Genomic DNA, 114,998 nt, shown 5'->3' with positions numbered 1-114,998 from the left:
CATCGCCTCGACCATGACGTGAACCGTCTCGGCCGAACCGGCGCCGAGATAGGACAACGGATAGAACTCAAGCACGTTGAGGATCTCGCAGATGATGACGCCGCCGGAGCTCGGCGGCGGCGAGGAAATGATCTCGTAGCCGCGGTAATTGCAGGTCGCCGGCTTGAGCTCGCGCACCGCATAGTTTTCGAAATCAGCCCTGGCCAGAATGCCGCCCTTCTCGCCACTCGCCTTGACGATGGCGTCGGCGGTCGCGCCTTTGTAGAAGGCATCCGCCCCGCGTTCGGAAATGGCGGCAAGCGAAGCCGCGAGATCGGGCTGAACAAGGCGCTCGCCGACAGCATAAGGCTTGCCGTCCGGCTTGAGGAAAATGGCCGCCGCCGCTGGGTCCCTGGCCAACCGCTCCGCGCCGCCCTGGAGCGAGGCCGCATCGCCCTGCTCCAGCACGAAGCCTTCTTTGGCAAAGCGGATGGCCGGCGCCAGCAAGTCCTGCCGCGACAGCGTGCCGTATTTCTCCCGCGCCATTTCGAAACCAGCGACCGAGCCCGGCACGCCGACCGCCAGATAGCCGTCGAGACTGGCGCCTTTTACCGGCTTGCCGTCCTTGTCGAGATACATGGTTTTGGTCGCGGCCAGCGGCGCGCGCTCGCGAAAATCGAGGAAGGTCGAGCGGCCGTCCTTGAAGCGGATGGTCATGAAGCCGCCACCGCCGATATTGCCGGCGGTCGGATAGACCACGGCCAGCGCATAGCCGACGGCGACGGCGGCATCGACCGCGTTGCCGCCCTGCTTCAGCACCTCGACGCCGACCTCAGACGCAAGGTGCTGGGCGGTCACCACCATGCCGTGCTCGCCCTTCGCCGGCTGCGGCGAGGCGGCATAGGCGAGGAAGGGTACGAAGGTCAGGGTGAGGGAAAGGCTTACGGCGATTAGGGTTCGGCGGGTGTTGTGCATGGCCGTCCTCCGAGGCGTGGGGTAGGCCTAGGAAACGCGCTTGGAGCGGTTGAGTCTACTGCGAAGATCGAAAGAATCGGGAGGGTTCGCACGCCTGTGCCGGTTCGCCTCGCAACCGCCGTTGCAATCTTCGGCGACTGCAACGGCATGGATCCTAGGGTCTCCGCGACGTCGCTTCGCTCCTGCTCCGCCCTAGGATGACGAAGGGAGGGAGGGATCGGCTAATCCCGAAAGTTTGCGATTTGCCAGCAGCCGCCAGCCTGCAACGTTTGCCATTGCCATCAGCCGCCAATCCCCAACATCTGCGATTAGCTGTAGGCCCTCACGCCTTCGTCATCCTAGGGCGGAGCAGGAGCGAAGCGACGTCGCGGAGACCCTAGGATCCATGCCGTTACTTCTGAGCGCCGCAGCGTTGGAAACAAGGCCACGCTTCATCGCGGCTCCCAGAATTTTCACGTTACAGCAATTTTGTTCTTGCTTTGTGCCGGCAGCTATGCTACTAATTTGAGTGTGGTGCTAATTGGCTCCAACGACCCGCCCTTCGTGGCGGGTTTTTCATTTTCACCCCCAACATCAAACAATCCCGCCGCCGACGCTCGCCACCGCCGGCCGTTCGGCTGCGACCTTCGCTCGGTAGCCGGCGGCGCGGTAGGCGGCGACCGGATCGATGGCGCCGCCGGTCTTCAGCCGCGCCATGGCAAGGATCGGCTCGACGTCGGTGCGATAGGCTATCTTCAGCGTCTGCGTCGCCATCAGCGCGTCATTGGCGTCCTGGAAACCTTCGAGCGCCTTGCGGTCGACCAGCAGCGCCTGAGCATAGGCGCGCTGCACCTCAATTGCCGACAGCATCAGGCTTTCGATCGGGTCGGTGACGTTGTGGCTCTGGTCGAGCATGTGAGCCGGATCGAACCCTTCTGCACCTGAAAGCTCGGCATCGACCAGTTCATTGAAGACGAGGAACAGCCGGTAGGGATCGATCGAGCCGGCGTCGAGATCGTCGTCGCCGTATTTCGAATCGTTGAAATGGAAGCCGCCAAGTTTCTTGAACTGGATCAGTCGCGACACGATCATCTCGATGTTGACGTTGGGGGCGTGATGGCCAAGGTCGACCAGACAGAACGCCTTGTCGCCAAGCTCTTTGGCGATGATGTAGTTGGTGCCCCAATCCTGCACGACGGTCGAATAGAAGGCCGGCTCGTACATCTTGTGCTCGGTGAACAGTTTCCAGCCGTCCGGCAGTCCGGCATAGATCTCCTTCATCGCGTCGAGATAGCGCTCGAATGCCTTGGCGAAATTGACCTGGCCGGGAAAGTTCGAGCCGTCACCGATCCATACCGTCAGCGCTTTGGAGCCCAGCGTCCTGCCGATCTCGATGCATTCGAGATTGTGCTCGACCGCCTGCCGGCGTGTTGCTGCATCGGCATGCGACAGCGAGCCGAATTTATAGGAAAGTTTTTGGTCCCTGGCGTCGGAGAAGGTGTTGGAGTTGATGGCGTCGAAGCCGAGGCCGAAGCGGGATGCCGCCTGCTTCAGCCGGTTCGGATCGGCCTTGTCCCAGGGAATATGCAGCGAGACGGTCGGCGTCGCCTGCGTCAATTGCCGGATGACGGCGCAGTCCTCGATCTTGTCGAAAATGTCACGCGGCTCTCCGGCGCCGGGAAAGCGGGCAAAGCGGGTGCCGCCGGTGCCGACGCCCCAGGACGGGATGGCGACGGCGAATTTCTCGACCTTGTCGCGGATGGCGTCGATGGCGATGCCGCGGCGGTCGAGGCGCTCGCCGAGAGACTCGTAGTCGCGCTTGAGATTGGCGTTGCGCGCGGCATTGTCTTTCTCGACAACATCGGCGGAGATGATGGTTTCGGACACTAAAGTTTCCTCCCAAATGCGTTCGGTTGGCGCTGCCCCTCATCCGCCTGCCGGCACCTTCTCCCCGTATGGTGACGGGGAGAAGGGTAAAGCTCCGGCGTCGGCGCCAACCCTCAAACGACTGCTTATCGCGTAAAGCTCTGTGCGTTGCCGGCGTCGACGTTGATGATGTTGCCGGTCGATTTGGCCGACATATCGGAGGCGAAGAAATAGATCGCCTCGGCGATGTCTTCGGGGAACACCGACCGCTTCAGCATCGAACGCGAGCGGTAGTGCTCCTCGAGATCGTCGGTCGACATCTTGTAGGCGGCGGCGCGCTGTTCCTTCCATTCGCCGGTCCAGATCTTCGAGCCGCGCAGCACAGCGTCGGGGTTGACGACATTGACCCTGATCTGCGCTTCCGCGCCTTCCAGCGCCAGGCAGCGTGCCAGATGGATTTCGGCGGCCTTGGCAGTGCAATAGGCGGCGGCGTTTGGCGATGCGGCAAGCCCATTCTTGGAGGCGACGAAGACGACGTTGCCGCCGATCTTCTGCGCCCGAAACAGCCGGAACGCCTCCCGCGAAACCAGGAAATAGCCGGTCGACAGGATGTCCATGTTCTTGTTCCACAGCGTCAGCGTGGTGTCCTCGATCGGCGCCGAGGAGGCCAGGCCGGCATTGGAGACCAGAATATCGATGCCGCCGAATTCGACCGCCGTTTCGGCAAAGCCGGAGATCACCTGATCCTCGGACGTGACGTTGATGACTACGGGCCGCACGAAATCCTTGCCATAGGCCTTGGCAAGCTCGTCATTGGCGCTGGCAAGGGCTGCTTCGTCGATATCGGCCAGCACGACGCACGCGCCCTCGCGCAGCAGCCGGTTGGCGGTGGCCCGGCCGATGCCGCCGGCGCCGCCGGTGACCAGCGCAATCTGGCCGGCAAGAGCCTTTGGTTTCGGCAGGCGCTGCAGCTTTGCCTCTTCGAGCAGCCAGTATTCGATGTCGAAGGCTTCCTGGTCGGGCAGGCCGACATAGGTCGAGACCGTCGAGGCGCCGCGCATGACGTTGATGGCGTTGACGTAGAATTCGCCCGAAATGCGCGCCGTCGCCTTGTCGCCGGCGAAGGTGAACATGCCGACGCCCGGCATCAGATAGACCACCGCGTTAGGGTCGCGCACCGGAGGCGAGTCGGCGTGCTTGCAGCGGTCATAATAGGCCTGATAGCCGACGCGATACTCCGCCACATCATCGGCAAGACGGGCAATGACGGCATCGACGTCGGGATTTTGGGGGTCGAACTCGATGACCAGCGGCCGGATCTTGGTGCGCAGGAAGTGGTCCGGGCAGGACGTGCCGAGTGCCGCCAGCGGCCGCAAATCCCTGGAATTGACGAATTCGAGCACGGCAGGGGAATCGTCGAAATGGCCGAGCTTGTGGCTGTTCTCCGAGATCAGGCCACGGATCCTCGGCATCAGTTTTGCGGCCACGGCGCGACGCGCAGGCGCATCGAGGGATTTGACGACTTCGCCGCCGAAAATCGGCTTGCCATGGCTCTTGCGCTCGAACCAGTCGATCGCCTGGTTGATCACCGAGATCGTCGTCTCGTAGCATTCCTTCGGCGTGTCGCCCCAGCTGAACAGGCCATGACTGGCCAGTACGACACCCTTGGCTTCGGGGTTTTCGCGGCAGAATTTCTCCAGCCATAGGCCGAGCTCGAAGCCCGGACGTTTCCATGGCAGCCAGCCGATCGTGTCGCCGAAGATTTCCTTGGTCAGCGCCTGCGAATCCTTGGCGGCGGCAATGGCGATGATGGCATCGGGATGCATATGGTCGACATAGGGCTTCGGCACGAAGGCATGCAGCGGCGTGTCGATGGAAGCCGCGCGCGGGTTGAGGTTGAAGGTGCAATGGGGCAGATAGCCGACCATCTCGTCTTCATGTTCGAGGCCGCGATAGAGACCTTTCAGCGCGCGCAATTTGTCCATGTAGAGCGTGGCGAAGCCGTCGAGCTTGATCGAGGCGCTGTCGCCGCCCGAGCCCTTGACCCACAGCACTTCCACGCTCTCGCCGGTGAGCGGATCGTTTTGCCAGATCTTGGAGGAGGTGTTGCCGCCGCCATAATTGGTGACGCGCTTGTCGGAGCCAAGAACATTCGAGCGATAGACCAGACGTTCGGGCTCGCTCATTGCTTGCGCTTTTGCGTCATCCCAAAGATTGGCGAGGCGCGTGCCGGAGCGCTTGTCGAGCATAGGTATCCTCCCTTTGGGACACGCAAACGGCGCGGGTCCCTTTTGTACGAATTTCTACGCAAGCGGCGGTCTTGTCAATCACAAACGATCAACATCAATCATATTGCATTGCACAATGAAATTATCTGATCGGAAATGATTGACACTGCGCGCTTTGGGTGCCTAGATGCTCAGGCAGGGAGGAACCATGCACGAGAAAGAGCGCCACAGGATCATTCTGTCCGCCGTCCAGGAAAAGCCTGTGGTGACGGTGCAGGAGATGGTCGACCTGACGGAGTCGTCGGAGGCGACGATCCGGCGCGACATCGCGGCATTGCATGTGCAAAAACGGCTGCGCCGGGTGCGCGGCGGCGCCGAGGCGCTTTCGCCGCCGCAGTTCATCGGCCTTGCCGGCCGGCCCTTTTCCGTCAACGAGACCATCAACGCTTCGCAGAAGCGGGCAATCGCGCGGGAAGCCGTGGATCTGTGCAAGGACGGCGAGCCGATCATCATCAATGGCGGCACCACCACCTTCCAGATGGTGCATTTCCTGACCGGCCGCCGCATGCCGATCTTCACCAATTCCTTCCCGATCGCGGAGCACTTGCTCAGGCACTCCAAGAACACGGTGATGCTGTCGGGCGGCACCATCTACCGCGAGCAGAACATCATCCTGTCGCCGTTCGACAATGACGTGACGCGCAATTTCTACGCGCGCCGCATGTTCATGGGCGCGCAAGGGCTGGGGCCGCTCGGTCTTATGGAAGGCGACCCGCTGCTGATCCAGGCCGAGCAGAAACTGATCGACCAGGCAGACGAATTGGTGGTGCTGGTCGATTCCTCGAAGTTCCGCAAACGCTCGAGCCTGATCCTGTGCGGCCTGTCGCGCATCGCCACGGTGATCACCGACGACGCCATCGAGGATCGCGAAGCCAAGATGCTGGAGACCGCCGGCGTGACGCTGATCATCGCCCGCACAACGGCAACCAACAAGGAAGAATCTTCGCTGCAGGCCTGAGAACCACTCACGCCCGCAGCGGCGATGGAATGCAACGCTCAAGGGAGGATATTCGATGAGCTTTCTGAAGAAATTGATGGTTACGGCGGCGTTCTCCGCCGCCATGTTCGTGAATGCCGCCTACGCCGAAAACGTCAAGATCGCGCTGGTGGTGAAGTCGCTCGGCAACGGCTTCTTCGACGCCGCCAACAAGGGCGCCGAAGAGGCGGCCAAGGAGCTCGGCGATGTCGACATCATCTACACCGGCCCGACCAAGGCGACCGCCGAAGCGCAGATCGAAGTGGTCAATTCGCTGATCGCCCAGAAGGTCAATGCCATCGCCATTTCGGCGAACGACGCCGACGCGCTGGTGCCAGTGCTGAAGAAGGCGATGCAGCGCGGCATTACCGTCATCTCGTGGGATTCAGGCGTCGCGCCGGAAGGACGCCAGCTTCACCTCAACCCCTCCGATACCAACCTGATCGGTGAGACCATCATCAAGCTGGCCGCCGACTACCTGCCGGAAGGCGGCGATGTCGCCATCCTGTCGGCTTCTTCGACCGCGACCAACCAGAATGCCTGGATCGACGCGGCCAAGAAGGTGCTGCCGGAGAAGTTCCCCAAGATCAAGCTCGTCGCCACCGTCTATGGCGACGACGACTCGGCCAAGAGCACGGACGAAGCCAAGGGCCTGCTGAAGTCCTATCCGAACCTCAAGGCGATCATCGCACCGACCACGGTCGGCGTCGTTGCCGCCGCGCAGGTGGTGACCGACGAGGGCCTGATCGGCAAGGTCAACGTCACCGGCCTGGCGCTGCCGTCGGAGTTCAAAAAGTTCATCGACAATGGCGCCAGCCAGGCGGTTGCGCTGTGGAACCCGATCGATCTCGGCTACTCCGCCGTCTACCTCGCCCACGACCTGGCGGTGAAGAAGGAAGAGGCCAAGCCCGGTGCTACGCTGTCGATCGGCCGCGTCGGCAAGGTCACGCTCGACGACACCAACTCGGCTGCGATGGCTCCGCCATTCCAGTTCGACAAGTCGAACATCGAAAAGTTCTCCAAGATCTATTGATCCTGGAACCTTCGAAACGGTGCGGCGGGGCTCAGGTTCCGCCGCGCTTTCAAACGAACCTTGCTACAGGGCCTGATACGATTATGGACACGACAGCCCAGCACGAAGTGGCAAATGAAGCGCCTTTGTCATCCGGACCGCGCCTGACGCTGTCCGGCATCTCGAAAAGCTTTCCCGGCGTGCGGGCGCTGCACAATGTCGGCCTGTCGCTCTATCCCGGCCAGGTAACCGCGCTGATCGGCGAAAACGGTGCCGGCAAGTCGACGCTGGTCAAGATCATGACCGGCATCTACCAGCCGGATGCTGGCACGATCAGCATCGACGGCCAGCCGGTCACACTGCCCAGCGCCCACGCCGCGTTCGGGCACGGCATCACCGCCATCCACCAGGAAACCGTGCTGTTCGACGACCTGACGGTGGCCGAAAACATCTTCCTCGGCCATGCGCCGCGCACGCGTTTCAAAACCATCGACTGGCGCACCATGCGCAAGAATGCCCGCGAGGTGCTCGACACGATGGGCGCCGGCCATATCGACGCCGACGCCAGGCTGAAGGATCTCGGCATTGCCAACAAGCACCTGGTTGCGGTTGCCCGCGCCATGTCCATCGACGCGCGGATCGTCATCATGGACGAGCCGACGGCAGCGCTTTCGATGAAGGAGATCGAAGAGCTTTTCCTGCTGATCGAATTCCTCAAGAGCGACGGCAAGGCGATCCTGTTCATCAGCCACAAATTCGATGAGATCTACCGCATCGCCGACCGCTATACCGTGTTCCGCGACGGCGAGATGGTCGGCGAAGGCCTGATCAAGGACGCCGGCCAGAGCCAGATCGTGCGCATGATGGTCGGCCGCTCGGTCGATCACATCTTTCCGCAGCGCAAGGCCGAGATCGGCGCGCCGGTGCTGGCCGTCTCCGGCCTGTCGCACCCGACCGAGTTCGACGACATAGGCTTCGAGCTGCACAGGGGCGAAATCCTCGGCTTCTACGGCCTTGTCGGCGCCGGGCGCAGCGAGGTGATGCAGGCGATATCAGGCATCACCCGCACCAGCGGCGGCACGATCACGCTGGAGGGTAAGGCAATCGCGCCGAAATCGGCGGCGGATTCGATCTACGCCGGCATCGTCTATGTGCCGGAGGAGCGCGGCAAGCAAGGCGTGGTGATCGGCCTGCCGATCTTCCAGAATGTCTCGCTGCCCTCGCTCAAACGGACATCCAAATCCGGCATATTGCGGCTGGCCGAAGAGTTCGCGCTGGCTCGCTCCTATACCGAGCGGCTCGATCTGCGCGCCTCCTCGCTCAGCCAGGACGTCGGCACGCTGTCGGGCGGCAACCAGCAGAAGATCGTCATCGCCAAATGGCTGGCGACCGCGCCCAAGGTGATCATCCTGGACGAGCCGACCAAGGGCATCGACATCGGCTCGAAGGCGGCCGTGCACGGCTTCATGGCCGAGCTCGTCGCGCAAGGCCTGTCGGTGATCATGGTGTCGTCCGAATTGCCGGAAATCCTCGGCATGTCGGACCGCGTCGTGGTTATGCGCGAGGGCCGCATTGCCGCGGTCTACGACAATAAAGGGCTCGACGCCGAAACCTTGGTCCGGACGGCAGCGGGGATCGCGGCATGAAGGCTCTTCTCAAATACCGCGAGGTCTGGCTGCTGGCGGCAATCGTCGTGCTGATCGGGCTGATCTCCACGCGGTTTCCAGGTTTTTCCGATCCGGCCAACCTGCGCCAGGTGTTCAACGACACGTCGATCCTGATGATCCTGGCGCTCGGCCAGATGGTCGTCATCCTGACCCGCTCGATCGACCTGTCGATGGCTTCAAATCTCTGCTTCACCGGCATGGTGGTGGCAATGCTGAACGCCGCGCATCCGGCGATCCCGATCCCGCTGCTGATCGTCATCGCACTTCTGGTCGGCCTGGTGCTCGGCGCCATCAACGGCCTGCTGGTATGGCGGCTGAACATTCCCTCGATCGTGGTAACGCTCGGCACCCTCACCATCTACCGCGGTGCCACGTTCGTCATTTCAGGCGGCGCCTGGGTCAACGCCGACCAGATGAGCGCTGATTTCATCGGGTTGCAGCGCGCGGCTTTCCTCGGCATTCCGGTACTGTCGTGGATCGCCCTGCTGGTTATTGCGCTGTTCTTCCTCGTGATGACGCGCACCGCGCTCGGCCGCTCGATCTATGCCATCGGCGTCAACCCGACCGCATCGGTCTATGCCGGCATCGATGTCGGCCGGACGAAATTCATCGTCTTCTGCATCTCGGGGATGATCGGCGGCCTCTGCGGTTATCTCTGGATTTCGCGCTACGTCATCGCCTCGGTCGAGGTCGCCAACGGCTATGAGCTCAACATCATCGCCGCCTGCGTCATCGGCGGCATCTCGATCGCCGGCGGCATCGGCTCGGTCGGCGGCGCGGTGCTCGGCGCGCTGTTCCTCGGCATTATCTCCAACGCGCTGCCGGTCATCAATATCTCGCCCTTCTGGCAGATGGCGATTTCAGGCAGCGCCATCATCCTGGCCGTGGTGCTCAACGCGCGCGGCGAACGCCGGCAAGGCCGCATCATTCTCAAAAAGGCGGAAGCGGCATGACCGACACCCCTGCCCCACGCCACATTCCCGATCGGCTCGACAAGCCGCTGACGTCGGCGATCTTCTCATGGGAGGCGCTGCTGGTCGTCGTGGCGGTTGCCATCTTTGCCGTCAACAGCTTTGCCTCGCCCTACTTCCTCGACGCGTGGTCGCTGTCGGACCTGACCTTCAACTTTACGGAAAAGGCGCTGATCGCGCTGGCCATGGCGCTGCTGATCATCTCGGGCGAAATCGACCTGTCGGTGGCCGCCATCATCGCGCTGGCGTCAACAATGATGGGAATGGCGGTGCAGGCCGGCGCCGGCATGCCTGAACTGGTGGCAATCGGCCTCGTCGTCGGGCTCGGCTGCGGCGCCTTCAACGGACTGCTCGTCACCAGGCTCGGCTTGCCGTCGATCGTCGTCACCATCGGCACGATGAGCCTGTTTCGCGGCATTGCCTTCATCATCCTGGGCGACCAGGCCTACAAGGGCTATCCCGCGAGCTTCGCCTTCTTCGGCCAGGGCTATGTCTGGTGGGTGGTGTCGTTCGAACTGACGCTTTTCCTGGTCGCGGCAGTCGTCTACTGGTTCCTTCTGCACCGGACGAGCTTCGGCCGCCGGGTCTTTGCCATCGGCAACAACCCGGTCGCGGCGCAGTTTTCCGGCGTACGCGTCGGCCGTATCAAATTCATCCTGTTTTGCCTGACCGGCCTGATGGCGGGCATCGCCTCGGTGCTGATAACATCGCGGCTCGGCTCGACCCGGCCGTCCATCGCACAGGGCTACGAGCTGGAAGTCATCACCATGGTGGTGCTCGGCGGCGTCAGCATCCTGGGCGGCGCCGGCAGCATTCTGGGTGTGGTGCTGGCCGCCTTCATCATGGGACTGGTGACCTTCGGCCTCGGCCTGCTCAACGTGCCGGGGATCGTTATGTCGATCTTCATCGGCCTGCTGCTGATCATCGTTATCGCGCTGCCGATCCTGTGGCGGCGAGTGCGGCGGGAGCGCTTTGCCTGATGCCGGAGAAATACGCGTTCAAGATGAAGCTCAATCCGGGCATGAAGGCCGAATACAAGAGGCGCCACGACGACATCTGGCCGTCGCTGGTCGCGCTGCTCAAACAGGCCGGTATCTCCGATTACTCGATCCATCTCGACGAAGAGACCAACACCTTGTTCGGCGTGCTGTGGCGCCGTGACGACCACGGCATGGACGAATTGCCGAAGCATCCGGTGATGCAGCGTTGGTGGGCCGAGATGGCGGACATCATGGAGACCAAGCCGAACAACGAGCCGGTGGCGGTGCCGCTGGAAACAATGTTCCATATGGAATGACCCGCCACGTCGCCGTCATCGATATCGGCAAGACCAACGCCAAGGTGGCGCTGGTCGATCTTGCCGCAGCAAGCGAAGTCGCGCTGCGCAGGATGGTGAACGAGCCGGTTCGGCAAGGCCCGTACCCGCACCATGACGTCGAGCGGTTATGGGCGTTTATCCTTGGCAGCCTGGCCGAGATCGATCGCGAGCAGCGCATCGATGCGATATCGATCACCACCCATGGCGCTACGGGCGTGCTGGTCGACGCATCAGGCGAACTGGCGCTGCCGGTGCTCGACTACGAATTCGACGGGCCGGATGCCCTTGCCGGGGACTATGACACGATCCGTCCGGCGTTCTCCGAGACCGGCACGCCGCACCTGCCGGCCGGCCTCAATCTCGGCGCGCAGCTGTTCTGGCAGCAGAAGCGCTTTCCGGCGGATTTCGCCAGAACCGCAGCGATCCTGATGTATCCGCAATACTGGGCCTTGCGCCTGACCGGCATCGCCGCCAGCGAGGTGACTTCGCTCGGCTGCCACACCGATCTGTGGAACCCGTGGAAAGCGGATTTTTCGTCGCTGGTCGACCGGCTGGAATGGCGCCGGCTAATGGCGCCGGTGCGGCCGGCCAAGGACCGCCTGGGCCCGATCCTGCCCGCTCTCGCGCGGCAAACCGGCCTCGACCCGCAAACGCCGGTGTTTTGCGGCCTGCACGATTCCAACGCCTCGCTGATGCCGCATCTCCTGTCCGACAAGCCGCCTTTCTCCGTGGTCTCGACCGGCACCTGGGTGGTGTCGATGGCGGTTGGCGGCAACAAGATCGCGCTCGACCCGGCACGCGACACGCTGGTCAATGTCAACGCGCTCGGCGATCCCGTGCCCTCGGCGCGCTTCATGGGTGGCCGCGAGTTTTCCGTGCTGACCGAGGGCCAATCGGAGAACTGGACGGAAGACGATGTTGCCACGGTGCTGGCGCGCAAGACGTCCCTATTGCCCTCGACCCAACAGGGTTCGGGGCCGTTTCCGTATCATACCGCATCATGGCTTAACGCGGACGGTATGAGCGTCGGCCATCGCTTTGTCGCCATCTCGTTCTACCTGGCGCTGATGACCGCGACCTGCCTCGACCTGATCGGCGCGGACGGTCCCACCATCGTCGAAGGACCCTTCGCCCGCAACCGGCTGTTCACCCGCATGCTGGCTGCGGCGGCGGCGCGCGCCGTCATTGCCTCCGAGGCTGCGACAGGCACCAGCATCGGCGCCGCCTTGCTGGCGTCGGACCAGGGGACACCGCAAGGCAGAGGCGAAAGGACCGAACCGTCGGCCGATCCACTCTGGACAAGTTACGTGCGCTCCTGGCGTTCGGCGGTCGACGAACGAGCCTGACCGCCGAGCTCATGGCGCCCTGATGTCTGGAGATGCCTAGTTCCTGTAGAGCAATCCTTGCGGATCGATCTCCGGCTTGCGGCCGGCGACCACGTCAGCAAGGAATTTTCCCGAACCGCAGGCCATGGTCCAGCCGAGATGGCCGTGGCCGGTGTCGAGATAGAGATTGTCGTACCGCGCCCGTCCGATGACCGGCACGGAGTTCGGCATCATCGGGCGAAGTCCAGCCCAGAGCTCAGCCTTGCTCTCGTCGAAAGCGCCGGGGAACAGGTCCTTGCCGGTGTTCAGGATCGAGTTGAAATCGCGTGGCTTGAACGTGCGGTCGAAACCGGTGAACTCCGCCGTCGAGGACATCCGCAGCCGATTTCCCAGCCTGGAATAGCCGATCAGCCGGTCCTCGTCGGCGCCGCCCATGATCGGCCCCTTGCTTTCATCTTCCAGCGGAACAGTCACGGTATAGCCCTTCACGGGATAGACGGGCAGGTCGATGCCGTAGCGGCGGCCGAGCAGACCGCTCTCCGGCCCCATCGAGATAACCACAGCGTCGCCGATTATCGGGCCGGCCGAGGTCATCACCGCGCGCACCCGGTCGCCGTCGATGTCGAGGCCTTCGACCGTGGTGCCGTAGAGGAATTGGACGCCGAGTTTCTCGGCGGCATAGGCAGCGAGGTTCTGCGTGAATTGGCTGGAGTCGCCGGTCTGGTCGATCGGCGAATAGACGCCGCCGGCTATCTTGTTCTTGGCGCCGGCAAGGCCGGGCTCGAGCTCGACCAGCCGGTCGCGGCCGACGATCTCGATCGGCAGGCCGTGTTCGCCGAGATAGCGATAATTGTCGGTGCCGGTATCAAAGCTCTGCTGCGAGCGGAAGAAATACAGAATGCCTTTCTTGCGCTCGTCATAGTGGATGCCGGTTTCGGCCGAGACGGCGTTGATGCAGTCGCGCGAATAGAGCGCCAGACGAAGCTTGACGTCGGTGTTGGCGCGCATGCGCTTATGCGTGCACTGGCGCAGGAAGCGCAGGCTCCAGGCGAAAAAATACGGATCGAAGCGCAGGCGCACCTTGATGCCGAGATCGTGGTTGTAGAGGCCACGCAGGAACGTCTTCAGCGCGGCTGGCGAGGCCCAGGCGGTGGCGTCTCCGGGCGACACCAGGCCGGCATTCGACCGGCTGGTGCCGCGTGCTGCCGCCGGATGGCGCTCGATCACCGTCACCTCATGGCCGTCGCTGGCCAGATAATAGGCCGCCGCCGTACCGACGGCGCCGGCCCCAAGCACCAGGATTTTCATTCCGCCCCCAGCGCGCTGAACCAACCTTTGCGGAGAGCCCACTTCACCCCAGAGCCGAATTCTTGCTGGTCAGGATGCGCTCCCAGGCAAGCGCATCGGCAACTATCTGGTCGAGGTTGTCGCGCTGCGGGGTCCAGCCGAGCTCGCCGCGCGCCAGCTCCGAATTGGCGACGACCGCGGCGGCGTCGCCGGCGCGGCGATCGCCCATCCGTACCTCGAAATCATGGCCGAAGACGCGGCGGACGCTGTCGATGACCTCGAGCACCGAATAGCCGTGGCTGTAACCACAATTGGCGACCAGGCTCGATCCGCCGGCACGCAGCCGCTGAAGCGCCAGCCGATGCGCCGCCGCCAGGTCGCTGACGTGGATATAGTCGCGCATGCAGGTACCGTCCGGCGTCGGATAGTCGGTGCCGAACACCTGCATGAAGGGGCGCTTGCCGAGCGCCGTCTCGCAAGCGACCTTGATCAGATGCGTGGCACCGGGCGTCGACTGGCCGGTGCGGCCCTTCGGATCGGCGCCGGCGACGTTGAAATAGCGCAGCGCCGTATAGCGCAACCCATGGGCAATTGCCGCGTCGCGCAGCATCCATTCGCTCATCAGCTTGGACAGGCCATAGGGCGATTCCGGCGCAAGCCGGGCATCCTCGCGCACCGGCTCCAGGCCGGCGCCGCCATAGACGGCGGCGGTCGAGGAAAAGATGAAATTGGGCACGCCTTCGCGCACCGCAGTCTCGATCAAGGTGCGCGTCTTGCAGGTGTTGTTCTCGTAATAGGCAAGCGGGTCGGCGACCGATTCGGGGACCACGATCGAGCCGGCGAAATGGATGATCGCGTCGACCTTATTGTCGCGAATGATCGAGGCGACCAGTTCCCTGTGGGCGAGGCCGCCGACGACGAGCTTTGCTTCCGGGGCCACCGCCCATTCAAAGCCGGTAGAAAGCCGGTCGAGGACGACGACGTTGTCGCCCGTGTCCAGCAATTCCCAGACCATATGGCTACCGATATAGCCGGCACCGCCTGTCACCAAAACCGTCATCCGCATCCTCGCTATTCATGATTTGTCGGAACTGTCTCAATCGTCGCCTTACTGGAAAACCTGCCGCCAAGCCATTAGAACCTGCGGTAACCGGTCTCATCGGCGCGTGGCATTGTCGTGAAACAAGATTGATCCACATCAAGGGAATAGGCCACGTTCCGTGGTCGTTAGGAACAGGCTCGGGGCGTGGCATTTTGACCAAAAAGGCCAGATGGACGACGAATGGGCCAATGACTATGATCCCGCGCAAAACTGGGAAGGCGACATGAACTATCAGCGGTTTTTCGAGGAAGCGATCGACCAGCTCCATGCGGAGCGTCGCTACCGCGTCTTCGCCGACCTTGAGCGTATTGTCGGGAAATTCCCGCGCGCCATCTGGCGCGCCAATGGCCGCGCCGAGGAAATCACCGTCTGGTGCTCTAACGACTATCTCGGCATGGGCCAGCATCCCGACGTCATTGCCGCCTTCCAGAAGGCGGCAGGCAAGATGGGGTCGGGGGCCGGCGGCACCCGCAACATCTCCGGCACCAGCAACCCGCTGGTCGAGCTCGAACTGGAGCTGGCCGACCTGCACGACAAGGAAGCCGCACTGGTTTTCACCTCCGGCTTCGTTTCCAACGAGGCGTCGATCTCGACCATTGCAAAGCTGCTTCCCAATTGCCTGATCATCTCGGACGAGCTCAACCACGCTTCGATGATCGAGGGCGTGCGGCGCTCAGGCGCCGAGAAGAAGATCTTCCGCCATAACGACGTCGCGCATCTCGAAAGCCTGCTGCAGACAGCCGGCCGCGAGCGCGCCAAGCTGATTGTCTTCGAGAGCGTCTATTCAATGGACGGCGACATCGCGCCGATCAAGCAGATCGTCGATCTCGCCGAGCGCTACAACGCCATGACCTACATCGACGAGGTCCACGCCGTCGGCATGTACGGGCCGCGCGGCGGCGGCATCACCGAGCGCGAAGGGCTGGCCGACCGCATCGACATCATCGAGGGCACACTGGCCAAGGCGTTCGGCACGCTTGGCGGCTACATCGCCGGCAACACTGCGGTGATCGACGCGGTGCGCTCCTATGCGCCGGGCTTCATCTTCACCACGGCGTTGCCGCCGGCGATCGCTGCCGCGGCAACCACCTCGATCCGCCATCTCAAGCGCTCGCAGGCCGAGCGCGATGCGCAGCTGCGTCAGGCGACACGGACCAAGCAAGTGCTGGCCGCGGCCGGCCTGCCGGTGATGGAGTCGCCTACCCACATCGTGCCGCTTCTGGTCGGCGATCCCGAGCTCTGCAAGATGGCCACCGACCGCCTGCTCGGTGTGCACGGCATCTACATCCAGCCGATCAACTACCCGACAGTGCCGCGCGGCACCGAGCGGCTGCGCATCACGCCGACACCGTTCCATTCGGACGCGCTGATCGCGTCGCTGCAGGACGCACTGGTCGAGACATGGGACGCGTTGGGGATTCCGTACGGGTCCGCCGGCCGACCGTCGGTCGCCAAAAGCGATCGCGTCATTCCGCTGCTGGTGCCGAAGTCGGGCGGCTGAAGGTCGTTTAAAACTCTACGCCGAGAACCATTTGGTCGTCAGAGCGAAGTCGCTCAGACAGTCTTCATCCATTTCGCCAGCCTATTTGCCGCTTCCTCGAGCTGGTCGAGGCGGCGGTGGAAGCACAGCCTGAGGAAGGCTTCGCCGCCGGGGCCGAAGGCGGTGCCGGGCGCCAGGCCGACATTGGCGCGGTCGACCATGTCGAAGGCGGCAGCGCGGGAATCGGTGATGCCGTCGACCGCAAAGAACAAATAGAATGCGCCCTGCGGCACTGTGAACCGCGCCCTGCCGGTGGTAGCGAGAATGCCGCAGACCAGGTCGCGCGCCGCCCTCGCCCGCTCCACCTGCTCGACGATGAAGGCGTCGCCTTCGTCGAGGGCGACGACGGCGCCGCGCTGCATGAACTGCGCAACGCCGGAAGTCGAATACTGGACCAGGTTCTCGAACACCTGCTGCAAGGCGGGATGGATCTTGATCCAGCCGATGCGCCAGCCGGTCATCGCCCAGTTCTTGGAAAAGGAATTGACGAACAGGATGCGATCCTCATCGGCCATGATGTCGATGAAGGACGGCGCGCGGCCATGGCCGTAATGAAACAGCGAGTAGATCTCGTCGGCGATGATCCACAGGCCCCTTTCGCGGGCGAGATCGAGGATCGCCTGCAGCGTCTCCTTGTCGGCGGTCCAGCCGGTCGGGTTGGACGGCGTGTTGACGAACAGCGCCTTGGTCCGTGGCGTGATCGCCGCTGCGATCTTGTCGACATCGCAAGACCAGCCATTGCCCGACTGATCGAGCGTGACCGCGACTGGAACGGCGCCCGCGATGCCGGCGGCGGCGGCGAAGTTCGGCCATGCCGGCGACAGGTAGACGAGTTCGTCGCCCTTGCCGGCCACCGCATCGATGGCCATCTGGATGGCATGCATGCCGGAGCCGGTGACGATGAATTCCTCGTTGGCGAAAGTCTTGCCGAAATGCCTGGTGTAGTAGCGGGCGAGCGCCTGCCTGAGTTCAGGAATGCCCCTCTGCCAGGTGTAGAAGGTTTCGCCGCCAGCCATCGCCTTGGCGGCTGCATCGGTGATGAAGGCAGGCGTCGGCAGGTCGCCCTCGCCGGCCCAGAGCGGGATCATGCCGTCGCGGCCGCGGCCGCGATTCATGACGGCGACAATGCCGCTTTCAGGCGCCGCCCGCGCTTCGGCGCGCAGAGTATCGATCAGGGTCATGGATGGGTCCGTTTTCGTTTGCTCGACTGCTAGCGTGTTTCAGGGCGGACGAAAACAGAAAACCCCGGCCGCAAGCGACCGGGGTTTTGGTCCAGAAAGTTACCGCAGGCGCTACTTTCTGGCGAGGAGATCGCGAATTTCGGTGAGCAGCGCGACATCGGCCGGCGGCGGGGCAACCGGGGCGGCCGGTTTCTCGCGCTCCAGCCGCTGGCGCAGATTGTTCACCGCTTTGACCATCAGGAAGATGATGAAGGCGAGGATAAGGAAGTTCAGCGCCACGGTGATGAAGCTGCCATAGGCGAAGACCGCGCCCTGTTTCTTTGCCTCAGCCAGCGATGTGGCGTTAACGGCCGAGGACAAGGGCAGAAAGTAGTTGTTGAAGTCCAATCCGCCCAAAATCGCCCCGATGACCGGCATGATGATGTCGTCGACCAGCGAGGTGACGATCTTGCCGAAGGCAGCGCCAATGATGACGGCGACGGCCAGGTCCATCACATTGCCCCTGGAAATGAATTCCTGAAATTCTTTCAGCATTCGACCCTCCTTGTCCTGACCGGCCGTGCTGCCGTCCACGCCTCGGCATCGACCGGCGGGCAGAATAGCAAAAACCTGCGGTTGCGACAGGCGCAAAGACGTGTTTCCCCGGCCTGGATTGCGCGAAGCCGCGGCCATAATGCGCCGAAAGCCGCGATGGACTCGGTGGCCAAGCTGTGATTGCGTCTGCAAGGCCGGATGAAAAAATCGGCGCAGGGAGGAAGTTCGAGCCGTGCAGGGCTGGTTCATCGTCATCATCGCGATCGCCTATGTGACGTTGCTGTTTGCCATCGCCAGCCTGGGCGACCGCCGCTCGACTTCAACCGGGCCCGGCCGCGCCCGGCCGTTCATCTATGCGCTCAGCCTCGCGATCTACTGCACCTCCTGGACTTTCTTCGGCTCGGTCGGCCTGTCCTCCGAGCGCGGCCTGGAGTTCCTCGGCATCTATATCGGACCGGTCCTGGTGTTCGTGTTCGGCTTTCCGCTGCTGCAGCGCATCGTCAGGCTGGCCAAGACCGAGAAGATCACCTCGATCGCCGACTTTCTCGGTGCCCGCTACGGCAAGAGCTTCGCTGTCGCGGCGATCGCCACGCTGATCGCGACCATCGGCGCCGTGCCGTATATCGCGCTGCAATTGAAGGCAATCTCCGGCTCGGTCAGCCTGATGGTCGAGCACTATACCGGCTCGCCGCCGTCGTTCGATCCGTTCGTCAGTGACATCTCGCTGGTCGTGGCCATGCTGCTGGCGCTGTTTGCGGTGCTGTTCGGCACGCGCCATGCCGATGCCACCGAGCACCAGGACGGGCTGGTGCTGGCTGTGGCGGTCGAGACCGTGGTCAAGCTCGCCGCCTTCCTGGCGATCGGCCTGATGGTCACGTTCCTGATCTTCGGCGGGCCAGGCGATATGTTCGACCAGCTCGCCGAAAACACGCAGGTGCGCAAGGCGATGGGCTACAACACCTCGCTCGCTACCTGGCTGGTGCTGACATGCCTGAGCGGCTTTGCCATCCTCATGCTGCCGCGCCAGTTCTACGTCACCATCGTCGAAAACCGCAGCGAGGCCGAGCTGCGCACCGCGACATGGGTGTTTCCGCTCTATCTGGTGGCAATCAACCTGTTCGTGCTGCCGATCGCATTGGCCGGCCTGGAACTGGTCGGCCCCAGGACCAGCAGCGACCTTTACGTGCTGTCGCTGCCGCTGTTCAGCGGCCACGACGTGCTGGCCATGGCCGCCTTCATCGGCGGGCTGTCGGCGGCGACCGCAATGGTGATCGTCGAAAGCGTCGCGCTGTCGATCATGATCTCCAACGACCTGGTCATTCCGCTGTTCGTGCGCCGGCTGCTGCGGACCACGACATCCGAGAACGAGGACTGGTCGACGCTCATCCTCAATGTACGGCGGGCGGCGATCTTCATCATGCTGTTCATCGCCTTTCTCTACTACCGCGAGAGCACCAACAGCGCGCGGCTGTCCTCGATCGGCCTGATGTCGTTCGCCGCGATCGCGCAGTTCGCGCCGGCAATGATCGGCGGCCTGGTCTGGCGCGGCGCCAACGGAAGGGGTGCCGCACTTGGCATGGTCGCCGGCATCGTCGTCTGGAGCTATACGCTGCTGCTTCCCTCGCTAGTCGCGCCCGATACCGGCATCCTCGTCCACGGCCTGTTCGGCTTCGATGCATTGCGGCCGCAGGCTCTTTTCGGCACCGTCGCCGAGCCGCTGAACCATGGCGTGCTGTGGAGCCTGTCGATCAACACGCTGTTTTTTGTGTTCGGCTCGCTGTCGCGGGCGTCGGTGCCGCTGGAACGCATCCAGGCGTCGATCTTCGTGCCGCGCGAAGCGGGTCCGCTGCCCAGCCTGCGCCGCTTCCGCACCACCATTACCGTCAACGACCTCAAGGACACGATCGCGCGCTATCTCGGTGTCGAACGGACCGAGCGGTCCTTTCAGTCGTTCGAAAAGAGCAGCGGCACTTCACTGCTCGGCAACGAACAGGCCAGCATGGATGTCATCCGCTTCTCCGAGCAGCTTCTGGCCAGTGCCGTCGGCTCATCCTCGGCGCGGCTGATCCTGTCGCTGCTGCTGCGCCGCAACGACCGCGAATCCAAGGACGCCTTCCGCCTGCTCGACGATGCCACCGAGGCGCTGCAGCACAATCGCGATCTGCTGCAGATCGCACTCGACCAGATGGAACAGGGCATCACTGTCTTCGACCGCGATTTCCGGTTGATTTGCTGGAACCGCCAGTACCGGGCGCTGTTCGACCTGCCCGACGAGATGGGCCAGGTCGGCGTCTCACTCGATCGTATCCTGCGCCACCTTGCCGAGCGCGGTGACATACCGGCAGACCAGCGCGTCACCATGCTCAACCGCCTGACCAGCTTCGTCAGCCCATGGCAGATGGAGCTGAAGACAAGCGGGCGCATCCTGGAATTGCGCTCCAATCCGATGCCGGACGGCGGCATCGTCGCCACCTACGCCGACATTTCTGGACGCGTCGAGCAGGATCTGGCGCTGAAGCGCGCCAACGAATCCCTGGAACAGCGAGTGAAGAGCCGCACCGCCGAGCTCACCCGCGTCAATGAGGAGCTGGCGCAAGCGCAGATGCTGGCCGAGGAGGCCAATCTCGGCAAGACCCGCTTCCTCGCTGCCGCCGGCCACGACATCCTGCAGCCGCTGAACGCCGCCCGCCTCTATTGCTCGTCGCTGATCGAGAAGACCGGCAAGGGACCTGCCGGCAAGGCGGCGATGAACATCGAATCGTCGCTGGAATCGGTCGAGACCATCCTCGGCGCGGTGCTCGACATTTCGCGCCTCGATGCCGGCGCGATGAAGCCGGACGATACGAGCTTCGGCCTCGACGGGCTGCTGCGCCAGATCGGCAACGACTTCCGGCCGCTTGCCGCCGAAAAGAAGCTCGAACTCTCGATCATGCCGTCGTCGCTCAGCGTCATGACGGACCGCAATCTGCTGCGCCGGCTGATCCAGAACCTGGTTTCCAACGCCATCAAGTATACGCGCCGTGGCCGCATCCTGGTCGGCGCGCGGCGGCGCGGCGAACTGGCCGAGATCCAGGTTATCGACACCGGCATCGGCATTGCCGGCGACGAGCTCAACACCGTGTTCCGCGAATTCACCCGGCTCGACGAGGGCGCACGCGAGGCGGAAGGCCTCGGCCTTGGGCTCTCCATTGTCGACCGCATCGCCCGCGTCCTGCGCCTCGAAATCCGGATCTTCTCCAACCCAGGCAAGGGCACACGCTTTTCCGTGTTGCTGCCGGTGGTGGCCGTGCAGGCACCGCGGCGCGAGGCCGAGGCGAAGCCGCCTGCCCGTGCCGCGGCCTCGCTTGCCGGGCTCCATGTGCTCTGCATCGACAACGACGTCCGCATCCTCGACGGCATGCGGCTGCTGCTCGAGGGTTGGGGCTGCAGCGTCGACACGCTTTCCGGCGCGGAGGATCTCGAGAGGTCCGGCGTGCATCGGCCGGACATCGTGCTTGCCGACTATCATCTCGACAACAGGACCGGCCTCGAATTGATCGCCCAGTTGCGTGCGATCCATGGCGAGGACCTGCCGGCCGTGCTGGTCACCGCCGACCGTTCCAGCGAGGTTCGCGCCGCTGCCGGCAGGCTCGACGTGCCGGTGATCAGCAAACCACTGAAACCGGCGATGCTGCGCTCGATGATGGCCAGGGTCAGGCCGCTGGCGCCGGCGGCCGAATAGGAATCAGCCGGCCGTCTGCAGCGGGTCGCTGCCGATTTTGGACAAAAGGATCACCGCCTGAGTGCGGCTGTCGACGCCGAGCTTCTGCAGGATGGCCGAGACATGCGCTTTGATCGTCGCTTCGGAGACCCCGAGCTCATAGGCGATCTGCTTGTTGAGCAGCCCCTCAGCCAGCATGCCGAGCACGCGCGTCTGCTGTGGGGTCAGCGCCTGCAGCCGCTTGATCAGGTCGGAAATCTCGGGATCGCGCTCCACCCCGAGATCGATGCCGACGGGAGCCGCGATATCGCCGGCAAGCACCGACTGCACCGCATTGCGGATCTCCTCCATGCTGGCCGATTTGGAGATGAAGCCGGAGGCGCCGAGATCGAGCGCGCGCCGGATCGTCACCGGATCGTCATGCGCCGAGACCACCATCATCGGCACCGCCGGATGGATGCCGCGCAGCGAAATCAGGCCGGAAAGACCGCTTGCCCCCGGCATCGAGAGATCGAGCAGCACCAGATCGACATCCTCATTGGCCAGGACCAGCGCCTTGGCGCTTTCGAAATCGCCAGCCTCGTGAATGGCGGCAACATCTCCGATGCCCGCGAGAGCCTCCCTCAATGCACCGCGAAAAAGCGGGTGATCATCGGCAATGAGGAATGTGTAGCCCAACGGTGATATCCCTCCCCGAATCCCGTTGGCGATTTTCCGCCTTACGGGACCTGAACTTATGCGGCGGCGCCAGCTGTTTCGAGCGGCATGCCGTAGGCGATTCCAGGTCCTCAGGTCTTTTGCGAATTGAGCTTGGCGCCGTCGTCGTCCTTGTCCATGTCCTTGACGATATCCATGAAGCTGCGCAGGAAGCGCTCCATGTAGCCCATCGTCTTGTTGAAATCCTCCTCGCTGGGCAAAGTCGATTCGAAACGCGCGGCAAGCGAATTTTCGAGCTTGGCGACGCGTTCGTCGAGCGCCTTCACCGAATTTTGCAGCCGGTCGACCTCATCTTGTAGGGCGGCACGTTCGTCGGCCGCCGTCTTGCAGACGAGCTGGCCGGAGCGTTCCTCGCAGAGCGACATGGCGCCGGTTTGCGTATCCATGCGGACATAGCCATTGGCCGATTTCTCCAACCGGTAGCGATCGGCTTCCTCGGAAAAGGCCGACGCCGCGACAAGCGACACCAGTGCTGCGGGGATCAAGACGTGTTTCAGACGCATGTTTTCCTCCATGAGCCAGTCGGCGCAATCTATCACAGTTTGCGCCTGAAATGGGGACGAACCTGAAATGGGGAAGAACACGGGCCTGCCCTTCCCCGCGTGGTCGGTTCGGACTATAGCGCAACGATGTCCGAGATCATCTACAAGATAGTTCCCGAGGTGCTGTGGCGCGAGGCTGAAAGAGAAGGCGGCTTCACCGGCGCGCCGATCGACGTCGCCGACGGCTTCATCCATTTTTCTACCGCCGGGCAGGTTCGGGAAACGGCGGCCAAACATTTCGCCGGCCAAAGCCGGTTGCTGCTGGTCGCCGTCGATAGCGCGCGCCTCGGCGATGCGCTGAAATATGAGGTCTCGCGCGGCGGCGCCCTGTTCCCGCATCTCTATGGCGGGCTCGGCCTCGATGCGGTCGTTTCGGTGCAGGCATTGCCGCTCGGCGCTGACGGCCGGCATGAATTCCCGGCGCTGGAGGCCGAATGAGCGCGTTCGACCGGATCGGCCAGAAACTGCTGTTCACGCTCGATCCGGAAACCGCGCATGGACTGTCGATCGCCGCGCTGAGATGCGGGCTGCCGGTCGCCGGTCGTCCGCCGCAGGACAACAGGCTAAAGGTCAGCCGTTGCGGACTCGATTTCCCGAACCCGCTCGGCATGGCCGCGGGTTACGACAAGAATGCCGAAGTGCCGGACGCGCTGCTCGGCCTCGGCTTCGGCTTCGCCGAGGTCGGCACGATCACACCGCTGCCGCAGACGGGCAATCCGAAGCCGCGCATTTTCCGGCTGCCTTCGGACGGGGCGGTGATCAACCGGCTGGGCTTCAACAATGAGGGCCACGACGCCGCGGAAAAGCGCCTTGCCGCCCGCATGGGCCGTGCCGGCATCGTCGGCGTCAACATCGGCGCCAACAAGGACAGCACCGACCGCGTCAGTGACTATGAACGCGGCGTGGTCCGGTTCGCGCGATATGCCAGTTATCTGGCAATCAACATCTCCTCGCCGAACACGCCGGGCCTGCGCAACATGCAGGCACGCGAACAGCTTGGCGACCTCCTGTCGCGGGTCATGGCCGCGCGTGCGGCGGCACCGGCAAAACCGCCCGTGTTCCTCAAGATCGCGCCGGATCTGGTCGAGGCCGAGCTTGAGGACATCGCCGCCGAGATCAGCGATAAGCAAATGGACGGCGTCATCGTCTCCAACACAACGATCGCGCGAGCCGGCCTGAGCAGCGCCGGCTTTGCCGGCGAGACCGGCGGGCTTTCGGGGAAACCCTTGTTCGAACGCTCGACGATCATGCTGGCTAAGATGCGAAAACTGCTTGGCCCGGATCCCACCATCATCGGCGTCGGCGGCGTCGATTCCACCGAGACGGCGCTGGAAAAGATCCGTGCCGGCGCCGACCTCGTGCAGCTCTACACCGGCATGATCTATGCCGGGCCTGCGCTGCCGGGGCGTATTCTTTCCGGCATGGTCCGTTTCATGGACAGTCAACGGCTGAAGTCGCTGCGCGAGCTTCGCGACAGCCGCCTCGATCAATGGGCGGCGAAACCGTTTTAGCGATCAGCCAAAGACCGCGCGCACCCGCAGCCGCAATATGGCGAGCAGGCTGAAGCCGCGTACAAGCAGGAAGACATGCAACGCCGCCCACAAGCCGTGATTGCCGAAGGCCGGCGCCAGGATCAGCAGCGCGGCACTGAACGCCAGGAACGACAACAGCATCATGTTGCGCATGTCGCGCGACCACGTCGCGCCGATGAAAACCCCGTCCATCTGGAAAGCCAGCGCGCCGCTGAGCGCGGTGAACGCCGCCCAGGGCAAGTAGATGTCGGCAATGGCGCGGACGTCCGTCGCGGTCGTGATCAGGGCGACGAGATCGGTGCCCTCCAGCAGGAAGAAGAGCGTCGCCGCGCCCGCCAGCCCGAGCCCCCAAAGCAGCGTCAGCCGCACCGCCTGGTCAAACGCCGTGGCGGCACGGGCGCCTATGGCGCGCCCGGCGAGCTGCTCGGCGGCGGTGGCGAAACCATCGAGGAAATAGCCGGCAACCAGGAAGAGGTTCATCAGCACGGCGTTGGCGGCCAGCGTCAGAGTGCCGAATTGCGCGCCTTGGCGCGTGAACAGCGCGAAGGCGGCGAGCAGCGAAAAGGAGCGGATCATGATATCGCGATTGAGCGACATCATTCGCAGGAATGCCGGCAGATCGAGGACGCGGCGGCGCGGCAGCTTGGGCGCCGCCCAAAAGCGCCGGCCGACAATGGCGAGACCAAGCAGCATGGCGACGAATTCGCCGGTGACCGTTGCCCAGGCAACGCCGGCAACGCCCCAGCCGAGCTCCAGGCCAAGCAGGAAGCAGAGGGCGATGTTGATGCCGTTCAGTATCAACTGCAGCATCAGCCCGAGCCCGCCCTCGCCGCGCCCAAGCACGTAACCGAGGATGGCGTAATTGATCAGCGAGAACGGTGCTGCGAGCATCCTGATGCGGATATAGACGTCCATCGCCGCGCTGACGCGTGGTTCGGCGCCTATGAACCATTGCCCGGCGGTGGAGACCAGCGGCGCAAGCGCGGCAAGCACGACGCCGGCGACGACCGCGATCAGCACGGCGCGCCAGAACACCGCCTGCTCCTCCAGCGCATCGCCGCGCCCGAAGGCCTGGGCGACGAGGCCGGTGGTGCCGGAGCGCAGGAAGTTGAAGGTCGTGAAAACGACGTCGAAGATCAGGGCGCCGGCCGCCAGGCCGCCGAGAAGGGCGGCGTCGCCGAACTGCCCAACCACCGCCGTGTCGACAATTCCGAGCAACGGCGTCGTCAGATAGGCAAGCGTCATCGGCACGGCGATGGCGAGCACCGAGCGGTTGGTGACGACGAAGGCCCTGGCTTCGGTGGCGTGGACTTCGGTGGGTAAAGCCTGCTCCAAACGCGTGTTGCTTCCTGTTGCGGCTTGATCGGCTAGCCGATGTGCCCCAGTTTGCGGACCTCGCGCAACCATCCACCCCGCTATGGTCAACCGAAACCCGCCTCTGGCGCACCGCCCGTCCCATGCCCTTGCAGATCGTTCATCATCCCGACTACGACGCCGGCTTCGCCGTCAACCACCGCTTCCCGATGAGCAAATATCCGCTGCTGATGGATGCCTTGCGGGCACGCGGCCTGGCGCAGCCCGAAGCGCTCAACATGCCGGAGGCGGCGCGGCCATCATGGCTGAAGCTTGCCCACGCGGTCGACTATGTCGACCAGGTGCTTGCCTGCGAAGTGCCGGTGGCGATCGAGCGCGAGATCGGCTTTCCCGTGGGACCGCGGGTTTCGCTGAGGGCGCAGCTCGCAACGGCCGGCACGGTGCTGGCAGCGCGGCTGGCGTTGCTGAACGGCATCGCCTGCAACACCGCCGGCGGCAGCCATCATGCACGGCGCGCGCAAGGCGCCGGCTTCTGCACCTTCAACGACGTAGCCGTTGCCGCGCTGGTGCTGCTCGCCGAAGCTGCTGTCCAAAACATCCTGGTCGTCGACCTCGACGTGCATCAGGGCGACGGCACGGCGGATATCCTGAACGACGAGCCGCGCGTGTTTACCTTCTCCATGCATGGCGACCGCAACTACCCCGCGCGCAAGATCGCCTCCGATCTCGATGTCGCCCTGCCCGACGGCGCCGGCGATGCAGCCTATCTGGAGCTGCTGGACGCCATCCTGCCGGAGCTGTCGGCGCGAAGGCGCTGGGACCTCGTCTTCTACAATGCCGGCGTCGATGTCCATGTCGAGGACCGGCTCGGCAGGTTGTCGCTCACGGATGACGGGCTGCGCGCCCGCGACGATATGGTGATCCGCCATTTCCGCACGCTTGGCATACCGGTATGCGGCGTTATCGGCGGAGGCTATTCGACGGATGTCGCAGCACTTGCTGCACGGCACGCCATCCTGTTCGAGGTGGCGGCGGGCTACGCCTGAAAATTCACTTCCGGTAGTTAGCGATCCTGAGCAGGATGAAGGCCGGCACGACGATCGCGGCACCGAGCAGGATGTAGCCGAGAAAGCGGTCGATGGCGTGGAAGCCCAAATTCCACAGGTCGATGAAGAATTTGCGAATGCCATAAAGCACATCCATCGGCGACCAGCCGAAGGCATTCATGACCAGCCCGACGAGGAACGACACCACAAGCAGCTTCAGGATCACCCGGAGCGGCGTATCGCCGAGAAAGCGGTTCAGTGCGGACAAGCCTGTCTCCACAGTCGGGTGCCGCGATTCGGGCACATGCCTAGAAATACGCAGTTGATAGCCCTGCATCAAGCCGAGCCCTCAAACCGGATTGCGCATCGGCGCCGGGCCATGATATCGGAGGAACCAGCGCGGGTATGATGTAATGGTAGCTTGTCAGCTTCCCAAGCTGAACGCGCGGGTTCGATTCCCGCTACCCGCTCCAGCTTTTGCCCCCGGTGCATTGCACTTGTTCTGGCCAAGCTGAAAACCAGCGGATTTATAGGCAGTTTTACAGCCCGGCTGGCCGTCTTTCATCTGTTTGGCCGATGTGCCAGTTTGTGGAATATCTCACATTGAGGGTCGGCGGGGCCTCGAATGACCCCAACCGGAAAGTCTACCCTTTGCCCGCTGGCTTCTGCTGGCGGGCTTTTTTGAGCATCAGGCAGTAGTGGCCGACGTGCATCGGCGCCGCTGCTGGCGGGCCTGTCCGGTCGTCTGGCCGGCCACGGGATGCGCCCGCTACCCGCTCCAACCCTCAGCCCACCTCTCGCAAAATAAAATCGTGCAGCATCTTGGCTGCCGGTGACAGCGCGCGGTTCTTCACCGTGATCAGGCTGTAGGGCCTGACCTCGATGTCGAATTCAGTCTGGACGACATCGATAGCGCCGGCCAGGCCTTCGGGGTTCTGGATGAACTTCGCGACCTGGATCGACACCGGCGCGATGGCGTCGGATTGCGCGACCATGACCAGAGTCAATAGCAGCGAGCTGGTGTTGAGGATGCGGTCCGGCAGCGCGATGTTTCGGTTCAGGAAGTTACTCTCCATCGCCTGGCGCAGCGGCGAGCCGCCCGACTGGAAAACCCAGTCATAGGCGGCGGTGTCTTCCAGCCGCACCGCCTTGCCCTTGGTCAGCGGGTGGCCGCGGCGCACGATCAGGCAGGCTTTCTCGACGCCGATGACGCGCGCTTCGAACAGCCGCGGATTGAGGTCGTCGGGGATGCGGGCGATGATGAAATCGTGGCGCGAGGCGATCAGCTCGCGCGCCAGGACGTTCGAGGTCTCGACCTGCATGGTGATTTCGATGCGCGGATAAAGGCGCCGGATTTCGCGGATCGCCGGCACCGCCAGCTCGATCGCCGGTGCTGTCACCGCGCCCAGGAACACCGAGCCGCCTTTGCCCGCCTTGAGCTCGAAAATCTCGCGGTCGACCTCGCGCATCTCGAGCAGGATCGATCGCGCGCGCCGTGCCAACGCCTTGCCATAGGGTGTCAGCGTGATGCCGCGCGGCAGCCTTTCGCAGAGCTTGACGTCGAGCACGGCCTCCATCTCGGCGATCATGCGCGAGGCCGCCGGCTGCGAGATGTTCATGACCTGGGCCGCGGCGCTCACCCGGCCGTGCTCGTCGAGGGCTGCGATCATGCGCATGTGACGCAGGCTCAAGCCGCTGCGCAGCAAGGTTCCGCCATCACCCGGAATTTCATCGTAACTGGCTGATATTCCGTCAGGATTTCGCAGCGCCGCCATGATTCTTCCCTACTCTTACGCCCGGCGCCCCGGCAAAATCCGGCAGCGTCGTCACTAGCCTAAGCCATATCAGTCTCGATATAGCAACCATCAAAGATCGCATTTGACAGTTATGGCAAAGCGACACACCCTTCGCGCGTCCTGAGGCTTGACGGTCGGTGACGAGGGAAAACTCGTATCGATGAAACCAGAGTCTCGGGGCCGATTGGGAGGATACCGGAGATCGATTGACGGCAGCGGCGCGTTTGGCGCTCCTGCACGATTGCGCGGCCCACGAAACCCAAGGGTACGCGTCCATCAACCAGGGAGAGTTAATGTGAAGATTGTCAAGACACTGGCCGCCGTCGCGGCCCTAGGCATCGCGGCCATGACGCTGCCGGCGCAGGCGGGCGAAGGCCTGATCGGCGTGCTGATGCCCACCAAGACCTCGCAGCGCTGGATCAACGACGGCGACGCCGTCAAGTCCCAGCTCGAGGCTCTGGGCTACACTGTCGACCTGCAGTACGCGCAGGACGACATTCCGAACCAGCTCAGCCAGCTGGAAAACGAAATCACCAAGGGCCCGAAGGCGCTGATCATCGCTTCGATCGACGGCACCACGATGGGCGATGCGCTGCAGAAGGCAAATGACGCCGGCGTCGTCGTCGTCGCTTACGACCGCCTGATCAAGAAGACGCCAAATGTCGACTACTACACCACCTTCGACAATTTCGGCGTCGGCGTCATCCAGGCCAAATCGCTGCTCAAGGGCCTCGGTTATCCCGAGAAGAAGGGCCCGTTCAACATCGAGCTGTTCGGCGGTTCGCCGGACGACAACAATGCGTTCTTCTTCTATAACGGCGCCATGTCGGTTCTTCAGCCGCTGATCGACGACAAGACCCTCGTCGTGAAGTCCGGCCAGATGGGCATGGACAAGGTCGGCACGCTGCGCTGGCTGGCGGCAACCGCCCAGGCCCGCATGGACAATCTGCTCTCCGCCAACTACTCGGACGGCAGCCGCGTCGATGGCGTGCTCTCGCCCTATGACGGCCTGTCGCGCGGCATCATCGCTTCGCTGCGCGCCGTAGGCTACGGCACCGCCGATCAGCCATGGCCGATCGTCACCGGACAGGACGCCGAGACCGCTTCGGTCAAGGCGATCATCGCCGGCGAACAGTATTCGACCGTGTTCAAGGACACCCGCGAACTCGCCAAGGCGACGGTCGAACTCGTCGACAAGGTGCTCTCGGGCGGCAAGCCGGAAGGCCTCGACACCACGACCTACAACAACGACGTCAAGGTCGTTCCCTCGATCCTGTTGACACCGCACGACGTCGACAAGTCGAACTATCAGGCCCTGGTGGTCGATTCCGGCTACATCAAGGCCGAAGAGCTGAAGTAATCGCGGTTACAAAGCCTGGGGTCCTGCGCAGGCAGGGCCCCTTTTCGTTGGCGAGCCAGCCCGGTATTGTTTGCGGACCTCGCAGGAGTGGTATTCTCAATGGCATCGACGATTTTGGAGATGCGCGACATCACCAAGACGTTTCCCGGCGTCAAGGCGCTGTCGAACGTCAAGCTCATGGTCGAGGAAGGCGAGATCCATGCCGTGGTCGGCGAGAACGGCGCCGGCAAGTCGACGCTGATGAAGGTGCTGTCGGGTGTGTATCCGTCCGGCACCTATGACGGCCAGATCATCTATCGCGGGGATGAGTGCCATTTCAAAGGCATCCATGACAGCGAGCGCAAGGGCATCGTCATCATCCACCAGGAGCTTGCGCTGGTGCCGATGCTGTCGATCGCCGAAAACATCTTTCTCGGCAACGAGCACGCCAGATACGGCGTCATCGACTGGAATGCCAACGAGGCGCGCACCAGCGCCCTGCTCAAGAAGGTCGGCCTCAAGGAAGACCCCAACACGCTGATCACCAATATCGGCGTCGGCAAGCAGCAGCTGGTCGAGATCGCCAAGGCGCTCAGCAAGGAAGTGAAGTTGCTCATTCTCGACGAGCCGACCGCGAGCCTGTCCGAAAAGGACAGCCAGGCGCTGCTCGATCTGCTGCTCGAATTCAAGCGGCAAGGCATCACTTCGATCCTGATCTCGCACAAGCTCAACGAGGTGAACCGGGTCGCCGACAAGGTCACCATCATCCGTGACGGGCGGACCATCGAGACGCTGGCCAAGAAGGATATCTCGGAGGACCGCATCATTACCTCGATGGTCGGCCGTTCGCTCGACGACCGCTATCCGCCGCGCGAGCCGAAGATCGGCGAGACCGTTCTCGAAGTGAAAAACTGGTCGGTCTACCACCCCATCCATGCCGAGCGGCAGGTCATCAAGGGTATCAACCTCAACGCCCGCAAGGGCGAAGTGGTCGGCATTGCCGGGCTCATGGGCGCTGGCCGGACCGAGTTTGCCATGAGCCTGTTCGGCCGCTCCTATGGCCGTCGCATCACCGGCGAGGTGTTCCTCAACGGCAAGCCGATCGACGTCTCTTCGGTGAGCAAGGCGGTGGAACACGGCATCGCCTACGTTACCGAGGACCGCAAGACCTACGGTCTCAACTTGATCGACCACATCAAGCACAACATCACGCTGGCCAACCTGCCCGGCGTGTCGCGCCACGGCGTGATCGACGATTTGCGCGAGCTTTCGGTCGCCAACGATTATCGCGGCAGGACCAATATCCGCGCCTCGAGCGTCTACCAGATGACCGGCAACCTTTCTGGCGGCAATCAGCAGAAGGTGGTGCTGTCGAAATGGCTGTTCGCCAATCCGGAAGTGCTGATCCTCGACGAGCCGACACGCGGTATCGACGTCGGCGCCAAGTATGAAATCTATACGATCATCGCGCGTCTCGCCTCCGAGGGTAAGGCAATCATCGTCATCTCGTCGGAAATGCCCGAACTGCTCGGCATCACCGACCGCATCTACGTCATGAACGAAGGACGCATCGTCGGCGAAATGGCGGCAAGCGACGCCAGCCAGGAAAAGATAATGCGCGCCATCGTCCGCGGAGAAGGAAAAGCATCATGAGCACCGAAAGCGCTCCCGGGCCGCAGACCGGCGTTGCCCAGGATCTACAACAGGGACCTCGCATTGCCGTCTCGGCGCTGGTCACCAACCTGCGCGAATACGGGTTGGTGCTGGCGTTGATCGCAATCATGGTGTTCTTCCAGTTCACCACGTCCGGAACGCTGTTCAAGCCGGTGAACCTCAGCAATCTCGTGCAGCAGAACAGCTTCATCATCGTGATGGCGCTGGGCATGCTTCTGGTGATCGTTTCGGGTCACATCGATCTCAGCGTCGGCTCCGTCGCCGGCTTCATCGGCGCACTGGCGGCGATGATGATGGTCATCTGGCCGCTTGGCCCATTGAGCAATCCGCTGGTGGTGTCGATCATCTGCCTGATCGTCGGTGGTGCGATCGGCGCGGCACAAGGCTACTGGATTGCCTATCACCGAATACCGAGCTTTATCGTCACGCTGGCGGGCATGCTGATCTTCCGCGGCATCTGCCAGGCGCTGCTGGGTGGCGGGTCTTCCGTAGGGCCGCTTCCCGTCGGCTTCAAGGCGCTCAGTTCCGGCTTCATTCCGGACCTGATCGGCCCATTGACGCTGATACCGCCAACCGTGAACGCCGCCGGCAAAACCATTGTCGGCAGCGGCCTGACGCTGCACCTGACGACGATCGTGATCGGCCTCGTCGCCGTGCTCGCCTATGCCTATTTCGGGCTCAGGGCACGGCGCACCCGCGAGAAGCATGGCTACGAAGCCGAGCCCTTCTCGCTGTTCGTCGTCAAGACCCTGGTGATCAGCGCGCTGGCGCTGTTTCTCGTCTACCAATTCGCCACCTATAGGGGCCTCCCCATCGTTCTCATGGTGATGGGCGTGCTGATCGCGTTGTTCGTCTTCGTTACCAAACGCATGACGATCGGCCGTCGCATCTATGCGATGGGCGGCAATGCCAAGGCAGCCCAGCTATCGGGCATCAAGACCGAACGGCTGACGTTGATGGTGTTCATCAATATGGGCGTGCTGTCGGCACTCGGCGGCCTGATTATCGCAGCGCGCCTGGGGCAGGCTGTGCCGGCGGCCGGCCTCGGCAGCGAGCTCGACGTCATCGCCGCGGTGTTCATCGGTGGCGCTTCGGCGATGGGCGGCGTCGGCCAGGTGATCGGCGCGGTGGTCGGCGGCTTCATCATGGGCGTCATGAACAACGGCATGTCGATCATGGGCGTCAATGTCGATTGGCAGCAGGTGGTCAAAGGCCTGGTGCTGCTCGGCGCCGTCGTCTTCGACGTCTACAACAAGAACAAGGCTTGAGAGGCAACCAGGAGGCATACGGGTCACATCGCGGCGCTGCCGGGCGGCGCAAAGAAGTCCCCCGAGGGACCTGATCCGCGAGCGCAATCCGGACGAAGAATTTCAACCGAGGCGCGGACAAGGGTCCGAACCGCGCTGGGCAGGGTTTGCCGAGAAAGGCACGCCAAGCCCGCAATTCAGAGAGGGTTACCATGCTGATCTCACAGATCCTCGACGACGCCGAGACGATCCGCGTCGTTGCGCGCAACGGCGGCAAGACCCGCGTCATCAACGGCGCCCGCAGCGTCTATTCGCTGGCGATGGAAGCCGCGCGTACCGGCAGCGGGCTTGTCGCCCTGATCGAGCGCAAGGGCTTCGGCGAAACCATCGATCTGGACGCAGCCTACAAGAAGGGACGGCTGCTGTCGCCGATCAACCATCCCGATCCGGCGCATCTCCATCTCACCGGCACCGGGCTGACGCATCTCGGCTCCGCCGCGACCCGCGATTCCATGCACAAGAAGCTCAGCACGGACGGCGAGGAACAGCTGACCGATTCCATGAAGATGTTCCGCATGGGGCTTGAGGGCGGCAAGCCGGCGAAGGGCCAGATCGGCGTGCAGCCGGAATGGTTCTACAAGGGCAACGGCACCATGGCGGTGGCGCCCGGTGCGGCGCTTATGTCGCCGGCCTTCGCTCAGGATGCCGGCGAGGAGCCGGAAATTGCCGGCATCTATGTGATCGGTGACGACGGCGCCCCGTTCCGTGTCGGCTTCACCCTGTCGAACGAGTTTTCCGACCACGTCACCGAGCGCGTGAACTACCTCTTCCTCGCCCATTCCAAGCTGCGCAACGCCTCGTTCGGGCCGGAGATCCTGATCGGCGACCTGCCGCCCGACATCCGCGGCGCTTCACGCATCCTGCGCGACGGCAAGCTGCTTTGGGAAAAGCCGTTCCTGTCGGGCGAGGCGAACATGTCGCACACCATTGGCAATCTCGAGCATCACCACTTCAAATACTCGGCCTTCCGCCAGCCGGGCGACGTGCATGTGCACATGTTCGGCACGGCGACGCTGTCCTTCGCCGACGGCATCAGGACCGAGGCCGGCGACGTATTCGAAATCGAGGCGCAGGATTTCGGCCTGCCGCTGCGCAACCCGCTTGAAATCGAGCAGCCGGTGAAGGTGGCGGTGAAGGCGTTGTAAACTGGTGACATAATTCAGGGGCGAGAAATGAACGGCCTGCGGATTGGCACTGTGTTCGTAAGTTTAGTGCTGTTCCTCGCCTATTTCTCGCCAGCGGCTTACAGCGCCGGACAATGCAGCGCAAAATCCTATCGCGAGGCCCGGATGTCGACGACTAACCGGCTTCTGGCCACCGGTTATTCGAAATCGCAAGTGAGCTTTCTGATGCGCAACGCGGATCGCATGACGTCCGCACTCCGCGCTGACAGACTGAACGACAATGGCAGAGCCTGCGGTATCGACTCCGCCAGAGCCCATGTGCTGGGATGTATCGACAAGCAGTTGTTCCCCTTGCAGTCCAGCTCAAGCGCCTCACTTGACGACGAGAAGCAAACCAGAGGATTTTGGGGGAAGAAGCGATTGGCAGCGCGAGAACTGCTCTTTATCGGTCAGTTTCATGGCTGCCTTGGCGCCGCGAAAGAATATCTGTTTCGCGGCTGACGGAATTGCGAACAAGCTCAGCGCGCGGCGCGGAAATGCTTGGACAATTTCAGACCCTGCGCCTGATAGTTCGAGCCTAGATCTGTGCCGTAGAGCGCCCGCGGCCGTTTCAGCATGTGCTCGTAGACCAACCGTCCAACGATCTGGCCGTGATCGAGGATGAACGGCACTTCGTGGCTACGCACCTCGAGCACCGCCCGGCTGCCGGTGCCGCCCGACGCCGAATGGCCGAAACCCGGATCGAAGAAGCCGGCATAGTGGACGCGGAATTCGCCGACCAGCGGGTCGAAAGGCGTCATTTCGGCGGCGTAGAGTGGCGGCACATGCACCGCCTCGCGCGACACCAGAATATAGAATTCGTCCGGATCGAGCACCAGCTCGCCGGCACCGCTCTTGTAGAGCGGCTCCCAGAAATCGACCACATCCTGCGCGGCGCGCTTGTCGACGTCGACCAGGCCGGTGTGGTGCTTGCCGCGATAGCCGACCAGCCCGTCCTTGTCGCCGTCGAGATCGATCGACAGCGCGATGCCGCCGCCTGAGATGTTGGGCGGTTCGGTGGCGACCAGCATCTCGGCGCGGTGCAACTCGTGCAGCTCGCTTTCCGACAAGAGCGCATTGCCGGTGCGGAACCTGATCTGCGACAGCCGCGAGCCGGTCCGCACGACGATCGGGAAAGTGCGCGGGCTGACCTCCAGATAGAGCGGGCCTTCATAGCCGGCGGCGATCTTGTCGAACTCGTGGCCACGGTCGGTCATTACCCGGGTGAAGATATCGAGCCGTCCGGTCGAGCTTTTCGGGTTGGCGGAGGCGGAAATATGGGCGGGCAGCGCCAGGTTTTCGAGCAGCGGCACGATGTAGACGCAGCCGGTTTCCAGCACGGCACCTTCGGCGAGGTTGATCTCGTGCAGCTTCAGCCGGTCGAGCTTGTCGACAACCCTGTGGTCCGGGCCGGGCAAGAAGGAAGCGCGCACCCGCCAGGCCTTGTCGCCGAGCCTGAGGTCAAGGCTGGCCGGCTGGATCTGATCGGCATCGAGCGTGCGCGGCGATTTCAGCGCGCCCGTCTGGAACAGCGCGGAAATATCCTGATCGGGAAGAATGCCTGTCTGCCGCAAGGGTCTGGCTCCGTTCGAACGCCGGGCGAGGTCTTGTTCTGTCGCAGGACGCCTTTGGCACCTGCTTGGTACAACCCTCTTAATCATGCCGGCAATTGACGCAAGCGTGGCGCGGGTCTAAAGCTCGTTATCCCGTGGTGATTTGGCCGGTCGGCTTGCAGCCACGTTAAACAAGTCGCTAAAGGACCGTCGGGCCGCAAGGCCATATGGACCGGTTGCGACTTTCGCGACCGGTTTTTTGTTGTTTGGACCAATTTTGGTGTTTGGATGGAATGATGACCAAGAAGCGCGACTGGAAGCCTCAGACCGCACTCGTGCATGCCGGGACGCTGCGTTCCGGCTTCGGCGAGACCTCCGAGGCGATGTATCTCACCCAAGGCTATGTCTACGAGACGGCGCAAGCGGCGGAGGCCCGCTTCAAGGGCGAGGAGCCGGGCTTCATCTATTCGCGCTATGCCAATCCGACGGTCGACATGTTTGAGAAACGCATGTGCGCGCTGGAAGGAGCCGAGGACGCGCGCGCCACGGCATCCGGCATGGCGGCGGTGACGGCAGCACTGCTGTGCAGCGCCAAGGCGGGCGACCATATCGTGGCGGCGCGCGCGCTGTTCGGCTCCTGCCGCTGGGTGGTCGAGACGCTGGCGCCGAAATACGGCATTGAGGCAACGCTGGTCGACGGCACCGACATCGCCAATTGGGAAAAGGCGGTCAAGCCCAACACCAAACTGTTTTTCCTGGAAAGCCCTACCAATCCAACGCTGGAGGTAGTCGACATTGCCGCCGTCGCGGCACTTGCCAATTCGATCGGCGCCAGGCTGATCGTCGACAATGTCTTCGCTACGCCCTTGCAGCAGAAACCCCTGCAGCTTGGCGCCCACATCGTCGTCTATTCGGCCACGAAGCATATTGACGGCCAGGGGCGCTGTCTTGGCGGCATCGTTCTGTCGGACAAGAAATGGATCGACGAGAACCTGCATGACTATTTCCGCCACACCGGCCCAAGCCTCTCGCCCTTCAATGCCTGGACGCTGCTGAAAGGCCTGGAGACGCTGCCGCTACGCGTACGCCAGCAGACGGAAAGTGCCGGCCGCATCGCGGATTTCCTGGCCGAGCGCCCGCAAATCGCCCGCGTCATCTATCCCGGCCGCGCCGACCACCCGCAAGCGGCCGTGGTCCAGAAGCAGATGTCGGGCGGCTCGACGCTGATTTGCCTCGATGTGAAGGGCGGCAAGCAGGCGGCCTTTGCCTTCCAGAACGCACTCGAGGTCGTGCTGATTTCCAACAATCTCGGCGACGCCAAGAGCCTGATCACCCATCCGGCGACGACGACGCACAAGAACTTGACCGATGAGGCCCGCGCCGAGCTCGGCATCGGACCGGGAACGCTCAGGCTGTCAGTTGGCCTTGAGGACGCCGACGACCTGCTCGAAGACATCGAGCAGGCACTGAGAGTTGCCGGATAAGGGCTGGCCGAATAGAGGCGAGCGGGGACGCGCCGATCAGGCGCCGGACGGGGTCTCTTCCAGCTCTGCGACGGCCTTGGTCTGGATAGTCATCACATTGCCGCGCCAGTCGACGGCGCCGCTCAGCCATCCGCGCGCCCAAATGGCGGGAAGCATCAGGTCTCGCGCCATCATCGCCAGGATGGTGCGCAGCGACAGGTGCCATCCCTTGGCCGAGGCCAAGGCGCATTCCGGCAGGTAGGCCGCGACCAGCACGGCGATGGCGGTTGCCGGCAGGCTGACGCCGGCGTCAGCCGCCGCGATCAGCGCAAGCACCAGCGGCGGCGCTGCGCCGATCAGGATCTCGGGGGCGAAGAACAGCGCGAAGGTGACGCGGCGCAGCCGCGCCCAGCGCGCCTGCCGCGACCAGATCTCGCCAAACGTGCGCCGGCCGAGCGGCTGTTCGAAGGGCGAGGCGACAAGATTGACCCGCAGTCCGAACCCGTTGACCAGCTTGGTCGCGGCGGCGTCTTCGGCGATCTCGGCAGCAAGCGCGCAGATGCCGCCATTGGCGTCGAGCATCGGCTTATTCCACAACATGCTCTTGCCCTGCGCGAAGCCGAGGCCGAGCGCCTCTCCGGCGTACTGCCAGCGTGCCTGCAGCGTGTTGAGAAAGGCGCATTCGACCTCCCCCCAGAAGCCGTCCGGCCGCGAGCCGATCGGCGTCGAGCAGACGAGGCCGGTGTCGTGCCGCCACGCCGCCATCAGGTGCTGGACGTAGTCGCTCGGCATAAGCACGTTGGAATCGGCAAGGATGACCCAGCTATAATGCGCCGCTTCCCAACCCTTCACGCAATTGTTGAGTTTTGGATTGCCGCTGATGCGGTCGTCACCGACTAGAAGGCGGGCGCGAATAGCTGGAAAGCGCGCCATTGCGGCGGTGATCGGCTTGACCACCGGGTCGTCGGCATGGGCAACGCAGAAGATGAGTTCGTAGCGCGCCCAGTCGAGTGAGAAGGCGCGCTCCAGCGTCTCTTCGGCAAACGGCTCGACGCCGCGCGCCGGGATGACGATCGATACCGGCGGCGCGTTGGCCGCGGGCGGTGCGATCCTGCCTGGTCGCTTCAGCTTCAGCGAAGCTAACAGGATGCTGGCGAGATTTGAAAGAAGGAGGGCTATGGAAAGGAGGGCGGCTGCGAATGTCGGTTCCATCGAGATCTGGTCACTCCAGAAGTGCCGGCCGCATGACGGCCGTTTTCAACAATTCGACAGAACGCTGAGTCGCCCGGCACAAGCCTGCACACCATCATTGTCATGTGTCACTTAAATGACATTGTTTTTCGGCACCTGCCCTCGAGTCGGGCAAGAAGATGACGCGCATCGTTGATCAAACTGCGCTGAGCGTCGAAGTTCCATCTACATTGCTTTGGAGCAGTTTATGTACAGCGCCGTCACCCGCAACATCGAAGTGCAGGTCAGGCCGTTCTATCTGGAGGATCACTCCGACCCGCCGCAAAACCGCTATGTCTGGGGATATCAGGTGACCATCGACAATCAGTCGGATGAGTTCGTGCAGCTTCTGTCGCGCTACTGGCACATTACCGACGGCACCGGCAAGGTCGAGGAAGTGCGCGGCCCCGGGGTCGTCGGCGAGCAACCCGGACTCAACCCCGGCGACAGCTATCAGTATACGTCTGGATGCCCGCTCTCGACGCCGTCCGGCATCATGGTCGGGCACTACACCATGCGCAACAAGCGGGGCGAGACGTTCGACGTCGCCATCCCCGCCTTCTCGCTCGACTTGCCGGGAATGCGGCGCACCGTCAATTGACGGCCGTCATCCGGCCGCTGCAAACTCCGCCGGGTCGAAGTCATATTGCTTCGAGCAGAATTCGCAGGCGACGTGAATGCTGCCATCCTCGGTGCTGTCCCTGATCTCCTCGGCGGAAAAGCCTTCGAGGATGCCGTGGATCTTCTCCCTCGAGCATGAGCATTGGTCGGCGACCGGCACCCCGCCGAACACGCGGACGCCATGCTCGTGGAAAAGCCGGTAAAGCAGCCGTTCGGCGCCGATCGTCGGATCGATCAGCTCGGTCGGTTCAATAGTACCAAGCAGCGCCAGCAGCTCCTGCCAGGAATTGTCGGTCGGGTCGTGGATTTCCTCACGCGGATCGCCGTCGCCACCGGGAAGGTCGGGTACGCGCATGCGCTCCGCCGACTGCGGCAGGAATTGTGCCAGCAGGCCACCGGCCCGCCATTGCTCGCGGGCACCGCCGACGCCGGGCGTCAGAAGCTTGGCAACCGAAAGCCGGAGGTCGGTCGGAATCTGCTCCGACTGGCGGAAATAGGTGCGTGCGGCATGTTCCAGTGTGACGCCGTCGAGCTGGACGATGCCCTGGTAGCGTTGTGTGTGCGCGCCCTGGTCGATGGTCAGCGCCAGGACGCCGCTGCCGAGCAGCGTCTGCGGTGACGTCTCGCCGGCAGAAGTCAAAGCCTGCAGCCGGTCGGCATCGAAGCGGGCATAAGCGCGCAGCGCTTGCGGCGTGGAGAAATCCGCGACCAGCATGTCGACCGGCCCGTCGGTGCGGGTCTGCAGAATGAACTTGCCCTCGAACTTCAGCGAAGTTCCGAGCAATACCGTCAACACACAGGCTTCAGCCAGGAGCCGGGCGACCGGCTCGGGATAGTCGTGGCGGCTCAGAATAGCATCGAGCATCGGCCCGAGCTGGACGGTGCGACCGCGCACGTCGAGCGGGCCGACCTCGAACGGCACGACATGGTCGTCGCCGGCGTAGCCGAATTCGCCGAGCTTGGGTTTATGTTCAGCCAATTGATGAGTTTCCAACATGACAAAGCTCCGGGGCGCGGCGATGCCGCCCTCCGGGGCGCATGCGACGAGACGCGCTCGATTTGCGTGGTGCGCCTGAGATAGGCACCACCAACTCCCGGATCAAGGCGGCCCAGATCAAGGCGGCGCAGATCAGGCCGGCCCGGATCACCGCGGCTCGTATCAAGCGCCCAGGCACCAGGCCAGGACCGCCTTCTGGGCATGGAGCCGGTTCTCGGCCTCATCGAACACCACCGAATGCGGTCCGTCGATGACCTCGTCGGTAACCTCCTCACCGCGATGCGCCGGTAGACAGTGCATGAACAGCGCGTCCGGCTTGGCTTTCGCCATCAGTGCCGCATTGACCTGATAGGGCAGGAAGACATTGTGGCCGCGGGCACGGTGCTCCTGGCCCATCGACACCCAGCAGTCGGTGACGATGCAGTCGGCCTCGTGAACGGCCTCCTCGGGCGAACGGGTGAATTTCAGCTTGCCGCCATTGGCTTTCGACCAGTCGACATGCTTCTGGGCCGGTTCGCTGCCCTCGGGCACGGCGACGTTCAGCTTGAAATGGAACCGCGCGGATGCCTCCAGCAGCGAATGCAGCACGTTGTTGCCGTCGCCGGTCCAGGCGATCGTTTTACCGGCCACCGGACCGCGGTGCTCTTCGAAGGTCATGATGTCGGCCATCAGCTGGCAGGGATGGGTCTCGTCGGTCAGCCCGTTGATGACGGGGACCGTAGCGTTTTCCGTCAGTTCCAGCAGCCGGTCATGCGAGGTGGTGCGGATCATGATGGCATCGACATAGCGCGACAGCACCTTGGCCGTGTCGGCAATGGTCTCCGAGCGGCCAAGCTGCATCTCGGTGCCGGTCAGCATGATCGTCTCGCCACCCAACTGCCGCATACCGACGTCGAACGACACGCGCGTGCGCGTCGACGGCTTGTCGAAGATCATCGCCAGCACCTTGCCTTCGAGCGGCTTGCTGCGTTCGCCGGCCTTGAGCCTTGCCTTTCGCACCGCTGCGTCGTCGAGCATGAAGCGCAGATCGCCTTCGGAAACGGCGGAAAGATCGGTGAAATGGCGAAGGGACATCAGGAATTCCAGGATTACTTCGCAGCGGCAGCGACGATGGCATCTGCCAGGCTCTTGGCGCCGGCACGAATGCGCTCGAGCGCTTCGTGGATCTCGGCGTCGGTGACGGTGAGAGGCGGTAGCAGGCGGATAACGTTGTCGCCGGCCGGAACCGTCAAGAGATGCTGGTCACGCAGTGCCACCGTAACCTTGGTGTTGGGCATCGCGCATTTAAGCCCGAGCATCAGGCCGGTGCCCCTGATGCTTTCGATAACATCCGGAAATTCGTCGGCGACGCCAGCGAGCCCCTGCTTCAACAGCAGTGCCTTGCGCCGGACGTCTTCGAGAAAGCCGTCTTCCAGCACCACGTCGAGCACGGCGTTGCCGACCGCCATTGCCAGCGGATTGCCGCCGAAGGTGGTGCCGTGCACGCCGGCGGTCATGCCGACCGCTGCCTCGTCGGTGGCGAGGCAGGCACCCATCGGGAAGCCGCCGCCGATGCCTTTGGCCACCGCCATGAGGTCGGGTGTGACACCCGCCCATTCATGCGCGAACAGCTTTCCGGTGCGGCCGACGCCGCATTGGACCTCGTCGAAAATCAGGAGCAGTCCGTGCTGATCGCAGAGCTGCCTGAGCCGCTTCAGCGATTGCGTCGGCACTTGCCTGATGCCGCCCTCCCCTTGCACCGGCTCGATCAGGATCGCCGCGGTTTCAGGCGTGATCGCCTTCTCGGCGGCATCCACATCGTCGAAACCGACCTGGTCGAAGCCGTCGACCTTGGGGCCGAAACCTTCCAGATACTTGTACTGGCCGCCGGCGGCGATGGTCGCCAGGGTGCGGCCGTGGAAGGCGCCTTCGAAGGTGATTGTGCGGTAGCGCTCGGGATGGCCCTTGACGAAGTGGTACCGCCGCGCCGTCTTGATGGCGCATTCGAGCGCCTCTGCGCCGGAATTGGTGAAGAACACCTTGTCGGCAAAGCTTGCGTCGGCCAGCCGCTCGCCGAGCCGGCTCTGTCCCGGAATCTCGTACAGATTGGAGACGTGCCAGAGCTTGGCGGCCTGCTCGGTGAGGGCCGCGACCAGATGCGGATGGCTGTAGCCCAACGAATTCACGGCGATGCCGCCGGCGAAATCGAGATATCGCTCGCCCTTGTCGGTGACCAGCCAGGTGCCTTCACCGTGGTCGAAAGCCAGGGGTGCGCGAACAAAGGTCTCGAAAAGCGCCGAACCGCTCATTATATGCGTCTCCGGAACCGGAAAAATCAAAAAGCCGCCAAAGCGGCGGCCCTTGTGGCTTATCGTGTTTTTCGGCCGTGAAGTCAACGAAAAGGTCGCGCAAGGTCGCGCGGCAAGCCCCCCAGCATAACGCCGGCTCATAAGCGACCGGGCAAGTTGGGGAAAACCGAAAAAACCGATTCGTGTTGGCCTTGGGACTCTTGTCACCGAGTCAGCGCATAAGGTAATTGTAGTAGAGAAATAACTAGATTTCGTGCGGCGGACCTAATCACCCGATATATGTGGTGTCTGCCCGGCAGAAGCCGGGTCGGGAATGGATTCCGATTGCCGCACGTTTCAGCAGGAGCGCGGTCTCATGAACTGGACTGACGAGCGAGTCGAACTTCTCAGAAAATTGTGGTCGGAGGGCCTCAGCGCCAGCCAGATCGCCGCACAGCTTGGCGGGGTCAGCCGCAATGCGGTCATCGGCAAAGTGCACCGGCTGAAACTGTCCGGTCGCGGACGCACGACCGCCTCACCGGCACGCCAGAAGAAGACGGTGCAGGGATCGACGATCCAGAAATCGGTGTCCCGGGCAGCAAGCGCCACGCGCCATGCCACCACCTCGATGTCGATCGGTGCGACCGCGCTCAAGGCGCAGTTCGATGCCGAACCGGTGGCGCGCCACTATATTCGCCCGGTCGAGAACGTCGTCGTGCCGATCTCGCGGCATCTGCAACTTGTCGAACTAAACGAGCGCACTTGCAAATGGCCGAACGGCGATCCGCTTTCGGAAGACTTCCATTTCTGCGGCAACGACGCCGCCGAAACCGGCCCCTACTGCAAGTACCACGCCCGCGTGGCGTTCCAGCCGGCATCGGAGCGGCGGCGGAGCAGATAGTTAGGGGAATAGGGGAGCAAGGCAGTACGGCAGTAGGTGAATTGTAGAGAAGCGCGCTCCCGAAGCGATAGCCTACTGCCCTACTGCCGCCCTACTGCCGCCCTACTGCCCTACTGCCCTACTGCCCTGCTGCCCTCGCTTCAAAGCCACCCGTTCTTGCGAAACCGCCAGTAAAGAAACGTGCAGATCAGGGCAATTGCCGCCAGGACGGCCGGGTAGCCATATTCCATCCTCAGTTCCGGCATGTCGCTGAAATTCATGCCGTAAATGCCGGCGAATGCCGTCGGCACGGCCAAGATTGCGGCCCATGAGGCAAGCTTCTTGGAGATCGCCGTCTCCTGGCTTTGACCGACCAGAAGGCTCGCCTCGAAGGCGAAGGCGAGAACCTCACGCAGGCTGTCGATCTTTTCCTGGACAGTGCGGATGTGGTCGGTGACGTCGCGAAACAGCGGGTGCATGGCTGTGTGGATTTGCGGCAGATCGGCGCTGGTGAGCCGCCGGCAGACCTCCACCAGCGGCAGGGCCGCATTACGCAGGCGCAAGAGATCGCGGCGCAGCATGTAAAGCCGTTCGATATCGGAACCGGTCATCGGTTTCAGCAGAACCTTGTCCTCGATCGCCTCGACCTCGTTTTCGATCTGCTCAAGCACCGGCATATAGTTGTCGACGATGAAATCGAGAATGGCGTAGAGGACGAAATCCTCGCCCTTGGCAAGGGAATGCGGGCAGCTTTCCCAATGCTGCCGAACGGCGGCGTAGGAGGTCGACGGGCCATGCCTGACGCTGACAATGTAGCCCGCGCCGACGAACAGATGCGTCTCGCCGAAGGTGACGCGGCTCTCGATCAGCTGCGCCGTGCGGGCAACTATGAACAGGGCATCACCATATTGCTCGATCTTCGGTCGCTGGTGCGGATGCTCGGCGTCCTCGATCGCCAGCTCATGCAGATGGAATTGCGCCTGGACGCGCAGCAGCAAATTGCGGTCGGGCTCCAGCAGTCCGATCCAGACCACGTGACCCGGCTTCCCGGCCCATTCGCCGGCTTCCTCGATCGGAATGTCGGCGATGCGCCGCCCAGCCGTATAGACGCCGCAAGCGATTATACCCGACATCGGCGGCGCAGGAGCAAACTCGCGGACGTATGCCATCGCAGCCTCCTGAAGGCGGGGCCTTCATCGCGGAACTGAGAAGTCGGCGCGTCGAAAGCTTAGCGCAATTTTCTGTCAGGTGGCGAATCCGAAATTCGCATCAGTGCTGAGAGAACTCACTTCGCTGGTTGGGTTGCGGGAAGAATAATCTTGTCCGTCTTGTCGCCCTTCGGACGATCGGCCGGCATCTGATCGCCGGTGACGATATAGTAGATCGTCTCGGCGATGTTGGTAGCGTGGTCGCCGATGCGCTCGATGTTCTTGGCGCAAAACAGGAGATGTGTGCAGGGCGTGATGTTGCGTGGGTCTTCCATCATGTAGGTCAGCAATTCGCGAAACAGAGAGGTGTACATGGCGTCGATCTGGTCGTCGCGGTCGCGCACGAAACCGATTTTCTCCACCGACCGCGACGCATAGACGTCGAGTACTTCCTTGAGCTGGGTCAGTGCCAGATTGGCCAAAGCCTCGAGGCCGCGGAACAGGCTGTTCGGCTGGCGCCCGTCTGCGACGGCAACCACCCGCTTGGCGACGTTCTTGCCGAGGTCGCCTATCCGTTCGAGGTCAGCCGAGATGCGGATCGCGCCGACGATCTCGCGCAGATCCGTCGCCATCGGCTGGCGTTTAGCGATGATGATGATCGCCTTGTCGTCGATCTCGCGCTGTCCCTCATCCAGAACCAGGTCGTCCCGAATGACTTTCTGGGCAAGCCCCGGATCCGCATTGACCAGCGCCGCGACCGCCTGCTCGACCATGCGCTCGGCATGCCCGCCCATCGCCGCGATGCGCTTCGACAGATATTTCAGCTCCTCGTCATAGGCGCTGACGATATGCACGGACTGCATGGACGAAATGCCTTCCCGGGATCTCGTGGTTGAGTCGTTCCCTCGAATCCCCGCTGATACGCTAGCCGGATGACAGAAAAAAGAAACGGCCCATTATGTGCTAGAGATAGTACTACGTTAGCGAGCCGGCAAATGGACCGTGAACGCCGCACCCTTGCCGACCTCCGACCTGATGGAGAGTCTGGCGTTGTGGCGGGTCAGGATATGCTTGACGATGGACAGGCCAAGGCCGGTGCCCTTCTGGGTTCGGCTGTTCTCGACGTCGACGCGGTAGAAGCGCTCGGTGATGCGCGGGATGTGCTCTTCGGGGATGCCGGGGCCGAAGTCCCTGATGGTGACGTCGATGCCCGGTTCGGGATCGCTGTCGCTGCGTATGATCGACACCACGACGCGTCCGCCCGACTGACCATATTTGCAGGCGTTTTCCAGCAGGTTTTCGAAGACCTGGAAAAGCTCGTCCCGATCGCCGGGCACGTCGAGCGGCCCTTCCGCGAAATCACGCTCGATGACGACGCCGTTTTCCTTTGCGAGCGGCCCAAGCGAATCGATGACGCTGTCGATGGCCTGGCGCAGGTCGACCTCGGTTCCCGGCTTGAGATAGGGCTTCATCTCCAGGCGCGACAGCGACAGAAGGTCGTCGATGAGGCGCGCCATGCGGCTGGTCTGGTTCTGCATGATCTGCAGGAACTGCTCGCGCGCCGCGGGGTCGTTGCGGGCCGGCCCGCGCAGCGTCTCGATGAAGCCGGCGATCGAGGCGAGAGGCGTGCGCAGCTCGTGGCTGGCATTGGCAATGAAGTCGGCACGCATTCTGTCGATCCGGCGCGCCTCACTCTGGTCCTTGAACACCAGTACGTAGAGATCCGTGGCATGGCCGACTGAAGACGCGCTCACCCGATAGGCTCGTTCGACCGGCAGCTTTTCTATGTAGTCGACGCTGTCCGAAGCGACGTTGCCCGCCAAGATACTATCCAGCAAGCCCTGCATTTCCGGCGCGCGGAATTTCAGCGACAGCGACATGCCGGGGGCAATCCCGCCGAAGGCGGCAAAGGCAGCGGCGTTGGCGTGGACGATGGCGGCGGAGCGATCGAAAATGATCAGCGGATCGGCAACCGCCGCCGCGAGATATTCGCCGGAAAGTTGTTGCACGCTCGACTCGATGGCCGCGGCATTTTCGGTCGATTGGCGGGCGATGCCGGCCGGCAGCATCGCAGCGGCAACCAGCACGGCGCCAGCCAGCAGCACCACATAGCCAGACATGCCGGCAAAACCATAGACCATCAGAACCGCAACGAGGCCGGCCGCCAGCAGCCAGCGGCTGTTCCACAGCCGCATGGCGACGGCTTGCGCCCTGCCTCTCCGCTCTGTGCCGATGTCGGCCATTTGCGCTCCGTCTGCGGCCACTTCAAGAACTTCTTGCTGGACCGGCGCTAGAGCGCAGTGCGTCCAATTGGACGCACAAAGGACGCTCTACCACTTTATCTGCTGCATCGTTCTTTCCGAAAATCGATTCCGATTTTCGGGCCGATGCAGTAAGGCTCCCAATAGCACGAGTCCGGAAGCTGGAAAGGTTCGCCTCGATGAAAAACGCTAAGGAAAGCCCCGCCGCACCCTCATCGGGGCCGCTGAAGATCATGATCGACGGCAAGGAGAGGGCGTTCGACATCGAGGCCCCCGCGCTTCCCGACTGGGTCGAGGACCGCAAGCTCACCGCCGGCGGTTACCCTTACGACAAGAAGATGAAGAGCGAGGAGTATGACGAGAGGCTAGAGAAGCTGCAGATCGAGCTGGTCAAGGCGCAGGCGTGGCTGCAGTCGACGGGCAAGCGGGTAATGTCGCTGTTCGAGGGGCGCGACGCTGCCGGCAAGGGCGGCACGATCTTCGTTTTGCGCCAGTATCTGAACCCTCGCACGGCGCGCAACGTGGCGCTGACCAAGCCAACGCCCACCGAGCTTGGACAATGGTACTTCCAGCGCTACGTCGACCACTTCCCGACGTCGGGCGAATTCGTCACCTTCGACCGCTCCTGGTATAACCGCGCCGGCGTTGAACCGGTGATGGGATTCTGCACGCCCGAGCAGCACGAGCAATTTCTGGACGAGGTTCCGCATTTCGAGCGGATGATCCGCAACGAGGGCATACATTTCTTCAAATTCTGGCTGAACATCGGCCGGGAAACGCAGCTCGAGCGATTCCACGACCGCCGCTGGAGCCCGCTGAAGAGCTGGAAGTTTTCGCCAATCGACATCGCCGGCATCACCAAATGGGACGAATACACCAAAGCGCGCGACCTGATGGTCGAGCGCACGCACAAGGAGTTCGCGCCCTGGATCATTGTGCGGGCGAACGACAAACGGCGCGCTCGGCTGGCCGTCATGCAGCGCATTCTCCTTTCGCTTCCCTATGACGGCCGCTACCTCGACGTCATCGGCAAGGAGGACAAGAAGATCATCGGCGAAGGGCCGACTTTCCTCGAAAAATAAGCTCACCTCATCGATACGCGGCTCTCATGCCGCCAGCCGGGCAATCCGCTGCAGTCGCTTCAGCGTGGTGTCGTCCTGCAGCGCCTGCTGGAAAAGCGAGATCTCCTGGTCGATGCGGTCGCAGAGCGCGCCGGTGTCGCCCCTAAGCAGGTCGCGCGTCTGTAGCAGCGCCGCGACAGGCTTCTTGGCGAGTTGCCTGGCTCTTGCCAACGTGGCTTCCTCGACGCTGCCGTCCGTCACGATCTCGCCGACAAGGCCCAGTGCCCTGGCATCTTCGGCGGCGAGCGTGTCGCCCAGGCAGAAGAAGCGGAACGCCCCGGCATAGCCGAGCTTCTGCGGCGCCAGAATGCTGGTCGCCGCGTCCGGCACCAGGCCGAAATCGACGAACGGCACCCGAAACGTGCTCTTGCTCGAGGCGATCACCATGTCGCAGTGGAACAGGATGGTGCAACCGACGCCGACGGCGTCGCCGTCGACACAGGCAAGGACCGGTTTCGGGAACGTCGCCAGCGTGCGGAACATATCGGTGACGGCGGCGATCAGTCGCCGATGTTTGGTGGCGTCGAGAAATTCGGAGAAATCGGCACCGAGGCAGAAGCACCCGGCCAAGCCGCGCAGGACCACGACGCGGACGTCGTCGTCGACAGCGGCTTCGTGGAATGTCCTGGCCAGGCTTTCATAGGCCCGCCTGTCCAGCACCGGGCGGCCGTCACCCGACGATACCGTGACGATCAGCGTGTGATTGCGGAATTCTGCTTTTGAGTGAACGTTCATGGCCTCTCTCCAATCTCACGAGGCGCGTCTCTGTCCGAGCATGTCCGGGTACCCTCTGGCCAGCACCGGCGCAAAATGGTTGCGGCGCGAACGCACCACGTCGAGCGTGTGCTCGTTGAAGGTGAGCAGTGTGGCAACCACCTGCTGGTTGCCATAGGTACGCTGGTAACCGAGCGGCGTTGCCAGGAAATGCAGCTGCAGCGCGCGAAGCACCCACATCGGCTCGAATTCGATGATCACCTGGTTGACGTTGCGCTTCAGACCCCACTCGACGAAGCCGGCGATCAGCTCGGTGCCGACCGTCGACACGCCGCGCCGACCGTCGCGGAATCCCGGCGCAACCGCATAGCGGGTCAGTTCATAGACATTCGGGCCCGACGGTGGGGTTCCCTCATAAAGGTCCGCCAGCACATCGGTTAGAAGATGTGCCCGGGTCGTCGGCAACATCCGCTGATAACCGGCGAGCTCGCCATTGCGGATGACGATCTGGTGCACTGCCTCGTCGTGGTCGAATTGATCGATCTCGAGGCCATCAGGGCGCTGCAGATCGGTCCATCCCATCTCTTCGACGAAAACTCTGTAACGCAAACGATGAACTGCCTCCCAGAGGTCGGGCCGTTCCATCAATTCCTGGGTCGTGAGGGAAAAAAGCATTTGCCGTCTCCTAGTTTCAACAGGAAGATACGGCCGTGCTTTCCCAAAAAAATTACGCGATCACGCAAGCAAGAATTTCTAGGCCGGCGCGGCCGACCTAGTTAATATAGCCGCGCCTTATCGCTTCCGCGACGGCCTGGACCCGGTTGACGGCACCGAGTTTGCTTTTGGCGTTAAGAAGGTGTTTCTCTGACGTGTGTTCCGAAATGCCGAGAATTTGTGAAATCTCCCATTCGGACTTGCCAACAGCAGCCCATTGCAGGCATTCGCGCTCACGCGGCGTTAATTCGACATGATCGATGGTTTTGCCCGCCATGGTGTGGAGCTGCATTGCGCGGCCAATCGCATAAGTCGAGACCAGCGACACCAACCCGAACTCGGCGCTCGACAATTCGACAGCCTCGCCGCCTAGCGACACCATGACGATCTGGCCATCGAGCGTGATTAGCGGGAAGGCCAACCCGTCGCGCAGCTTGAATTCGCCGGCATCGCCCATCACCTCGCCGCCGCTCTTGCCGATGCGGATGCCCTGAGATGCTTCCCGCCACTGGAATGGCGCTTGAAGCTGCTTCATGTGGCTGACGACGGGGTCGTGATCGACGTAGTTGCGCGCGACGTAGCGCTCAAGCCATTCAGCCGGCCAGTCGCAGAGCAGCACATGGTCCTTTTGCTGGTTTCTCGGCGTGCCAGGTTGCGGAACCGTCCCGGCCATCAGCGCCGTCAGCCCGAACCCGCTTGTTACCCCCAGCAGCTTTTCGCAGACGGCGGCGGCTGTGCCGGCGTGCTGCAACTGATCTATCAACTCCAGCGTACGATCGAAATGACCCATCGCAACATCTACCCCATGTTGCCTTCCGCTCTTGAGGCCAATGGCAGTGATCAACCCGCACCACGCCATCAACCCCGGACTGCAAAGCTGCCTCCCCTGTGCGTCCTACTGCTCCTCTTCAGCCGGCATCACGCAGTCACTTGCAAACTCACTAAACAATATCCCTAAATTGCAATGATGAAACCAAAAACCGTCGTACCTGTGTTTTTTTCGTACAAAAACCTGTGTTATTTCGTACGAAAGGCGGGGCAAGACCGGACGGAGTCGTCGCGTGGCGTTTCGGCGCATATCCATTTCATTGATCTTGATATTGATCGGAGCGCAATCGCTTGCGGCTGCTGCGCTCGCCGCGGAGCCGCAGGTGCCGGTGTTCTGGGACGCCAAGGAGCGGCTGCCAAAGCCGGACCTTTCGATGCTGCCGCGGCTGCGATTCCTGACCACCACGGATTTCCCGCCGTTCAATTTCCTCGATGGGGCAGGCCGGCTGTCGGGCTTCCATGTCGACCTGGCGCGCGCCATCTGCGCCGAGCTCGGCATTGCCGAAAAATGCCAGATCCAGGCGCTGCCCTGGGCCGAGCTCGAAGGTGCGCTCGGGAAAGGCGAGGGCGAAGCGATCATTGCCGGCATCGCCGCGACGCCGGAGTCGCGGTCGAAATACGCATTTTCACGCTCCTACCTGCAATTTCCGGCACGCTTCATCATGCTGAAGACACAGGCGCTGACCGAACCAATGTTCGACAAGCTGCGCAGCAAGCGTGTCGGCGTGATCGCCGGCTCCGCGCACGAGCGGATGCTGCGCGATTATTTCGGCGACGTCCAAATCGTCCCGTTCGCAAAGCCGGAGGAGCTTTATGGCGAGCTGAAAGCCGGCAAGATCGACGCCGCCTTCGGCGACGGCATGCGTTTCGCCTTCTGGCTCGGCGGTTCGGATGCAGCGGGCTGCTGCCGCTTTGCCGGCGGCCCCTATCTGGCGCCCGAATATCTCGGCTCAGGCATGGCAATCGCCACTAGGGCCGACGATCCGGCACTGGCCGCCGCTTTCGACTACGCGCTGCAGGAAATCTCGGTGAAAGGCACGTTCGCTGAGTTCTATCTGCGCTATTTTCCCGTCAGTCTTTTCTGAGCTTGGCCGCCGGCTCAGGTCAGCGTGCGAAGGCGGGCCTTGGCGGCTCGCGCAATGGCGGCGACCGTCAGCGCATCGAGGTCGAGTTCCCGGCGGACGAGCTGCAGGACGCGCACCTCCTCCAGGCGCATTTCGAGATCGACAGCTGCGACCTCGAAGGCGGCGGCATAGGCGGTGTCACGCAGGCGTTCGGGCAGCGCCTCGGCGACGCGCGCCAGGACGCCCTCCAGCCCATCCTTTTCATGCAGCATTTTCTGGCAGGCCTGGGCGACCTCGACCAGCCGCTCCTGGTTGAAATCCTCAAACACCGGCCAGGATCGAACGACGTCGCCGATCCGCGCCAGTTCGACGTCGGTCATGTCGCGGTCTGACGCCGAGGTGATGACCATCAGGTAGATCATGGCTTCGTGTGGCGACAATGGCATTTACAACTCCTTGAGACGGTCCCGAAGTTAGGAACGAGGGACCGGCGCCGCAAGGAAAAACAGCCGCGATCGTTGGCGCTCCGATCACGCCTTGGAACTTGATCCATCCTGACTATCGGGACGGGGGCTCTTAATCTTCTTGCCTGATCACGGTGCTGCCCGAAAACCGGGTTCCACTTTTCGGGATCATGGTCTAGAGCATGCGGCTGCCGGCATGGATGCTGGCAAAGTTGCAGGAATAGCATCATGGCCGAACAACAGCCGATCGATCTCAGCCCGGAAGTCCTCGCCGCCGCCGCCGAAAGCAAGGCGTGGCCATTCGAGGAAGCGAACAAGATCGTCGCCCGCTACGCGAGCAGCGGCTACCCGGAAACGGTGCTGTTCGAGACCGGCTACGGCCCGTCCGGCCTGCCGCACATCGGCACGTTCGGCGAGGTGGCGCGCACATCTATGGTGCGCCACGCCTTCCGCGTGCTGACTGAAGACAAGGTCAAGACGCGGCTGCTGTGCTTCTCCGACGACATGGACGGATTGCGCAAGGTGCCGGACAATGTGCCTAACAAGGACATGCTGCGCGCCTATCTCGGCAAGCCGCTGACCAGGATACCGGACCCGTTCTCCAATGAGTATCCGTCCTTCGGCGCCGCCAATAACGCACGGCTGCGCGCTTTCCTCGACCGTTTCGGCTTCGATTACGAATTCGCTTCCTCGACCGACTATTATACTTCCGGCCGCTTCGACGCGACGCTGCTCAAGATGCTCGAGCGCTTCGATAAGGTGATGGCAATTATGCTGCCGTCGCTGCGCGAGGAGCGGGCGCTGAGCTATTCGCCCTTCCTGCCGATCCATCCCAAGACCGGCATCGTCATGCAAGTCGCGATCGACGAGCGCAAGCTCGACGCCGGCACCATCGTGTGGCGCGACCCGGACACCGGCGAGCGCTTCGAGACGCCGGTGACCGGCGGTCATGCCAAGCTGCAATGGAAGCCAGATTGGGCGATGCGCTGGGCAGCACTCGGCGTCGATTACGAGATGTCCGGCAAGGATCTGATCGATTCCGTCAAGCTCGCCGGGCAGATTTGCCGCGCGCTCGATGCTCCGGCACCGGAGGGCTTCAATTATGAGCTGTTCCTCGATGAGAACGGCCAGAAGATCTCGAAGTCGAAGGGCAATGGGCTGACCATCGACGAGTGGCTGACTTACGCGCCGACCGAGAGCCTTAGCCTTTATATGTTCCAGCGCCCGCGAACCGCGAAGAAGCTTTATTTCGACGTCATCCCGAAGGCGGTAGACGAATATTACACGTTCCTCTCTGCCTATCAGAGGCAGGACTGGAAGGAGCGGCTGGGCAATCCGGTCTGGCACATGCATGACGGCAATCCCCCGGCAGTCGACCTGCCGGTTCCGTTCTCGCTGCTGCTCAACCTGGTCAGCGCCTCGAATGCGCAGAACAGGGACGTGCTGTGGGGTTTCATTTCGCGCCACGCGCCGGGTGTGACGCCGACAACCCATCCCGAGCTCGACCGGCTGGCCGAATATGCCATCCGCTATTTCGACGATTTCGTGAAGCCGGCGAAAGTGTACCGTGCTGCCGACGCGGTCGAGCGCGAGGCGCTGACCAAGCTTTCGGAAGCGCTCGCCGCGCTGCCGGCTGATGCCGACAGCGAGGCAATCCAGAACGCTGCCCTCAATGTTGCGCGCAAGATCGAGCGCTACCAGGATCATTCCAAGCAGAGCCCGGAGGGCGGACCCGGTGTCTCCGTCGCCTTCTTCCAGATGATCTATCAGGTGCTGATAGGTCAGGAACGCGGGCCGCGCTTCGGCTCCTTCGCCGCGCTCTACGGCATCGCCGAAACGCGCGAGCTCATTCAGCGGGCGCTGGCTGGTCAGCTGGCGGCATGAGGACGCCGTCTTGCTCCTCCAGGATCGAGCTAGGCGCTACAGGCGCGGATCGCGACGCAGCAGCCGGGAGCGGCGGCAGGCCTGAAACGCTCGGCGGCGGCCCGAAGACGCCTTTTTTTGCTGCACGCGCCTTCTCGCCGGCTTCTACGTAAGGGCCGCCCTTGGCGGCGCGCGCCCAGCCATTTTCGACCAGCCATTGGCCGATATCCTGATTGCCGATCCGGCACTCGGCGGCGATCAGATCAGGACCGCCTTCGGGCGGCACGGCACAGACCACCGCACGACTGCGGAGAAAGGCGCGGAAGGCCGTTCGCGCCCGAATGCCGCAATTCCAGGACTCGCCGCCGTCGGTGCAAGTCTCCTCCTGCTTGACGATGTCGATACCGGAAACCGCAATCGAATAGCCCTTTGCTTCGATGACCCCGGCGGCCGACGCGACGGGCTGGAATAGTTTCGTGCCTTTCCAGTCGTCGGGCATTTTCGTTTTTGGCGGCTTGGGCGGTCCGGCCAATGCCAGATCGCTCAACGGGGCGCGCGGCTCTATCCGTTCAAGCTCGTTGGAACCGAGCTGCGGCGGCACCACGATTTCTGGATCGATTGCCCTCGAATGCGCCGCCTGCTTGGCCGGCACTGGTTTCGGGATGGCCGACGTAGCCGGCGCGGCGGGCTGCGGTTCAGCGCCGACCTGGATTTGCTCCCAGGGGCCGCCGCTTTCGCTCTGGACGGCGCGGCCGCCGGCGACAATTGCCGTGGCCATCGCCGGGATCGCCAGAACAGCCAAGGCAAGGTGAGGCAGACGCACCGGCCCCGCGCCTACTGGCTTGCCCAGACAATCCGCGCCACCCATTCGACATCGCGCATGGGGATGTCGCGGTCCGGGTGATCGGGATTGAGGGAGACCAGCGCGATCGACCTCGGTGTCTGGCGGTCGAGCACCTTGGCCATCACCTCGCCGGCATTGGTCTTGACGACGACGCGATCACCCTTTCGTATGGTAGCCCCTGGCTCGACGATCAGGACATCGCCATTGCGATAGAGCGGCAGCATGGAATCGCCCTGGACCTTCAAGGCATAGGAGGTTTCGGTTGCCCGTGCCGGAAGCTCGATCAGGTCCCATCCCTGCCCCGCTGGAAACCCGGCGTCGTCGAAGAAGCCACCGGCGCCCGCCTGGGCGAAGCCGAGCAGCGGCACCGACGATCTCTGCACGGGTAGTGCGCCGGAATTACCCCGACCCTCGACCAGCCCCGCAAATTCATCCAGCGAGGCGCCGGTCGCCTCGATGATCTTGGCCAGCGATTCGGTCGACGGCCAGCGCGGCCGTCCATCTGAGGACAGCCGCTTCGATTTGTTGAAGGCGGTCGAGTCGAGGCCAGCGCGCCTGGCCAGCCCAGAGGCCGAAAGCGAATAACGCTCGGCAAGAGCGTCGATGGCGGCCCAAACGCGGTCGTGCGAGAGCACCTTGCTCTTCCTTCGAAACAGGAAAAAATACCTTCCCTGTTTTACCCCTTGGCCGCCATCTTGTCCACCGCCGAAGACGGCGTCAGGCTGCCTCCTTGGCCTCGTCCCTGGTATAGGGATCGAAGCGCTCGTAGAAGGTCTCGCCCTTCTCGGCCATATCAAGCAGCAGCTTCGGCGCCTTGAACTCGGTGCCGTATTTCTTCTGCAGGCGCTTGGCGAGTTTGACGAATTTCTTCGCGCCGATGCCGTCGATGTAGGACAGTGCACCGCCTGTATAGGGCGCGAAGCCGAAGGCCAGGATCGAGCCGACATCGGCCTCGCGTGGGTCGGTAACGATGCCCTCTTCCATCACCCGTACCGCCTCAAGCGCGATGGTGACCAGCAGCCGCTGCTTCAGTTCCTCATAATCGACCTGCTCCGGCGCCAGCTGCGGGTAGAGATCCCTGAGGCCTGGCCACAGCTTCTTCTTGGCCGGTTTTGCCGGATAGTCATAGAAGCCCTTGCCGTTCTTGCGGCCCAAGCGACCATGCGTGTCGACCATCGTGTTGATCAGCGCCATCTGCTTCGGATCGACCGCCTTGTCGCCGAGGTCGCGCATGGTCTGCTTCATGATCTTCTGGGCAAGGTCGATCGCCGTCTCGTCGGTCAACGCCAAAGGACCGACCGGCATGCCGGCGGCCTTGGCCGCGTTCTCGATCATTGGCGCCGGAACACCTTCGATCAGCATCTTGTAGGCCTCCGACATGTAGCGCAGCACGCAGCGATTAACATAGAAGCCGCGCGTATCGTTGACGACAATCGGCGTTTTCTTGATGGCACGGACAAAGTCGATCGCGGTTGCCAGCGCCTTGTCGCCGGTCTTCTTGCCGAGGATGATCTCGACCAGCATCATCTTGTCGACCGGCGAGAAGAAATGGATGCCGATGAAATTCTTCGGCCGCGCCGAATTCCTGGCCAGCGATGTAATCGGTATGGTCGACGTATTCGAGGCGAAGATCGCCGACGGCTTGAGCACAGCCTCGGCCTGTTCGGTGGCACCCTTCTTTACGGCCGAATCCTCAAATACCGCCTCGACCACAAGATCGCAGCCGGCGAGATCCGCATAGTCGGCCGTCGGCGTGATTAGCGACAGCAACTGATATTTGTCCTGCGGCTTGGCACGGCCCTTCTTTACCTGATCCGAGATCAGGTTGTCGGAATGCGCCTTGCCCTTGGCGGCGGACTCCATGTCGCGGTCGAGCAGCACCACCGGAATGCCGGCCTTGGCCGTCACATAAGCAATGCCAGCGCCCATGAAGCCGGCGCCGAGTACGCCGATCTTCTTGAACTTCGTTTCCGGCACACCGGCCGGGCGGCGCGCGCCCTTGTTCAGTTCCTGCAGCGACACGAACAGCGAACGGATCATCGCTGCCGCTTCCCTGGTCTGCATGATCTCGGTGAAATAGCGTTGCTCGATCCGCAAGGCGGTGTCGAACGGCACCAACAGGCCCTCATAGACGCATTTCAGGATGGCGGCAGCGGCGGGATAATTGCCATAGGTCTCTCGGCGCAGAATGGCGATGGCCGGGGGCCACAGATTGGCACCGGCCACCGAATAGATCGGGGCGCCGGGCAGCTTGAAGCCCTTTTCATCCCATGGCGCCACCGGTTTCAAGCCGTTCCTGATCATCGCCTTGGCGGTTTCGACCAGCTTGTCCGGCTCGGCAATCTCATGGATCAGGCCCATCGACTTGGCCTTCTGAGGCGACAGCGTCTGGCCGGACGTCAGCATTTGCAGCGCCTGCTGCTGGTCGGTCAGCCGTGGCACGCGCTGGGTGCCGCCGGCGCCCGGAAAAATGCCGATCTTCACTTCGGGAAGCGCCATCCTCACTTTGTCTGAATCGGCCGCGACACGGCCATGGCAGGCGAGCGACAATTCGAACGCGCCACCCATGCATGTGCCGTTGATCGCCGAAACCCATGGCTTTCCCGAAGTTTCCAGCTTACGGAACAGGCCGTTCATGGTGCCCGCATTGTCGAACAGCGCCTTGGTCGCCTTCTCCGGGTCCTTCGCCTTGTCGGCGGCGAAGGTCGCCAGCATCTTCTGCAGCATGGTGATGTCGGCGCCGCCCGAGAACGTATCCTTGCCGGAGGTGATCACCGCGCCCTTTATCGCTGCATCGCTCGCCACTTTGTCGACGATGGTATTCAGTTCGAGCATCACCTCCTCGGTGAAGACGTTCATCGAACGGTCCGGCATGTCCCAGGTGACCAGCGCAATGCCGTCGGCGTCGATGTCGAGGGTGAAATTGGTGTAGCTCATCATCTCTCTCCGTCAGACGCGTTCGATGATCGTTGCAGTGCCCATGCCGGCGCCGATGCAAAGCGTCACCAGCGCGGTGTTGAGGTCGCGGCGTTCCAATTCGTCCAGCACCGTACCGAAGATCATCGCACCGGTGGCGCCGAGCGGATGGCCCATGGCGATGGCCCCACCATTGACGTTGATCCGGTCATGCGGAATGTCGAAAGCCTGCATGTAGCGCAGCACCACCGAAGCGAAGGCCTCGTTGAGCTCGAACAGGTCGATGTCCGACAGCTTCATCTTCGCCCGCTTCAACAGCTTCTCGGTGACGTCGACGGGGCCGGTCAGCATCAGCACCGGTTCGGAGCCGATGTTGGCGAACGCGCGGATGCGTGCGCGCGGCTTGAGGCCGAGCGTCTTTCCCGCCTTTTTCGAGCCGAGCAGCACGGCCGCCGCGCCATCGACGATGCCGGAGGAATTGCCGGCATGGTGGACGTGGTTGACCTGTTCCACCTCGGGATGCTTCTGCACGGCGACGGCGTCGAAGCCGCCCATTTCGCCGGGCATGACGAAGGACGGGTTGAGCGCGGCCAGCGACTGCATGTCGGTCGAGGGCCGCATATGTTCGTCATGGTCGAGGATGGTCAGGCCGTTCTGGTCCTTGACCGAGATCACCGAATTCTTGAAGCGGCCCTCGCCCCACGCCTTAGCGGCACGCTTCTGGCTTTCGACCGCGTAGGCATCGACGTCGTCGCGCGAAAAGCCGTATTTGGTGGCGATCAGGTCGGCCGAGATTCCTTGCGGCACGAACCAGCCGGGCAGGCCGACCGATGGGTCCATGAACCAGGCGCCGCCGGAGGCGCCCATGCCGACGCGCGACATCGATTCGACGCCACCGGCAATGACGATCTCGTCGGCGCCCTGCGCGATCTTGGCGGCGCCGAAATTGATGGCGTCGAGGCCCGAGGCGCAGAAGCGCGATATCTGCATGCCAGGCGCCTTGGTGTCGTAGCCGGCCTCGAAAGCGGCGGCACGTGGAATGACCGCACCCGCCTCGCCAACCGGATCGACACAACCGAAGATGATGTCGTCGACGGTGCCGGTGTCCAGCCCGTTGCGGTCGCGGATGGCCTCGAGCACCTTGGCGCCGAGCCGCACCGCCGGCACTTCGTGCAGCGAGCCATCCTTCTTGCCCCTGCCGCGCGGCGTGCGCACGGCATCATAGACATAAGCTTCGGCCATTTTCCTGCTCCTTGGGTTTGCTGAAACTCGCTCAGAGCGAGCGCCCGATCAGCAATTTCATGATCTCGTTGGTGCCGCCGTAGATGCGCTGGACGCGGGCGTCGCGGAACATGCGCGCAATCGGATATTCATTCATGTAGCCATAGCCGCCATGCAATTGAAGGCATTCGTCGACGACTTTTCCTTGCAGGTCCGACAGCCAGTATTTGGCCATAGACGCGGTCACCGGGTCGAGGCCGCCGTTAATGTGACGGGCAACGCAGTCATTGTAGAAGACGCGGCCGATGGTCGCCTCGGTCTTCAATTCGGCAAGCTTGAACTGGGTGTTCTGGAATTCGATGATGGGCTTGCCGAAGGCCTTGCGCTCCTTGACGTAGTCGATGGTAAGCGCCAAGGCCCGCTCGACCATGGCGATAGCAGTGGTGCCGATCTGCAGCCGCTCCTGCGGCAATTGTTGCATCAACTGGACGAAGCCCTGGCCTTCGTCGTTGCCGAGCAGGTTCGAGGTCGGCACACGTACGTCGTTGAAGAACAGTTCCGACGTGTCGTTGGCCTTGAGGCCGATCTTGTCGAGGTTGCGGCCGCGCTCGAAACCTTCCACCTCGTCAGTCTCGACGACGATCAGCGAGATGCCCTTGGCGCCCTTCTCAGGATCGGTCTTGGCAACGACGATGATGAAATTGGCGAGCTGGCCGTTGGTGATAAAGGTCTTCGAGCCGTTGAGCTTGTACTGGTTGCCGTCCTTTTCGGCGCGCGTCTTGACGCTCTGAAGGTCGGAGCCCGCACCGGGCTCGGTCATGGCGATGGCGCCGATCAGCTCGCCGGTCGCCAGCCTCGGCAGCCATTTCTTCTTCTGCTCGTCCGAGCCGTAATGGAGGATGTAGGGGGCAACGATCGAATTGTGCAGGCCAATGCCGAACCCGTCGACGCCGACATGGCCGATCGCCTCGATGATGGCGCTCTCATGCGCGAAGGTGCCGCCCGATCCGCCATATTCCTCCGGCATAGAGGCGCAGAGCAGGCCGGCAGCACCCGCCTTCAGCCAGCTCTCGCGGTCGACCATTTCGTTCTTCTCGAACTCGTCGTAACGCGGCGCGATCTCTTCCGACATGAAGCGGTGCGCCATGTCGTAAAGCATGCCGACCTCGTCCGCCGCCCAGGCGGGCTTGGGAAGGCCAAGGATTTCGGCGGGGTGGGTCATGGTTTCTCCCTCGCGCCGACGTTCCCCTCCCCCTCGAGGGGAGGGTGGCCGCGAAGCGGCCGGGTGGGGTCGCCGATGACTTGCTCGACCTTACCTTTTACAACCTGCGCCATGTGCCACGGCATTGCGATCATTTTCCTCCAAGGCATGCACCAGAATGGAGGTCGGCGCACTGCACGCAGGACCCCTCCCGGCCCTTCGGGCCACCATCCCCTCGAGCGGGAGGGAGACGCCGAACCTAGAACGCTTCCGCCGGCAGTGCCATCAATGTGTCGGCGCCGCTGGAGATGCGGGCAAGATGCGCCGACGTCTCCGGCATGATCCGCTCCATGAAGAAGTGCGCCGTCACCAGCTTGTTGTCGTAGAAGGACGAAGCGCCGTCGGCGCCGTTCGCCAATTTCGCTGCGGCCACCTTGGCCATCTGCGCCCACATATAGCCCAGCGCCACCAGGCCGAAGAGATGCATGTAATCGGTCGAGGCGGCACCGGCGTTATCGGGCTTGGCCATGCCGTTCTGCACCAGCCACATCGTCGCCGTCTGCAGATCGTTGAGGCCCTTCTTCAGCGCCTTGGTGAAGGGCGCCATCGTCTCGTCGGTGCGGTTTTCCTCGCAGAACTCTCCGACTTCCTTAAAGAAAGCCTGGACCGCGCGGCCGCCATTCAAGGCCAGCTTGCGGCCGACGAGGTCGAGCGCCTGGATGCCGTTGGCACCCTCATAGATCATGGCGATGCGCGCATCGCGGACGAACTGGCTCATGCCGTGCTCTTCTATATAGCCGTGGCCGCCGAAGACCTGCTGCGCCATTACCGCATGATCGAACCCCTTGTCGGTGAGCACGCCTTTGACCACCGGCGTCATCAGGCCGGTGTAGTCGTCTGCGACCTGGCGATCTTTGTCGTCACCGGAGCGGTGAGCGATGTCGGACTTGATCGCCGTCCACAGCGCCAGCGCGCGGCCGGCCTCGTTGAAAGCCTTCATGGTCATCAGGCTGCGGCGGATGTCCGGATGGACGATGATCGGATCGGCCTTCCTGTCCGGCGCCTTCGGCCCTGACAGCGAGCGGCCCTGCAGACGATCCTTGGCGTAGGAAACCGCATTCTGGTAGGCAACCTCAGATAGCGAAAGTCCCTGCAGGGCGACGCCAAGCCGCGCCTCATTCATCATGGTGAACATTGCTTTCAGCCCGCCATTGGCCTCGCCGAGCAGCGTGCCTTCAGCGTCGTCGTAATTCATGACGCAGGTCGAGTTGCCATGGATACCCATCTTCTCCTCGATCGAGCCACAGGAGACGGTGTTCTTCTCGCCCGGATTGCCTGAGGCATCGAGCTTGAGCTTCGGCACGATGAACAGCGAGATGCCCTTCACGCCATCCGGCGCGCCCTCGATACGGGCCAGCACCAGGTGGACGATATTGTCCGACATGTCATGCTCGCCGGCCGAGATGAAGATCTTCTGACCGGAGATCCTGTAGGTGCCGTCGCCATTTGGGACGGCCTTGGTGCGCAGCAAGCCAAGATCGGTTCCGCAGTGTGGCTCGGTCAGGTTCATGGTGCCGGTCCAGGCGCCCTCGACCAGCTTCGGCAACCATGTTGCCTTCTGCTCTTTGGTGCCATGGGTGATGATCGCAGCGATCGCGCCTTGCGTCAGGCCGGCATACATCATCAGCGACATATTGGCCGACACCATGTATTCGGCAACCGCAGTGTGCACCGCGTAGGGCAAGCCTTGCCCGCCAAACTCGACAGGTGCCGCGAGCCCCATCCAGCCGCCTTCGCGATACTGGTCGAAAGCTTCCTTGAAGCCTTTCGGCGTCGTTACCGAACCGTCGTCATGGCGCATGCAGCCTTCCACGTCGCCAACGCGGTTCAGCGGCTGCATCACGTTTTCGGCGAGCTTCGCGCCCTCGGCAAGGATGGCCTCGAGCACATCCGGCGTCGCGTCGGAAAATCCGGGAAGATTGGAATAACGCCGATATCCCAGCACTTCGTTCAGCACGAACAGCGTGTCCCGGACCGGCGCTCTGTAGATCGGCATGCGTTTCCTCCACCATGCGGTCTTGGCCCCGAAATCAGCCCCAGCATATGAGGATGGCAGACGGACCAACGTTGTGGTCGAGATAACAAATATTGACGTTTGCGTAAACGTCAATTCGGCGGTGCGTCAAATTTTCCCCCGCGCGCCAGGACGACAAACGACAAAGCACGGCAAACGACGAAGAACCGCGCAGCGAAAGCCACGCGGCTCTTATTCGTCACAAATCGAAAGCTTAGTTTAGCTCGCTACGCTGGCCTGCGGCGTCGAGCGCTCGATCAGCATTTGCCGGACGGTCGACATCGAAGCACTCAGTTCGCTGATGGCGTCGTCGATCAGCGCCCGCTGCTTCTGCAGACGGGCAAGCTGCTTCTCCGACTTGTCGAGCGCCAGCCGCAATTGCTTGGTGTTGGAGCCGTTCGGATCATAGAGGTCCATCATCTGCTTGACGTCGCGCAGCGAGAACCCGACCTTGCGGCCAAGCAGGATCAGCTTCAGCCGGGCCCTGTCGCGGCGTGTATAGAGACGGGTCGAGCCGTCGCGCTGCGGGTTGAGCAGACCCTTGTCCTCATAGAAACGCAGCGTACGCAGCGTCACTCCGTATTTCTTGGCCATTTCGCCGATGCGGACAAGCTCTTCACCGGCTTCGCTCGACATATCGTTGGTGTTGGCCGCGGCTTGGCCGGGCGAAATAAGTTTCATGGTCACTGGCTTTCCCCGTCTGGTGGCGTCGCGGTCGCGGACCTTGCGTCGCCTGAGTGAAAGCGGGGGCGTGCTTCCACTCGTGGTTTCAACAAACAAATCGCAAACGGCGTAATCCGCTCATTTACGTTTACGTCAATTCTATATCGATAGCCGCCTCACCACGCAAGAGCGTTCTGGTCTTGCAACTTTATGCCGCAGCACCAGCGGACAACCTAAAAGGTCGTTGCCGATTTCGGGAGCGATCATGCGGCTGATCAAAATTCTACAACGTCTTTTGCGCGTCCAAAAAAGACACCCGGCGCCGTCGGCGGCCAGCCGACAAAGTTGCAACTTCTTAAGCTTGGTTAACGCGTTGTTTACCACGTTGGGGCGAAATGTGCGCATGTCGGTTACCCGTGTCTATCCTGTACTGAATTTTTCACGGTTTTTCGGAGCGCGGATGAGACCCGGGAAGCTCGTCTTCCACTGCAACAAGCCAAGCAGTCGCCTTCGTCCCGGCAGGACTTTGGGAACCTGGTGAAAGCCAGCAATTCTGAAACGGGCGCATTGATGAACAGCAAGCGGTCCTACCTCGATACACTCAACGCCGGCAGGCAACGCCGGCCGCACACGACGCTTGAAGAGCTCAACCGCTCCCTGGAAACTCTGGAGCAGCGGCTGGAGCGGACGCGCGAGGAGACGGCAAGCCACCCCGATCCGCGCCGACCAGCGGCAGAACCACGCTATCCCAGCGCCCAACCCTATGGCCAGCAGCGCCGGTATGAGGATCCACGCGCGCAGCGGCCGAAAGGTCCAGCAGCGGCTTTCGACCAGAATTACCAGGCGATCGCCCGCGATATCGACCGGGTACGCGGCCAGGAGGACAGCGTCGCCCTAGCCGGCAAGATCGCCGGGGAATTGCGCGGCCTGCGCGAAGACTTGCGCCAGCAGATGACCTCCGGCCTGCAACGCGAGTTCGAGGTACTGCGCAAGAATATTGGGCGAGCCTTCCAGTCAAATGGCGGCGGCAAAGGCAGCGCCGAACTCAGCGTCGAATTCGAGCGGCTTTCCGGCGCCATCCAGACACTGGCCGAAAAAAGCGACGACAGAAGCGTCAATATGCTGCGGCTCGAGCTTGAGCAGATCAAAGCCGCGCTCGATACGCTGGCGCGCGAGGAGAGCGTGCAGGCGGTCGGACGCCGCTGGGACGATTTCGACCGCCGCTGGAACGCTTTCGAGGATCGCGTCGAGGCCGATCAGCGCAAGCGTTCCGATGCACCCGGCCTGTCGGCGCTGACGGAGCGGCTCGAACAGATCAGCAATGCCGTCAGCAATCTGCCGGAATCGCTGTCGCTGCGCTCGCTCGAGGAAAAGGTCCGCACGCTTGCCGGAGCGGTCGACCATTTCGCCCGCCAGCAGGACAATCGCGGCGGCGACACATTCAGTCAGATCGACGAGCGGCTCGACGAGATTTCCCGCGCGATCGTCGCCTCGACGGTTGCCGCGCAAGCCAATTCGTTCGACCCCGAGCCCTTCGAACGCATCGAGAAGCGGATCGATTCACTGGCCCAGCAAATCGAAGAAGTGTCGCAGGATCGTCCGGGTCGGGAGGTCATCGACCGTCTCAACACATTGTCGAGCCGCGTGGATGAACTGGCCGGCCGAGCCAATCTGCCGGAACAGGCGATGGAGCGCCTTGCCAGGCAAGTCGCGCTTATTGCCGACAAGATCGACCACGCGCCTGCCATGCCCGACGCCGACTACATCTTCCAGGGGCTCGAGCAGCGCTTCGACGTGCTGTCCAGCATGATGGAACGTCGCCAGGGCGACGCAATCGAACAAGGCAACATGCTGTTTCGCGACCTTGAGCGCCGGTTGGACGAGGTCGCCGACAGGCTGGACCAGCGCATGCCGCAGGTCGATAGCGCCGGCATTATGGATGCTATCGACGCCCGCTTCACCGCGCTGGCCAAGCGGATTGAGACGCGCGTTCCAGATCCCGCCAACGAGGCGGCGATCCGTGGCTTGGAGAGCCGGCTCGAAGACATCTCAAGCCGGCTGGATTCGTCCGCGGCGCAGGTCGCCAGCATCGACCCGGCGTTGATCCGCAGCCTTGAAGCGCAGGTCGCCGGCCTGACGGCGCATCTTTCCAAGCCCGGCACGCCGCTGCCGGAATTCGACGACATCAGCCCGCGTCTCAACGAAATCGAGAAGTCGCTGGCCGGAACCCGCGATTCCATCCTCGGCGCGGCGCGCGAGGCGGCTGAGAGCGCCGTCCGCTCACTGGCCGGATCAAGCGCCAACACGGCGGCCGTTACCGGCCTCGCCCAGGACCTGAAGACGCTCGAGGCACTGACGCGCCGTTCGGACGAGCGCAATTCGAGAACGTTCGAGGCTATCCACGATACGCTGCTCAAGATCGTTGACAGGCTTGGTTCATTGGAGACGGGCGAACCGGCAAGCGCGGAGTTGAGCAAGCGTTTCGGCCGGCCATCCAAGATCTCGGTGCAGGACGCACCGTCGATGGACCTCGACCAGCCGCTGCCGTTGACGGGCAGCATGGCCGATCTCGACGGCCGCGCCGCGGCGCTCGTGCGCGACGAGCCAGGTCCGCGTACGCCAGCCGAGGCCGCCGCCGCAGCAGCCCTGGCGGCTCTCGGTTCAGACACGACGCGTGAAAAAACCGAGCAAGGCGGCGGCAGGAAATCGATGTTAGGCGGGCTGGCGCGCGCCTTGAAGGGCAAGAAGGACGCCGAGATGCCGCCGCTTGCAGGCTCGGCGCAGAGCGCCGAGATACCGAGCGTCGATCTCGACGAGCCCCTCGACCCCAAGCTCGCCAACCGGCCACTGGAACCCGGCTCCGGCGCACCCGACCTCAGCGCCATCATGAAGCGCGTGCGCGACGAGCGCGGGCAGCCGACCCGGGAAGGCGGCGCTGAGGCGGCGAAATCGGACTTCATCGCGGCAGCCAGACGGGCTGCGCAAGCGGCGGCCGCCGAGGCGGACGCCCTCAAGCGCCAGTCGACGATGAAAGGCCCGGTCAAGGCACTCAGGATCGGCGACCTGCTCAAGGCGCGGCGCAAGCCGATCCTGATGGGGGCAATCGCCATCATGCTGGCGCTTGCCGGCCTGCAACTGGGCAAAGCCTTCTTCTCCGACCCGGTCGAAGTCACCAACAATGAGGCGGCACCGGCCGTGGCCGTACAGCCGGTGGAAACCGCTTTGGCCAGCGTTGCCAGCGAGCCGAAGGCGGACGCGCAGACGACAACACAGGAGAGCGCGCCGTCGCCCACCGTCAGGCAGGCAGAGCCATCCGCATCGATGACCAAGGACGACACGGCGGCGCAAACCGGCCCCGCTACACCGGCAGCCGAGACATCGACGGCGCCCTCGGCTTCCGCGGCGCCTGCTGACCTGGCGGCGCAAGACACCGCGGCCGCAGTGCCCGCGCCGGCAGCGGCGACGGCCAGCGACGCCGAGCCAATGGCTGCCGCGCCTGCTATAGCCACCACTGCGACGCAGGACACGACCGGCACGGTGCCGCCGGCGGATGCTGCCGCGGCAGGCGTTGCCAAGATCGACGTTCCGGCCGATGCGGGTCCGGCCGCCCTGCGCGATGCAGCGGCCGGCGGCGACGCCAAGGCGCTGTTCGAGATCGGCTCGCGCTACGCCGAGTCTCGCGGCGTCAAAGAAGACATGGCGGCGGCGGCCAAATGGTATGAGAAAGCTGCCGAACTCGGTTTCGTACCGGCAGAATACCGCATCGGCAATTTCTACGAGAAGGGCGTCGGCGTCGCACGCGACATCAAGAAAGCGAAAACCTGGTACCAGCTTGCCGCAGCGCAGGGCAATGCCAGCGCGATGCACAATCTTGCCGTGCTGTTTGCGATGGCGACGGATGGCGTGACCGACAATGAATCGGCAGCGCGCTGGTTCCAGGCGGCGGCGGATCTCGGTGTCAAGGATAGCCAGTTCAATCTCGGCATCCTCGCGGCGAAGGGCGTCGGCATGAAGCAGAACCTCGAGGAGAGCTACAAATGGTTCGCACTCGTCGCCAAGACCGGCGACAAGGATGCGGCGGCCAAGCGCGACGAGATCGCCAAGGCGCTGAGGCCCGACCAGCTGGAGCGTGCGCGGGCCGCGGCTGAACTGTGGAAGGCCAAGCCGCTCGATCCAGCCGCCAATTCGGCCGACGTTCCTGAATCGTGGCAGGACGGCACACCGCAGACGACCGCCGGCATCGACATGAAGAAAGCGGTCCAGAACATCCAGCGCATTCTCAACAAGAACGGCTACGAGGCCGGCAATCCCGACGGCATGATGGGCCAGAAAACCAAGAACGCGATCATGGCCTTCCAGGCCGACAACGATATGAAGGCAACCGGCGCGATCGACGAAAAGCTGGTCAAGGCGCTGCTTGCGCGTAAATAACGGCGGATGCGTCGTTTCCGCGACGCCTTTGCCACAGATTTGCCTGTTAACTGATTGAGTTGTTTTTTGTTTCGGCGGTGCTGCGAAGTTTGACTTCACGGCCCGGCCGGCGCAAGAACGAGATAGCCTTCTGACGCAAAAATGCCCGCAACGGTTGCATTCGCCAGGAGGCAAACTGATCGAGACTGACGGGTGGGCATCTATCTCCCGATCGCGGAAATTTCCGTCAACATCTTCGTGCTGCTGGCCATGGGTGCGGCGGTGGGTTTCCTGTCGGGCATGTTCGGCGTGGGCGGCGGCTTTCTCATTACGCCGCTGCTGATCTTCTACAACATACCGCCGGCAATCGCGGTCGCCACCGGCGCCAACCAGGTCATCGCTTCCTCCTTCTCCGGCGCCCTGTCGCACATGAAGCGCGGCACGCTCGATTTCAAGCTCGGCGGCGTGCTTTTAGCCGGCGGCATCGTCGGCTCGACCGGTGGTATCTATGTCTTTGCGCTCCTGCGCCGGCTCGGCCAGCTCGACCTGTTCATCTCGCTGCTCTACGTCGTGCTGCTCGGCACCGTCGGCGGACTGATGCTGGTCGAGAGCGTCAATGCGCTGCGCGCCACTCGCAGCGGCGCCGCACCGGTGTTGAAGAAATCCGGCCAGCATAATTGGATCCACCGCCTGCCGCTGAAGATGCGGTTCAGGGCCTCGAAGCTCTTCGTCAGCGTCATTCCGGTGCTTGGGCTGGGCGCGGCGATTGGCTTCCTGTCCTCGATCATGGGCGTCGGCGGCGGCTTCATCATGGTGCCGGCCCTGATCTACCTTTTGAAGGTGCCGACCAACGTCGTCATCGGCACCTCGCTGTTCCAGATCATCTTCACCTCGGCTTACACCACGCTGGTCCACGCCACCACCAACCAGACGGTCGACGTCATGCTCGCCTTCCTGTTGATGGCAGGCGGCGTCGCCGGCGCGCAATATGGCGCCAAGGCTGGTCAGAGGCTGCGGGGCGAGCAACTCAGGGCGCTGCTGGCGCTGCTCGTGCTGGCGGTAGCCATCCGGCTTGCCATCGATCTTTTCGTCACGCCGCCCAATCTCTATTCTCTGTCCGGCGTGGGCCTGAGCTGATGGCCGGCCTAAGGACGCTCGCGGCCGCCGCCTTGCTGTCGCTGCTGGCTGCTGCGCCATCGGCGAAGGCGCAGGCGCCACTAACCGAAAACATCCAGATCGGCCTTTCCACCGACAATGTCTCGATTACCGCCGGCTTTTCCGGCGCCGACCTGACCATTTTCGGCTCGCTGGAAAATGCCGATCCGCTTGTCGCGCGGCAAGGGCGCTACGACGTGATCGTCGTGCTGGAAGGCCCGGCTCGGCCGGTCGTCGTGCGCCGCAAGGACCGGGTGCTCGGCGTCTGGGTCAATCTGGAGTCGGAGACCTTCAAAAACGTACCTGTCTCCTATTCGGTGGCGACGACGCGGCCGCTGCAGGACGTCACCGATCCGAACAGCTACAAGCAGCTGTCGCTTGGCGCCTCCAACCTCTATTTGCAGCCCGCCGACGCGGAGGACAGCCCGGCGACAATCGAGGAGTTCACCGCCGCGCTGCGCGAACGCAAGGCGGCGACCGGCCTCTACAGCGAGAATGTGGGCGGTGTGCAGTTTCTGTCGCAGAACCTGTTCCGCGCCACCGTCAGGCTCGCCCCAAACGTTCCGGTCGGCACCCATAAGGCCCGCGCCTTCCTGTTCAAGAGCGGCTTGTTCATCAAGGAAAGCTCCGCCCAGCTCGAAATCCGCAAGTCCGGTTTCGAACAGTCGATCTTCCGCGTCGCGCACGACTATTCCTTCCTCTATGGTGTCTTTGCCGTATCGCTGGCCATGCTGACCGGCTGGCTCGGAAGACTGGTGTTCAGGAAAGACTGAACTCTCGTAAAAGTGGTTTCCCTTTCCGAGGGTATGGGTTAGACCGCGACCCCCGGCCCGACCGGATACGAGCTGCTGCTCCCCAAATCAGAACTACAGGAACGCACGATGCGACCAGCATTTGCCGGTATCGACTTCGGCACTTCGAATTCCACCGTGAGCGTGGTCAGGAACGGGCAGCCGCGGCTGGTGGCGTTGGAAGACGGCCAGGTCACGCTGCCCAGTGCGGTATTCTTCAATTTCGAGGACAACCTCACCTATTTCGGGCGACGCGCCATTGCCAACTATACGGACAGTATCGAAGGCCGCCTGATGCGCTCGCTGAAGAGCGTGCTCGGCAGCTCGCTCGCTCACGAAAAGACGCGCATCAAGGTGCGCTCGATCGGCTTCATGGAAATTGTCGGCCTATTTGTCGGCCACCTGAAAAAGAAGCTGGAAGAAGAAGCCCATGACGCGGTCGACAGCGTCGTGCTGGGACGGCCCGTGCAGTTCGTCGACGACGATGCCGAGGCCGATGCGAAGGCGGAGCACCAACTCGAAAACGCCGCTCGCGCCCAAGGCTTCAAACATATCGCCTTCCAATTCGAGCCGATCGCGGCGGCACTCGATTACGAACAGAAGGTGACGCGCGAGGAACTGGCGCTGATCGTCGACATGGGCGGCGGCACGTCCGACTTCTCGATCGTGCGGGTCTCGCCCGAGCGCGCCCGCTCGCTCGACCGCAAGGACGACATACTGGCCAGCCGCGGCATCCACATCGGCGGCACCGATTTCGACCGGCTGCTGAGCATCGCCCATGTAATGCCGCAGCTCGGTTATTTGACGCCAACCAAGGACGGCAAGCGCAATCTGCCGGCGAGCTACTTCATCGAGCTGGCGACATGGCAGCGCATCAACCTGGTCTACACAGCGAGGGCGATGACGCATCTGCGCCAGATCCGCTACGAGGCGGAGCGCCCGGACCTGGTCGAGCGCTTCATCCACATCGTCGAGCATCGTTACGGCCATGCGCTGGCGGCGCTGGTCGAAAAGGCCAAGATCGAGCTGACGGACCGATCGTCGGCCGATGTCGAGGTCGCGCTGCCCGAGGTGAGGTTCACGGCAGAAATCACGCGCAAGGGTCTCGAAGCCACCATAGTCAGGGACATTGAGCGTGTTGCGGCTACGGTCGAGCAGACCATCCGCGACGCACAGGTGAAGGCCTCGGACATCACCGCGGTGTTCCTGACCGGCGGATCGACCGCGATCCCGCTGGCCAGGCAGCAGATCCTGGCGCTGGTGCCGCAGGCGTCGGTAATCGAAGGCGATGTGTTCGGCTCGGTCGGGCTTGGACTGGCGCTCGACGCGCAGCGGAAGTTCGGCTGATCGGCTTAAAGCGGCGCGGATCTCTCAGCTTTGCCGCCAAGATGCGCCTTGAGCGCCATCTGGGCCAGGCTTGGCTGCCGGTCGCGATGCGTGATCATGGCAAATTCGCGCTTCGGCAGATCGACCGGCACAGAACGCAGGCTGCCTTCGGCGACCGCGCGGGCGACGACGAGTTCCGAGATGATGCTGGCGCCGGCGCCGGCCTCGACCGCCTGGCGAATAGCCTCATTGCTCGGCAATACCAGGAATATCTGCAGGTCCGCGAACGAAACCCCGTCGCGTCGGGCAAGGTCCTCCAGCGCCTCGCGTGTGCCCGACCCGCCTTCGCGAATGATCCAGCGAAGCCCGCCAAGGTCGGGATGTCCAGGCGAAACTTCCGCGATCTCAGGGTGCGAGCGCGCCACGACCAGCATCATGCGATCGATATCGACCTTGGCACGCCGCAAAATGTCGGATTCGGTGCGCCCCTCGACCAGGCCAAAATCGGCTGCGCCATCAAGTACATTGGTCTCGACCTGCCTGGTGTTGCCAATGCTCACACTCAGCCTGACGGCAGGATAGGCTTCGTGGAAAGAGGCGAGCCGGCGCGGCAGCCAATAGCTGGCGATGGTCTGGCTGGCAGCTATCGAGAGACTGCCTGATATCGTCTGCGAGACATGCTCCAGCACATTGTGGGCCGCCGCAGCCCGCTCGAGGACCGCCTTGGCTTCGGGCAAGAATCGGCGTCCGGTCTCGGCGAGCTCGATGTTGCGGCCGACGCGGTTGAACAACTGGACGCCATGCTGCTGTTCGAGCGAGCGGATCGCGGCGGATGCGGCCGACTGTGAGATGCCCAGCAACTCGGCCGCTTTGGTCATGTGCGCCCGTTCGGCGACGGCGACGAAGATCCGCAACTGGTCCAGGGTCATTCCGATACTAAGAAGCAAATCCGATTGGAATTACAAGAGCAAGTTGTTAGACGGATCGGTCGCTTTGTTCTAAATTTTGGCCCGAAATTGGAAAAAAGTCGCGCCAGAGCAGTCGAGGGTAGAATTGGTGGGGCGGTTCAAATCCGTGTTTGCGCACTGGACCCGCAGCCTGCGGCGGCGGCTCTTGGGTGAACGCTATCGGCCGGAAGAGCATTACATGCGCGGCCCAGGCCCGAAGACGAGAGCCAAGTTCGCGGAGCGCAAGAGCATCACCGGATCATGACCAACAACCTGCTGCGCGGAGCCAATTCGGCACCATCACAACGGCCGCTTGCCGATACGCGCGCGCCCGCTGAACGCGACGGCGTCGATACTTCGCCTGATGTCTCCGACAGCATCGCCAAGACCACCTGCTATATGTGCGCCTGCCGCTGCGGCATCGACGTCCATATCAAGGACGGCAAGGTTCGGTACATCAACGGCAACAAGGATCATCCGGTCAATCGCGGCGTGCTGTGCGGCAAAGGCAGCGCCGGCATCATGCAGCATTACAGCCCGGCCCGGCTGACGAAACCATTGCTGCGCACCGGACTGCGCGGCTCGGGCGAGTTCCGCGAGATCGAGTGGGAGGAAGCTTTGTCGATCGCGACAGAACGGCTTTCGAACATCCGCCAGACCGATCCGAAGAAACTCGCCTTCTTCACCGGGCGCGACCAGTCGCAATCGCTGACCGGCTGGTGGGCGAGCCAGTTCGGCACGCCGAACTTCGCCGCCCATGGCGGTTTCTGCTCGGTGAACATGGCAGCCGGCGGCCTCTACACGATTGGCGGCTCGTTCTGGGAGTTCGGCGAGCCCGACTGGGACAACACCAAATATTTCATGCTGTTCGGGGTTGCCGAAGACCATGATTCCAATCCGATCAAGATCGGACTCGGCAAGCTCAAGGCGCGCGGCGCCAAGGTGGTTTCAATCAATCCCTGCCGCACCGGCTATAATGCAATTGCCGACGACTGGATCGGCATCCGGCCCGGCACCGACGGCCTGTTCGTATTCGCCCTCATCCATGAATTGCTGAAGGCTGGCCGCATCGATCTCGAGTACCTCTTGCGGTACACCAATGCCCACATCCTGGTCGTTCAGGAGCCTGGAGCTGTCGATGACGGGCTGTTCATGCGCAATGGCGACGGCAATCCGCTGGCTTGGGACAGGGTGGCGAAGACGCCTGTCAATGCCAGCGATGCCGACGCGAAGCCCGCATTGACCGGCAGCGTTCTCGTCGACGGCCGCCGCTGCGTGCCGGTCTTCCAACTCGTCGCCGACCGTTATCTGGACGAGAGCTATTCACCGGACGCCGTCACTGACCGGTGCGGCATCTCCGCCGACACCATCCGACGCATTGCCGCAGAACTCGCTCATGTCGCCTTCGAACAGCAAATCGAACTGCCGGTGGCCTGGACGGACTGGGCCGGCCGCCGGCACGAGACCATCAAGGGTCGGCCGGTGTCGATGCATGCGATGCGCGGCATCTCGGCCCATTCGAACGGATTTCACACTTGCCGCGCCATTCATCTGCTTCAGGTGCTTCTCGGCACGGTGGACGTGCCGGGCGGCTTCCGCTTCAAACCGCCTTATCCGCGGTCCGCGCCGCCGGGTCCAAAGCCCGCCGGCAAGAATGTCAAGCCGATGACACCACTCGAAGGCATGCCGCTCGGCTTCGTCTGCGGGCCGGAAGACCTGCTGATCGACGGAGGCGGCAAACCGATCCGTATCGACAAGGCATACTCCTGGGACGCGCCGCTGGCCGCCCATGGGCTCATGCACACGGTTATCCGCAACGCCTGGGCCGGGGATCCCTACACGATTGACACTCTGTTCATGTACATGTCCAACATGGCTTGGAACTCGTCGATGAACACCGTCGAGACGATGGCAATGCTGACCGATATCGATGCGTCAGGTGAGCACAAGATCCCGTTCATCATCTATTCCGACGCTTATTATTCCGAGACCGTACCTTTTGCCGATCTGGTGCTGCCGGACACGACCTATCTCGAGCGTCATGACTGTATCAGTCTGCTCGACCGGCCGATCAGCCATGCCGACGGTCCGGGCGACGCTATCCGCCATCCCGTTGTCGAGCCGGATCGCGACGTCAGGCCGTTCCAGACGGTTCTGATCGAACTCGGCGCGCGGCTCGGTCTGCCGGGCTTCGTTCATGACGACGGCTCCGCCAAATACCGCGACTATGCCGACTACATCGTCAATCACGAGCGCACGCCAGGTGTCGGTCCGCTCGCCGGCTGGCGCGGCAAGGACGGGGCCTCGGTCGGCAAGGGCGAGGTCAATCCCGACCAGTTGCAGCGCTACATCGATAATGGCGGCTTCTGGCACCAGGATTTCGCCGCCGATCAGCGCTACTACAAGATGGCCAACCGCTCGTATCTCGAATTCGCTGAGAGCATGGGCTTCATGCCGAAGGCCGAGCCGATCGTCTTCCAACTCTATTCGGAGCCGATGCAGCGCTTTCGCCTTGCGGCGCGCGGCCATGGCGGGGTGCTGCCGCCGGAGGCGGAGCGCAGCCGTATCGAGACCTATATGGATCCGCTGCCGTTCTGGTACGCGCCCTTCGAAGAGGCTGCCGTCGATAGCCAAGCCTATCCGCTCCACGCGCTGACGCAGCGGCCGATGCACATGTACCATTCCTGGGGCGGGCAGAATGCGTGGCTAAGGCAGATCACCAGCCAGAACCGGCTGTTCGTGCACAATCGGACCGCCGCCAGCCTCGGGCTTGTCGATGATGACTGGGTGTGGATCGAGAGCATCAACGGCAAGGTCAAAGGACAGATCAAGCTGGTCGACGGCGTCAACGCCAATACGGTGTGGACCTGGAATGCGATCGGCAAGCGTCGCGGCAGCTGGGGGCTGAAGGATGAGGCGGCCGAATCCAATCGCGGCTTTCTACTCAACCACATCATCGGCGACCAGACCTCTGCCGATGCGAATGGCAAACACTATTCGAATTCCGATCCTGTCACCGGCCAGGCGGCATGGTTCGACCTGCGCGTGCGCATCGTCAAATGCGCAGACGAGGAAGCAGGCTTCACCGAACCGCAGTTCGAGCGGTTCCGACAGCCGCCGCATTTTGAACCCCCGCCCGATAAGCTTAGTTTCGGCGCCGAATTCCGTCGGGAAAGAGAAGCTGCCAAATGACTTGCCTTCCCACCCACACCGACAAGAAGCTCGGCCTTGTCATCGATCTCGACACCTGCGTCGGCTGCCAGGCCTGCGTTACCGCCTGCAAGGAATGGAACACCGGCGGCCACATGGCGCCGCTGACCGACATCGACCCCTATGGCGGCAATGTCGACGGCGTCTGGTTCAACCGCGTGCACAGTTATGAGCACATGACCGAGATGGGTGGGCGCACGGTCAATTTCCCACGCTCCTGCCTGCACTGCGAGACGCCGGCGTGCGTCACGGTCTGCCCGACCGGCGCCTCCTACAAGCGGGCGTCGGATGGCATCGTGCTGGTCGACGAGGACAAATGCATCGGCTGCAAACTGTGCAGCTGGGCCTGTCCCTACGGAGCGCGCGAATTCGACACCAATGTCGGCGTGATGAAGAAATGCACGTTGTGCGTCGACCGCATCTACAACGACAATCTGGCGGAAGAAGATCGCGTGCCCGCCTGCGTCGCTGCTTGCCCGACCAGCGCGCGGCATTTTGGCGATCTGGGCGATCCGGCATCCGCTATCTCGCAACTGGTGGCCGAGCGCGGCGGTGTCGATCTGATGCCGGAAATGGGCTATAAGCCGACCAACAAATATCTGCCGCCACGTGCCCACACCACCCGCGCCGCATCGGTGCCGGCGCCAGCGCTTGAAGCGGTGCAGGCTGAAGGCGGCTTCCTCGGCTGGGTCGACCGCATGCTTTCGAACTGACCCGTGCCTTCATGCATCCAGCCTTCTCCGTCGTCTTTTTCACCACGGCCACGGGCGCCGGTTACGGCCTGCTCGCGCTGCTTGGCGTGCTCGCCGGACAGGGCTTTATCCCGCCCGATTTCTGGCTTGGCCTCACCGGCATGGGGCTGGCGCTTGGCCTGATCTCGACAGGCCTGCTGTCGTCGGCCGGCCATCTCGGCCGGCCCGAACGCGCCTGGCGTGCCTTCTCGCAATGGCGTAGCTCATGGCTGTCGCGCGAAGGTGTTGCCTCGGTCGCCACCTTCGTGCCGGCGGGGTTGTTCGGTATTGGCTGGGTGGTCCTCGGCCGTACGAGCGGCTGGGCGGCTGTCGCCGGGCTGCTCGCTGCCATCGGCGCGGTCGCAACCGTCTGCACCACCGGCATGATCTACGCGTCGTTGAAGCCGATTGCCCAGTGGCACAGCCGCTTCACCCTGCCCGCCTACCTGGTCTTTTCGGCGATGACCGGCAGCGTACTGCTCAACGCCCTGCTGCAGGGATTTGCCGCAGGCTCGAATATGCTTCTGGCGGCTGCCCTGTTGCTGACCGCGCTCGGCTGGGGTTTGAAGCTGGCGACCTGGCGATACAATGACAGGCTGGAGATCCCGACCAATGCCAACACCGCAACCGGGCTTTCCGGCGGCACGGTGCGGTCGCTGGAATGGCCGCATACCGAGGAAAACTATCTGCTCAAGGAGATGGGCTTTCGCATTGCGCGCAAGCACAGCGCTAAACTCCGCCAGATCACGCAGGTGCTGGCCTTTGCTTTGCCCGCGTTGCTGCTGGTCGCGGCGTTCGCCTTGCCGTGGCCCTATGCGGCAGCACTGTCGATACTCGCCGCAATCGCCCAACTCGCCGGAATGCTGGTCGAGCGCTGGCTGTTCTTCGCCGAGGCCAAGCACACGGTCACTTTGTACTACGGCAGGTAGGTTCAGCCCGGCCTGAGCATCGCGTGGGAAATCGCGAAAATGCGCTCTGTGCCAAGCATATAGGCCATCAGCGTTTCGCGGCGGAACAGCCCGGCATAGGCGCGATCGAGCACGTTGAGCGAGCCGGTATAGGCGCCGAAAGCCGGCATGATCATGCGGCCGCCATCGCCGGCAAAGCAACGACGCCGCACCGAACGGCCTTGCTGCACGATGCGGGCGCAAGGATGCAGGTGGCCTGATATCTCGCCTTCCACTCTCACCGCCGAAGGCTCGTGCCGGAAGAGTAGCGAGCCTATGGCCAGCTCGCGCACGGTCTCGCCTGGCAAGTCGGCCGGCGCTTCTGGATCATGATTGCCGGCGACCCAGAACCAGTCGCGCCCGACCATCAGCCCTTCCAGCCTTTGGCGAAAGCTCGCGTGCATACGTGCGGCGCCGCCGCCATCGTGAAAACTGTCGCCCAGGCTGATAACGATCGCAGGCTGATAATCGGCGATCACCGCCTGTAGCCGGAGCAACGTCGCACCGGTGTCGTAAGGTGGGACCAGCGTGCCGCGCCTGGCCAGTGATGAGCCTTTTTCCAGATGCAGGTCGGATACGGTCAGAAGCCGGAATTCGGGAAAATAGAGCACGCCGCGACGGTCGCAGATCGCGCGTTCGCCGGCGATACGGACAGCGCCCGCATCCGCCAGAGGCGCAGCCATGGCCAGCGCGACAGTCATTTCGTCCCCATGGCCTCCTCGACCAGCGTGGCTGCATCCATCAGCAGCGTGTCATCGGCCTCGCCGTGCACCGGCATTTTGCCGATCTCGAGCATGATCGGCACGGCGAGCGGCGATATCTGCTCGAGGTTCTTATGCATGATTCGACCTTGGACGCGCGAGAGCATCTCGGCAAGTCTGCTGACATCCAAGAGACCGGTCGCGGCATCGGCACGCGTCGCCTGCAAAAGGATATGGTCGGGCTCGTGGCTGCGCAGCACGTCGTAGATGAGATCCGTCGACACGGTTACCTGGCGGCCGCTCTTCTCCTGCCCCGGGTGGCGTTTCTCGATCAATCCCGAGATCAGCGCGCAATTGCGAAAGGTGCGCTTCAACAACCAACTGCCGGCGAGCCAGGCTTCGAGGTCGTCGCCCAGCATGTCCTGATCGAATAGCGCAGCCAGCGACGGTTTCTTCGCCCTGAACATATGGCCCATATCGGCCAGCGACCATATGGCAAGCGCATAGTCGGTGGCGACGAAGCCGAGCGGCTTGGCTCCCCCCCTGTCGAGGCGGCGGGTGAGCAGCATGCCGAGCGTCTGGTGCGCCAGCCTGCCCTCGAACGGATAGGCCACCAGATAGTGGCGGTTGCCGCGCGGAAAGGTCTCGATCAGCAGATCGTCGCGTTTCGGCAGCACCGACTTGTCGGCCTGGAAGCGTAGCCAGTCGGCGACCTGCTCCGGCAGCTTCTTCCAGCGCTGCGGATCGTCCAGCATGGCGCGGACCTGTTCGGCCAGGTACGTCGAAAGCGGGAATTTGCCACCACCGTAATACGGCACCTTGGCGTCGCTGCCGGGTGCATTCGAGACAAAGCACTCATTCTCGCGGATACCTTCGAAGCGCAGCACCTTGCCGGCGAACATGAAGGTGTCGCCATGCGTCAGCGTTTCGAGGAACGCCTCCTCGATCTTGCCCAGAACCCGGCCGCCACGCGAAGCCGCGCCTCTGCTGCCGGCCTGGACGTAGCGGACGTTGAGCGCCGGCACTTCGATGATGGTGCCGACGTTGAGCCGGTATTGCTGGGCGACGCGAGGATTTGAGACCCGCCACAGTCCGTCCTTGTTCAACCGGATGCGGGCATAGCGCTCGTAGTTCTTTAGCGCATAGCCGCCAGTGGCGACGAAATCGATGACGCGATCGAATGTCGGGCGATCGAGATCGGCATAGGGTGCTGCCGTCCGCACCTCCTCGAACAGCGCATCGGCATGGAACGGCGCACCGCAGGCACAGCCCAGCACGTGCTGCGCCAGGACGTCGAGCCCGCCATCGACCAGCGGCGGCGTATCCTGGGCACCGAGATAATTGGCGTCGAGCGCCGCCCTGCATTCCAGCACCTCGAAGCGGTTGGCCGGTATCAGGATCGCCTTGGACGGCTCGTCCATACGGTGGTTGGCACGGCCGATGCGCTGCGCCAGCCGGCTGGCACCTTTCGGCGCGCCGACATGGACGACCAGGTCGACATCGCCCCAGTCGATGCCGAGGTCGAGCGTCGACGTGGCGACGATGGCGCGCAGGGCGTTCTCGCCCATTGCCTTTTCGACACGCCGGCGCTGCGCGACGTCGAGGGAGCCGTGATGCAGCGCGATCGGCAAGGTCTCCTCGTTGACCCGCCACAACTCCTGGAACAGCAACTCCGCCTGGCTGCGCGTGTTGACGAACAGCAGGGTTGTCTTGTGGCGCTTGATCTCGTTGTAGATTTCCGGCGTTGCGTAGCGGGCCGAATGTCCCGCCCACGGCACGCGCTCCTCCGAATCGAGAATGGAGATGTCGGGCTTGGCGCCGCCAGTGACGACGATCAGTTCGGCCATCGGCCCCGGTGGATTCTGGCTGACCAGCCAGCGCCGCAATTCGTCAGGCTCGGCGACCGTCGCCGACAGGCCTATCGTCTGCAGGGCGGGCATAAACGAGCGCAGCCGGGCCAGCCCGAGCGACAGGAGATGCCCGCGCTTCGAGGTCACCAGCGAATGCAATTCGTCGAGCACGACATAGCGCAGGTCCTCGAAGAAGCGCCTGGCATCGGGCGCGGCAATCAGCAGCGCCAATTGCTCGGGCGTGGTCAGGAGAATGTCGGGCGGCGCCAGCTTCTGCCGCTGGCGCTTGTGTGCGGGCGTGTCGCCGGTGCGCGTCTCGACGGTGACCGGCAGCCCGATTTCTGCGACGGGTTTGCCGAGATTGCGCTCGATGTCGACGGCCAGCGCCTTCAGCGGCGAGATGTAGAGTGTGTGGATGCCTCGATGCGCCTGCCCCGGCCTTCTCCTCGGCCGGCCGGCCAGTTCGGTCAGCGATGGCAAGAACCCGGCCAGCGTCTTGCCGGCGCCGGTCGGGGCGATTAGTAATACCGACCGGCCGCCCTGGGCTTTGGCCAGCAAATCGATCTGGTGGGCGCGCGGCGACCAGCCCTTTTCTTCAAACCATTTGACAAATGGCTCGGGCAGGACGACGGCGGCATTCTGTTCGGCAAGGCGCGGCTGCTCTGTCACGCGCCAGACGTAGCGCGGCGGCGCGCAATCGCCAAGCAGAATCAGAACAAAAGGTGATCGATTCGCGTTACGGCCGGCGAAACCCGGTCGGTCCGCCATAGAGATAGCCGATACGGGCGACCGCCTCCCTCAGTCCTTCACGCGACACCAGCATGGTGTGGCCGTTGGCGTGGATCATGGTCTCCGGATCCGTCATGATCGCGACGTGGCCTTTCCAGAAGACCAGGTCGCCGCGCCGCAACCCGGCAAAATCCGGCCCGAGGTCGAGCGGTTCACCGACGGTCGCCGCCTGCATGTCGGTGTCGCGCAGCACTTGCCTGCCAGCCATGTGCATTGCAAGTTGCACGAGACCGGAACAATCGATGCCGAAGCCGGAAACGCCGCCCCATAGATAGGGCGTGCCGAGAAACGCCTCGGCGACCGCGACGTAGTCGGGGGCAACCTCGGCGACAGGCCTGAGATGGTCAGATATGACCGCCTCGCCGGATGGCAGCAGAGCATAGTACGTGCGGCGTGTTTCAGCCGCGCCTTTCACTGTTACCGCTGACCCCATCGAGAGCTCCCCGCTCACCGGGAACCGCAAATCCGGTCCCGGATAGAGGAAAGTGCGCGGCACCGAGACAACATGCGTGGGTGCATGGTCCCGACCGCCCAGCACAGTGTCGGCGACATAGCCGACATAGCCGTCGCGCTCGGCCTGTATCCAGGCCCAGCCCTCAACGTCCTCGAAGACGAGGACGTCTTCGCCGAACAGAAGCTGGGTATCGACGCCGGCATCCGGGCGCGGAGCCTTGCGGACATCGGCCGCGGAGGCTGATATGCGAGCCGGCCGGCCGGCGACGAAACGGTCGGCGGCGACCTCGCCTGTCAGCCTGGCGTCGGCGAGATCGGAGCGGAAGGCATGGAGGCGGGCATCCCTGGCGGTCAAATCGGCAACTCGTTCAAATGGGCAACTCTTGGGCTCTGGCAATGATAACATCGCCAAAGCGCTCGACAAAGAGCGCGCCTTCGACTGTGCGCCTGACCAGCACGTTGCGCTTGTCGAGCTCGTCGCGGTGGCGCGACACCAGTTTCAGCGCCCCCATCGTATCGAGCGCACGGGTGATCACCGGCTTGGTGACGTTGAGTCGGGCGGCTAACCCCCGCACCGTGTGCGGCGGCGGATCGAGATAGATGGTGAACAGGATCGCCGTCTGGCGCATAGTGAGATCGGGCGCGTCGTCACGCACCTCGGATAACACCACCTGTTGCCATAGTCGCAAGGCCTGGCTTGGACGCATGATAATCGACATCCGTCCAGCATGACGGAAAATTGTTTCGGTTCCGTTTCAGTCAATACCTTCGTCGGCTATGCCCGAGAATCAGCCGTAGCGGTTCGAAATGACCTGCTCCAGCGCCCGGATGCCTTGCGCTTCGCCACCGGCAAGGCCGTGCGGGCGGTCGAACGGGTTCCAGGCGAAGATGTCGACATGCGCCCAGCCGGCGGTCTTTTCCACGAAGCGCTTCAGGAAAAGCGCCGCGGTGATCGAGCCGGCGAAACCGTCCGACGTGACGTTGTTGATGTTGGCCACCTTCGACGCCAGCTTGGCGTCATAGGGCTTCCACAACGGCATGCGCCATAGCGGATCCTCGACCGCAACGGAGGCGTCCGCCAGCTCGGATGCAAGCGCCTCGTCACCGGTGTAGAACGGCGGCAGGTCGGGACCGAGCGCAACACGGGCAGCGCCTGTCAGCGTCGCCATATCGACCAGCATCTGCGGCTCTTCGTCGTCGGCCAAGGCCAAGGCATCGGCGAGCACCAGCCGTCCTTCGGCGTCGGTGTTGCCGATTTCGACGGTGATGCCCTTGCGGCTCACCAGCACGTCGCCTGGCCGGAAGGCGTTGCCGGCTATCGAATTCTCGACAGCCGGGATGAGCACGCGAAGCCGGACCTTCAGCCCGGTGGCCATGATCATGGAAGCGAGGCCCAGCACGTTGGCAGCGCCGCCCATGTCCTTCTTCATCAAAAGCATGCCCGAGGACGGCTTGATGTCGAGACCGCCTGTATCGAAGCAGACGCCCTTGCCGACCAGCGTTATCCTGGGGGCATTGTTCGGCCCCCAAATCATGTCGATCAGGCGCGGCGCGTCGGCAGAAGCCCGACCGACGGCGTGGATCATCGGAAAGTTGGCGGTAAGAAGATCGTCGCCTTTGGTCACCGATAATTCGGCCTTGTGCGTCGCGGCCAAGGTTCGGGCGGCTTTTTCCAGCTGATCGGGGCCCATATCGCTGGTCGGCGTGTTGACCAGATCGCGCGCCAGGAAAACTCCATTGGCGATGCGGCGGATGCGGGCAATGTCGGTGCCTGCCGGCAGCGCGAGGCGAAGCGTCTTGCCTGGCTTCTTGCCGTAGCGGGTGAAGACATAGCCGCCGAGCGCTACGGCGAGTGCCGTAAGCTCCGGCTTGGCCGGTGCGGACGCAAAATGCCACTCGCCTTCGGGCAAGGCTCTCGCTAGTGCGCCGATGGCCAGTGCGCCCTCGCCATCACCGGTGCCGAACAGGGCTCCGGCAATCGCGCCGTTGTCGCCAGGCACGATCAGCGTCCTGCCGGCCTCGCCGGAAAAGCCGTTGGCCTTGGCCCAGGCGACCGACGATGGCGCAAGGCCCGCCGCCGCCAGAGCATCCTTCGCCACCAGATGGACCGGCAGCGCATTGCTCAATTCTTTCTCGACGAGTTCGACAGGCATTCGCTGGCCTCCGGCTTCCGAGTCGGCGTTTCTTAACTCTCCGTTAGGGTTAACAGAATATTTCTGCGGGAGGAAAGATGACCTCGCAAATGGTCACGCGCATGAACGGAGCCCTGGTGCCGATGCCGACCAACCGCAGGATGAACGCCAGCGCAAATAGGCTGATCAGCACGGCGTTGATGATGGCGCTTGCCGCAGGCGTCGCCGGCTGCGGAACCAGCAAATTGACGACTGGCTCGATTTCTCGTCCAAGCGGCAAGCCGCTGGAAACAATGTCGGCGGGCGAACTGCACAACGCTACGATGGCGCTCGGCCAGTCCTATTCGAAAAACCCCAGCGACAAGCGGATCGCGACAAATTATGCCGCGGCGCTGCAGATGGACGGCGACGCAGACCAATCGCTTGCGGTGATGCGCAAGCTGGCGATCGCCCTGCCGAAGGACCGCGACGTGCTCGCCGCCTATGGCAAGGCGCTTGCCGCCAACGGACAGTTCGAACCGGCTCTCGATGCCGTGCGCCGCGCCCAGACGCCCGAATATCCTGACTGGAAACTGGTATCGGCGGAAGCTGCTATTCTCGACCAGCTCGGCCAGAAGGACGAGGCGCGCCAAGGCTATCGCAAGGCGCTTGACCTCAGGCCGAACGAACCGTCGATCCTTTCCAATCTCGGCATGTCGTACGTGCTGGAAGGTGATTTGCGCACGGCCGAAACCTATATGCGCTCAGCCGCCCAGCAGCCGAATGCAGATAGCCGCGTCCGCCAGAACCTTGCGCTGGTCGTCGGTCTGCAAGGCCGTTTCGACGAGGCTGAGAAGATCGCCTCGCAAGAGCTGTCGCAGGATCAGGCGCAGGCTAACGTCGCTTACCTTCGCCAGATGCTGGCGCAGCAGAATGCCTGGAGCCAGCTCAAGGACCAGGACAAGGCAAAGCCCGCCACCAACTGACCGCTTCGAGCGCCGAACCGGCGCGCGAATTCCGCAACATGTCTAACGCAAAGAGCCGCGCTGCACCGGCAGCGTGGCTCTGAATCGTATCAGCGTTTCTGGCAACGCCGCTGGCGCTACTCGCTGCTGGATTTCGGCTGGTCGCCAAAGATGCCGCGCTGGCTCACCTGGATGCCGGCGGGACCCAGAATGATGGCGAACAGCACCGGCAGGAAGAACAGGATCATCGGCACGGTGAGCTTCGGCGGCAGCGCGGCCGCCTTCTTCTCGGCGGCATTCATGCGCATGTCGCGGCTCTCACTGGCAAGCACCCGCAACGCATGCGCCACGGGCGTGCCGTAGCGCTCGGCCTGAACCAACGCCTGGGACACCGACCTGACGGATTCCAGGCCAGTTCGGCTTGCAAGGTTCTCATAGGCCTGCTTGCGCTCCTGCAGATAGGAAAGCTCGGCGTTTGTCAGGATGAATTCTTCCGCCAATGCCACCGATTGCGCGCCGATCTCATCGGCGACCTTGCGAAGCGCCGCTTCCACCGACATGCCGGACTCGACGCATATCAGCAACAGGTCGAGCGCGTCCGGCCACGCCATCTGAATCGATTGCTTGCGCTTGGTAGCGCGGTTGTTGACGTAGAGCACCGGCGCGTAGAATCCCGCATAGGCTACCACGATGCACACGAACAGCTTCACGAAAAGCGGCTGCTCGGGCAATCCGCCGAGCACGAACAGATACATCGCCGCCAATGCAAAGCCGATGAAGGGCAGGACGAGACGGAAGAAAAGGAAGCGCGTCAGCGGATTTTGCCCGCGAAAACCTGCCACTTTCAATTTCTGCAAGGTACCTTCATCCGCCAGCGCACGCCTGAGATCCAGGCGATCGACAATATTGCGCATGCCGACCGACTGTTCTTCGCGCAGGCCCTTGCGGCGGCGGTCGGCTTCGACTGCCAGCCGCGCGCGCTGCTTGGCGCGCAGCTCATCGCGCTCCAGCGCTACGGATTTCATGCGCGCCTTGAGCTGGTTCCCGCCAAAAGCGGGCAGCAGCGTGAAGACGGTCGCAAACACCGCGATGCCGACCAGCAGTGCGATCAGCAGGGACGGGTCGGTGAGAGTTCTGATGACGTGATCGGTCATACGCGAGTCCTAGACTTCGAAATTCATCATCTTGCGCATTACCAGGACGCCCATCGACATCCAGATGCCGGAACAACCGAGGATCAGATGGCCGGTGCTGGTGATGAAGAGGGGCATGATGTAGTTCGGGCTCGTCAAATAGACGAGAAAGGCGACGACGAAAGGCAACGCGCCGATGATCACGGCGGATGCCTTGGCTTCCATGGACAATGCCTGGACCTTGGCTTTCATTTTCTTGCGGTCGCGAAGCACGCGCGAAAGATTGCCCAGCGCTTCGGAAAGATTGCCGCCGGCCTGAGACTGGATCTGGATGACGATGCCGAAGAAGCTCGCCTCGGTGCACGGCATCGTTTCTGGCATGCGCATGGCCGCGTCGGGGATCGACAAACCCATTTGCTGCGAATCGACTATGCGGCGGAACTCGGTCTTGACCGGCTCGGGGGATTCGTTGGCGATCAGGCGCACGGCGTCGTTCAGCGGCAGGCCGGATTTTACCGCACGCACGATGATATCGAGCGCGTTCGGAAATTCGTTGAGGAACGCCTTGACGCGGTGCGCGCGGCGAAACGAGACGAACCAGCGGGGCAGACCCAAGACGCCGACCAGCAGCGCAGCCGGCAAGACCAGCAGCGGTGCGCCGATGAAATAAACAAGAGCCGTCAAGACGACGCCGCAGACCGCCGAGTAGACATAGAAGCGCTCGAGCGAGATCTTCATGCCGGCCTGACGGATTTGGATCTTCAGCGGTGGTTTCTTGACCAGGCTCTGATTGGACTTTTGCTTTTGATCGAGATCCTTCAGCGAATCCTGGACGGACTTGCGACGCTTGGCCGCTTCCGCCACGCGATCGCGCGACGCCTTGACGACGGATCGATCCGTCTCGGCGGTCTTGATCGATTCAAGCCGCTTGCCGACCTGCTTCTCGGTGCTGATCCGGTTGAACAGGAAAGCATAGGCCACAGCGCCGGCGCTGAAGCCGGCGAGCACAACGAATGCCAATACGGTGCCGTCAATTCCGAACATCGACCCTGGCCCCCACGCTTCCAGACGGATCAATCAGCGCGTTTCTCCATCGCCTCGAGCGCAACCGCGAGGCGCTGCTCCTCACCGTAGTAGCGGGCGCGCTCCCAGAAATGCGGACGGCCGATCCCAGTCGACACGTGCTCGCCCAGCAGCCTGCCGTTCGCGTCCTCGCCCTTGATGTTATAGAGAACGATGTCCTGGGTGATGATGACGTCACCTTCCATGCCGATCACCTCGGTGATGTGGGTGATACGCCGCGATCCGTCGCGCAGGCGTGCAGCCTGTATGATCACGTCGACGGAGCCGACGACGATTTCGCGCACGGTTTTTTGCGGCAGCGTATAGCCGCCCATGGCGATCATCGACTCTATACGGTTGAGGCATTCGCGCGGGCTGTTCGAGTGGATCGTTCCCATCGAGCCGTCATGGCCGGTGTTCATCGCCTGCAGCAGGTCGAACACTTCGGGTCCGCGCACTTCGCCGACGATAATACGTTCGGGGCGCATGCGCAGACAGTTCTTGACCAGGTCGCGCATGGTCACTTCGCCCTCGCCTTCGAGGTTGGGCGGACGGGTTTCGAGACGCACCACATGCGGCTGCTGCAATTGCAGCTCAGCTGAGTCCTCGCAGGTGATGACGCGTTCTTCGCGGTCGATATAGTTGGTCAGGCAATTGAGCAGCGTCGTCTTGCCTGAGCCGGTACCGCCCGAGATGACAATGTTGCAGCGGACACGCCCGATGATCTTGAGAATCTCGGCCCCTTGCGGAGAAATCGAGCCGAACTTGACCAGCTGGTCGAGCGTCAGCTTGTCCTTCTTGAACTTGCGGATGGTAAGTGCGGTGCCGTCGATAGCCAGGGGCGGTGCGATGACGTTGACACGGGAGCCATCAGGAAGACGCGCATCGCAGATCGGGCTTGATTCATCGACGCGGCGGCCAACCTGGCTGACGATACGCTGGCAGATGTTGAGGAGCTGCTGGTTGTCGCGGAAACGGATGCCGGTCTGCTCGACCTTGCCGTTGACTTCGATGTAGACGTTCTTGGAGCCATTGACCATGATGTCGGCAATATCGTCGCGGGCAAGCAGTGGCTCCAGCGGCCCGTAGCCCAAAACGTCGTTGCAGATATCCTCGAGAAGCTCTTCCTGCTCGGCGATGGACATCGCGAAATTCTTGATCGCGATGATGTCGTTGACAATGTCGCGGATTTCCTCGCGCGCGCTTTCGGGATCGAGTTTGGCGAGCTGCGACAGATCTATCGTATCGATGAGTGCGGCGAAGACCTGGCTTTTGGTGTCGTAGTAGGTTTCGCTCTTTTGGCGCTGGATACTTTTCGGCTCCGGGGCCAATGGCGGCGGCTCGACCGCACGGCGAACCGCCGGCGCGGCAGGCGCGCCGGATGGCGGCAGCGCCGCCGACCTGGCAGTTACAGCCGCTTCCACAGGGTTCGCGGCCGCCGGCGCAGCAGGTGCGGGTGCTGGCTGACGGAATTCCGGAATGGTCCGGTTGCCGTCGTCGCTGCCTCTTTTACCAAACATGATCGCTTACCAATTCCACCGCTGAGGCATCACTTCTTGTTGCGCGAAAGCTTGCCGATCAGATTGCCGAGGCCAGCCTTTTTCTTCACTTTGATTTCGCTGCGCCCTGTCAGCACATGGGCGATCTCGTTGATCGTGGCGACAACCGGACTCTTGGCATCCATCTCACCGAGCATACGTCCGTTGTTGGCAGCATTTCCGAACAAAAGCGGCTCGAACGGGATGACCGACATCGGCGAAAGGCCGAGCGATTCGGAGAAGTCGGACGGCGTAATCTCAGGACGTTTCGGCACACCGGCCTGGTTGATCACAAGCTTTGGCGCGGGATCGTTCGGACGAAGCCGCTTCAGCATGTCGACCAGGTTCTTCGTGTTGCGCAGATTGGCCAGTTCGGGCGTCGCCGTGATGACGATCTCGTCGGCCTTGACCAGCGTGTTCTTGGTCCAGCCGGCCCACACGTGGGGAACATCGAGCACGAGGAGCGGCGCGCTACGCTGGGCTATGTCGATAAGCTGGGTGAAGGCGTCGGGATCGAAATCGTAGACCCGCTCCAGCGTCGAAGGGGCCGCAAGCAGCGACAGGTGCTCGGCGCATTGGGCGAGCAGCCGGTCGAGATAGAGCTCGTCGACGCGTTCCGGCGAGAAGACTGCCTCGGCAATGCCTTGCGCCGGATCCTGGTCGAAATTGATATTGGCCGTTCCGAAGGCGAGGTCGAGATCGGCGACAACCACTTCGGATTTGAAAAGGGACGACATGGCCCAGGCCACATTATGGGCTATGGTCGAGGAGCCGACGCCGCCTTTGGCGCCGATGAAGGCAATCGAGCGGCCGATCGGCTCAGCTTCCGGATCAACGAAGATCGAAGACACCACGCTGACGATGTCGGCCATCGATACGGGCGCGATGACATACTCGGAAATGCCCGAACGGATGAGTTCGCGGTACAAGCCGACATCGTTGTAGTGGCCGACAACCACCACCTTGGAGGTCGGGTCACAATGCTCGGAGAGCTGGGCGAGTTGTTCCAGCAACAGCTTCGGCTCGCTGCGCGATTCAAGCAGGATCAGGTTCGGTGTCGGCGCCGACTGATAGAATTCGATAGCGGTAGGGATGCCCCCCATATGCACTTTCAGATGGGCCTTGGCCATGCGGCGATCCTCGCCGGCGCGCTCGACCGGATTGGCTACGCCTTCGGTCTCGCAAAATGCCTGGATCGAAATGCGCGGGATCGGCCGCAACGCCTGCATCGCGGCAATATCCTGCTCCGAGGTTTCGCCGCCCGGTACCTCTGTGTCGTAGGCAAGATTGCTCATTGTCATCACTTTCCGTGACTTGCGCGGCTTAGGGTTTGTTGAGCCTCAACACTCGTTAATATTCGACTTCCGAATTGCCGAGGAATTCGTCCGAAATACCTCTGTCACGATAGACGTCGATCACCGCGCTCCGATTTGCCGCGTCGATGGGTGTCTGTTTGCGCGGTCCGATCAGATCGACCGGATTGGCCATCTGGGCGGCAAGGTTGTTTTGGTACGAACAGCCGAAATCGGCATAGTGCTTGTTTTCCGAAGTCTCCAGCAGGTCTTCGGGCCAGCGCCCGCATTTATCCGTCTGAGCCTTCACCGAGACGTAGGCGACACGGACCGGGGCGGACGCTTCGACCGAACCGGATTGATAGGACCGCATGGCGATCCGCTTCCGGCTGATGCCGCTGGCCATGGCAAGCCTGGCGAAATCGCGGCCGGCGGCGGCCGCCGCGATTTCGTTGGCCGAACCGCTCGGAATCTCGATCGTCAGCACCGGAGCCGCGCTCCTGTCGTATCCGTCCAGGAAGCCCAGGAGCGTGTCGCGCTGGGATCTGGTCATGCCACGGTCGCCGGCGCCGACCGGAAGGTCGATCTTCTGTATCTTCTCGGCTATGACGATCGGATGGGTGGTGCGATAATCGTCCGGTATGGCACCCACCGTGACGCTGTCGCGATTGGCGCAGCCGGCCAGCAATGCCGCCACCGCGATCGCCATAATGGGAACGGCCGGCCGCCAGATTCGCGAATGGACCGACCGCGTCGCGGTGATCGCCCGTGCCTTCGATGCTGCCTTAGACATGACCGCTTCCCCGCTTACTTGTAGATGAAGCCGACAACGCCGTGGTAACGGCCGTTGGGCTTGTCGGTCTGCATGGTGCCGTAGACACGGTTGACGCGGCCAAGGAAAATGCCGGCACCATCGCTGGCGGCGTTGAAATTGTCATCCGGCTTGGCAAGATCGTTGCGCGCCACCGGCTTCACCAGATACGGCGTAATGATGATGACGAGCTCGGTCTCGTTGCGAACGAAATCCCTGCTGCGGAACAGCGCGCCAAGCACTGGAATCTTTGTCAGACCAGGCAAGCCGTTGACGGCTTGCCTGAGATCATCGCGGACAAGGCCGGCAATCATCATCGAGCCGCCCGAAGGCAGTTCCACTGTTGTGTCGGCCAAGCGCTTGCGGAGCGACAGGGCGTTCATGCCGGGGCTTGTTACGCCTTCGGACAAAGATACTGATCCCTCCGTTGTCGGCTCGGAGACCGAGGTCCTGACCTTCAGGCTGATGCGGCCGGGAGACAGCACCACCGGCTGGAATTCCAGGCCAATGCCATATTCGATCTTCTCGATTGAATAGGTCTTCAGACCTGTCTGGTTATCGTTGGATACGGCTTGGGAAACGCTGGTCACCATATTGTATTCACCGCCGACCTTGAAGGTCGCCTTCTCGCCGGATACCGCTGTCAGTGTTGGCTCGGCCAGGGTTTTCATGACGCCTGACTGTTCCATGGCGTTGATGTAGGCCTGCAGCGTCGAGCTGCCGATGGCGAGGCCCGAGTTCGACAGCGACTTGCCCAAACCGGTGAAATTGTCGCTTACCGCACCCCAGCTGATGCCGTTGCTGCTGCCGCTGCCCATCATATTGACGCCGAGCTGCTTCATCACCGAGCGGCTGACTTCCGCAACCGTCACCTTCAGCGTGACCTGGTCGTCGCCGATGATCTGCAGCAGGTTGACGATCTGGCTGACGCGACGCTCGGCATCCGGGTTGTCAATGGCGACGCCAGCCTCGGCCGAACCGCCGGCGGCAGTCTGCGAATATTGTCCCGTGGTCGCTTCACCGCCCGACACGAAGATGGTGGCCAGCTGTTCCGCCCGCTTGGCATCCAGGGGCGTGTCCACGGTTCCGGTCAGAACGACATTGTCGTTCAGGAGTTCGACTTTGACGGTCGATGACGGGATGAAGCGCCTGATATAGTCCTCCAGCCCGGCAACATCGCGTTCGACCGCCAGATCAAGGCTGACGATCTGCTCGCCATTCGGGCCAAAGACGAAGATGTTGGTCTCGCCGACCGCCTTTCCGAACAGATAGATGCGCCTGGCAGTGCGGGTCACCGCGTCGGCTACAGCTGGGTTGGCGACGAGAATATCGTAGGCATCGCTCGGCAGGTCGATGACCACCGATTTGTTCAGTCCGAGCTTGACCCGCTGGGTGGCGGTCGAAGCCGTGACCCTGGCGTTGTCGCCTGCTGCGCTGGCACAGAGAACGCCATATGCATTCGTTCCAAGGAAAAGCAGGCCGATCGCCGCAGCCAGCGTGACCGGCAATTTGGTTTTTAGCCTCATTTCCTCGCCCCCACTTCGGAAACTTCGCCCGACTTGATCAACCGCACGGTTCCGCGCCGGCCATTGCCGGAAACCAGGTAATCGGCTTCGCCCACATTCTTGTCCTGACTGTCCTTGATCGAGCGCAGCGCCAATGTCAGGCGATCCGCCATCTGCTGTGCGACGGTGATGATCTCGGACTGCTGCGGCGTCAGTTCCAGGGTGGCGGTCTGGCCAACCCTGGTCTTCTTACCTTCCTCGTCCTCCTGAATGGTCTGGTCGATCGCCAGGACGCGAATGTTCTTCAGGATAGTTTCGGTCGTGAAGCCCGGACCACCGCCATTGGCGGGATCGGCTCTGCGGGTCATGATGACGTCGACGAAATCGTTGGGAAGAATAAAGCCACCGGCCGAGGTGTCGGCCGAGATGCTTGTGGCAACGGCCCGCATGCCGGAGGGCAGGATCGACGACATGAAGCTTTGCCCTTCACCGATCAGCTTCGAGCGCCGCAGCGGCTCGCCGGCGTAGAGCGCCACGCGAGCGACGGCGCCCTTCAGCTTGTCCAGCGCTTCAGGCTCGGCGGCGCGGGTGATGAAATTTGCGTTGATGCCTGCGGACGGCCATGACTCCCAGGAAATGTTGTTTTCAAGCGGACTGCCCATCGGAACGTCGCCGGAAAGAACAAGCACATCCTGCAGCGCGATCGCCGGCGCCTGAGGACCGGAATCGACAACCGGAGGCGGCGGAGCCACGACCATGTTCTTCGCGACATAGCCTGCACCACCGGCCGCGGCTATCGCCACGCTCAGAATAATCAATCGGGATGCTGGCATCTGTCCGAACCTCGCCTTGGCAAACCACGTAGCCAAGCGGGACTTTGCAGCGGCAATCGTCAAAACAAGGTTAATGTTATACTTACGATCGTGATTAATTTAACGTTTACATAAATTGGACCGACAAGCCCGGCCCGAAGGAAAACGTGGCCAACTCGCCTGCTCGGCGCCAATGGCGTAAAGCGAAATTCAGCCCGCCAGCCTGGTAAGTGCCCAGGCCATCAACGGCGAGTCGGAATAGGTGAGCAGACCGCCAATGCCAAGCGCAATGCCGTACGGAACGCCGGTCGCCTCATCGGCGAAATGGCGCAGGAACGGATTGTGGCTTGTGACGGCGGCAAGCGGCGATTTTCGATAGGCGAGGATGGCTAGCGTCAGCAGGCCGCCGATGAATGTCGAGGCGACGAGGTATTCGATGAGATGGATGTTCAGTCCCATCCACATGGCAGTGGCAGCCAGAAGCTTGGCGTCGCCGCCGCCCATGCCGCCCAGCGCGAACAGGCCGAACGTCACCGCGAGAACCAGGCCGGCGGCGGCGAAATGCCAGCCATAGGTGGCCCAGTCCATGCCGGTCAAAGGCGCAACCAAGGCGAAGACAACCACAAGCAACACCGGCACGCGATTGGCGATCGTCATCGAAAGCATGTCGGAGATCGCGGCAAAAAGCATGCAGAACGGAAACACGACGAAGATCACGGCTTCAAGCATCGGCGCGCCTATGACCCAATTGCATCTGGCCCCAGCCTAATCCTATTCGATTAACGACTGATGAGGCCTAAATTTCAAATCATACCAGGACTAAATAAGGGCCGCCAGTGCGGCGGCCCTTATTTCAGAACAACCGAACCCGTTACGGTCAGCTACCGTTCACCTTAGTGGAGATGGCGGTGAACTTGGCGTTCAGCGAGTTGCCGAGCTGGCCGGCGCCGACCATGATGGCGAGTGCGATAAGAGCGGCGATCAGACCGTATTCGATAGCGGTCGCGCCGGATTCGTCCTTCACAAAACGTGCGATGAGGTTAGACATTCGAGCTCCTACTCCAATTGTTACAGCACTTCCGTCAACTTCTCTTGGTGGCTGATCGGATACTGCGAATCTAAGGAGAAGCTGTTTCAATCGGCTTAATAAACAGGCTTACCGATTCCTTTCCCGCTTCGACGAGATTGCGTGGTTAACCCAGAACTAAAATACCCGCCGCTAGGCGCCCGGGCTGACAAAAGGCGCAAAAGGCGCAATTCGGCAAAGACGTTCCAGCCGTGCCGGCTAGGCCCAATGCCGGTTCCGGCTTGATCCTGAACTCCAGCCGCTTAACGGTTGGTTCACCAATCTCGTTCATGTTCCGTTGAACAGTTTGCCAGGGGGCGCCTCAATGGCCGGGCCGAGATCATCATTTCCAGTTGCCGTGCTTTTTGCCGCAGCGGCTTTCGCCTTTCCAGCCAAGGCCGGCGCCGGCATCGAGGTGACGATGAACCAGGCAAAGATCATCAAATTGTCGCGCGCCGCCGATACGATTGTCGTCGGCAATCCGGCGATCGCCGACGCCTCCGTGCAGGACGCATCGACGATCGTACTGACCGGCAAGGGATTTGGCGTCACCAATCTCGTCGTCCTCGACCAGGAGGGTAACCCGATCGTCGATGAGCAAATAACCGTCGTGCGCCAGGCAGCGTCGTCGGTGCGCATCTATCGGCGTTCCGAAGTACAGACCATGTCCTGCGCGCCATATTGCGAAAGCTCGTATAAGAGCGATGCCGAGAAGGCCTCTGAAGCCGAAATGAGCGCCGGGCATTAGCTAGCCGACGTGTCCGCCTTTGGCGGGAACGTGCTTCGGTTATCGCCGGGTTAAGGCCTTCCCGTTGAATTTAACGGTCATTCCAACCGGACTTCAATCGGTTCCGACTAAGGGTGGGACCGATACAGAAGCGGCATCGGCGGGCAGAGGACATGAACAAGGCAGGACGAGCAGGTTCTCCAAGACGGTTTTTGGGCGACCGCCGCGGAAGCACGGCGATCGAATTCGCCATGCTTGCAATTCCTTTCGCGCTTCTTGTCTTCGCCATCCTGGAGAGCTGCATTTCTTTTGCCGCACAGGAAGTGATGGCAAACGCCACCGACGACATCGCGCGCCAGCTGCGTACCGGCCAACTAAGACCGGCCGATGTGTCCGGGACCAAGCTGCGGGATATGATCTGCACCAAATTGGAGATCATGGTCGCCAAGACCTGTCCCGGATTGCTGGTGGACTTGCGGGAATATCCGACCTTCGCCGATGCGGCGCTGGCCGGTTTCAAGATTCAGGATGGCGATGTCGTGCTGACCAAGGGCACGAGCACACAGACCTTCACCGTCGCACCTGGCCTGGCGGAGTCGAGAAACATGCTGCGTGTTTTTTACAAATGGCCGGTGATGACCGACTTCATGGCCAAATCGATGGCCAACCTGAAGGACGGCAAAACGCTGCATTTTGCTTCGATCACTTGGCAGAACGAGCCGTTCGACAACTGAACCACGTAGTCGCTTGAAAAGGGCAAAGCCATGATTCGTGCGGGGGCACAGCTGGGCATCGCAGGGATTTGTACAAGAGCAGTCCGGCTTTGCTCGGACCGCCGCGGTATTGCGGCTGTCGAGTTTGCCCTCATCGTGCCTGTCCTGTTGATCATGTACTTTATGACAATGGAGGCCTCGCAAGCCATCGAGACCAGCAAGAAGGTCAGCCGCATCGGCAGCATGGTAGCGGACCTCGTCACGCAGCAGCAGACCGTCAAGGCGGCCGATGTCGATGCCATCATGGCGATCGGCAGTTCCACGCTCCAGCCCTACAACCGCTCGAAACCGAAGATCATTATCACGGCGATACAGGTGACGAACGAGACGACGCCGAAAGTCCTGGTCGTGTGGTCGCGCAAACTGGTCGATGGCGTCTCTAGCGTCGACGCTGTCAAGGATTCCACCACAACGGTCCCGAGCGCGCTCAAGATCAAAGGCACGTTCCTCATTCGGGTCGAAAGCGATCTCGCCTACAAGCCAATCATCACCTGGTCGGCGGACGGCCAAAGCCGGTTCGGGTTGAGCTCGGTCTTCAATTCGATATCGATGGCGGAAACTTATTATCTGCGGCCGCGCAGGAGCCCGACCATTCCGTGCAGCGATTGCTGACGCCTGAAGCCCGCTAACCGGTCTGTTGCTATTGCTTGCGACCGCGGGCCGAGACTAGACGCACGATGGCTGCAGCCAGCACATAGTCCCTCGGACCGGCAACGGTTCGGCGACGATACCGATACGGAACGTTCCGATAACATCGCGCCAATCGGCTCGCGCCAGGTTTGTGCAAGACGCATCCAGCAGCAAAGCCAGTACGGCGGCGAATGCCGTCAGGGCAAGCCTCATGCGAGCTCCGCGCCGCGCATTTCCATCCGCAGATCGACCATGCCGCGATTCGTCTCTCCGGGACCAGCACGCCAAGCCGTGCCGTTGGGTTTCCGAATTGCCAATGGCGGCGCGGAACCCTATGTCTGAGCCAACACACAGGCAATGATGAACCTTTCGATGGCACGCGCCTTCCTTTTTGTCCTCGACTCCTTCGGCATCGGCGGCGCGGCCGATGCCGAACGTTATGGCGACACCGGCTCTAATACGTTCGCACACATCGCGCGGGCCTGCGCAGAAGGCCGCGCCGATCGCGAAAGCCTGCGTGCCGGACCCCTTCTTGTACCAAACATGCTCGCGCTCGGCCTCGGCCAGGCCGCGGCAACGGCGACGGGTTTCAGGTTCGAGAATGCCGGCAGTGCGCCGCTTGCCGCCGCCTTTCACGGCGCGGCCCAAGAGGTTTCGAGCGGCAAGGACACGCCATCGGGCCATTGGGAAATAGCCGGCCTGCCGGTCCGTTTCGACTGGGGTTACTTCCCAGACAAGATTCCCGCCTTTCCGGCCGAGTTGACCGACGCAATGGTGCGTGAAGGGAAGGTGCCTGGCATCCTCGGCAATTGCCATGCTCCGGGCACCGAGATTATCGAACGGTTCGGCGAAGGCCATATCCGCACCGGCAAGCCGATCTGCTACACCTCGATCGACTCCGTCCTGCAGATCGCCGCGCATGAGGTTCATTTCGGCCTGGAACGGCTTTACGAGTTCTGCAAAGTGGTGCGCAGGCTCGTCGATCCGCTGAATATCGGCCGCGTCATCGCGAGGCCGTTTATCGGTGAAACCGCCGCCACGTTCGAGCGAACGCATAATCGTCGCGACTATGCCGTACCGCCGCCGGAACCGACGCTGCTCGATCGGCTGACGGCGCGCGGCAGCCGGGTTATCGCGATCGGCAAGATCGGCGACATTTTCGCCCATCGGGGGATCTCGGAAGTCCGCAAGGCTGCCGGCAACATGGCGATGTTCGACAAAACGCTTGGTGCCATGGAAGACGCCCGCGACGGCGACCTCGTCTTCGCGAACTTTGTCGACTTCGACACCGAGTTCGGGCATCGGCGCGACGTTGCGGGATATGCCGCCGCACTCGAAGCTTTCGACCGGCGCCTGCCCGAGGCATTCGCCCGGCTGAGGCCAGGCGATCTGCTCATTTTGACCGCCGATCACGGCAACGATCCGACGTGGCGCGGCACCGACCACACGCGCGAGCGTATTCCGATTATCGGGACACGGCCGGGTTTCAAAGGCGCAGAGATCGGACTGAGGACAACATTTGCCGACATCGGCGAAACCGTGGCCGAACATCTCGGGCTGGCGCGCGGCCGTCACGGCACCTCCTTCCATGCCACGATAGGTGGCCATGCCTGAGCTGCCGGAGGTAGAGACAGTCAGGCGCGGTCTGCAGCCGGCCCTTGAAGGTGCCCGCATTGTCGGTGTCGAGGCACGCCGGCCGGATTTGCGGTTTCCGTTCCCCGAGAGATTTTCGGAGCGGCTGACCGGCAAGACGATTGCGGCGCTCGGCCGCCGTGCCAAATATCTGACAATGCACATGGACAACGGCCCGGTTCTGATCTGCCATCTCGGCATGTCGGGTTCGTTTCGCATCGAAACGGCCGACGAGAGCGCAACGCCCGGCGCGTTCCACCACGAACGTTCGAAAAACACTGCTCACGATCACGTCGTCTTCGACATCGCATCCCCTGCCGGCGTCCGCTCTCGCGTGATCTTCAACGACCCGCGCCGCTTCGGGTTCATGCTGTTTTCGGAAGGCGAGCCCGACATGCATCCGATGCTGGCGGGATTAGGCGTCGAGCCTACAGGCAACGCACTGGACGGCGCGCTGCTCGCTTCGTTGCTGAAAGGTCGCAAGTCACCGCTGAAAGCGGCACTTCTGGACCAGAGGCTGATTGCCGGGCTAGGCAATATCTACGTCTCGGAAGCGCTTTGGCGGGCCGGCCTGTCGCCGCTGCGCGAAGCGGGCACCCTCGCGAGAGCCGGCAAGAAAGCCAAAGAGCAGAGCGAACGCCTGGCCGAAGCAATCCGCTCGGTCGTCGCCGATGCGATCGCCGCCGGCGGCTCGTCGTTGCGCGATTATATGCAGACCGATGGATCGCTGGGCTACTTCCAGCATTCCTTCGCGGTTTACGATCGCGAGGGGGAAGCCTGCTCCAAGCCTGGTTGTGGCGGCCACATCGAGCGTATCGTGCAAAGCGGTCGTTCGACTTTCCACTGCCGGGCCTGTCAGGCTTGAACCAGAAGCGAGGAGGAGCAAAGCATGGGCTATGAAACCATCATCGTCGAAACCCGCGGCAAGGTCGGGCTGATTACGCTGAACCGGCCGCAGGCGCTCAACGCGCTGAATTCACAAGTGCTGGCGGAACTGGTCGCGTCGGTGAATAGCATGGGCGCCAATGCCGACATCGGCGCCATGGTCATCACTGGTTCGGAAAAGGCTTTCGCGGCAGGTGCCGATATCAAGGAAATGCAGTCCATCTCCTATGTGGATGCCTATCTGCAGGATTTCTTCGTCGGCTGGGAAGAATTTACGCGGGCACGAAAGCCGATCATCGCGGCGGTGGCGGGCTATGCGCTGGGGGGCGGCTGCGAACTGGCGATGATGTGCGACTTCATCATCGCCGCCGACACCGCCAAGTTTGGCCAACCCGAGATCACGCTGGGCGTCATGCCCGGCATGGGCGGATCGCAGCGCCTGACCCGCTTTGTCGGCAAGTCAAAGGCGATGGATATGTGCCTGACGGGTCGAATGATGGACGCAGCCGAGGCCGAGCGTTCCGGCCTTGTCTCGCGCGTGGTGCCAGCCGGCGAGTTGATCGAGGAAGCGCTTAAGGCAGCGTCCAAGATCGCTGGTTTTTCCTTGCCGTCGGTGATGATGGCAAAGGAGGCCGTCAACCGCGCCTATGAGACGACGCTCACCGAGGGTCTGCGGTTCGAGCGCCGGCTGTTTCATTCGCTGTTTGCGCTGGATGACCAGAAGGAAGGCATGGCGGCCTTCACCGGCAAGCGGAAGCCGAATTTCACGAACCGATGAGATGACGAAGGCGCCGGTCAAAAAGAAAGCGCTGCAGCGTTGACGCGCCGGAAAAGCTGAACTATAAGCCGCACCAATCGAGGCGGCCCTGTGGCTGCCCGTTTGTTTTTTGCGCCCTGCGGTATCCCGCAAGCGCCCACCAGATCAGAAGAGAGGCACCATGGCCAATACATCCTCGGCCAAAAAGGCAACGCGCAAGATCGCCCGTCGCGCAGCGATCAACAAGAACCGCCGCTCCCGCGTCCGGACCTACATCCGCCAGGTCGAAGAGGCGCTCGCGGCTGGCGACAAGGCGGCCGCACAGGCTGCCTTCAAGGTGGCCGAGCCGGAATTGATGCGCGCCGCGACCAAGGGCGTGGTGCACAAGAACACGGCATCGCGCAAGGTGTCGCGGTTGGCCCAACGGGTCAAGGTGCTGTCAGCCTGATATATCCATTCCTGAACTGCGCTTCTTCAAACCCGGCCAATCGCGCCGGGTTTTTTCGTTTGCCGGCAAGTACTTAAAAGAAAGCCCGCAAAATGGCGCTCCGCGAGCATTTCAAAGTTCGAAATGCTTTGCCGGCATATACATGCCCGCTCATATTCGGAGCCTCCGAAACCGCCAATACGAAAATTTCCGAGCGTCACAGATTACCTTTTCTTTTCAGAAGCTTACCGATGGTGATCCACAGCTTGTTCACATCAGCTGCGGCCGATAGGCGACAATTGGCTGTCAAGTGAATTATTTCAGAAAATTTCGCGTTGTGTGGCCTTTTTCATATTCGCCGGAAAAGGGTTTGAATCACAATGGCTTTGTCAAAATCAACTGTTGCAGCATGGCGTTCGAAACGTCCCTTGCTAGTCAGATTCCTTAAAAATCCGTTAGGGGTGGCCTTGCCCTATCCACAGCGATTTCGGTAATGTCTGTCCATCGAAGGGACGGGCCCTTGGCCCTTGACCAGCCTGAAACCGGCCAGCTCAAATTGGCAGAGTTTACACCGCGGATTCAACTCCGCGGACGGGGTTGGTTTGTCTTTTCGATACGGTAGGGGACTGGCGTAATTGTACATGGCAGGTCGACGGTGCGCCGGCGGTTTTTCGCCGGACGGCATTTTGTTGCCCTGACATGACCAAAGCGGATCGGCTCTTCGGCGCCGGACCGACAACGAGGCGATTCATCAGCCGGCGGCGGCGATGGTGTCGCAGCGAAGACACGGTCGCCGGAAACATGGATGCAGGAGGCGCATCCCCGGCGGAAAACAGGTACAAGAGACAAGGAACTCGATCATGCAGAGCGGCGGCATCGAAAGGGAGCTTACAGGCGACCTCCCATTTCCTGGAACGTTAATCGGAAGGAACGACATGGCGGCTTCCAATGAAGCTGAACAGAAGTTCGATCGGGTCAAGGCCCAGTTGAAGGCGCGTCTGGGAACCGAGGTCTATTCGAGCTGGTTCGGGCGCATGAAGGTCGCTGAATCCTCTAAGGGCATTGTCCGCATCTCAGTGCCAACCGCATTCCTGCGTTCATGGATCAACGGCCACTATCTCGATCTCATCACCGAGTTGTGGAAGCACGAGGATCCGGAGATCCTCAAGATCGAGATCGTGGTTCGCACCGCCACACGGCAGGGCCGCAACAGCGTCGAGCCAGAAGTGGCCCCGGCGCGCAAGATGACCAGGCAGACGCAAACCGCGCTCTCTGCGGGCACGGCGAGCCCCAGTAGGGTCGAACGGGTCCCGGTACCCCGCCCGGGGATGCCGGCAGAAACCGAGTTCCGGCACAATGTTCTCGGTTCGCCACTCGATCCACGCTATACTTTCACCTCCTTCATCGAAGGACCATCGAACCGAGTGGCTTTTGCCGCCGCCAAGGCGGTCGCGGAATCGCAGTCGAGCGCGGTGCGTTTCAATCCGCTCTTTCTTCACGCGACGGTCGGGCTGGGCAAAACGCACCTGTTGCAGGCGATCGCCGCAGAATCGCTGAAGCAGAATCCGAAATCGCGGGTCGTCTATCTGACGGCTGAGTATTTCATGTGGCGGTTCGCCACCGCGATCCGCGACAACAACGCACTGACGCTGAAAGAACAGCTGCGCGACATCGACCTCCTCATCATCGACGACATGCAGTTCCTGCAGGGCAAGTCGATCCAGCACGAATTCTGCCATTTGATCAACATGCTGCTCGACAGCGCCAAGCAAGTGGTGGTCGCTGCCGACCGGCCGCCGTCGGAATTGGAGTCGCTGGAGCCACGCGTCCGCTCGCGCCTCAACGGCGGCGTCGCGCTGGAAATGTCAGCCCCGGATTTCGCCATGCGTATCGGTATGCTCAAGCTCAGGCTTGCCACCGCCAAGCTCGACGATGCGTCGCTCGATATTTCCGAAGAGATCCTCAACCACGTCGCCCGCACGGTGACCGGCAGCGGACGCGAGCTCGAAGGTGCCTTCAACCAGCTTTTGTTTCGCCAATCCTTCGAACCGCAGATCACCATCGACCGCATCGACGAGATCCTTGGCCACATCTATCGTTCGGGCGAACCCAAGCGGGTGCGTATCGAGGACATCCAGCGCATCGTCGCGCGCCACTACAACGTGTCGAAGACCGAACTTCTGTCCAACCGGCGCACACGCACCATCGTCAAGCCACGGCAGGTCGCCATGTATCTGTCGAAGGTGATGACGCCGCGCTCGCTGCCGGAGATCGGGCGGCGGTTCGGCGGTCGTGACCATACGACCGTGCTGCATGCGGTGCGCAAGATCGAGGATCTTTCCGGTGCCGACAACACACTGGCGCAGGAACTCGAATTGCTGAGAAGGCTGATCAACGACCAGGCCTGACGGCCCGAAAAACGCCGGCTCGCGGACTCCGGCCTTTTTATCCCCAGAAAGCCCGTGCAGCCGGTCCGAACCGGTGGCGCGGGCTTGCGTTTGCCGGGTTTTTCCTGTCAGTTTACGCAGATTCTGAGCCTGTTCAGACCTTTCGCGGGGCGCCGCTTGCCGGAGACCCGTTCATTCATTCAAGCGAGCCTGTTTCGTCATGCGTGTTATCCTGGAACGGTCAAATCTCCTGAAGTCGCTCAACCATGTTCACCGCGTGGTCGAGCGGCGCAATACCATTCCGATCCTGTCGAACGTGCTGCTCAGCGCCGAGGGGGCCAGCCTTGAAATGAAGGCGACCGACCTCGACCTGGAGGTGACCGAAGCAACGCCGGCAAAGGTCGAACGTGGCGGGGCGACGACGGTCCCGGCACATCTGCTCTACGACATCGTGCGCAAGCTTGCCGACGGCGCGGAGGTGGCGCTGAAGACCGACGAAGACGGCAACGCCATGACGGTGACGTCGGGGCGCTCGAGCTTCCGCCTGCAATGCCTGCCGCAGTCCGACTTTCCCGAGCTTTCAGCCGGGTCGTTCTCGCATATTTTCCGGCTCGATTCCGTCGGACTAAAGGGCCTCATTGAAAAGACCCAGTTCGCCATCTCGACCGAGGAGACGCGCTATTATCTGAATGGCATTTATCTGCACACGCACGAGGCCGGCGGCAAGCTGAAGCTGCGCTCTGTCGCGACCGACGGCCACCGGCTGGCGCGCGCCGAGATCGATGCGCCGGCAGGCTCTGAGGGCATGCCTGGCGTCATAATCCCGCGAAAGACGGTCAGCGAGCTGCAAAAGCTGGTCGACGATCCCGATGTTGCAGTCACCACCGAGTTGTCCGACACCAAGATCCGTTTCACCATCGGCAGCGTTATCTTGACCTCCAAGCTGATCGACGGCACTTTCCCGGACTACCAGCGCGTCATTCCGACCGGCAACGACAAGAAGCTGATTATCGATCGCCAGAGTTTCGCCGCTGCCGTCGATCGCGTTTCGACCATTTCGTCCGAACGCGGCCGGGCGGTGAAGCTTTCGATCGCCGAAGGGCAGGTCACGCTTGCGGTCAACAACCCGGATTCGGGCAGTGCCACCGAGGAACTGGCGGCCGACTATTCGTCCGATCCGATCGAAATCGGCTTCAACGCCAAATACCTGCTCGACGTTGCCGCGCAACTGACCGGCACGGAGGCGAAGTTCATGCTGGCGGATGCCGGTTCCCCGACGCTGATCCACGACATGGCCGACGAGACCGCGCTCTACGTGCTGATGCCGATGCGGGTGTAGGGCCCGAACGGGGCCATCTTGCTGTCGTGACCAGATCTGCAAAACCGCAGCAGACGTACATAAGTAAGCTCACACTTACGAATTTCCGCAACTATGCGGCGTTGGCAATCGACCTTGATCCCGGTGCTGTGGTTTTCTCCGGCGACAATGGCGCCGGCAAGACCAATCTGCTTGAAGCGATCTCGCTGCTCACGCCGGGCCGCGGCCTGCGCCGCGCACCCTATTCCGAGGTGGCGCGCGAAGGCGGCGACGGTGGCTTTGCGCTGCATGCCCGGCTTGACGGGCCGGAAGGCCAGGTCGAGATCGGTACCGGAATATCGGGCAGCGACGGCGAAGCCGGCCGGCGGGTGCGGATCAACGGCGCGACGGCACGCTCAGCCGAAGACATGCTGGAATGGCTGCGCGTGGTCTGGCTGACACCGGCCATGGACGGCCTGTTCCCCGGGCCGGCTGCCGACCGCCGGCGCTTCCTAGACCGGCTGGTGCTGGCGATCGATCCTGGCCACGGCCAGCGCGCGCTTGACTACGAAAAGGCAATGCGCGGCCGCAACAGACTGCTCGCCGACGGTTCACGCGACGGTGCCTGGTTCGATGCGATCGAGATGCAAATGGCCGAGACCGGCGTGGCAATTGCCGCGGCGCGTGCCGAACTGGTGCGCCTGCTCGCCGCCATGATCGACCGGCTGCCCGGCGACGGACCGTTTCCGCAAGCCGACATCGGCATCTCTGGCGAACTGGAAGGCGAACTCGGTATTTTGCCGGCCGTCGACGTAGAGGAACGGTTCCGTCGTGCGCTTGCCCAGGGGCGCGACCGCGACCGCACCGCCGGACGCACGCTCGACGGCCCGCACCGTTCCGACCTCGTGGTGCGCCACCGGCCCAAGGCGATGCCGGCCGAGCTCTGTTCGACCGGCGAGCAGAAGGCGCTGCTGGTCGGCATTGTCTTGTCGCATGCGCGGCTAACCGGCGAGATGTCGGGCATGACACCGATCCTGCTGCTCGACGAGATCGCCGCCCATCTCGACGGCGGTCGACGGGCGGCCTTGTTCTCGATCCTGGAGGAACTAAACTGCCAGGCCTTCATGACCGGGACCGATGCCGCGTTGTTTGACAGCCTCAAGGGACGCGCGCAATTCCTGACCGTCGATCACGGCACGGTCAGGCCGACCATTTGAATTTCGTCCATGGCGCATTTCTGAGCTGCATGCATTGACGCCTGACAAGTTTTTTCCTCCGTTATATGGTCCGGCGATGATCACAGCCGCCCTCACCGATGAAGAGCTCGAACGCTACGCCCGCCACATCGTGCTGCCCGAGATCGGCGGCGCGGGCCAGCAGCGGCTGAAGCGGGCGCGGGTGCTCGTCATTGGCGCCGGCGGATTGGGAGCGCCGGTGCTCGAATATCTCGCCGCCGCAGGGATTGGCACTCTCGGTATCGTCGACGACGACATCGTTTCGCTTTCCAACCTGCAACGACAAGTGATCCACGCCACGGGCGATGTCGGGGTGGCGAAAACCGACAGCGCCAGAGCGGCGATCATCCGCATCAATCCAAACGTCGTCGTGGAAGAGCACAATTTCAGGCTGACCGTGGACAACGCCCCTACCCTCATTGCCCGTTATGACATCGTCGTTGACGGCTCCGACAATTTCGAGACACGCTACGCGGTGGCCGACGCCTGCGCCGCGGAAAGCCGGCCGCTCGTGCATGCCGCCGTTGGCCGCTTCGACGGCTCGGTCACCGTACTGAAGCCATTCGAAACCGGCCCGGACGGCAAGTTGAACCCAAGCTACCGCGATCTCTTTCCCGAGGCGCCGCCGCCGGGACTGGTGCCATCCTGCGCGGTGGCCGGCATTGTCGGCGCGCTGACCGGGGTCATCGGCACGCTGCAAGCCATGGAAGCGATCAAGCTGATCACCGGGATTGGCGAGCCGCTGGTCGGACGACTGCTGCTCTACGATGCGCTGGCGGCACGCTTCGACACGATCCGCTACAAGCGAACCAGCCCGTGAGCCTGCCTGCCGACGTTTCCATCGTGCAGCTTGCGGCCGATTTCGACTGTTGGGACGAGGTGCTGGCGCTGGTCATGCGGGCCTTCGCCTTTATGGACGGGGTTATTGACCCGCCGTCCTCGGCGCATCGGCTCACCGTTGAAAATCTCAGGGCTAGAGCGCTGGAGGAGACAGCATTCCTGGCGCTGAAGGAAAACGAGATCGTCGGTTGCGTCTTCATCCTGAAGCGCGCAGACGAGCTCTATGTTGGAAAGCTCGCGGTCGAGCCGGTTCTTCAGGGACAAGGCATTGGAAAACAGCTGATGCAGGCCGTCGAAGATCTTGCCCGCAGCCACAACAGGACCGCCATCGAGCTCCAGACCCGGATCGAGCTGACCGGAAATCACGCAGCCTTTGCCCGCCTCGGTTTTCGTGAAACCGAACGGACAGCGCACAAGGGCTACGACCGGCCGACCTCAATCACCATGCGCAAGGCGTTTTCGTAAGCCAAAGCTATCCAACGACGAACGCGCGGTTGCCGCGGCAAGACCGTGCCGGCGTGACGGCAGGTCACGCCCTCAACGGCAGCACGCGGTCGGGCGGGCGATGACCATCGAAGAAGGCGCGGATATTGATGATCACCTTCTCGCCCATGTCGATACGGCCTTCGAGCGTCGCCGAACCCATATGCGGCAACAGCACGACCTTGCCTTTGTGGGCAAGCTTCAGCAGCTTGCTGTTCAGCGCCGGCTCGTGCTCGTAGACGTCGAGGCCGGCGCCGGCGATCTTGCCGTCATGGATGAGCTTGATCAGCGATTCCTCATCGATGATATCTCCGCGCGCGGTGTTGACTATGTAAGCGGACGGCTGCAGAAGCGCCAGCCGCCGTGCCGAAAGCAGATGGAAAGTTGCCGGTGTCGATGGGCAATTGACCGAGATAATGTCCATACGGGCAAGCATCTGGTCGAGGCTTTCCCAATACGTGGCTTCCAGCTCGTCCTCGATTGCCGGCAGCACGCGGTGGCGGTTGTGGTAGTGGATCGAGAGGCCAAAGGCCTTGGCGCGCCTGGCGACGGCAGTGCCGATGCGACCCATGCCGACAATGCCGAGCCGTTTGCCCCAGATGCGACGGCCGAGCATCCAGGTCGGCGACCATCCCGCCCATTTCTTGTCGCCGGTCAGCACGTTGGCGCCTTCGGCCAGCCGTCGCGGTACGGCCAGCAGCAGCGCCATGGTCATGTCGGCCGTATCTTCGGTCAGCACGTTCGGCGTGTTGGTGACGGTGATGCCTTTCTTGGCCGCTGCCGCAACGTCGATCTTGTCGACGCCATTGCCGAAGTTGGCGATCAGCTTGAGGTTGTCGCCGGCCTGGGCAATCAGCGCCGCGTCGATATTGTCGGTCACAGTCGGCACCAGCACGTCGGCCTCCTTGACCGCCGCCACCAGTTCCGGCTGCGTCATCGGCCTGTCCTCCACATTCAAGCGGGCGTCGAACAACTCGCGCATGCGGGTCTCGACTAGGTCGGGCAACTTGCGCGTGATGACGACGAGGGGCTTCTTTTTGCCTGCCATTGTTTCCTCGAACCCGATCTCGTTGAGACCTCTTTAACCAAGAACGGCGAAACTGAGAGCCGATCGCGGTACCGGTCATCCATGTAACAAGCGGTTCCGCCGAAGACAAAGAAAAATGGGCGCGAAGGCCGATTGGCGGGCGCCGAAAGGAACGAAAGTGTCTGGTTTCGCGTCGCTCCGCCTGACCCTCAGTGCAGCATTCCTCGGCGCTCTCATCCATAGCCCACTGGTGATGGCGCAAAGTGCCGCCGCACCCGCCCAGAGCGTCACGCTCGGACCAAGCGGCTTGCCGCTGCCGCGCTTCGTCAGCCTGAAATCCGGCCGCGTCAACTCGCGCGTTGGGCCGGGCGTCAATTATTCCGTCGACTGGATGTATATGAAGCCAGGCCTGCCGATGGAGATCATCCAGGAGTTCGATACGTGGCGCCGTGTGCGTGATGCCGACGGCTCGGAAGGCTGGATCAATCAGTCGCTGCTTTCGGGCCGTCGCACGGCGATCGTCGCCCCCTGGCAGCGCGGCAAGGACGCTCGCGTCAACCTCCTTGACGACCCGGCAAAAGATGCAGGCGTCATCGCGATCCTCGAACCGGGGGTAATGGGCACGATCAAGTCCTGCGATGGCCAGTGGTGCGAAATGACCTTCGACGGCCATACCGGCTGGCTCGCGCAGTCGCTGGTCTGGGGTGCCTATCCCGGCGAAAAGGTCAAGAACTGACTTTTCCGAACCGGAGGTCGGGCCAGCGCTGCAAGCACCGGATCCGGCATTTGTTTCGCTGATCTTCGGTTCGGGGATGGTTTAGCGGCCGATGCGGCCGAGATGGGTATCCTAGAAACTGCTTGACAGCTTCAAACCATAGCCCAGAGCGCGGTCGATGGCGATGTGGGCGATCCAGATCAGCGCGACAGCTATCGCCATTGCATTGTCAAAGACGCTGCCGACAAGCGCCAGCAGAACGGGCAAGATCAGTATGTGCAAGGCGTTGTAGGCGACGGCCCCGACGCGCGGCCCGGCCATGTAACCCAGCATCGACAGGTCGGGCGCCAGAATGAGCACGGCAAACAGCCACCAGGAAACACCGGCGATTGCATAGAAGACAAGAGCCGCCACCGCGACGGCGACCCATTCGAGCCGGAGCGTCAAATCCAGGAATTTCATAAGGCGCCGGTCAGTCGCAGCGTTTCGGACGCAGTCTCACCACGATATCGACATTGGCGATCTCCATGCCCTCCGGCGGTTCCGGCAGGTTGGAAACCGTCACCGGGCCGCTGTCGATATCGAAGATCCTGTTTTCGCCCTCGATATAGAAATGATGGTGATCGGAGGTGTTGGTGTCGAAATAAGTCTTCGATCCCTCGACGGCAAGGATGCGGAGAAGACCGGCCTGGGTAAACTGGTGCAGAGCATTGTAGACGGTGGCCAGAGACACCGGCACGCCGGCGGCAAGCGCCTCCTCGTGCAGTTCCTCGGCCGAAAGATGGCGGTCGCCCTTGGCGAAAAGCAGATCTGCCAGCGCGATGCGCTGGCGTGTCGGCCTCAGACCGGCCTCGCGAACCCGCTTGTCCACAGCGACATTATCCTTCCGGCAACCCAGATCCATCTATCCGTCGCGCTCACAGTTCCGCCTCAGACAGGTCCAAAATGGCAGAAATTGAGCATCTGCCGAAACTGGACGTGTCCTGACATATATTCTGTCGACCGAATGCGATCAATAGCGCGCATTGACCCGGGCAGACGGGCAGGTTAAGCGCAAGCGCCGGTTTCCGGCCTGAAACAGATTGTGTTAGGAAACCACCGACAAGGGCGCCTATCGCCCGGGACGATCACGGGGACGAGATTGATGGCGGGTTCGAAATCCAGCTACGGTTACGAGGAATTGCTTGCCTGCGCCCGCGGCGAGCTGTTCGGACCGGGAAATGCGCAGCTGCCCTATCCGCCGATGCTGATGTTCGACCGCATCACCGAGATCAGCGAGACCGGCGGTGCGTTCGACAAGGGTTTCATCCGCGCGGAATTCGATATCAAGCCGGATTTGTGGTTTTTCGCCTGCCATTTCATCGGTAATCCGATCATGCCAGGATGCCTAGGCCTGGACGCCATGTGGCAGTTGACGGGGTTCTATCTCGGATGGCTCGGTGAACCCGGCAAGGGGATGGCGCTGTCGACCGGTGAGGTGAGGTTCAAAGGCATGGTCACGCCTTCGGTCAAGAAGGTGGAGTATGGCGTCGACTTCAAGCGAGTGATGCGCGGTCGGCTTGTGCTTGGCATCGCCGATGGCTGGCTGAAGGCAGATGGCGAGCCCATATACGCGGCAACGGATCTGAAGGTCGGTCTGTCCAAGCAATCGGCCGCCGTCTGAACGAAGACCCTACAGTACGACGTCTTGGACGTCTGATGAACGCTGTAGCACTTTTAATTTTGCGCATGGTTCCATTCCGGAAATTGATTTCAGGTTCGGGGTCCGCGCTGGAAGGAGTTGCGAATGAGACGGGTCGTAGTCACAGGTCTCGGCATCGTGTCGTCGATAGGCAACAATGCCAACGAGGTGCAGACCTCGCTGCACGATGCCAGGTCCGGCATCAGCTTCTCCGACTCTTTCGCCGGGCATGGCTTCCGTTGCCGGGTGTGGGGTGCGCCGACGCTGGACCCATCGGGCATGATCGACCGTCGCGCCATGCGCTTCCTGTCGCAGGGTGCTGCCTGGAACCATGTCGCAATGGACCAGGCGATCGCAGACGCCGGCCTCGACGAGGCCGACATCACCAACGAGCGCACCGGCATCGTGATGGGCTCCGGCGGACCGTCGACCCGTGCAATCGTCGAGGCGGCCGAGACCACGATCAAAAACGGCAGCCCCAAGCGGATCGGACCGTTCGCGGTGCCAAAAGCGATGTCGTCGACCGCGTCGGCGACGCTTGCCACCTGGTTCAAGATCCACGGCGTCAACTATTCGATCTCATCAGCCTGCTCGACGTCTGCGCATTGCATCGGCAATGGCTACGAGCTGATCCAGTGGGGCAAGCAGGACATCGTCTTCGCCGGCGGCCATGAGGATCTCGACTGGACGATGTCGGATCTCTTCGATGCCATGGGCGCCATGTCGTCCAAGTTCAACGACAGAGCATCGGTCGCCTCACGCGCCTACGACGTCGATCGCGACGGTTTCGTCATTGCCGGCGGCGCCGGCGTGCTGATTCTTGAAGAGCTCGAGCATGCCAAGGCACGCGGCGCCAAGATCTATGCCGAGATCGTCGGCTATGGCGCGACATCGGACGGCTACGACATGGTGGCGCCGTCGGGCGAAGGCGCGGCGCGCTGCATGAAGCAGGCGCTCGCAACGGTGTCCTCGCCGGTCGACTACATCAATACGCACGGCACCTCGACGCCGGTCGGCGACTCCAAGGAAATGGGCGCCATCCGCGAGGTGTTCGGCGAGAAGATGCCTTTCATCGCGTCGACCAAATCGCTAACCGGCCATTCTCTGGGCGCCGCCGGCGTGCAGGAATCGATCTACTCGATCCTGATGATGCAAGGCGGCTTCATCGGCGAGAGCGCCCACATTGAGAACCTCGATCCGGACTTCGAGGGCATGCCGATCGTGCGCAAGCGCATCGACGATGCAAGGATCGACACCGTTTTGTCCAATTCGTTCGGTTTCGGTGGCACCAACGCAACGCTGATTTTCCAGCGCTATTCCGCATAAGGATTTGCCGACCATGGACGGATTGATGAAGGGCAAGCGCGGGCTTGTCATGGGTGTTGCCAACGATCATTCGATCGCCTGGGGTATCGCCCGCAAACTGTCCGAACATGGCGCGGACCTCGCCTTCACCTATCAGGGCGAGGCCTTCGGGCGCCGGGTCAAGCCGCTCGCCGAGAAATTGGGCGCATCCCTGGTGGTGCCTTGCGACGTCGAGGACAGCGTGTCGGTCGCCGCGACTTTCGAGACTTTGGGGAAGGCGTGGGGCGGGCTGGATTTCGTCGTCCATGCCATCGGCTTTTCCGACAAGAACGAGCTGAAAGGCCTCTACGCCGACACGAGCCGCGACAACTTCATCCGCACAATGGTGATCTCCTGCTACTCCTTCACCGAGATCGCCCGTCACGCCGCCACATTGATGAAGGATAGCGGTTCGATGATCACGCTGACCTATGCCGGTTCGGTCCGTGTCATGCCGAACTACAACGTTATGGGTGTCGCCAAGGCGGGGCTGGAGGCCAGCGTCCGCTATCTCGCCAACGACTACGGCCCGCGCGGCATCAGGGTGAACGGCATATCGGCGGGACCGGTACGGACGCTTGCGGGCGCCGGGATTTCCGACGCACGCCACATGTTCTCCTACCAGCAGCGCAACTCGCCGCTACGCCGTACAGTGACGATCGACGAAGTCGGCGGCTCCGCGCTCTATTTGCTGTCCGACCTGTCCTCCGGCGTCACCGGCGAAATCCACTATGTCGATTCCGGCTATCACATCGTTTCCATGCCGACGCTTGACGAATTGAAGCAGACCGACGGCGGGCGGGAATAGCGCGAGCGACGTATCGCCGGCTTGCCCCGCAGGATTTCAGCGTCGCGCCGATAAGACCTTGAACATGCCGTCGCGGGCGAGCTCCGCATGGCTGGAGAAGGCGGCCGCCAGCACCGGTTCGTAGGGAAGCTGACGGTTTGCCACCATGAACAGCCGGCCGCCGGGCTTCAGCGCCTTGCCTGCCGCGCGGATCATGCCGGCACCGATTTCCGGCTCAGTCGCCCGGCTGCGGTGAAAGGGCGGGTTCATGACGACCACGTCGTAGCGGCGCTCGACCGGTTCGCTCAAAAGATCTATCCAGAAGAAACGTGGCTCCACGCCTGTGTTGCCGACATTGGCCTTGGCCGCCTCCAGCGCCTCGAAATCCGCTTCGTAAAGGTCAAGCGCCGATATGCCGGGTGAGCGGGCGGCGACTTCGGCGGCGACATAGCCCCAACCGGCACAGAAATCCGCAACGCTGCCACGCAGATCGTTGGGCAGATTTTCGACCAGCAGCTTCGATCCGGCATCGATCTTGTCGAAGGAAAACATGCCTGGGGCCGTGCGGAAGCGGTCCTCGACCACCAAGTCCGGATTGGCGGTGCGAAGCGTTGCCGCGGCAACGGTATCGGCCAGCCGGCGAAACCAGAAGGCAATGCCGTGATGCTTCGGCAGGTGGCCTTCGAGCGGCACAAGGGCGCCGACATGCTTGCGCAGGCTGGCGATTCCATCGTCCTTGCTGCCGGCGACGACGATCAACCCGTCTGGTGCTGCGCGCTCGACCGCTTCGGCAACGCGCAACTCGTTTTGGCCGCGATGGCGGCCAGCGAGCACAAATGCCGCGTCGAAAGCCTCGCCTTCGACCTGCGGCGTGACCGCGAAGCCGGACGCCTGCAAGGCGCGAAAGTGCGGCCTGAAGCCTTGGACAAGATGAAGCTTGGCATCAAACCCTTCCGGCAAGCGAAAGCCGGGCTCGGCACCGAGAAAGAGTATGCGTTCATCCTTTCGTGGCAGGGAAACAGCACCGGCCTCGAACGGATGGAAAAGCGTTTTCAGCGGCTCGGCGGACATTCACCACTCTTGAACTGCAAGGCTGTTGTTGAAACGCAAACGGGCGCGACCTTCCGGCGCGCCCGCTTCGATTGCATAGTTAGATCAGCTTAGGCGGCGTTTTCTTCGCCTTCGCTCTTCTTGTCGCGCACGATTTCCTTGCCGGTGGCCTGGTCGACGACCTTCATCGACAGGCGGACCTTGCCGCGCTCGTCGAAGCCCATCAGCTTGACCCAGACCTTGTCGCCTTCCTTGACCACATCGGAGGTCTTGGCGACGCGGTCATTGGCGAGTTGCGAGATGTGGACGAGGCCGTCACGCGGACCGAAGAAATTGACGAAAGCGCCGAAGTCGGCGGTCTTGACGACCGTGCCCTCGTAGATTTCACCGACTTCCGGCTCGGCGACGATGGTGTGTATCCACTTCTTCGCCGCCTCGATCTCCTTGGCATTGGCCGAGGCGATCTTGACGGTGCCGTCGTCCTCGATGTTGATCTTGGCGCCGGTCTTTTCGACGATCTCGCGGATGACCTTGCCGCCCGAGCCGATCACGTCGCGGATCTTGTCCGTCGGGATGTGCATGACCTCGATGCGCGGCGCGAACTCGCCGAGCTCGGCACGTGCGCCGGACAGCGCGTGGGCCATTTCGCCGAGAATGTGCTGACGGCCATCCTTGGCCTGGTCGAGGGCGATCTTCATGATCTCCTCGGTGATGCCCTCGATCTTGATGTCCATCTGCAGCGAGGTGATGCCGTAGGCGGTGCCGGCAACCTTGAAGTCCATGTCGCCGAGGTGGTCCTCGTCGCCAAGGATGTCGGAGAGCACGGCGAAGCGCTCGCCTTCCTTGATCAGGCCCATCGCAATGCCGGCGACCGGCTTGGCAAGCGGCACGCCGGCATCCATCAGAGCCAGCGAGGTGCCGCAGACGGTAGCCATTGACGACGAGCCGTTGGACTCGGTGATCTCCGAAACGACGCGCAACGTATAGGGGAACTGGTCGGCGGTCGGAAGCATCGGCCGGATGGCGCGCCAGGCGAGCTTGCCATGGCCGATTTCGCGGCGGCCCGGCGAACCCATGCGGCCGGTTTCACCGACCGAATAGGGAGGGAAGTTGTAGTGCAGGAGGAACTTCTCCTTGTACATGCCGGTCAACGAATCGACATACTGCTCGTCCTCGCCGGTGCCGAGCGTGGCGACAACCAGTGCCTGGGTCTCGCCGCGAGTGAACAGCGCCGAGCCGTGCGTGCGCGGCAGGACGCCGACTTCCGAGACGATCTTGCGGACCGTCTTCAGGTCGCGGCCGTCGATGCGCGAGCCGGTGTCGAGAATGTTCCAGCGCACGACCTTGGCCTGGAGCTCCTTGAACACGGTGCCGATCTGTTCGGACGTGTATTTGGCCTCTTCGCCTTCTGCCGGCGCGAACGCGGCCTTGACCTTCGCCTTGACGGCGTCGACGGCGGCATAGCGCTTCTGCTTGTCGGTGATCTTGTAGGCGTCGCGAAGCTCGCCTTCGACGATCTTGAGCATCTCGGCTTCAAGTGCGGAATAGTCCGGCGCGGTGAAGTCGCGCGGGTCCTTGGCCGCGACTTCAGCCAGCTTGATGATCGCGTCGATCACCGGCTGGAAGCCCCTGTGGCCGAACATGACGGCGCCAAGCATAAGGTCCTCGCCGAGTTCCTTGGCTTCGGACTCGACCATCAGCACGGCGTCGGCGGTGCCGGCGACGACCAGGTCGAGCTTCGATTCCTGCATCTCGTCGACATGCGGGTTGAGCACATATTCGCCGTTGATGTAGCCGACGCGGGCGCCGCCAACCGGGCCCATGAACGGCACGCCGGACAAGGTCAGGGCGGCGGAGGTGGCGACGATCGACAGGATGTCCGGGTCATTTTCGAGATCGTGCTGGACGACGGTGACGACGATCTGGGTGTCGTTCTTGTAGCCTTCGGCGAAGAGCGGGCGGATCGGGCGGTCGATCAGGCGGGAAACCAGCGTTTCCTTCTCGCTCGGACGGCCTTCACGCTTGAAATAACCACCCGGGATCTTGCCGGCGGCGTAAGTCTTTTCCTGGTAGTTGACCGTCAGCGGGAAGAAATCGAGGCCGGGTTTCGGCTCTTTCATCGAGACGACGGTGGCGAGAACCTTGGTTTCGCCGTAGGTGGCCAGCACCGCGCCATCAGCCTGACGCGCGATCTTGCCGGTTTCGAGAATGAGCGGGCGGCCGCCCCATTCGATTTCCACTTTGTGGTAATTGAACATGTCTTGTCCTTCGTATGCGGAAAGGGCCGCGCCGTTTCAGCGTGCGCGGATGCCCCTTTCCCTTGGCTTCCTTTCTCGGGCAGCCACGGGCAAGACAACGGGAGGCTCGGCTTATTCGGCGCGGTGCCGCACGAGCGTCCTGCAATCCTGCCCCATGACCGTCCATGGGCGGTTTCGAGCGGCCCTCTGCTGTTTCGAAACCGGGTTGGCCAATCGATCCGAGTGGCCTTGCGCGTGAACCCGAAAACCAGGTTTTCGGAAAATATCCTGCGCAAATCTAAACTTCAGAGCGTCCTTTGCGCATCCAAACCGATGCGCGGCGCTCTACTTCCTTCCTACTTCCTTCATGGAGCCTTGGATGACCCGATGCTCCAATGCGCGACCGGCGGGCTCTCGAAAGAACCCGCCGGTCAATTCGTCAACGGCGCAGACCGAGCTTCTCGATCAGCGTCTGATAGCGCGCGTCGTCCTTGCGCTTGAGATAATCAAGCAGGCTGCGGCGCTGGGAAACGAGAGCGAGCAGACCACGGCGGGAATGGTTATCCTTCTTGTGGTCCTTGAAATGGTCGGTCAGGTTCTTGATGCGCTCCGAAAGGATGGCCACCTGGACTTCCGGAGACCCGGTATCGCCCTTGGCGGTTGCGAATTCGCCCATCAATTCCTTCTTGCGTTCGGCAGTAATCGACATCGTGTTTTTCCTTGTCTGTTTGAGGAAACGGGACGCCCTCAGCCGGGATGTCGTCCAGCAGGGGCCGGTGCAAGCAACGCGTCAAAGCGCGAGGCTGCGGCGCATATAGTGCAATTCCGACAAAAAGGCCAGCCTAATTCACAAGCCGGCTTTTTGCTGCATAAACGGGCACTTCCGCCTAGTCAGAGCCATTTCTTCCATTTGAAGTACGCAAAGAGCCCGACCGCAACAAGCGCCATGAAGACGAGCGACAGGGGATAGCCGTAATAGGCTTTCAGCTCCGGCATGTTCCAGGGCGAGGTGTCGGGGTCGAAATTCATGCCCCATACGCCGACGAGAAAGGTAAGCGGCATGAAGATCACCGAGACGATCGTCAGATAGCTGATGACGTCGTTGGTGCGCGCCTGGCTGAGCGACAAGTGCATCTCGATCAGGCCGGTCAGCATGTCGCGCTGGGTTTCGACCAGTTCGATCAATCGCAGCGAATGATCGAGCGTGTCGTTCAGAAATATCTTGGTTTCGGCCTTCACATAAGAGACGTCGTTGCGGATCATGGTCGCCAGCGCGTCGCGCATCGGCCAAAGCACGCCCTTCAGCACATTGGCATCGCGCCGCAATTCGTGAAGCTGCCGCATCTGATGCTTGTGCGCCTGGTTCAGCATCTGGTCCTCAATGCTGTCGACCAATTCGCCGGCAGCCTCGATCGGCGGGAAATAGCTGTCGACGATGGCGTCGATCAAAGCATAGGCGAGATAGTCGGCGCCGCGCGAGCGCAAGCGGTTGGGCACCGAGCTTGCGATCCGCTTGCGCACGGGATCGAACGGGTCGCCTTCGCGCTCCTGGAAGGTGACGACGAAGTTCTTGCCGAAGAAGACGGCGATCTGTTCGTAACGGTGCGCGGTGACGTCGTCGATCATCCTGACGACGACAAAGGCGTGGTCCTCGAAGAAATCCACCTTCGGCCGCTGACCGGTGTTGACGACATCTTCCAGCGCCAGCGGATGCAGGTTGAAGATCCGGCCGATCTCCTCGATCAGCTGGATGTTGGCGAGGCCTGTGCAATCGAGCCAGATAACCGGCCAATTGTGGCAATGGGTGTTGACGTCGTCGATGCTGGCATTGTCGATGGTCTTGAACTTTTCGGGCGAGATCAACGTCAGCCTGAGCTCGGAGCGGCGCGCCGCCGGGTCGGCGATCAGCGTGCCCGGCGAAGCCCCGACCGGCGGCCTCCGTGTTTTGAGCGCCGCTCGTTTGTTGACCGTGTCAGCCTTTGCCATGTGCCCCCTCGAGTGCAGCGTCGAACGGCACTACAGCGCAGCGCATCCTTTCGGACGGCAAACGACGCCGTAGGCATGTTGATTTAGCGCATGATCCTTTCGCAAAATAGAATCCGGTTTGGAGATCATGCGCCGGGCGACAGCTGTTACCCGACAAAGACCCGCTTTGGCTTGAACATGCCTTGCTCGATGGCGCCGATGGCGACCAGCTTGCCGCGCGCGGTGGCGCAGGCCTCCTCAGCTTCTACCGGCGCGT

Annotated in this window: 101 protein-coding genes, 1 tRNA gene, 1 pseudogene and 1 riboswitch (2 of these 104 running past the window's edge); of the genes and pseudogenes, 48 read left to right on the top strand and 55 right to left on the bottom strand. The window is 62.5% G+C overall.

Going from position 1 to position 114,998, the window contains the following annotated elements; all coding sequences use genetic code 11:
• The 3 genes from ggt to NKI47_RS08565 all read right to left on the bottom strand — a co-directional run.
• On the bottom strand, window positions 1-954 hold the 5' portion of the coding sequence (ggt, locus tag NKI47_RS08575; RefSeq protein ID WP_023677383.1) for a gamma-glutamyltransferase. Its footprint begins 783 nt before the window's first position; 954 of the gene's 1,737 nt are visible here — the first part of the coding sequence; it begins with the start codon at window positions 952-954; the stop codon falls past the left edge of the window.
• 573 nt (window positions 955-1,527) lie between these two features.
• Window positions 1,528-2,820: an L-rhamnose catabolism isomerase gene (gene rhaI / locus NKI47_RS08570; protein ID WP_023677382.1), complete on the bottom strand. Its 1,293-nt coding sequence runs from the start codon at window positions 2,818-2,820 to the stop codon at window positions 1,528-1,530.
• Window positions 2,821-2,945: 125 nt separating this feature from the next.
• Window positions 2,946-5,048, bottom strand: coding sequence for a bifunctional rhamnulose-1-phosphate aldolase/short-chain dehydrogenase (locus NKI47_RS08565; RefSeq protein WP_023677381.1), 2,103 nt, complete (start codon window positions 5,046-5,048; stop codon window positions 2,946-2,948).
• Between the two features lie 187 nt (window positions 5,049-5,235).
• On the opposite strand from NKI47_RS08565, the gene NKI47_RS08560 reads away from it, so the two are divergent.
• The 7 genes from NKI47_RS08560 (at window position 5,236) to NKI47_RS08530 (ending at window position 12,377) form a co-directional block, all read left to right on the top strand.
• The gene (locus NKI47_RS08560; protein WP_023677380.1) at window positions 5,236-6,045 is read left to right on the top strand and encodes a DeoR/GlpR family DNA-binding transcription regulator; all 810 of its coding nucleotides are present in this window, start codon (window positions 5,236-5,238) and stop codon (window positions 6,043-6,045) included.
• Window positions 6,046-6,100: 55 nt separating this feature from the next.
• Window positions 6,101-7,096, top strand: coding sequence for a rhamnose ABC transporter substrate-binding protein (gene rhaS, locus NKI47_RS08555; RefSeq protein ID WP_352448664.1), 996 nt, complete (start codon window positions 6,101-6,103; stop codon window positions 7,094-7,096).
• Between the two features lie 83 nt (window positions 7,097-7,179).
• Window positions 7,180-8,721 carry a sugar ABC transporter ATP-binding protein gene (locus NKI47_RS08550; RefSeq protein ID WP_352589185.1) on the top strand — a complete coding sequence of 514 codons (1,542 nt, stop codon included), beginning with the start codon at window positions 7,180-7,182 and terminating at the stop codon, window positions 8,719-8,721.
• Complete coding sequence (locus NKI47_RS08545) at window positions 8,718-9,695, top strand: ABC transporter permease (RefSeq protein WP_352589182.1); 978 nt, start codon at window positions 8,718-8,720, stop codon at window positions 9,693-9,695. Before NKI47_RS08550 ends, NKI47_RS08545 begins: the two co-directional genes overlap by 4 nt.
• Window positions 9,692-10,693 carry an ABC transporter permease gene (locus NKI47_RS08540; RefSeq protein ID WP_352589179.1) on the top strand — a complete coding sequence of 334 codons (1,002 nt, stop codon included), beginning with the start codon at window positions 9,692-9,694 and terminating at the stop codon, window positions 10,691-10,693. The genes NKI47_RS08545 and NKI47_RS08540 overlap by 4 nt, the downstream gene beginning before the upstream one ends.
• Window positions 10,693-11,010 (top strand): L-rhamnose mutarotase, encoded by a 318-nt coding sequence (rhaM, locus tag NKI47_RS08535; RefSeq protein WP_352448660.1) that lies wholly within the window; start codon window positions 10,693-10,695, stop codon window positions 11,008-11,010. The genes NKI47_RS08540 and rhaM overlap by 1 nt, the downstream gene beginning before the upstream one ends.
• Window positions 11,007-12,377 carry an FGGY-family carbohydrate kinase gene (locus NKI47_RS08530; RefSeq protein WP_352589176.1) on the top strand — a complete coding sequence of 457 codons (1,371 nt, stop codon included), beginning with the start codon at window positions 11,007-11,009 and terminating at the stop codon, window positions 12,375-12,377. Before rhaM ends, NKI47_RS08530 begins: the two co-directional genes overlap by 4 nt.
• A gap of 36 nt (window positions 12,378-12,413) precedes the next feature.
• Here NKI47_RS08530 and NKI47_RS08525 read toward each other — a convergent pair whose 3' ends face one another.
• The gene (locus tag NKI47_RS08525; protein WP_352589173.1) at window positions 12,414-13,664 is read right to left on the bottom strand and encodes a D-amino acid dehydrogenase; all 1,251 of its coding nucleotides are present in this window, start codon (window positions 13,662-13,664) and stop codon (window positions 12,414-12,416) included.
• A gap of 43 nt (window positions 13,665-13,707) precedes the next feature.
• Window positions 13,708-14,703, bottom strand: a complete 996-nt coding sequence (galE, locus tag NKI47_RS08520; RefSeq protein ID WP_352589170.1) for a UDP-glucose 4-epimerase GalE — start codon at window positions 14,701-14,703, stop codon at window positions 13,708-13,710.
• 265 nt (window positions 14,704-14,968) lie between these two features.
• On the opposite strand from galE, the gene hemA reads away from it, so the two are divergent.
• Complete coding sequence (hemA, locus tag NKI47_RS08515) at window positions 14,969-16,246, top strand: 5-aminolevulinate synthase (protein WP_023677371.1); 1,278 nt, start codon at window positions 14,969-14,971, stop codon at window positions 16,244-16,246.
• Window positions 16,247-16,299: 53 nt separating this feature from the next.
• Here hemA and NKI47_RS08510 read toward each other — a convergent pair whose 3' ends face one another.
• Together NKI47_RS08510 and mscL are read right to left on the bottom strand one after the other, a co-directional pair.
• Window positions 16,300-17,466 carry a pyridoxal phosphate-dependent aminotransferase gene (locus tag NKI47_RS08510; protein ID WP_023677370.1) on the bottom strand — a complete coding sequence of 389 codons (1,167 nt, stop codon included), beginning with the start codon at window positions 17,464-17,466 and terminating at the stop codon, window positions 16,300-16,302.
• Between the two features lie 111 nt (window positions 17,467-17,577).
• Window positions 17,578-18,000: a large conductance mechanosensitive channel protein MscL gene (gene mscL / locus NKI47_RS08505; RefSeq protein ID WP_352488570.1), complete on the bottom strand. Its 423-nt coding sequence runs from the start codon at window positions 17,998-18,000 to the stop codon at window positions 17,578-17,580.
• A gap of 232 nt (window positions 18,001-18,232) precedes the next feature.
• Between mscL and NKI47_RS08500 the strand changes: the two genes are divergently transcribed.
• A complete protein-coding gene (locus NKI47_RS08500; protein ID WP_352589167.1) occupies window positions 18,233-21,721 on the top strand; it encodes a PAS domain-containing hybrid sensor histidine kinase/response regulator in 3,489 nt (1,162 codons plus the stop codon).
• A 3-nt stretch (window positions 21,722-21,724) separates the two neighbouring features.
• Here NKI47_RS08500 and NKI47_RS08495 read toward each other — a convergent pair whose 3' ends face one another.
• A complete protein-coding gene (locus NKI47_RS08495; protein WP_502898030.1) occupies window positions 21,725-22,387 on the bottom strand; it encodes a response regulator in 663 nt (220 codons plus the stop codon).
• A 101-nt stretch (window positions 22,388-22,488) separates the two neighbouring features.
• The gene (locus NKI47_RS08490; RefSeq protein ID WP_352589161.1) at window positions 22,489-22,920 is read right to left on the bottom strand and encodes a hypothetical protein; all 432 of its coding nucleotides are present in this window, start codon (window positions 22,918-22,920) and stop codon (window positions 22,489-22,491) included.
• A 126-nt stretch (window positions 22,921-23,046) separates the two neighbouring features.
• Here NKI47_RS08490 and NKI47_RS08485 point away from each other — a divergent pair, with 126 nt between their 5' ends.
• Together NKI47_RS08485 and NKI47_RS08480 are read left to right on the top strand one after the other, a co-directional pair.
• Entirely contained in the window at window positions 23,047-23,397 is a 351-nt protein-coding gene (locus NKI47_RS08485) for a DUF952 domain-containing protein (protein WP_352576998.1), read from the top strand.
• The gene (locus NKI47_RS08480) at window positions 23,394-24,470 is read left to right on the top strand and encodes a quinone-dependent dihydroorotate dehydrogenase (protein ID WP_352589158.1); all 1,077 of its coding nucleotides are present in this window, start codon (window positions 23,394-23,396) and stop codon (window positions 24,468-24,470) included. Before NKI47_RS08485 ends, NKI47_RS08480 begins: the two co-directional genes overlap by 4 nt.
• Window positions 24,471-24,473: 3 nt before the next feature.
• On the opposite strand, the gene NKI47_RS08475 is transcribed toward NKI47_RS08480, so the two are convergent.
• Window positions 24,474-25,898 carry an MATE family efflux transporter gene (locus NKI47_RS08475; RefSeq protein ID WP_352589320.1) on the bottom strand — a complete coding sequence of 475 codons (1,425 nt, stop codon included), beginning with the start codon at window positions 25,896-25,898 and terminating at the stop codon, window positions 24,474-24,476.
• Window positions 25,899-25,948: 50 nt separating this feature from the next.
• Between NKI47_RS08475 and NKI47_RS08470 the strand changes: the two genes are divergently transcribed.
• Window positions 25,949-26,851 (top strand): histone deacetylase family protein, encoded by a 903-nt coding sequence (locus tag NKI47_RS08470; RefSeq protein ID WP_352589155.1) that lies wholly within the window; start codon window positions 25,949-25,951, stop codon window positions 26,849-26,851.
• Window positions 26,852-26,855: 4 nt separating this feature from the next.
• Here the strand turns inward: NKI47_RS08470 and NKI47_RS08465 are convergent, their stop codons facing one another.
• Window positions 26,856-27,119, bottom strand: a complete 264-nt coding sequence (locus NKI47_RS08465) for a DUF6460 domain-containing protein (protein ID WP_023677362.1) — start codon at window positions 27,117-27,119, stop codon at window positions 26,856-26,858.
• A 131-nt stretch (window positions 27,120-27,250) separates the two neighbouring features.
• Here NKI47_RS08465 and NKI47_RS08460 point away from each other — a divergent pair.
• Window positions 27,251-27,324 (top strand) — tRNA-Gly (locus NKI47_RS08460).
• Between the two features lie 312 nt (window positions 27,325-27,636).
• On the opposite strand, the gene NKI47_RS08455 is transcribed toward NKI47_RS08460, so the two are convergent.
• Window positions 27,637-28,626, bottom strand: a complete 990-nt coding sequence (locus tag NKI47_RS08455; RefSeq protein ID WP_352448650.1) for a LysR family transcriptional regulator — start codon at window positions 28,624-28,626, stop codon at window positions 27,637-27,639.
• Window positions 28,627-28,942: 316 nt separating this feature from the next.
• Here NKI47_RS08455 and chvE point away from each other — a divergent pair, with 316 nt between their 5' ends.
• The 5 genes from chvE to NKI47_RS08430 all read left to right on the top strand — a co-directional run bounded on the left by chvE (window position 28,943) and on the right by NKI47_RS08430 (window position 34,592).
• Window positions 28,943-30,007, top strand: a complete 1,065-nt coding sequence (gene chvE, locus NKI47_RS08450) for a multiple monosaccharide ABC transporter substrate-binding protein (RefSeq protein ID WP_023677360.1) — start codon at window positions 28,943-28,945, stop codon at window positions 30,005-30,007.
• Window positions 30,008-30,106: 99 nt separating this feature from the next.
• The gene (gene mmsA, locus NKI47_RS08445; RefSeq protein WP_023677359.1) at window positions 30,107-31,639 is read left to right on the top strand and encodes a multiple monosaccharide ABC transporter ATP-binding protein; all 1,533 of its coding nucleotides are present in this window, start codon (window positions 30,107-30,109) and stop codon (window positions 31,637-31,639) included.
• Window positions 31,636-32,928: a multiple monosaccharide ABC transporter permease gene (mmsB, locus tag NKI47_RS08440; protein ID WP_292659525.1), complete on the top strand. Its 1,293-nt coding sequence runs from the start codon at window positions 31,636-31,638 to the stop codon at window positions 32,926-32,928. The genes mmsA and mmsB overlap by 4 nt, the downstream gene beginning before the upstream one ends.
• 191 nt (window positions 32,929-33,119) lie before the next feature.
• Window positions 33,120-34,112 carry an AraD1 family protein gene (gene araD1, locus NKI47_RS08435; RefSeq protein WP_352589151.1) on the top strand — a complete coding sequence of 331 codons (993 nt, stop codon included), beginning with the start codon at window positions 33,120-33,122 and terminating at the stop codon, window positions 34,110-34,112.
• Window positions 34,113-34,139: 27 nt separating this feature from the next.
• Window positions 34,140-34,592 (top strand): hypothetical protein, encoded by a 453-nt coding sequence (locus NKI47_RS08430; RefSeq protein ID WP_352589149.1) that lies wholly within the window; start codon window positions 34,140-34,142, stop codon window positions 34,590-34,592.
• Between the two features lie 17 nt (window positions 34,593-34,609).
• Here the strand turns inward: NKI47_RS08430 and NKI47_RS08425 are convergent, their stop codons facing one another.
• Window positions 34,610-35,704, bottom strand: coding sequence for a 2'-deoxycytidine 5'-triphosphate deaminase (locus tag NKI47_RS08425; protein ID WP_352576988.1), 1,095 nt, complete (start codon window positions 35,702-35,704; stop codon window positions 34,610-34,612).
• A gap of 124 nt (window positions 35,705-35,828) precedes the next feature.
• Window positions 35,829-35,906: riboswitch (SAM riboswitch) on the top strand.
• A gap of 70 nt (window positions 35,907-35,976) precedes the next feature.
• Between NKI47_RS08425 and NKI47_RS08420 the strand changes: the two genes are divergently transcribed.
• Window positions 35,977-37,167, top strand: a complete 1,191-nt coding sequence (locus tag NKI47_RS08420; RefSeq protein ID WP_352576987.1) for an O-succinylhomoserine sulfhydrylase — start codon at window positions 35,977-35,979, stop codon at window positions 37,165-37,167.
• 36 nt (window positions 37,168-37,203) lie between these two features.
• On the opposite strand, the gene NKI47_RS08415 is transcribed toward NKI47_RS08420, so the two are convergent.
• The gene (locus NKI47_RS08415; RefSeq protein ID WP_352589144.1) at window positions 37,204-38,358 is read right to left on the bottom strand and encodes a glycosyltransferase; all 1,155 of its coding nucleotides are present in this window, start codon (window positions 38,356-38,358) and stop codon (window positions 37,204-37,206) included.
• A 226-nt stretch (window positions 38,359-38,584) separates the two neighbouring features.
• On the opposite strand from NKI47_RS08415, the gene apaG reads away from it, so the two are divergent.
• Window positions 38,585-38,977 (top strand): Co2+/Mg2+ efflux facilitator ApaG/CorD, encoded by a 393-nt coding sequence (apaG, locus tag NKI47_RS08410; RefSeq protein ID WP_023677352.1) that lies wholly within the window; start codon window positions 38,585-38,587, stop codon window positions 38,975-38,977.
• 6 nt (window positions 38,978-38,983) lie between these two features.
• Here the strand turns inward: apaG and NKI47_RS08405 are convergent, their stop codons facing one another.
• The 3 genes from NKI47_RS08405 to NKI47_RS08395 form a co-directional block, all read right to left on the bottom strand.
• Window positions 38,984-39,994, bottom strand: a complete 1,011-nt coding sequence (locus NKI47_RS08405) for an Hsp33 family molecular chaperone (RefSeq protein ID WP_352576981.1) — start codon at window positions 39,992-39,994, stop codon at window positions 38,984-38,986.
• 162 nt (window positions 39,995-40,156) lie between these two features.
• Window positions 40,157-41,068 (bottom strand): ornithine carbamoyltransferase, encoded by a 912-nt coding sequence (argF, locus tag NKI47_RS08400; protein ID WP_254816329.1) that lies wholly within the window; start codon window positions 41,066-41,068, stop codon window positions 40,157-40,159.
• A 14-nt stretch (window positions 41,069-41,082) separates the two neighbouring features.
• Window positions 41,083-42,282 (bottom strand): aspartate aminotransferase family protein, encoded by a 1,200-nt coding sequence (locus NKI47_RS08395; RefSeq protein ID WP_023677349.1) that lies wholly within the window; start codon window positions 42,280-42,282, stop codon window positions 41,083-41,085.
• A gap of 355 nt (window positions 42,283-42,637) precedes the next feature.
• On the opposite strand from NKI47_RS08395, the gene NKI47_RS08390 reads away from it, so the two are divergent.
• Entirely contained in the window at window positions 42,638-43,162 is a 525-nt protein-coding gene (locus tag NKI47_RS08390) for a GcrA family cell cycle regulator (protein ID WP_023677348.1), read from the top strand.
• Window positions 43,163-43,302: 140 nt separating this feature from the next.
• Here NKI47_RS08390 and NKI47_RS08385 read toward each other — a convergent pair whose 3' ends face one another.
• The 3 genes from NKI47_RS08385 to NKI47_RS08375 form a co-directional block, all read right to left on the bottom strand.
• Entirely contained in the window at window positions 43,303-44,310 is a 1,008-nt protein-coding gene (locus NKI47_RS08385) for a magnesium and cobalt transport protein CorA (protein WP_352589141.1), read from the bottom strand.
• A gap of 116 nt (window positions 44,311-44,426) precedes the next feature.
• Window positions 44,427-45,152: a phosphate signaling complex protein PhoU gene (gene phoU / locus NKI47_RS08380; RefSeq protein ID WP_352589138.1), complete on the bottom strand. Its 726-nt coding sequence runs from the start codon at window positions 45,150-45,152 to the stop codon at window positions 44,427-44,429.
• 117 nt (window positions 45,153-45,269) lie between these two features.
• On the bottom strand, window positions 45,270-46,532 hold the full coding sequence (locus tag NKI47_RS08375) for a sensor histidine kinase (protein ID WP_352589135.1): 1,263 nt from the start codon (window positions 46,530-46,532) through the stop codon (window positions 45,270-45,272).
• Window positions 46,533-46,729: 197 nt separating this feature from the next.
• Here NKI47_RS08375 and ppk2 point away from each other — a divergent pair, with 197 nt between their 5' ends.
• Window positions 46,730-47,632, top strand: coding sequence for a polyphosphate kinase 2 (gene ppk2, locus NKI47_RS08370; RefSeq protein WP_352589132.1), 903 nt, complete (start codon window positions 46,730-46,732; stop codon window positions 47,630-47,632).
• A 24-nt stretch (window positions 47,633-47,656) separates the two neighbouring features.
• Here the strand turns inward: ppk2 and NKI47_RS08365 are convergent, their stop codons facing one another.
• From NKI47_RS08365 to NKI47_RS08355, 3 genes are all read right to left on the bottom strand, one after another.
• Window positions 47,657-48,406 (bottom strand): enoyl-CoA hydratase-related protein, encoded by a 750-nt coding sequence (locus NKI47_RS08365; RefSeq protein WP_023677343.1) that lies wholly within the window; start codon window positions 48,404-48,406, stop codon window positions 47,657-47,659.
• 15 nt (window positions 48,407-48,421) lie between these two features.
• Window positions 48,422-49,060 (bottom strand): acyl-homoserine-lactone synthase, encoded by a 639-nt coding sequence (locus NKI47_RS08360; protein WP_023677342.1) that lies wholly within the window; start codon window positions 49,058-49,060, stop codon window positions 48,422-48,424.
• A gap of 97 nt (window positions 49,061-49,157) precedes the next feature.
• Complete coding sequence (locus NKI47_RS08355) at window positions 49,158-49,889, bottom strand: helix-turn-helix transcriptional regulator (RefSeq protein WP_023677341.1); 732 nt, start codon at window positions 49,887-49,889, stop codon at window positions 49,158-49,160.
• Window positions 49,890-50,160: 271 nt separating this feature from the next.
• Between NKI47_RS08355 and NKI47_RS08350 the strand changes: the two genes are divergently transcribed.
• Window positions 50,161-51,012 (top strand): ABC transporter substrate-binding protein, encoded by an 852-nt coding sequence (locus NKI47_RS08350; protein ID WP_352589129.1) that lies wholly within the window; start codon window positions 50,161-50,163, stop codon window positions 51,010-51,012.
• A 14-nt stretch (window positions 51,013-51,026) separates the two neighbouring features.
• On the opposite strand, the gene NKI47_RS08345 is transcribed toward NKI47_RS08350, so the two are convergent.
• Window positions 51,027-51,437: a tellurite resistance TerB family protein gene (locus NKI47_RS08345; RefSeq protein ID WP_023677339.1), complete on the bottom strand. Its 411-nt coding sequence runs from the start codon at window positions 51,435-51,437 to the stop codon at window positions 51,027-51,029.
• Between the two features lie 246 nt (window positions 51,438-51,683).
• Between NKI47_RS08345 and NKI47_RS08340 the strand changes: the two genes are divergently transcribed.
• Window positions 51,684-53,339 (top strand): lysine--tRNA ligase, encoded by a 1,656-nt coding sequence (locus NKI47_RS08340; protein ID WP_352589126.1) that lies wholly within the window; start codon window positions 51,684-51,686, stop codon window positions 53,337-53,339.
• On the opposite strand, the gene NKI47_RS08335 is transcribed toward NKI47_RS08340, so the two are convergent.
• The 7 genes from NKI47_RS08335 to NKI47_RS08305 form a co-directional block, all read right to left on the bottom strand.
• Complete coding sequence (locus tag NKI47_RS08335; protein ID WP_023677337.1) at window positions 53,302-54,141, bottom strand: thermonuclease family protein; 840 nt, start codon at window positions 54,139-54,141, stop codon at window positions 53,302-53,304. The genes NKI47_RS08340 and NKI47_RS08335 overlap by 38 nt on opposite strands.
• An 11-nt stretch (window positions 54,142-54,152) precedes the next feature.
• Window positions 54,153-54,797: a S24 family peptidase gene (locus NKI47_RS08330; protein WP_023677336.1), complete on the bottom strand. Its 645-nt coding sequence runs from the start codon at window positions 54,795-54,797 to the stop codon at window positions 54,153-54,155.
• An 82-nt stretch (window positions 54,798-54,879) separates the two neighbouring features.
• Window positions 54,880-57,099 carry a 3-hydroxyacyl-CoA dehydrogenase NAD-binding domain-containing protein gene (locus NKI47_RS08325; RefSeq protein WP_352589123.1) on the bottom strand — a complete coding sequence of 740 codons (2,220 nt, stop codon included), beginning with the start codon at window positions 57,097-57,099 and terminating at the stop codon, window positions 54,880-54,882.
• Window positions 57,100-57,111: 12 nt separating this feature from the next.
• Window positions 57,112-58,320 (bottom strand): acetyl-CoA C-acetyltransferase, encoded by a 1,209-nt coding sequence (locus NKI47_RS08320; protein WP_352589120.1) that lies wholly within the window; start codon window positions 58,318-58,320, stop codon window positions 57,112-57,114.
• Window positions 58,321-58,351: 31 nt separating this feature from the next.
• Window positions 58,352-59,521 carry an acyl-CoA dehydrogenase family protein gene (locus NKI47_RS08315; RefSeq protein ID WP_023677334.1) on the bottom strand — a complete coding sequence of 390 codons (1,170 nt, stop codon included), beginning with the start codon at window positions 59,519-59,521 and terminating at the stop codon, window positions 58,352-58,354.
• Between the two features lie 238 nt (window positions 59,522-59,759).
• Window positions 59,760-61,556 (bottom strand): acyl-CoA dehydrogenase, encoded by a 1,797-nt coding sequence (locus NKI47_RS08310; RefSeq protein ID WP_352589117.1) that lies wholly within the window; start codon window positions 61,554-61,556, stop codon window positions 59,760-59,762.
• Window positions 61,557-61,793: 237 nt separating this feature from the next.
• Complete coding sequence (locus NKI47_RS08305) at window positions 61,794-62,255, bottom strand: MerR family transcriptional regulator (protein WP_023677331.1); 462 nt, start codon at window positions 62,253-62,255, stop codon at window positions 61,794-61,796.
• A 552-nt stretch (window positions 62,256-62,807) separates the two neighbouring features.
• Here NKI47_RS08305 and NKI47_RS08300 point away from each other — a divergent pair.
• From NKI47_RS08300 to NKI47_RS08285, 4 genes are all read left to right on the top strand, one after another.
• Window positions 62,808-66,668, top strand: coding sequence for a peptidoglycan-binding protein (locus tag NKI47_RS08300; RefSeq protein WP_352589114.1), 3,861 nt, complete (start codon window positions 62,808-62,810; stop codon window positions 66,666-66,668).
• Between the two features lie 192 nt (window positions 66,669-66,860).
• A complete protein-coding gene (locus tag NKI47_RS08295) occupies window positions 66,861-67,784 on the top strand; it encodes a sulfite exporter TauE/SafE family protein (RefSeq protein WP_023676949.1) in 924 nt (307 codons plus the stop codon).
• Window positions 67,784-68,575, top strand: a complete 792-nt coding sequence (locus NKI47_RS08290) for a TIGR02186 family protein (protein ID WP_352589111.1) — start codon at window positions 67,784-67,786, stop codon at window positions 68,573-68,575. Before NKI47_RS08295 ends, NKI47_RS08290 begins: the two co-directional genes overlap by 1 nt.
• A gap of 108 nt (window positions 68,576-68,683) precedes the next feature.
• Window positions 68,684-69,940, top strand: a complete 1,257-nt coding sequence (locus NKI47_RS08285; RefSeq protein ID WP_023676947.1) for an Hsp70 family protein — start codon at window positions 68,684-68,686, stop codon at window positions 69,938-69,940.
• A 5-nt stretch (window positions 69,941-69,945) separates the two neighbouring features.
• Here the strand turns inward: NKI47_RS08285 and NKI47_RS08280 are convergent, their stop codons facing one another.
• Window positions 69,946-70,848, bottom strand: coding sequence for a LysR substrate-binding domain-containing protein (locus NKI47_RS08280; RefSeq protein ID WP_023676946.1), 903 nt, complete (start codon window positions 70,846-70,848; stop codon window positions 69,946-69,948).
• Between the two features lie 279 nt (window positions 70,849-71,127).
• Between NKI47_RS08280 and NKI47_RS08275 the strand changes: the two genes are divergently transcribed.
• Genes NKI47_RS08275 through NKI47_RS08265 form a run of 3 tightly spaced genes read left to right on the top strand, consistent with a single transcriptional unit; the run spans window position 71,128 to window position 75,736 of the window.
• Window positions 71,128-74,058 carry a molybdopterin oxidoreductase family protein gene (locus NKI47_RS08275; protein WP_023676945.1) on the top strand — a complete coding sequence of 977 codons (2,931 nt, stop codon included), beginning with the start codon at window positions 71,128-71,130 and terminating at the stop codon, window positions 74,056-74,058.
• The gene (locus tag NKI47_RS08270; RefSeq protein WP_023676944.1) at window positions 74,055-74,789 is read left to right on the top strand and encodes a 4Fe-4S dicluster domain-containing protein; all 735 of its coding nucleotides are present in this window, start codon (window positions 74,055-74,057) and stop codon (window positions 74,787-74,789) included. Before NKI47_RS08275 ends, NKI47_RS08270 begins: the two co-directional genes overlap by 4 nt.
• A gap of 11 nt (window positions 74,790-74,800) precedes the next feature.
• Window positions 74,801-75,736: a dimethyl sulfoxide reductase anchor subunit family protein gene (locus NKI47_RS08265; RefSeq protein ID WP_023676943.1), complete on the top strand. Its 936-nt coding sequence runs from the start codon at window positions 74,801-74,803 to the stop codon at window positions 75,734-75,736.
• Between the two features lie 2 nt (window positions 75,737-75,738).
• Here NKI47_RS08265 and pdeM read toward each other — a convergent pair whose 3' ends face one another.
• From pdeM to NKI47_RS08240, 5 genes are all read right to left on the bottom strand, one after another.
• The gene (pdeM, locus tag NKI47_RS08260) at window positions 75,739-76,455 is read right to left on the bottom strand and encodes a ligase-associated DNA damage response endonuclease PdeM (protein WP_023676942.1); all 717 of its coding nucleotides are present in this window, start codon (window positions 76,453-76,455) and stop codon (window positions 75,739-75,741) included.
• On the bottom strand, window positions 76,452-78,974 hold the full coding sequence (locus NKI47_RS08255) for a ligase-associated DNA damage response DEXH box helicase (protein ID WP_352589108.1): 2,523 nt from the start codon (window positions 78,972-78,974) through the stop codon (window positions 76,452-76,454). Before NKI47_RS08255 ends, pdeM begins: the two co-directional genes overlap by 4 nt.
• A gap of 67 nt (window positions 78,975-79,041) precedes the next feature.
• Complete coding sequence (locus NKI47_RS08250; RefSeq protein WP_084641121.1) at window positions 79,042-79,953, bottom strand: C40 family peptidase; 912 nt, start codon at window positions 79,951-79,953, stop codon at window positions 79,042-79,044.
• On the bottom strand, window positions 79,916-80,266 hold the full coding sequence (locus NKI47_RS08245) for a MarR family winged helix-turn-helix transcriptional regulator (RefSeq protein WP_023676939.1): 351 nt from the start codon (window positions 80,264-80,266) through the stop codon (window positions 79,916-79,918). Before NKI47_RS08245 ends, NKI47_RS08250 begins: the two co-directional genes overlap by 38 nt.
• Window positions 80,267-80,335: 69 nt before the next feature.
• Window positions 80,336-81,700, bottom strand: a complete 1,365-nt coding sequence (locus NKI47_RS08240) for a leucyl aminopeptidase family protein (protein ID WP_023676938.1) — start codon at window positions 81,698-81,700, stop codon at window positions 80,336-80,338.
• Window positions 81,701-81,822: 122 nt separating this feature from the next.
• Here NKI47_RS08240 and NKI47_RS08235 point away from each other — a divergent pair, with 122 nt between their 5' ends.
• Window positions 81,823-82,644, top strand: a complete 822-nt coding sequence (locus tag NKI47_RS08235; protein WP_023676937.1) for a tetratricopeptide repeat protein — start codon at window positions 81,823-81,825, stop codon at window positions 82,642-82,644.
• 116 nt (window positions 82,645-82,760) lie between these two features.
• Here NKI47_RS08235 and NKI47_RS08230 read toward each other — a convergent pair whose 3' ends face one another.
• The 9 genes from NKI47_RS08230 to NKI47_RS08190 form a co-directional block, all read right to left on the bottom strand.
• The gene (locus NKI47_RS08230) at window positions 82,761-83,777 is read right to left on the bottom strand and encodes a type II secretion system F family protein (RefSeq protein ID WP_023676936.1); all 1,017 of its coding nucleotides are present in this window, start codon (window positions 83,775-83,777) and stop codon (window positions 82,761-82,763) included.
• A gap of 9 nt (window positions 83,778-83,786) precedes the next feature.
• The gene (locus NKI47_RS08225) at window positions 83,787-84,800 is read right to left on the bottom strand and encodes a type II secretion system F family protein (RefSeq protein ID WP_023676935.1); all 1,014 of its coding nucleotides are present in this window, start codon (window positions 84,798-84,800) and stop codon (window positions 83,787-83,789) included.
• Window positions 84,801-84,829: 29 nt separating this feature from the next.
• Window positions 84,830-86,338: a TadA family conjugal transfer-associated ATPase gene (locus tag NKI47_RS08220; RefSeq protein ID WP_352455132.1), complete on the bottom strand. Its 1,509-nt coding sequence runs from the start codon at window positions 86,336-86,338 to the stop codon at window positions 84,830-84,832.
• A 29-nt stretch (window positions 86,339-86,367) separates the two neighbouring features.
• Window positions 86,368-87,651, bottom strand: a complete 1,284-nt coding sequence (locus NKI47_RS08215) for a CpaE/TadZ family protein (protein WP_352589104.1) — start codon at window positions 87,649-87,651, stop codon at window positions 86,368-86,370.
• 55 nt (window positions 87,652-87,706) lie between these two features.
• Window positions 87,707-88,441 carry a CpaD family pilus assembly protein gene (locus NKI47_RS08210; RefSeq protein WP_352589101.1) on the bottom strand — a complete coding sequence of 245 codons (735 nt, stop codon included), beginning with the start codon at window positions 88,439-88,441 and terminating at the stop codon, window positions 87,707-87,709.
• Between the two features lie 14 nt (window positions 88,442-88,455).
• On the bottom strand, window positions 88,456-89,985 hold the full coding sequence (locus NKI47_RS08205) for a type II and III secretion system protein family protein (RefSeq protein ID WP_352589099.1): 1,530 nt from the start codon (window positions 89,983-89,985) through the stop codon (window positions 88,456-88,458).
• Entirely contained in the window at window positions 89,982-90,797 is an 816-nt protein-coding gene (gene cpaB, locus NKI47_RS08200; protein ID WP_023676931.1) for a Flp pilus assembly protein CpaB, read from the bottom strand. Before cpaB ends, NKI47_RS08205 begins: the two co-directional genes overlap by 4 nt.
• A 189-nt stretch (window positions 90,798-90,986) precedes the next feature.
• The gene (locus tag NKI47_RS08195) at window positions 90,987-91,505 is read right to left on the bottom strand and encodes an A24 family peptidase (RefSeq protein WP_023676930.1); all 519 of its coding nucleotides are present in this window, start codon (window positions 91,503-91,505) and stop codon (window positions 90,987-90,989) included.
• A gap of 148 nt (window positions 91,506-91,653) precedes the next feature.
• Window positions 91,654-91,824, bottom strand: coding sequence for a Flp family type IVb pilin (locus NKI47_RS08190; protein WP_023676929.1), 171 nt, complete (start codon window positions 91,822-91,824; stop codon window positions 91,654-91,656).
• A 343-nt stretch (window positions 91,825-92,167) separates the two neighbouring features.
• Here NKI47_RS08190 and NKI47_RS08185 point away from each other — a divergent pair, with 343 nt between their 5' ends.
• The 3 genes from NKI47_RS08185 (at window position 92,168) to NKI47_RS08175 (ending at window position 93,954) form a co-directional block, all read left to right on the top strand.
• Entirely contained in the window at window positions 92,168-92,590 is a 423-nt protein-coding gene (locus tag NKI47_RS08185; RefSeq protein ID WP_352455128.1) for a pilus assembly protein N-terminal domain-containing protein, read from the top strand.
• A gap of 152 nt (window positions 92,591-92,742) precedes the next feature.
• Entirely contained in the window at window positions 92,743-93,303 is a 561-nt protein-coding gene (locus NKI47_RS08180) for a TadE/TadG family type IV pilus assembly protein (protein WP_352455127.1), read from the top strand.
• Between the two features lie 30 nt (window positions 93,304-93,333).
• A complete protein-coding gene (locus NKI47_RS08175; RefSeq protein ID WP_023676926.1) occupies window positions 93,334-93,954 on the top strand; it encodes a TadE/TadG family type IV pilus assembly protein in 621 nt (206 codons plus the stop codon).
• 102 nt (window positions 93,955-94,056) lie between these two features.
• Here NKI47_RS08175 and NKI47_RS35115 read toward each other — a convergent pair.
• A pseudogene (locus tag NKI47_RS35115) lies at window positions 94,057-94,185 on the bottom strand (phosphate/phosphite/phosphonate ABC transporter substrate-binding protein); the annotation flags it as partial.
• 159 nt (window positions 94,186-94,344) lie between these two features.
• Here NKI47_RS35115 and NKI47_RS08170 point away from each other — a divergent pair.
• The 9 genes from NKI47_RS08170 to NKI47_RS08130 all read left to right on the top strand — a co-directional run bounded on the left by NKI47_RS08170 (window position 94,345) and on the right by NKI47_RS08130 (window position 103,897).
• Window positions 94,345-95,586, top strand: a complete 1,242-nt coding sequence (locus NKI47_RS08170) for a phosphopentomutase (RefSeq protein WP_352570350.1) — start codon at window positions 94,345-94,347, stop codon at window positions 95,584-95,586.
• Window positions 95,579-96,469, top strand: a complete 891-nt coding sequence (gene mutM / locus NKI47_RS08165; protein ID WP_352448614.1) for a bifunctional DNA-formamidopyrimidine glycosylase/DNA-(apurinic or apyrimidinic site) lyase — start codon at window positions 95,579-95,581, stop codon at window positions 96,467-96,469. Before NKI47_RS08170 ends, mutM begins: the two co-directional genes overlap by 8 nt.
• Before the next feature lie 24 nt (window positions 96,470-96,493).
• Complete coding sequence (locus tag NKI47_RS08160; protein ID WP_023676923.1) at window positions 96,494-97,267, top strand: enoyl-CoA hydratase; 774 nt, start codon at window positions 96,494-96,496, stop codon at window positions 97,265-97,267.
• A gap of 160 nt (window positions 97,268-97,427) precedes the next feature.
• On the top strand, window positions 97,428-97,694 hold the full coding sequence (gene rpsT, locus NKI47_RS08155) for a 30S ribosomal protein S20 (RefSeq protein ID WP_023676922.1): 267 nt from the start codon (window positions 97,428-97,430) through the stop codon (window positions 97,692-97,694).
• A gap of 914 nt (window positions 97,695-98,608) precedes the next feature.
• Complete coding sequence (dnaA, locus tag NKI47_RS08150) at window positions 98,609-100,081, top strand: chromosomal replication initiator protein DnaA (protein WP_023676921.1); 1,473 nt, start codon at window positions 98,609-98,611, stop codon at window positions 100,079-100,081.
• A gap of 199 nt (window positions 100,082-100,280) precedes the next feature.
• On the top strand, window positions 100,281-101,399 hold the full coding sequence (dnaN, locus tag NKI47_RS08145) for a DNA polymerase III subunit beta (protein WP_023676920.1): 1,119 nt from the start codon (window positions 100,281-100,283) through the stop codon (window positions 101,397-101,399).
• Window positions 101,400-101,425: 26 nt separating this feature from the next.
• A complete protein-coding gene (gene recF, locus NKI47_RS08140) occupies window positions 101,426-102,574 on the top strand; it encodes a DNA replication/repair protein RecF (protein ID WP_352576939.1) in 1,149 nt (382 codons plus the stop codon).
• 76 nt (window positions 102,575-102,650) lie between these two features.
• The gene (locus NKI47_RS08135; protein ID WP_031211813.1) at window positions 102,651-103,412 is read left to right on the top strand and encodes a molybdopterin-synthase adenylyltransferase MoeB; all 762 of its coding nucleotides are present in this window, start codon (window positions 102,651-102,653) and stop codon (window positions 103,410-103,412) included.
• Complete coding sequence (locus tag NKI47_RS08130; protein ID WP_352589093.1) at window positions 103,409-103,897, top strand: GNAT family N-acetyltransferase; 489 nt, start codon at window positions 103,409-103,411, stop codon at window positions 103,895-103,897. The genes NKI47_RS08135 and NKI47_RS08130 overlap by 4 nt, the downstream gene beginning before the upstream one ends.
• A gap of 64 nt (window positions 103,898-103,961) precedes the next feature.
• Here NKI47_RS08130 and NKI47_RS08125 read toward each other — a convergent pair whose 3' ends face one another.
• Window positions 103,962-104,963 carry a 2-hydroxyacid dehydrogenase gene (locus NKI47_RS08125; RefSeq protein ID WP_352589090.1) on the bottom strand — a complete coding sequence of 334 codons (1,002 nt, stop codon included), beginning with the start codon at window positions 104,961-104,963 and terminating at the stop codon, window positions 103,962-103,964.
• 157 nt (window positions 104,964-105,120) lie between these two features.
• Here NKI47_RS08125 and NKI47_RS08120 point away from each other — a divergent pair, with 157 nt between their 5' ends.
• Entirely contained in the window at window positions 105,121-105,678 is a 558-nt protein-coding gene (locus tag NKI47_RS08120; protein ID WP_023676915.1) for an SH3 domain-containing protein, read from the top strand.
• 111 nt (window positions 105,679-105,789) lie between these two features.
• Here NKI47_RS08120 and NKI47_RS08115 read toward each other — a convergent pair whose 3' ends face one another.
• Together NKI47_RS08115 and irrA are read right to left on the bottom strand one after the other, a co-directional pair.
• Complete coding sequence (locus tag NKI47_RS08115) at window positions 105,790-106,119, bottom strand: DUF4260 domain-containing protein (protein ID WP_352589087.1); 330 nt, start codon at window positions 106,117-106,119, stop codon at window positions 105,790-105,792.
• A 10-nt stretch (window positions 106,120-106,129) separates the two neighbouring features.
• Window positions 106,130-106,561, bottom strand: coding sequence for an iron response transcriptional regulator IrrA (gene irrA, locus NKI47_RS08110; RefSeq protein WP_023676913.1), 432 nt, complete (start codon window positions 106,559-106,561; stop codon window positions 106,130-106,132).
• A gap of 240 nt (window positions 106,562-106,801) precedes the next feature.
• Between irrA and fabA the strand changes: the two genes are divergently transcribed.
• From fabA to fabI, 3 genes are all read left to right on the top strand, one after another.
• A complete protein-coding gene (gene fabA, locus NKI47_RS08105) occupies window positions 106,802-107,320 on the top strand; it encodes a 3-hydroxyacyl-[acyl-carrier-protein] dehydratase FabA (protein WP_023676912.1) in 519 nt (172 codons plus the stop codon).
• A 123-nt stretch (window positions 107,321-107,443) separates the two neighbouring features.
• Window positions 107,444-108,664: a beta-ketoacyl-ACP synthase I gene (gene fabB, locus NKI47_RS08100; RefSeq protein WP_352589084.1), complete on the top strand. Its 1,221-nt coding sequence runs from the start codon at window positions 107,444-107,446 to the stop codon at window positions 108,662-108,664.
• A 13-nt stretch (window positions 108,665-108,677) separates the two neighbouring features.
• Complete coding sequence (gene fabI / locus NKI47_RS08095; RefSeq protein ID WP_023676910.1) at window positions 108,678-109,490, top strand: enoyl-ACP reductase FabI; 813 nt, start codon at window positions 108,678-108,680, stop codon at window positions 109,488-109,490.
• Between the two features lie 36 nt (window positions 109,491-109,526).
• On the opposite strand, the gene NKI47_RS08090 is transcribed toward fabI, so the two are convergent.
• From NKI47_RS08090 to truB, 5 genes are all read right to left on the bottom strand, one after another.
• Window positions 109,527-110,540: a class I SAM-dependent methyltransferase gene (locus NKI47_RS08090; RefSeq protein ID WP_352589081.1), complete on the bottom strand. Its 1,014-nt coding sequence runs from the start codon at window positions 110,538-110,540 to the stop codon at window positions 109,527-109,529.
• An 89-nt stretch (window positions 110,541-110,629) separates the two neighbouring features.
• A complete protein-coding gene (pnp, locus tag NKI47_RS08085) occupies window positions 110,630-112,777 on the bottom strand; it encodes a polyribonucleotide nucleotidyltransferase (RefSeq protein ID WP_292654001.1) in 2,148 nt (715 codons plus the stop codon).
• Window positions 112,778-113,195: 418 nt separating this feature from the next.
• On the bottom strand, window positions 113,196-113,507 hold the full coding sequence (gene rpsO / locus NKI47_RS08080) for a 30S ribosomal protein S15 (RefSeq protein WP_280940423.1): 312 nt from the start codon (window positions 113,505-113,507) through the stop codon (window positions 113,196-113,198).
• A gap of 140 nt (window positions 113,508-113,647) precedes the next feature.
• The gene (gene corA / locus NKI47_RS08075; protein WP_352589078.1) at window positions 113,648-114,742 is read right to left on the bottom strand and encodes a magnesium/cobalt transporter CorA; all 1,095 of its coding nucleotides are present in this window, start codon (window positions 114,740-114,742) and stop codon (window positions 113,648-113,650) included.
• Window positions 114,743-114,888: 146 nt separating this feature from the next.
• Window positions 114,889-114,998, bottom strand: the end of a protein-coding gene (gene truB, locus NKI47_RS08070) for a tRNA pseudouridine(55) synthase TruB (protein ID WP_352589075.1). 850 nt of this gene lie beyond the right edge of the window; 110 of the gene's 960 nt are visible here — the last part of the coding sequence; its start codon lies beyond the right edge, outside the window; the stop codon is at window positions 114,889-114,891.

Source organism: Mesorhizobium sp. M0633 (assembly GCF_040320645.1).
In the GTDB taxonomy this organism is placed as follows: domain Bacteria; phylum Pseudomonadota; class Alphaproteobacteria; order Rhizobiales; family Rhizobiaceae; genus Mesorhizobium.
The sequence above is the reverse complement of the archived record's forward strand: the minus strand, read 5'-3'. Positions and strand labels throughout refer to the sequence as shown.

Coding starts and splice junctions, on each gene's coding strand:
- NKI47_RS08565 (WP_023677381.1), bottom strand. CDS start 5,048: ATGCTCGACAAGCGCTCCGGCACGCGCCTCGCCAATCTTTGGGATGAC.
- NKI47_RS08560 (WP_023677380.1), top strand. CDS start 5,236: ATGCACGAGAAAGAGCGCCACAGGATCATTCTGTCCGCCGTCCAGGAA.
- rhaS (WP_352448664.1), top strand. CDS start 6,101: ATGAGCTTTCTGAAGAAATTGATGGTTACGGCGGCGTTCTCCGCCGCC.
- NKI47_RS08550 (WP_352589185.1), top strand. CDS start 7,180: ATGGACACGACAGCCCAGCACGAAGTGGCAAATGAAGCGCCTTTGTCA.
- NKI47_RS08545 (WP_352589182.1), top strand. CDS start 8,718: ATGAAGGCTCTTCTCAAATACCGCGAGGTCTGGCTGCTGGCGGCAATC.
- NKI47_RS08540 (WP_352589179.1), top strand. CDS start 9,692: ATGACCGACACCCCTGCCCCACGCCACATTCCCGATCGGCTCGACAAG.
- rhaM (WP_352448660.1), top strand. CDS start 10,693: ATGCCGGAGAAATACGCGTTCAAGATGAAGCTCAATCCGGGCATGAAG.
- NKI47_RS08530 (WP_352589176.1), top strand. CDS start 11,007: ATGACCCGCCACGTCGCCGTCATCGATATCGGCAAGACCAACGCCAAG.
- NKI47_RS08525 (WP_352589173.1), bottom strand. CDS start 13,664: ATGAAAATCCTGGTGCTTGGGGCCGGCGCCGTCGGTACGGCGGCGGCC.
- galE (WP_352589170.1), bottom strand. CDS start 14,703: ATGACGGTTTTGGTGACAGGCGGTGCCGGCTATATCGGTAGCCATATG.
- hemA (WP_023677371.1), top strand. CDS start 14,969: ATGAACTATCAGCGGTTTTTCGAGGAAGCGATCGACCAGCTCCATGCG.
- NKI47_RS08510 (WP_023677370.1), bottom strand. CDS start 17,466: ATGACCCTGATCGATACTCTGCGCGCCGAAGCGCGGGCGGCGCCTGAA.
- mscL (WP_352488570.1), bottom strand. CDS start 18,000: ATGCTGAAAGAATTTCAGGAATTCATTTCCAGGGGCAATGTGATGGAC.
- NKI47_RS08490 (WP_352589161.1), bottom strand. CDS start 22,920: ATGCGTCTGAAACACGTCTTGATCCCCGCAGCACTGGTGTCGCTTGTC.
- NKI47_RS08485 (WP_352576998.1), top strand. CDS start 23,047: ATGTCCGAGATCATCTACAAGATAGTTCCCGAGGTGCTGTGGCGCGAG.
- NKI47_RS08480 (WP_352589158.1), top strand. CDS start 23,394: ATGAGCGCGTTCGACCGGATCGGCCAGAAACTGCTGTTCACGCTCGAT.
- NKI47_RS08475 (WP_352589320.1), bottom strand. CDS start 25,898: ATGGTTGCGCGAGGTCCGCAAACTGGGGCACATCGGCTAGCCGATCAA.
- NKI47_RS08470 (WP_352589155.1), top strand. CDS start 25,949: ATGCCCTTGCAGATCGTTCATCATCCCGACTACGACGCCGGCTTCGCC.
- NKI47_RS08455 (WP_352448650.1), bottom strand. CDS start 28,626: ATGGCGGCGCTGCGAAATCCTGACGGAATATCAGCCAGTTACGATGAA.
- mmsA (WP_023677359.1), top strand. CDS start 30,107: ATGGCATCGACGATTTTGGAGATGCGCGACATCACCAAGACGTTTCCC.
- mmsB (WP_292659525.1), top strand. CDS start 31,636: ATGAGCACCGAAAGCGCTCCCGGGCCGCAGACCGGCGTTGCCCAGGAT.
- araD1 (WP_352589151.1), top strand. CDS start 33,120: ATGCTGATCTCACAGATCCTCGACGACGCCGAGACGATCCGCGTCGTT.
- NKI47_RS08430 (WP_352589149.1), top strand. CDS start 34,140: ATGAACGGCCTGCGGATTGGCACTGTGTTCGTAAGTTTAGTGCTGTTC.
- NKI47_RS08420 (WP_352576987.1), top strand. CDS start 35,977: ATGATGACCAAGAAGCGCGACTGGAAGCCTCAGACCGCACTCGTGCAT.
- NKI47_RS08415 (WP_352589144.1), bottom strand. CDS start 38,358: ATGGAACCGACATTCGCAGCCGCCCTCCTTTCCATAGCCCTCCTTCTT.
- apaG (WP_023677352.1), top strand. CDS start 38,585: ATGTACAGCGCCGTCACCCGCAACATCGAAGTGCAGGTCAGGCCGTTC.
- NKI47_RS08405 (WP_352576981.1), bottom strand. CDS start 39,994: ATGTTGGAAACTCATCAATTGGCTGAACATAAACCCAAGCTCGGCGAA.
- argF (WP_254816329.1), bottom strand. CDS start 41,068: ATGTCCCTTCGCCATTTCACCGATCTTTCCGCCGTTTCCGAAGGCGAT.
- NKI47_RS08395 (WP_023677349.1), bottom strand. CDS start 42,282: ATGAGCGGTTCGGCGCTTTTCGAGACCTTTGTTCGCGCACCCCTGGCT.
- NKI47_RS08390 (WP_023677348.1), top strand. CDS start 42,638: ATGAACTGGACTGACGAGCGAGTCGAACTTCTCAGAAAATTGTGGTCG.
- NKI47_RS08385 (WP_352589141.1), bottom strand. CDS start 44,310: ATGGCATACGTCCGCGAGTTTGCTCCTGCGCCGCCGATGTCGGGTATA.
- phoU (WP_352589138.1), bottom strand. CDS start 45,152: ATGCAGTCCGTGCATATCGTCAGCGCCTATGACGAGGAGCTGAAATAT.
- NKI47_RS08375 (WP_352589135.1), bottom strand. CDS start 46,532: ATGGCCGACATCGGCACAGAGCGGAGAGGCAGGGCGCAAGCCGTCGCC.
- ppk2 (WP_352589132.1), top strand. CDS start 46,730: ATGAAAAACGCTAAGGAAAGCCCCGCCGCACCCTCATCGGGGCCGCTG.
- NKI47_RS08365 (WP_023677343.1), bottom strand. CDS start 48,406: ATGAACGTTCACTCAAAAGCAGAATTCCGCAATCACACGCTGATCGTC.
- NKI47_RS08360 (WP_023677342.1), bottom strand. CDS start 49,060: ATGCTTTTTTCCCTCACGACCCAGGAATTGATGGAACGGCCCGACCTC.
- NKI47_RS08355 (WP_023677341.1), bottom strand. CDS start 49,889: ATGGGTCATTTCGATCGTACGCTGGAGTTGATAGATCAGTTGCAGCAC.
- NKI47_RS08345 (WP_023677339.1), bottom strand. CDS start 51,437: ATGCCATTGTCGCCACACGAAGCCATGATCTACCTGATGGTCATCACC.
- NKI47_RS08340 (WP_352589126.1), top strand. CDS start 51,684: ATGGCCGAACAACAGCCGATCGATCTCAGCCCGGAAGTCCTCGCCGCC.
- NKI47_RS08325 (WP_352589123.1), bottom strand. CDS start 57,099: ATGAGCTACACCAATTTCACCCTCGACATCGACGCCGACGGCATTGCG.
- NKI47_RS08320 (WP_352589120.1), bottom strand. CDS start 58,320: ATGGCCGAAGCTTATGTCTATGATGCCGTGCGCACGCCGCGCGGCAGG.
- NKI47_RS08315 (WP_023677334.1), bottom strand. CDS start 59,521: ATGACCCACCCCGCCGAAATCCTTGGCCTTCCCAAGCCCGCCTGGGCG.
- NKI47_RS08310 (WP_352589117.1), bottom strand. CDS start 61,556: ATGCCGATCTACAGAGCGCCGGTCCGGGACACGCTGTTCGTGCTGAAC.
- NKI47_RS08305 (WP_023677331.1), bottom strand. CDS start 62,255: ATGAAACTTATTTCGCCCGGCCAAGCCGCGGCCAACACCAACGATATG.
- NKI47_RS08300 (WP_352589114.1), top strand. CDS start 62,808: ATGAACAGCAAGCGGTCCTACCTCGATACACTCAACGCCGGCAGGCAA.
- NKI47_RS08290 (WP_352589111.1), top strand. CDS start 67,784: ATGGCCGGCCTAAGGACGCTCGCGGCCGCCGCCTTGCTGTCGCTGCTG.
- NKI47_RS08285 (WP_023676947.1), top strand. CDS start 68,684: ATGCGACCAGCATTTGCCGGTATCGACTTCGGCACTTCGAATTCCACC.
- NKI47_RS08280 (WP_023676946.1), bottom strand. CDS start 70,848: ATGACCCTGGACCAGTTGCGGATCTTCGTCGCCGTCGCCGAACGGGCG.
- NKI47_RS08275 (WP_023676945.1), top strand. CDS start 71,128: ATGACCAACAACCTGCTGCGCGGAGCCAATTCGGCACCATCACAACGG.
- NKI47_RS08270 (WP_023676944.1), top strand. CDS start 74,055: ATGACTTGCCTTCCCACCCACACCGACAAGAAGCTCGGCCTTGTCATC.
- NKI47_RS08265 (WP_023676943.1), top strand. CDS start 74,801: ATGCATCCAGCCTTCTCCGTCGTCTTTTTCACCACGGCCACGGGCGCC.
- pdeM (WP_023676942.1), bottom strand. CDS start 76,455: ATGACTGTCGCGCTGGCCATGGCTGCGCCTCTGGCGGATGCGGGCGCT.
- NKI47_RS08250 (WP_084641121.1), bottom strand. CDS start 79,953: ATGTTATCATTGCCAGAGCCCAAGAGTTGCCCATTTGAACGAGTTGCC.
- NKI47_RS08245 (WP_023676939.1), bottom strand. CDS start 80,266: ATGTCGATTATCATGCGTCCAAGCCAGGCCTTGCGACTATGGCAACAG.
- NKI47_RS08240 (WP_023676938.1), bottom strand. CDS start 81,700: ATGCCTGTCGAACTCGTCGAGAAAGAATTGAGCAATGCGCTGCCGGTC.
- NKI47_RS08235 (WP_023676937.1), top strand. CDS start 81,823: ATGCCGACCAACCGCAGGATGAACGCCAGCGCAAATAGGCTGATCAGC.
- NKI47_RS08230 (WP_023676936.1), bottom strand. CDS start 83,777: ATGACCGATCACGTCATCAGAACTCTCACCGACCCGTCCCTGCTGATC.
- NKI47_RS08225 (WP_023676935.1), bottom strand. CDS start 84,800: ATGTTCGGAATTGACGGCACCGTATTGGCATTCGTTGTGCTCGCCGGC.
- NKI47_RS08220 (WP_352455132.1), bottom strand. CDS start 86,338: ATGTTTGGTAAAAGAGGCAGCGACGACGGCAACCGGACCATTCCGGAA.
- NKI47_RS08215 (WP_352589104.1), bottom strand. CDS start 87,651: ATGAGCAATCTTGCCTACGACACAGAGGTACCGGGCGGCGAAACCTCG.
- NKI47_RS08210 (WP_352589101.1), bottom strand. CDS start 88,441: ATGTCTAAGGCAGCATCGAAGGCACGGGCGATCACCGCGACGCGGTCG.
- NKI47_RS08205 (WP_352589099.1), bottom strand. CDS start 89,985: ATGAGGCTAAAAACCAAATTGCCGGTCACGCTGGCTGCGGCGATCGGC.
- cpaB (WP_023676931.1), bottom strand. CDS start 90,797: ATGCCAGCATCCCGATTGATTATTCTGAGCGTGGCGATAGCCGCGGCC.
- NKI47_RS08195 (WP_023676930.1), bottom strand. CDS start 91,505: ATGCTTGAAGCCGTGATCTTCGTCGTGTTTCCGTTCTGCATGCTTTTT.
- NKI47_RS08190 (WP_023676929.1), bottom strand. CDS start 91,824: ATGTCTAACCTCATCGCACGTTTTGTGAAGGACGAATCCGGCGCGACC.
- NKI47_RS08185 (WP_352455128.1), top strand. CDS start 92,168: ATGGCCGGGCCGAGATCATCATTTCCAGTTGCCGTGCTTTTTGCCGCA.
- NKI47_RS08180 (WP_352455127.1), top strand. CDS start 92,743: ATGAACAAGGCAGGACGAGCAGGTTCTCCAAGACGGTTTTTGGGCGAC.
- NKI47_RS08175 (WP_023676926.1), top strand. CDS start 93,334: ATGATTCGTGCGGGGGCACAGCTGGGCATCGCAGGGATTTGTACAAGA.
- NKI47_RS08170 (WP_352570350.1), top strand. CDS start 94,345: ATGGCACGCGCCTTCCTTTTTGTCCTCGACTCCTTCGGCATCGGCGGC.
- mutM (WP_352448614.1), top strand. CDS start 95,579: ATGCCTGAGCTGCCGGAGGTAGAGACAGTCAGGCGCGGTCTGCAGCCG.
- NKI47_RS08160 (WP_023676923.1), top strand. CDS start 96,494: ATGGGCTATGAAACCATCATCGTCGAAACCCGCGGCAAGGTCGGGCTG.
- rpsT (WP_023676922.1), top strand. CDS start 97,428: ATGGCCAATACATCCTCGGCCAAAAAGGCAACGCGCAAGATCGCCCGT.
- dnaA (WP_023676921.1), top strand. CDS start 98,609: ATGGCGGCTTCCAATGAAGCTGAACAGAAGTTCGATCGGGTCAAGGCC.
- dnaN (WP_023676920.1), top strand. CDS start 100,281: ATGCGTGTTATCCTGGAACGGTCAAATCTCCTGAAGTCGCTCAACCAT.
- NKI47_RS08135 (WP_031211813.1), top strand. CDS start 102,651: ATGATCACAGCCGCCCTCACCGATGAAGAGCTCGAACGCTACGCCCGC.
- NKI47_RS08125 (WP_352589090.1), bottom strand. CDS start 104,963: ATGGCAGGCAAAAAGAAGCCCCTCGTCGTCATCACGCGCAAGTTGCCC.
- NKI47_RS08115 (WP_352589087.1), bottom strand. CDS start 106,119: ATGAAATTCCTGGATTTGACGCTCCGGCTCGAATGGGTCGCCGTCGCG.
- irrA (WP_023676913.1), bottom strand. CDS start 106,561: ATGGATCTGGGTTGCCGGAAGGATAATGTCGCTGTGGACAAGCGGGTT.
- fabA (WP_023676912.1), top strand. CDS start 106,802: ATGGCGGGTTCGAAATCCAGCTACGGTTACGAGGAATTGCTTGCCTGC.
- fabB (WP_352589084.1), top strand. CDS start 107,444: ATGAGACGGGTCGTAGTCACAGGTCTCGGCATCGTGTCGTCGATAGGC.
- fabI (WP_023676910.1), top strand. CDS start 108,678: ATGGACGGATTGATGAAGGGCAAGCGCGGGCTTGTCATGGGTGTTGCC.
- NKI47_RS08090 (WP_352589081.1), bottom strand. CDS start 110,540: ATGTCCGCCGAGCCGCTGAAAACGCTTTTCCATCCGTTCGAGGCCGGT.
- pnp (WP_292654001.1), bottom strand. CDS start 112,777: ATGTTCAATTACCACAAAGTGGAAATCGAATGGGGCGGCCGCCCGCTC.
- corA (WP_352589078.1), bottom strand. CDS start 114,742: ATGGCAAAGGCTGACACGGTCAACAAACGAGCGGCGCTCAAAACACGG.